The 115343-nt window shown below is 56.6% G+C and carries 107 protein-coding genes, 5 tRNA genes and 3 rRNA genes (2 of these 115 running past the window's edge); 55 read left to right on the top strand and 60 right to left on the bottom strand.

What is annotated here, in order from left to right; all coding sequences use genetic code 11:
• From hflC to nnr, 9 genes are all read right to left on the bottom strand, one after another.
• A protein-coding gene (gene hflC / locus VPX56_RS02515; protein ID WP_131634196.1) for a protease modulator HflC crosses the window boundary here: on the bottom strand, positions 1-721 show its 5' portion. 284 nt of this gene lie to the left of the window's left edge; 721 of the gene's 1005 nt are visible here — the first part of the coding sequence; the start codon lies at positions 719-721; its stop codon lies beyond the left edge, outside the window.
• A 2-nt stretch (positions 722-723) separates the two neighbouring features.
• Positions 724-1983: an FtsH protease activity modulator HflK gene (hflK, locus tag VPX56_RS02510; RefSeq protein WP_131634197.1), complete on the bottom strand. Its 1260-nt coding sequence runs from the start codon at positions 1981-1983 to the stop codon at positions 724-726.
• Positions 1984-2039: 56 nt separating this feature from the next.
• The gene (hflX, locus tag VPX56_RS02505; protein WP_131634198.1) at positions 2040-3320 is read right to left on the bottom strand and encodes a ribosome rescue GTPase HflX; all 1281 of its coding nucleotides are present in this window, start codon (positions 3318-3320) and stop codon (positions 2040-2042) included.
• A 73-nt stretch (positions 3321-3393) separates the two neighbouring features.
• Positions 3394-3705 carry an RNA chaperone Hfq gene (gene hfq / locus VPX56_RS02500; RefSeq protein ID WP_003855990.1) on the bottom strand — a complete coding sequence of 104 codons (312 nt, stop codon included), beginning with the start codon at positions 3703-3705 and terminating at the stop codon, positions 3394-3396.
• A gap of 85 nt (positions 3706-3790) precedes the next feature.
• On the bottom strand, positions 3791-4741 hold the full coding sequence (gene miaA / locus VPX56_RS02495; RefSeq protein ID WP_131634199.1) for a tRNA (adenosine(37)-N6)-dimethylallyltransferase MiaA: 951 nt from the start codon (positions 4739-4741) through the stop codon (positions 3791-3793).
• Positions 4734-6578, bottom strand: coding sequence for a DNA mismatch repair endonuclease MutL (mutL, locus tag VPX56_RS02490; protein ID WP_326469657.1), 1845 nt, complete (start codon positions 6576-6578; stop codon positions 4734-4736). Before mutL ends, miaA begins: the two co-directional genes overlap by 8 nt.
• A gap of 9 nt (positions 6579-6587) precedes the next feature.
• Positions 6588-7934 (bottom strand): N-acetylmuramoyl-L-alanine amidase AmiB, encoded by a 1347-nt coding sequence (gene amiB, locus VPX56_RS02485; protein WP_131634201.1) that lies wholly within the window; start codon positions 7932-7934, stop codon positions 6588-6590.
• A gap of 16 nt (positions 7935-7950) precedes the next feature.
• Positions 7951-8412, bottom strand: coding sequence for a tRNA (adenosine(37)-N6)-threonylcarbamoyltransferase complex ATPase subunit type 1 TsaE (tsaE, locus tag VPX56_RS02480; protein WP_131634202.1), 462 nt, complete (start codon positions 8410-8412; stop codon positions 7951-7953).
• A complete protein-coding gene (gene nnr / locus VPX56_RS02475) occupies positions 8405-9928 on the bottom strand; it encodes a bifunctional ADP-dependent NAD(P)H-hydrate dehydratase/NAD(P)H-hydrate epimerase (protein ID WP_326469654.1) in 1524 nt (507 codons plus the stop codon). Before nnr ends, tsaE begins: the two co-directional genes overlap by 8 nt.
• Here nnr and queG point away from each other — a divergent pair.
• Complete coding sequence (queG, locus tag VPX56_RS02470) at positions 9927-11066, top strand: tRNA epoxyqueuosine(34) reductase QueG (protein WP_263611441.1); 1140 nt, start codon at positions 9927-9929, stop codon at positions 11064-11066. The genes nnr and queG overlap by 2 nt on opposite strands.
• A 269-nt stretch (positions 11067-11335) precedes the next feature.
• Here the strand turns inward: queG and VPX56_RS02465 are convergent.
• From VPX56_RS02465 to orn, 4 genes are all read right to left on the bottom strand, one after another.
• Positions 11336-11411 (bottom strand) — tRNA-Gly (locus VPX56_RS02465).
• 36 nt (positions 11412-11447) lie between these two features.
• Positions 11448-11523 (bottom strand) — tRNA-Gly (locus tag VPX56_RS02460).
• Positions 11524-11559: 36 nt separating this feature from the next.
• A tRNA-Gly gene (locus VPX56_RS02455) sits at positions 11560-11635 on the bottom strand.
• Between the two features lie 195 nt (positions 11636-11830).
• Complete coding sequence (gene orn / locus VPX56_RS02450; RefSeq protein WP_131634205.1) at positions 11831-12376, bottom strand: oligoribonuclease; 546 nt, start codon at positions 12374-12376, stop codon at positions 11831-11833.
• A 107-nt stretch (positions 12377-12483) separates the two neighbouring features.
• On the opposite strand from orn, the gene rsgA reads away from it, so the two are divergent.
• From rsgA to mscM, 3 genes are all read left to right on the top strand, one after another.
• The gene (gene rsgA, locus VPX56_RS02445) at positions 12484-13536 is read left to right on the top strand and encodes a small ribosomal subunit biogenesis GTPase RsgA (RefSeq protein ID WP_010427739.1); all 1053 of its coding nucleotides are present in this window, start codon (positions 12484-12486) and stop codon (positions 13534-13536) included.
• A 97-nt stretch (positions 13537-13633) separates the two neighbouring features.
• Positions 13634-14602, top strand: coding sequence for an archaetidylserine decarboxylase (gene asd, locus VPX56_RS02440; RefSeq protein ID WP_326469652.1), 969 nt, complete (start codon positions 13634-13636; stop codon positions 14600-14602).
• A gap of 19 nt (positions 14603-14621) precedes the next feature.
• Positions 14622-17945: a miniconductance mechanosensitive channel MscM gene (gene mscM / locus VPX56_RS02435; protein ID WP_131634207.1), complete on the top strand. Its 3324-nt coding sequence runs from the start codon at positions 14622-14624 to the stop codon at positions 17943-17945.
• A gap of 37 nt (positions 17946-17982) precedes the next feature.
• On the opposite strand, the gene yjeM is transcribed toward mscM, so the two are convergent.
• Entirely contained in the window at positions 17983-19482 is a 1500-nt protein-coding gene (gene yjeM, locus VPX56_RS02430) for a glutamate/gamma-aminobutyrate family transporter YjeM (RefSeq protein WP_263611444.1), read from the bottom strand.
• 195 nt (positions 19483-19677) lie between these two features.
• The gene (gene epmA, locus VPX56_RS02425; RefSeq protein ID WP_131634208.1) at positions 19678-20655 is read right to left on the bottom strand and encodes an elongation factor P--(R)-beta-lysine ligase; all 978 of its coding nucleotides are present in this window, start codon (positions 20653-20655) and stop codon (positions 19678-19680) included.
• Between the two features lie 310 nt (positions 20656-20965).
• Between epmA and frdA the strand changes: the two genes are divergently transcribed.
• The 4 genes from frdA to frdD are packed head-to-tail and all read left to right on the top strand — an operon-like array spanning position 20966 to position 24259.
• Positions 20966-22756 carry a fumarate reductase (quinol) flavoprotein subunit gene (frdA, locus tag VPX56_RS02420; RefSeq protein WP_326469647.1) on the top strand — a complete coding sequence of 597 codons (1791 nt, stop codon included), beginning with the start codon at positions 20966-20968 and terminating at the stop codon, positions 22754-22756.
• On the top strand, positions 22749-23483 hold the full coding sequence (locus tag VPX56_RS02415) for a succinate dehydrogenase/fumarate reductase iron-sulfur subunit (protein ID WP_023310124.1): 735 nt from the start codon (positions 22749-22751) through the stop codon (positions 23481-23483). Before frdA ends, VPX56_RS02415 begins: the two co-directional genes overlap by 8 nt.
• Before the next feature lie 10 nt (positions 23484-23493).
• Positions 23494-23889 (top strand): fumarate reductase subunit FrdC, encoded by a 396-nt coding sequence (gene frdC, locus VPX56_RS02410; RefSeq protein WP_326471939.1) that lies wholly within the window; start codon positions 23494-23496, stop codon positions 23887-23889.
• 10 nt (positions 23890-23899) lie between these two features.
• Positions 23900-24259 (top strand): fumarate reductase subunit FrdD, encoded by a 360-nt coding sequence (gene frdD / locus VPX56_RS02405; RefSeq protein WP_131634211.1) that lies wholly within the window; start codon positions 23900-23902, stop codon positions 24257-24259.
• A gap of 29 nt (positions 24260-24288) precedes the next feature.
• Here the strand turns inward: frdD and ampR are convergent, their stop codons facing one another.
• Positions 24289-25164, bottom strand: coding sequence for a LysR family transcriptional regulator AmpR (ampR, locus tag VPX56_RS02400; protein ID WP_326469644.1), 876 nt, complete (start codon positions 25162-25164; stop codon positions 24289-24291).
• A gap of 132 nt (positions 25165-25296) precedes the next feature.
• On the opposite strand from ampR, the gene blaACT reads away from it, so the two are divergent.
• Entirely contained in the window at positions 25297-26439 is a 1143-nt protein-coding gene (gene blaACT, locus VPX56_RS02395; protein ID WP_326471937.1) for an ACT family cephalosporin-hydrolyzing class C beta-lactamase, read from the top strand.
• Between the two features lie 159 nt (positions 26440-26598).
• Positions 26599-27129: a lipocalin family protein gene (locus tag VPX56_RS02390; RefSeq protein WP_326469642.1), complete on the top strand. Its 531-nt coding sequence runs from the start codon at positions 26599-26601 to the stop codon at positions 27127-27129.
• Here the strand turns inward: VPX56_RS02390 and sugE are convergent.
• A complete protein-coding gene (gene sugE, locus VPX56_RS02385) occupies positions 27126-27443 on the bottom strand; it encodes a quaternary ammonium compound efflux SMR transporter SugE (RefSeq protein ID WP_112011979.1) in 318 nt (105 codons plus the stop codon). The genes VPX56_RS02390 and sugE overlap by 4 nt on opposite strands.
• A gap of 260 nt (positions 27444-27703) precedes the next feature.
• Between sugE and VPX56_RS02380 the strand changes: the two genes are divergently transcribed.
• The gene (locus tag VPX56_RS02380) at positions 27704-28303 is read left to right on the top strand and encodes a helix-turn-helix transcriptional regulator (RefSeq protein ID WP_326469640.1); all 600 of its coding nucleotides are present in this window, start codon (positions 27704-27706) and stop codon (positions 28301-28303) included.
• A gap of 40 nt (positions 28304-28343) precedes the next feature.
• On the opposite strand, the gene ecnB is transcribed toward VPX56_RS02380, so the two are convergent.
• The 3 genes from ecnB to efp form a co-directional block, all read right to left on the bottom strand.
• The gene (gene ecnB, locus VPX56_RS02375) at positions 28344-28490 is read right to left on the bottom strand and encodes a lipoprotein toxin entericidin B (RefSeq protein WP_006178941.1); all 147 of its coding nucleotides are present in this window, start codon (positions 28488-28490) and stop codon (positions 28344-28346) included.
• A 108-nt stretch (positions 28491-28598) separates the two neighbouring features.
• Positions 28599-28730, bottom strand: coding sequence for an entericidin A/B family lipoprotein (locus tag VPX56_RS02370; protein WP_131634216.1), 132 nt, complete (start codon positions 28728-28730; stop codon positions 28599-28601).
• A 58-nt stretch (positions 28731-28788) separates the two neighbouring features.
• Positions 28789-29355, bottom strand: coding sequence for an elongation factor P (gene efp / locus VPX56_RS02365; RefSeq protein WP_010427766.1), 567 nt, complete (start codon positions 29353-29355; stop codon positions 28789-28791).
• Between the two features lie 40 nt (positions 29356-29395).
• Here efp and epmB point away from each other — a divergent pair, with 40 nt between their 5' ends.
• Positions 29396-30424 carry an EF-P beta-lysylation protein EpmB gene (gene epmB / locus VPX56_RS02360; protein WP_326469636.1) on the top strand — a complete coding sequence of 343 codons (1029 nt, stop codon included), beginning with the start codon at positions 29396-29398 and terminating at the stop codon, positions 30422-30424.
• 47 nt (positions 30425-30471) lie between these two features.
• Here the strand turns inward: epmB and VPX56_RS02355 are convergent, their stop codons facing one another.
• From VPX56_RS02355 to VPX56_RS02345, 3 genes are all read right to left on the bottom strand, one after another.
• Positions 30472-30825 (bottom strand): DUF4156 domain-containing protein, encoded by a 354-nt coding sequence (locus VPX56_RS02355; RefSeq protein ID WP_010427771.1) that lies wholly within the window; start codon positions 30823-30825, stop codon positions 30472-30474.
• A 134-nt stretch (positions 30826-30959) separates the two neighbouring features.
• On the bottom strand, positions 30960-32603 hold the full coding sequence (groL, locus tag VPX56_RS02350; RefSeq protein ID WP_131634218.1) for a chaperonin GroEL: 1644 nt from the start codon (positions 32601-32603) through the stop codon (positions 30960-30962).
• A gap of 39 nt (positions 32604-32642) precedes the next feature.
• Positions 32643-32936, bottom strand: coding sequence for a co-chaperone GroES (locus tag VPX56_RS02345; protein ID WP_003855929.1), 294 nt, complete (start codon positions 32934-32936; stop codon positions 32643-32645).
• Between the two features lie 178 nt (positions 32937-33114).
• On the opposite strand from VPX56_RS02345, the gene yjeH reads away from it, so the two are divergent.
• On the top strand, positions 33115-34362 hold the full coding sequence (gene yjeH / locus VPX56_RS02340; RefSeq protein ID WP_326469634.1) for an L-methionine/branched-chain amino acid transporter: 1248 nt from the start codon (positions 33115-33117) through the stop codon (positions 34360-34362).
• A gap of 23 nt (positions 34363-34385) precedes the next feature.
• Here the strand turns inward: yjeH and VPX56_RS02335 are convergent, their stop codons facing one another.
• The gene (locus VPX56_RS02335) at positions 34386-34850 is read right to left on the bottom strand and encodes an FxsA family protein (protein WP_207389446.1); all 465 of its coding nucleotides are present in this window, start codon (positions 34848-34850) and stop codon (positions 34386-34388) included.
• Between the two features lie 335 nt (positions 34851-35185).
• On the opposite strand from VPX56_RS02335, the gene aspA reads away from it, so the two are divergent.
• The 7 genes from aspA (at position 35186) to VPX56_RS02300 (ending at position 41698) form a co-directional block, all read left to right on the top strand.
• Positions 35186-36622, top strand: a complete 1437-nt coding sequence (gene aspA, locus VPX56_RS02330; RefSeq protein WP_131634221.1) for an aspartate ammonia-lyase — start codon at positions 35186-35188, stop codon at positions 36620-36622.
• A gap of 117 nt (positions 36623-36739) precedes the next feature.
• Positions 36740-38041 carry an anaerobic C4-dicarboxylate transporter gene (locus tag VPX56_RS02325; protein ID WP_032662382.1) on the top strand — a complete coding sequence of 434 codons (1302 nt, stop codon included), beginning with the start codon at positions 36740-36742 and terminating at the stop codon, positions 38039-38041.
• A gap of 113 nt (positions 38042-38154) precedes the next feature.
• Positions 38155-38478 (top strand): divalent cation tolerance protein CutA, encoded by a 324-nt coding sequence (gene cutA / locus VPX56_RS02320; RefSeq protein WP_326469628.1) that lies wholly within the window; start codon positions 38155-38157, stop codon positions 38476-38478.
• Positions 38454-40163 carry a protein-disulfide reductase DsbD gene (locus VPX56_RS02315; RefSeq protein WP_326469626.1) on the top strand — a complete coding sequence of 570 codons (1710 nt, stop codon included), beginning with the start codon at positions 38454-38456 and terminating at the stop codon, positions 40161-40163. Before cutA ends, VPX56_RS02315 begins: the two co-directional genes overlap by 25 nt.
• A gap of 49 nt (positions 40164-40212) precedes the next feature.
• Positions 40213-40788, top strand: a complete 576-nt coding sequence (locus tag VPX56_RS02310; RefSeq protein WP_263611451.1) for a transcriptional regulator — start codon at positions 40213-40215, stop codon at positions 40786-40788.
• A gap of 117 nt (positions 40789-40905) precedes the next feature.
• Positions 40906-40981, top strand: a tRNA-Phe gene (locus tag VPX56_RS02305).
• Positions 40982-41092: 111 nt separating this feature from the next.
• Positions 41093-41698 (top strand): DUF2238 domain-containing protein, encoded by a 606-nt coding sequence (locus VPX56_RS02300; protein ID WP_326469624.1) that lies wholly within the window; start codon positions 41093-41095, stop codon positions 41696-41698.
• A 218-nt stretch (positions 41699-41916) separates the two neighbouring features.
• Here VPX56_RS02300 and rrf read toward each other — a convergent pair.
• The 4 genes from rrf to VPX56_RS02280 all read right to left on the bottom strand — a co-directional run bounded on the left by rrf (position 41917) and on the right by VPX56_RS02280 (position 46892).
• Positions 41917-42032: ribosomal RNA gene (gene rrf, locus VPX56_RS02295) — 5S ribosomal RNA — on the bottom strand.
• Between the two features lie 69 nt (positions 42033-42101).
• Positions 42102-45007: ribosomal RNA gene (locus tag VPX56_RS02290) — 23S ribosomal RNA — on the bottom strand.
• Positions 45008-45191: 184 nt separating this feature from the next.
• A tRNA-Glu gene (locus tag VPX56_RS02285) sits at positions 45192-45267 on the bottom strand.
• Positions 45268-45352: 85 nt separating this feature from the next.
• Positions 45353-46892: ribosomal RNA gene (locus VPX56_RS02280) — 16S ribosomal RNA — on the bottom strand.
• Together the 16S, 23S and 5S rRNA genes with 1 tRNA gene alongside form the textbook arrangement of a ribosomal RNA operon.
• 493 nt (positions 46893-47385) lie before the next feature.
• Between VPX56_RS02280 and VPX56_RS02275 the strand changes: the two genes are divergently transcribed.
• Positions 47386-48339, top strand: coding sequence for a nickel/cobalt transporter (locus VPX56_RS02275; RefSeq protein WP_326469623.1), 954 nt, complete (start codon positions 47386-47388; stop codon positions 48337-48339).
• Positions 48340-48371: 32 nt separating this feature from the next.
• Here VPX56_RS02275 and proP read toward each other — a convergent pair whose 3' ends face one another.
• Positions 48372-49874, bottom strand: coding sequence for a glycine betaine/L-proline transporter ProP (gene proP, locus VPX56_RS02270; RefSeq protein WP_131635951.1), 1503 nt, complete (start codon positions 49872-49874; stop codon positions 48372-48374).
• Positions 49875-50523: 649 nt separating this feature from the next.
• On the opposite strand from proP, the gene kdgT reads away from it, so the two are divergent.
• A complete protein-coding gene (gene kdgT, locus VPX56_RS02265) occupies positions 50524-51516 on the top strand; it encodes a 2-keto-3-deoxygluconate transporter (RefSeq protein ID WP_326469622.1) in 993 nt (330 codons plus the stop codon).
• 43 nt (positions 51517-51559) lie between these two features.
• Here kdgT and VPX56_RS02260 read toward each other — a convergent pair whose 3' ends face one another.
• The gene (locus VPX56_RS02260) at positions 51560-52435 is read right to left on the bottom strand and encodes a diguanylate cyclase regulator RdcB family protein (protein ID WP_131635949.1); all 876 of its coding nucleotides are present in this window, start codon (positions 52433-52435) and stop codon (positions 51560-51562) included.
• Positions 52432-54786, bottom strand: coding sequence for a clamp-binding protein CrfC (crfC, locus tag VPX56_RS02255; RefSeq protein WP_326469620.1), 2355 nt, complete (start codon positions 54784-54786; stop codon positions 52432-52434). Before crfC ends, VPX56_RS02260 begins: the two co-directional genes overlap by 4 nt.
• Positions 54787-55385: 599 nt before the next feature.
• Between crfC and VPX56_RS02250 the strand changes: the two genes are divergently transcribed.
• The 16 genes from VPX56_RS02250 to phnP all read left to right on the top strand — a co-directional run bounded on the left by VPX56_RS02250 (position 55386) and on the right by phnP (position 67210).
• Positions 55386-55721: a zinc ribbon domain-containing protein YjdM gene (locus tag VPX56_RS02250; protein WP_131635947.1), complete on the top strand. Its 336-nt coding sequence runs from the start codon at positions 55386-55388 to the stop codon at positions 55719-55721.
• An 80-nt stretch (positions 55722-55801) separates the two neighbouring features.
• Positions 55802-56233, top strand: coding sequence for a VOC family metalloprotein YjdN (yjdN, locus tag VPX56_RS02245; protein WP_326469617.1), 432 nt, complete (start codon positions 55802-55804; stop codon positions 56231-56233).
• Positions 56234-56406: 173 nt separating this feature from the next.
• Positions 56407-57195: a phosphonate ABC transporter ATP-binding protein gene (gene phnC, locus VPX56_RS02240; RefSeq protein WP_326469615.1), complete on the top strand. Its 789-nt coding sequence runs from the start codon at positions 56407-56409 to the stop codon at positions 57193-57195.
• A 23-nt stretch (positions 57196-57218) separates the two neighbouring features.
• A complete protein-coding gene (gene phnD, locus VPX56_RS02235) occupies positions 57219-58235 on the top strand; it encodes a phosphonate ABC transporter substrate-binding protein (protein ID WP_326469613.1) in 1017 nt (338 codons plus the stop codon).
• A 116-nt stretch (positions 58236-58351) separates the two neighbouring features.
• On the top strand, positions 58352-59131 hold the full coding sequence (phnE, locus tag VPX56_RS02230; RefSeq protein WP_023310092.1) for a phosphonate ABC transporter, permease protein PhnE: 780 nt from the start codon (positions 58352-58354) through the stop codon (positions 59129-59131).
• A gap of 20 nt (positions 59132-59151) precedes the next feature.
• The gene (phnF, locus tag VPX56_RS02225; RefSeq protein ID WP_131635942.1) at positions 59152-59877 is read left to right on the top strand and encodes a phosphonate metabolism transcriptional regulator PhnF; all 726 of its coding nucleotides are present in this window, start codon (positions 59152-59154) and stop codon (positions 59875-59877) included.
• A complete protein-coding gene (gene phnG / locus VPX56_RS02220) occupies positions 59878-60330 on the top strand; it encodes a phosphonate C-P lyase system protein PhnG (protein WP_131635941.1) in 453 nt (150 codons plus the stop codon).
• The gene (gene phnH, locus VPX56_RS02215; protein WP_032662532.1) at positions 60327-60911 is read left to right on the top strand and encodes a phosphonate C-P lyase system protein PhnH; all 585 of its coding nucleotides are present in this window, start codon (positions 60327-60329) and stop codon (positions 60909-60911) included. The genes phnG and phnH overlap by 4 nt, the downstream gene beginning before the upstream one ends.
• On the top strand, positions 60911-61975 hold the full coding sequence (locus VPX56_RS02210; protein WP_326469608.1) for a carbon-phosphorus lyase complex subunit: 1065 nt from the start codon (positions 60911-60913) through the stop codon (positions 61973-61975). The genes phnH and VPX56_RS02210 overlap by 1 nt, the downstream gene beginning before the upstream one ends.
• Entirely contained in the window at positions 61968-62813 is an 846-nt protein-coding gene (locus VPX56_RS02205) for an alpha-D-ribose 1-methylphosphonate 5-phosphate C-P-lyase PhnJ (protein ID WP_326469606.1), read from the top strand. Before VPX56_RS02210 ends, VPX56_RS02205 begins: the two co-directional genes overlap by 8 nt.
• Positions 62810-63565 carry a phosphonate C-P lyase system protein PhnK gene (phnK, locus tag VPX56_RS02200; protein WP_326469604.1) on the top strand — a complete coding sequence of 252 codons (756 nt, stop codon included), beginning with the start codon at positions 62810-62812 and terminating at the stop codon, positions 63563-63565. The genes VPX56_RS02205 and phnK overlap by 4 nt, the downstream gene beginning before the upstream one ends.
• Before the next feature lie 88 nt (positions 63566-63653).
• The gene (phnL, locus tag VPX56_RS02195) at positions 63654-64334 is read left to right on the top strand and encodes a phosphonate C-P lyase system protein PhnL (RefSeq protein WP_326469602.1); all 681 of its coding nucleotides are present in this window, start codon (positions 63654-63656) and stop codon (positions 64332-64334) included.
• Entirely contained in the window at positions 64331-65467 is a 1137-nt protein-coding gene (gene phnM, locus VPX56_RS02190) for an alpha-D-ribose 1-methylphosphonate 5-triphosphate diphosphatase (RefSeq protein WP_326469600.1), read from the top strand. Before phnL ends, phnM begins: the two co-directional genes overlap by 4 nt.
• A complete protein-coding gene (gene phnN, locus VPX56_RS02185) occupies positions 65464-66015 on the top strand; it encodes a ribose 1,5-bisphosphokinase (RefSeq protein ID WP_326471935.1) in 552 nt (183 codons plus the stop codon). The genes phnM and phnN overlap by 4 nt, the downstream gene beginning before the upstream one ends.
• Entirely contained in the window at positions 66008-66442 is a 435-nt protein-coding gene (gene phnO, locus VPX56_RS02180) for an aminoalkylphosphonate N-acetyltransferase (RefSeq protein WP_326469598.1), read from the top strand. The genes phnN and phnO overlap by 8 nt, the downstream gene beginning before the upstream one ends.
• 9 nt (positions 66443-66451) lie before the next feature.
• Complete coding sequence (phnP, locus tag VPX56_RS02175) at positions 66452-67210, top strand: phosphonate metabolism protein PhnP (protein WP_131635933.1); 759 nt, start codon at positions 66452-66454, stop codon at positions 67208-67210.
• A 52-nt stretch (positions 67211-67262) separates the two neighbouring features.
• Here phnP and yjdP read toward each other — a convergent pair whose 3' ends face one another.
• The 7 genes from yjdP to VPX56_RS02140 all read right to left on the bottom strand — a co-directional run bounded on the left by yjdP (position 67263) and on the right by VPX56_RS02140 (position 76065).
• Positions 67263-67583, bottom strand: a complete 321-nt coding sequence (gene yjdP, locus VPX56_RS02170) for a DDRRRQL repeat protein YjdP (protein WP_131635932.1) — start codon at positions 67581-67583, stop codon at positions 67263-67265.
• Between the two features lie 95 nt (positions 67584-67678).
• A complete protein-coding gene (locus VPX56_RS02165; RefSeq protein WP_326469594.1) occupies positions 67679-69463 on the bottom strand; it encodes a DUF2235 domain-containing protein in 1785 nt (594 codons plus the stop codon).
• Entirely contained in the window at positions 69463-69981 is a 519-nt protein-coding gene (locus VPX56_RS02160; protein ID WP_326469593.1) for a DUF3304 domain-containing protein, read from the bottom strand. Before VPX56_RS02160 ends, VPX56_RS02165 begins: the two co-directional genes overlap by 1 nt.
• Positions 69981-70493 (bottom strand): DUF3304 domain-containing protein, encoded by a 513-nt coding sequence (locus VPX56_RS02155; protein ID WP_326469591.1) that lies wholly within the window; start codon positions 70491-70493, stop codon positions 69981-69983. The genes VPX56_RS02160 and VPX56_RS02155 overlap by 1 nt, the downstream gene beginning before the upstream one ends.
• A gap of 9 nt (positions 70494-70502) precedes the next feature.
• On the bottom strand, positions 70503-71336 hold the full coding sequence (locus VPX56_RS02150; RefSeq protein WP_326469589.1) for a DUF4123 domain-containing protein: 834 nt from the start codon (positions 71334-71336) through the stop codon (positions 70503-70505).
• Positions 71337-71339: 3 nt separating this feature from the next.
• On the bottom strand, positions 71340-73679 hold the full coding sequence (locus VPX56_RS02145) for a type VI secretion system Vgr family protein (protein WP_326469587.1): 2340 nt from the start codon (positions 73677-73679) through the stop codon (positions 71340-71342).
• Between the two features lie 106 nt (positions 73680-73785).
• Positions 73786-76065, bottom strand: a complete 2280-nt coding sequence (locus tag VPX56_RS02140; RefSeq protein WP_326469585.1) for an ATP-binding protein — start codon at positions 76063-76065, stop codon at positions 73786-73788.
• Positions 76066-76276: 211 nt separating this feature from the next.
• Between VPX56_RS02140 and VPX56_RS02135 the strand changes: the two genes are divergently transcribed.
• From VPX56_RS02135 to VPX56_RS02110, 6 genes are all read left to right on the top strand, one after another.
• On the top strand, positions 76277-77797 hold the full coding sequence (locus tag VPX56_RS02135) for a sugar ABC transporter ATP-binding protein (RefSeq protein WP_326469583.1): 1521 nt from the start codon (positions 76277-76279) through the stop codon (positions 77795-77797).
• Positions 77794-78789: an ABC transporter permease subunit gene (locus VPX56_RS02130; RefSeq protein ID WP_326469581.1), complete on the top strand. Its 996-nt coding sequence runs from the start codon at positions 77794-77796 to the stop codon at positions 78787-78789. Before VPX56_RS02135 ends, VPX56_RS02130 begins: the two co-directional genes overlap by 4 nt.
• 32 nt (positions 78790-78821) lie before the next feature.
• Complete coding sequence (locus tag VPX56_RS02125; RefSeq protein WP_326469580.1) at positions 78822-79763, top strand: ABC transporter substrate-binding protein; 942 nt, start codon at positions 78822-78824, stop codon at positions 79761-79763.
• 112 nt (positions 79764-79875) lie between these two features.
• The gene (locus VPX56_RS02120; RefSeq protein ID WP_326469578.1) at positions 79876-80562 is read left to right on the top strand and encodes a D-lyxose/D-mannose isomerase; all 687 of its coding nucleotides are present in this window, start codon (positions 79876-79878) and stop codon (positions 80560-80562) included.
• A gap of 10 nt (positions 80563-80572) precedes the next feature.
• On the top strand, positions 80573-81433 hold the full coding sequence (locus VPX56_RS02115) for a ketose 1,6-bisphosphate aldolase (protein WP_326471933.1): 861 nt from the start codon (positions 80573-80575) through the stop codon (positions 81431-81433).
• Positions 81433-82437, top strand: coding sequence for a carbohydrate kinase family protein (locus VPX56_RS02110; RefSeq protein WP_326469576.1), 1005 nt, complete (start codon positions 81433-81435; stop codon positions 82435-82437). Before VPX56_RS02115 ends, VPX56_RS02110 begins: the two co-directional genes overlap by 1 nt.
• Here the strand turns inward: VPX56_RS02110 and VPX56_RS02105 are convergent.
• Complete coding sequence (locus tag VPX56_RS02105) at positions 82434-83165, bottom strand: response regulator transcription factor (RefSeq protein ID WP_326471931.1); 732 nt, start codon at positions 83163-83165, stop codon at positions 82434-82436. The two genes, VPX56_RS02110 and VPX56_RS02105, sit on opposite strands and share 4 nt — an antisense overlap.
• Before the next feature lie 256 nt (positions 83166-83421).
• Between VPX56_RS02105 and fdhF the strand changes: the two genes are divergently transcribed.
• From fdhF to VPX56_RS02090, 3 genes are all read left to right on the top strand, one after another.
• Positions 83422-85569, top strand: coding sequence for a formate dehydrogenase subunit alpha (gene fdhF / locus VPX56_RS02100; RefSeq protein ID WP_326469575.1), 2148 nt, complete (start codon positions 83422-83424; stop codon positions 85567-85569).
• 320 nt (positions 85570-85889) lie between these two features.
• Positions 85890-86042 (top strand): Hok/Gef family protein, encoded by a 153-nt coding sequence (locus tag VPX56_RS02095; protein ID WP_032644722.1) that lies wholly within the window; start codon positions 85890-85892, stop codon positions 86040-86042.
• A gap of 121 nt (positions 86043-86163) precedes the next feature.
• Positions 86164-86838, top strand: a complete 675-nt coding sequence (locus VPX56_RS02090; RefSeq protein ID WP_326469573.1) for a tetratricopeptide repeat protein — start codon at positions 86164-86166, stop codon at positions 86836-86838.
• Between the two features lie 80 nt (positions 86839-86918).
• Here the strand turns inward: VPX56_RS02090 and gltP are convergent, their stop codons facing one another.
• Complete coding sequence (gene gltP / locus VPX56_RS02085) at positions 86919-88232, bottom strand: glutamate/aspartate:proton symporter GltP (RefSeq protein ID WP_263610695.1); 1314 nt, start codon at positions 88230-88232, stop codon at positions 86919-86921.
• Positions 88233-88655: 423 nt separating this feature from the next.
• Here gltP and acs point away from each other — a divergent pair, with 423 nt between their 5' ends.
• From acs to actP, 3 genes are all read left to right on the top strand, one after another.
• Positions 88656-90614 carry an acetate--CoA ligase gene (acs, locus tag VPX56_RS02080; protein WP_326469571.1) on the top strand — a complete coding sequence of 653 codons (1959 nt, stop codon included), beginning with the start codon at positions 88656-88658 and terminating at the stop codon, positions 90612-90614.
• Between the two features lie 87 nt (positions 90615-90701).
• Entirely contained in the window at positions 90702-91016 is a 315-nt protein-coding gene (locus VPX56_RS02075) for a DUF485 domain-containing protein (RefSeq protein WP_326469569.1), read from the top strand.
• Positions 91013-92662, top strand: a complete 1650-nt coding sequence (gene actP, locus VPX56_RS02070) for a cation/acetate symporter ActP (RefSeq protein WP_131635452.1) — start codon at positions 91013-91015, stop codon at positions 92660-92662. Before VPX56_RS02075 ends, actP begins: the two co-directional genes overlap by 4 nt.
• 35 nt (positions 92663-92697) lie before the next feature.
• On the opposite strand, the gene VPX56_RS02065 is transcribed toward actP, so the two are convergent.
• On the bottom strand, positions 92698-93387 hold the full coding sequence (locus tag VPX56_RS02065) for an LrgB family protein (protein ID WP_263610699.1): 690 nt from the start codon (positions 93385-93387) through the stop codon (positions 92698-92700).
• Positions 93380-93790 carry a CidA/LrgA family protein gene (locus VPX56_RS02060; protein ID WP_213828442.1) on the bottom strand — a complete coding sequence of 137 codons (411 nt, stop codon included), beginning with the start codon at positions 93788-93790 and terminating at the stop codon, positions 93380-93382. The genes VPX56_RS02065 and VPX56_RS02060 overlap by 8 nt, the downstream gene beginning before the upstream one ends.
• Before the next feature lie 102 nt (positions 93791-93892).
• On the opposite strand from VPX56_RS02060, the gene VPX56_RS02055 reads away from it, so the two are divergent.
• Positions 93893-94774, top strand: a complete 882-nt coding sequence (locus tag VPX56_RS02055; RefSeq protein ID WP_131635449.1) for a LysR family transcriptional regulator — start codon at positions 93893-93895, stop codon at positions 94772-94774.
• A gap of 93 nt (positions 94775-94867) precedes the next feature.
• On the opposite strand, the gene VPX56_RS02050 is transcribed toward VPX56_RS02055, so the two are convergent.
• From VPX56_RS02050 to soxR, 4 genes are all read right to left on the bottom strand, one after another.
• The gene (locus VPX56_RS02050) at positions 94868-96514 is read right to left on the bottom strand and encodes a Na+/H+ antiporter (RefSeq protein WP_131635448.1); all 1647 of its coding nucleotides are present in this window, start codon (positions 96512-96514) and stop codon (positions 94868-94870) included.
• Between the two features lie 152 nt (positions 96515-96666).
• Positions 96667-98016, bottom strand: a complete 1350-nt coding sequence (gene ghxP, locus VPX56_RS02045) for a guanine/hypoxanthine transporter GhxP (RefSeq protein WP_131635447.1) — start codon at positions 98014-98016, stop codon at positions 96667-96669.
• Between the two features lie 298 nt (positions 98017-98314).
• Positions 98315-98986 carry a glutathione S-transferase family protein gene (locus VPX56_RS02040; protein WP_131635446.1) on the bottom strand — a complete coding sequence of 224 codons (672 nt, stop codon included), beginning with the start codon at positions 98984-98986 and terminating at the stop codon, positions 98315-98317.
• A 367-nt stretch (positions 98987-99353) separates the two neighbouring features.
• A complete protein-coding gene (gene soxR / locus VPX56_RS02035; RefSeq protein WP_131635445.1) occupies positions 99354-99812 on the bottom strand; it encodes a redox-sensitive transcriptional activator SoxR in 459 nt (152 codons plus the stop codon).
• 98 nt (positions 99813-99910) lie between these two features.
• On the opposite strand from soxR, the gene soxS reads away from it, so the two are divergent.
• Positions 99911-100237 (top strand): superoxide response transcriptional regulator SoxS, encoded by a 327-nt coding sequence (soxS, locus tag VPX56_RS02030; protein ID WP_013095071.1) that lies wholly within the window; start codon positions 99911-99913, stop codon positions 100235-100237.
• A gap of 6 nt (positions 100238-100243) precedes the next feature.
• Here soxS and VPX56_RS02025 read toward each other — a convergent pair whose 3' ends face one another.
• Positions 100244-101809, bottom strand: coding sequence for an EAL domain-containing protein (locus tag VPX56_RS02025; RefSeq protein ID WP_131635444.1), 1566 nt, complete (start codon positions 101807-101809; stop codon positions 100244-100246).
• 541 nt (positions 101810-102350) lie between these two features.
• Between VPX56_RS02025 and VPX56_RS02020 the strand changes: the two genes are divergently transcribed.
• Positions 102351-102632: a YjcB family protein gene (locus VPX56_RS02020; protein WP_131635443.1), complete on the top strand. Its 282-nt coding sequence runs from the start codon at positions 102351-102353 to the stop codon at positions 102630-102632.
• A gap of 56 nt (positions 102633-102688) precedes the next feature.
• Here VPX56_RS02020 and VPX56_RS02015 read toward each other — a convergent pair whose 3' ends face one another.
• The 12 genes from VPX56_RS02015 to VPX56_RS01960 form a co-directional block, all read right to left on the bottom strand.
• Positions 102689-103204, bottom strand: a complete 516-nt coding sequence (locus VPX56_RS02015; RefSeq protein WP_263610701.1) for a hypothetical protein — start codon at positions 103202-103204, stop codon at positions 102689-102691.
• Positions 103197-104246, bottom strand: a complete 1050-nt coding sequence (parM, locus tag VPX56_RS02010; protein WP_131635441.1) for a plasmid segregation protein ParM domain-containing protein — start codon at positions 104244-104246, stop codon at positions 103197-103199. Before parM ends, VPX56_RS02015 begins: the two co-directional genes overlap by 8 nt.
• 80 nt (positions 104247-104326) lie before the next feature.
• Positions 104327-105091: a C40 family peptidase gene (locus tag VPX56_RS02005; RefSeq protein ID WP_131635440.1), complete on the bottom strand. Its 765-nt coding sequence runs from the start codon at positions 105089-105091 to the stop codon at positions 104327-104329.
• Positions 105092-105102: 11 nt separating this feature from the next.
• A complete protein-coding gene (gene lafU / locus VPX56_RS02000; RefSeq protein WP_131635439.1) occupies positions 105103-106026 on the bottom strand; it encodes a putative lateral flagellar export/assembly protein LafU in 924 nt (307 codons plus the stop codon).
• Positions 106026-106889, bottom strand: a complete 864-nt coding sequence (motA, locus tag VPX56_RS01995; protein ID WP_131635438.1) for a flagellar motor stator protein MotA — start codon at positions 106887-106889, stop codon at positions 106026-106028. The genes lafU and motA overlap by 1 nt, the downstream gene beginning before the upstream one ends.
• Before the next feature lie 7 nt (positions 106890-106896).
• The gene (locus tag VPX56_RS01990; protein WP_131635437.1) at positions 106897-107598 is read right to left on the bottom strand and encodes a FliA/WhiG family RNA polymerase sigma factor; all 702 of its coding nucleotides are present in this window, start codon (positions 107596-107598) and stop codon (positions 106897-106899) included.
• 13 nt (positions 107599-107611) lie between these two features.
• Positions 107612-108079: a flagellar basal body-associated FliL family protein gene (locus VPX56_RS01985; RefSeq protein WP_131635436.1), complete on the bottom strand. Its 468-nt coding sequence runs from the start codon at positions 108077-108079 to the stop codon at positions 107612-107614.
• Between the two features lie 10 nt (positions 108080-108089).
• Positions 108090-109130 carry a flagellar hook-length control protein FliK gene (locus VPX56_RS01980; RefSeq protein ID WP_326469549.1) on the bottom strand — a complete coding sequence of 347 codons (1041 nt, stop codon included), beginning with the start codon at positions 109128-109130 and terminating at the stop codon, positions 108090-108092.
• Positions 109127-109435: a hypothetical protein gene (locus VPX56_RS01975; protein WP_131635435.1), complete on the bottom strand. Its 309-nt coding sequence runs from the start codon at positions 109433-109435 to the stop codon at positions 109127-109129. Before VPX56_RS01975 ends, VPX56_RS01980 begins: the two co-directional genes overlap by 4 nt.
• Positions 109428-109823 (bottom strand): flagellar export chaperone FliS, encoded by a 396-nt coding sequence (gene fliS, locus VPX56_RS01970; RefSeq protein ID WP_119937873.1) that lies wholly within the window; start codon positions 109821-109823, stop codon positions 109428-109430. The genes VPX56_RS01975 and fliS overlap by 8 nt, the downstream gene beginning before the upstream one ends.
• A gap of 16 nt (positions 109824-109839) precedes the next feature.
• The gene (gene fliD / locus VPX56_RS01965) at positions 109840-111144 is read right to left on the bottom strand and encodes a flagellar filament capping protein FliD (RefSeq protein ID WP_131635434.1); all 1305 of its coding nucleotides are present in this window, start codon (positions 111142-111144) and stop codon (positions 109840-109842) included.
• Between the two features lie 197 nt (positions 111145-111341).
• Positions 111342-112190: a flagellin N-terminal helical domain-containing protein gene (locus VPX56_RS01960; protein WP_131635433.1), complete on the bottom strand. Its 849-nt coding sequence runs from the start codon at positions 112188-112190 to the stop codon at positions 111342-111344.
• A gap of 683 nt (positions 112191-112873) precedes the next feature.
• Between VPX56_RS01960 and VPX56_RS01955 the strand changes: the two genes are divergently transcribed.
• Positions 112874-113818 carry a winged helix-turn-helix domain-containing protein gene (locus VPX56_RS01955; RefSeq protein ID WP_326469544.1) on the top strand — a complete coding sequence of 315 codons (945 nt, stop codon included), beginning with the start codon at positions 112874-112876 and terminating at the stop codon, positions 113816-113818.
• A 13-nt stretch (positions 113819-113831) separates the two neighbouring features.
• On the top strand, positions 113832-114260 hold the full coding sequence (locus VPX56_RS01950) for a hypothetical protein (protein ID WP_263610707.1): 429 nt from the start codon (positions 113832-113834) through the stop codon (positions 114258-114260).
• 96 nt (positions 114261-114356) lie between these two features.
• Here the strand turns inward: VPX56_RS01950 and VPX56_RS01945 are convergent, their stop codons facing one another.
• Positions 114357-115343, bottom strand: the 3' portion of a protein-coding gene (locus VPX56_RS01945) for a hypothetical protein (protein WP_165500730.1). The gene runs 18 nt beyond the window's last position; only the last 987 of its 1005 coding nucleotides appear in the window; its start codon lies off the right edge, out of view; it ends in the stop codon at positions 114357-114359.

The following is a 115343-nucleotide window of genomic DNA, read 5'->3' as shown; positions in this document are numbered from 1 at the left end:
GTGAACGGTGACGACGGGCTACCGCTTCACGCTCGGCGCGCATACGGTTGTAGATCGCCTCGGACACTTCTGCCGGCAGGTTGATTTGCTTGATACGCACGTCAACGACTTCGATACCCAGCGCGGCCATACTGTTCGGGTTGATCACCGGCACTTTACCGTTGGTTTCAGCCTGAACGCGTTCAGCCGCTTTAGCAATTGCATCGTCCGCCGCTGGCGTTTCTACTTCGTCTTCGGTGCCTGCAGAACCGGAGTTCAGCGCATCGCGCACTTCCAGCGTCAGACGACCGCGAGAGTCGGTAACGATGTCTTTCACATCAAGACGACCAATCTCAGAACGCAGACGGTCAGAGAACTTACGTTTCAGCAGCACTTCTGCCTGAGAAACGTCACCGCCGCCGGTTGCCAGGAAGTAACGGCTGAAATCACTGATGCGCCATTTGATATAGGAATCAACGATCAGGTCTTTCTTCTCTTTGGTCACGAAACGATCAGCCTGGTTATCCATGGTCTGGATACGGGCATCAAGCGTTTTCACTGACTGAATGAACGGTACCTTGAAGTGCAGGCCCGGCTCGTAAATCACCGGACGCTTGTCGCCATCACGCACGACGCTGCTGAACTGGAACTTGATCCCACGCTCGCCCTCTTTCACCACGAAGATCGAGGTGTAAAGCACGACCAGTACGATGATGATGATCGCAATAACTGACTTACGCATCCTTATTCCCCCTGACGCTGGTAGTCGTTACGCTGCGCGTTAGCACGGCGTTGGTCCATAATGTCACCATCGTTCGAAGAAGGCGTTGTGTTCGCGCTGGAGCTGCCTGACGAAGCTGGCGGCAGGCGCAGCAGGTTGTTCGCCCCGCTGGTGTCTTTCGCAGCCGGTGCAGAACCGCCTTTCAGCATCTGATCCAGCGGCAGAACCATCAGGTTTCCACCTTTGCTGTCGTTAACCAACACTTTGCGAGTGTGGCTCAGCACTTTTTCCATGGTCTCGATATAGAGACGCTCACGGGTAATTTCCGGAGCCGCTTTATATTCCGGCAGGATTTTCGCGAAGCGAGCCACTTCACCCTGCGCTTCCAGGATGGTCTGCGTCTTATACGCGCGCGCTTCTTCCAGAATACGCTGCGCCTGACCGTTAGCACGTGGCTGTACTTCGTTGGTGTACGCTTCTGCTTCACGGATGTACTGCTGTTCGTTTTCACGTGCAGCAATCGCATCGTCAAACGCCGCTTTCACCTCTTCCGGCGGACGCGCAGCCTGGAAGTTGACGTCCAGCAGGGTGATACCCATGTTGTACGGACGAATGGTCTCTTCCAGCTCGCGCTGGGTATCGCTACGAATAACGGTACGACCTTCGGTCAGGATACGGTCCATGGTGTACTTGCCGATCACGCCACGCAGGGCGCTGTCGGTCGCCTGACGCAGGCTGTCGTCAGCGCTGGTCACGCTAAACAGATAACGCTCAGGATCGGTTACGCGGTACTGCACGTTCATCTCAACGCGCACCACGTTCTCGTCCGAGGTCAGCATCACGCCGGACGCCGCCAGTTCACGCACGGATTCCACGTTTACCGCGGTAACATCGTCAATGAAGGTCGGTTTCCAGTTCAGGCCCGGCTCAACCAGATGGCTGAACTTGCCGAAACGGGTAACCACGCCGCGTTCTGCTTCTTTAATGGTGTAGAACCCGCTGGCTGCCCAGATGATTACCACCGCAGCGGCCACAATGCCCACTACGCGGCCACCCATTGGCGGGCGAGGACTCTGAGTAGAATTGCCACCCGAGCCAGAACCTTTACCTCCGCCAAGGCCACCAAGCTTTTTGCTCAGCTTGCGGAAGATATCATCCAGATCCGGCGGCCCCTGCTCGCGACCACCTTTGTTGCCATTTCCCCCAGAGTTGCCGCCTTGATTATTGCTGCTTCCCCACGGGTCGCGGTCTTGTCCGTTATTACCGGGCTGATTCCACGCCATGTATATGCTCCATATTTGTTATGCAAGGGCGAATTATTCAGGCTTCCCCTTTCTGATCAGACGATATAGTCCGTCAGCGCAGGTTCTTGTTTACAGAGGCGACGCCAGTCAACGATCGGCATACGCACCTGCATCCCCACGCTGCCGTCATCCTCCATCCACTCTTTTTCTATCGCCTGAAGCTGATAAAACCGGCTGCGCAGCCTGCCTTCCTGTGGCGGCAGTCGCAGCGTGTGCTGAGCTACCTCACCGGAAAGACGTTCTGTCAAAGCCTGGAAAAGCAGTGGCACGCCAATTCCGGTCTGAGCAGAAAGCCAGACCCGAATCGGTTTGTTCTCTTCATCTCTGTCGATACGCGGTTCGAAATCGTCCAGCATATCGATTTTGTTCATTACCAACAGCGTTGGGATTTCGTGGGCGTCGATCTCTTCGAGCACCACGTTCACCGCGTCGATGTTCTCCTGCACGCGCACGTCTGCAGCATCAATCACGTGCAGCAGCAGGGTCGCCTGTCGCGTCTCCTGCAGCGTTGCCTTAAACGCTGCCACCAGGTCATGCGGCAGGTGGCGAATAAACCCTACGGTATCCGCGAGCACCGTTTCACCGACGTCGGCGACGTCAATGCGGCGCAGCGTTGGGTCCAGGGTCGCAAACAGCTGGTCTGCGGCATACACCTGGGCCTCGGTTATCTGGTTAAACAGGGTGGATTTACCGGCGTTGGTATACCCCACCAGCGACACCGTCGGGATGTCGGCTTTGGTTCGCGCCCGACGTCCCTGCTCACGCTGCTTCTCGACTCTTTCCAGACGTGAGAGGATCTGGGTAATACGGCCACGCAATAAACGACGGTCGGTTTCGAGCTGGGTTTCACCCGGACCGCGCAAACCAATCCCGCCTTTTTGTCTTTCAAGGTGGGTCCAGCCACGCACAAGGCGCGTCGCCAGATGGCGCAGCTGCGCCAGCTCAACCTGCAGCTTCCCTTCATGGGTACGCGCACGCTGAGCAAAAATATCTAAAATCAATCCCGTGCGATCGATAACACGGCATTCGCAAAGGGCTTCCAGGTTACGTTCCTGGGCTGGAGACAGCGCATGATCGAACAACACGACTGACGCGCCGGTTGCTTTTACGGCATCCGCAATTTCGACTGCTTTACCTTCACCAACAAAATACTTTGGGTGCGGCGCTTTACGGCTACCGGTAATCACCTGCATTGCTTCGACACCGGCGGAAGAGACCAGAGATTCAAACTCCTGGAGGTCTTCCATATCTTTGTCTTGCGAAAAATAGATGTGTACCAGCACCGCCTGCTCACCGGCATCATAACGGTCAAACAAGCGTAAACCTCTCTAAAAAGATCAGCGGGGAACGCAGGACCCCTGGCTCCCCGTGTGGATAACAGCAGAAACCTTACTCGGTTTCTTCGCTGTCCTGCGCTGGCGTTGAAGAACCCTGCGCGTTGCTGCCATGATGGTAGTTACTACCAGTGCCGCCGCCAGCGTTATTGCTGTGATGAGATACCGGACGGGACGGAACAACAGTAGAAATAGCGTGCTTATAGACCATCTGACTGACCGTGTTTTTCAACAGAATCACGAACTGATCGAAAGACTCAATCTGACCTTGCAGCTTAATACCATTCACCAAATAAATAGAAACTGGAACACGTTCCCGACGCAATGCGTTCAGGAACGGATCTTGTAAAGATTGCCCCTTAGCCATTCTATCTTTTCCTTATATGCTTGTTTTGTACTTAGAACCTTGCGATTCTGAAAAATTGCGCACGATACGTCTCAATTGTACACATTCAGTGAGCGATATCACCAACAACCTCAATCACTTCGTTTAACGCCTGTTGCGGTTTTTCACTGTCTAACCAGTGAACCCCCTCCCAACCGCGCAACCAGGTGATCTGGCGCTTCGCTAACTGTCTCGTGGCGCAAACACCTCGATAAACCATTTCATCGTATGAAATTTCACCTTCAAGATACGACCACATCTGGCGGTATCCCACACAACGAATGGAAGGCATGTCCGTATGCAAATCTCCACGGGCAAATAGCGCCCGCACTTCTGCTTCAAAATCTGAAGCTAACATCTGATGAAAACGCTGCTCAATTCGTTGATGGAGCAGTTCACGGCTCGCCGGGGCGATGGCGAACTGATGCACCTGATACGGCAGAGCGTCTCCTGACGTTTGCGTCAGTTCCGTTAAAGTTTTACCCGAAATGAAAAAAACTTCCAGTGCCCGGGAAAGCCTTTGCGGATCATTTGGATGAATCCGTGCTGCGGCAACCGGGTCAATCTCCGCCAGTTGCTTGTGCAAAACGTCCCATCCCTGCTCTGCCGCCTGCTGCTCAATCTTTGCTCTCACTTCCGGATCGGCTGATGGCAGAGGTGATAATCCCTCCAACAGCGCCTTAAAGTAGAGCATGGTTCCGCCAACCAACAGCGGTATACGTCCCGCCGCCGTTATCTCGGCCATTTCGGCTAAGGCATCGCGACGGAAATCCGCTGCGGAATAGGCCTGTGCCGGGTCGAGAATATCCAGCAAACGATGCGGTGCCGCGCGCAGTTCGTCTGCGTCTGGCTTCGCCGTGCCGATGTCCATCCCTCGATAGATGAGGGCAGAATCAACGCTAATCAACTCTACAGGCAAAACTTTACGTAACTCAATGGCTAACGCCGTTTTGCCCGAGGCCGTTGGGCCCATTAAAAATATTGCCTTAGGCAGGCTCGCCTTGCTTACGTCAATCATGTTTCAGGGCGGTCATCGCCTTTTGTAAATCAACAGGTTGTAATAAACCACCCGGCGGCGTTTTCACCAGATGCGGGCAAATGCGTTCAACCTCTGCCAGCACGGTAATCGCCTGCGCCATACTCCACGGCGTGTGTTCGCTTGCCAGATGGCGGGCGATCCACTGCGCGGTATTGGCGGCATCAAACGATGTCTGTTGCGCCAGGTAGCCTATCAGTTCAGGAATCAAGTTTTGTAAATTTTGTTGGCGTAAGGGTAAAGGCACTGCGCGAATTGTCACATGCTGCGCTTCCAGTACCATTTCGATACCCATTTTCGCCAGCTGCGCCTCTGCCTGCTGCAATACCCTTGATTCTTCAGTGGATATTTTCAAGCGAACCGGGATCAGCAGGGGCTGCGCGCAGGCCGCGTTTTGCCCCGGCGTGAGCTGCGCCTGCTTGAGCCAGCGTTCCGCCACCGGCAGCGCCAGCAGCATCAGTTTACCCTCACGTTCAAGCAAGGCCATATCCGGTGCAATAATGGTCAATACTCGACCAAAGCTCTGGCTGTGTCCTTCCAGCGAAGGGGATGACACCTCGATGTGCTCTTTTCGCTCTACGGCTGGCGTATCGAGCAGCTTGCGGTATAACGCGCCCTGCTGCTTTTGATATCCCGGCTGGGCGTTGGGATAGTTAGCGCCGGTTGGCCGAGGAGCACTTCCCGCCGTTGAAAAGCGCGGAGCGACCGGTTCACGGGCGACCGCAGGCTCAGCAAAATGATTGCGTCCCGCCGCCACGCGATTTTCCGGCAGCGCACGCGCGGCGGGCTCCTCGCTATCCAGCGGCAACGCAGGTGCCGACTGCTGCTGCAAGACGCTAACAACGCCCTGGTAGATAAAATCGTGCACCAGACGCGACTGGTGGAACCGCACCTCATGCTTGGCAGGATGGACGTTTACGTCCACCTGATGCGGGTCGATCTCCAGATAAAGTACGAACGCAGGCTGCCGATCGGCGCCGAGCTTGTCTTCACAGGCCTGGCGAATGGCGTGATTAATCAGGCGGTCGCGCATCATGCGGCCGTTTACGTAGCAGTACTGGATCTCGGCAAACGCTGCGCTGTTGGCGTTTGGGTCAGCAACCCAGCCGCGCATGGCCAGATCGCCATGCTGCCACTCAATCGCCAGCGCCTGCTCCAGGAACGGCGTGCCGCAGATAGCACCTAACCGGCGCTCCTTCTGCCCACCTTCTGCAACCGCACGGTACTGACGCATCACCTTGCCGTTATGGCTGAGGTTGATGGTGACATCGAATCGCGCCAGCGCAATGCGGCGAATGATCTCATCGATATGTCCGAATTCGGTCTTTTCGGTCCGCATGAACTTGCGTCGGGCCGGGGTGTTATAGAACAGATCCAGCACTTCGAGCGTGGTGCCAACAGGATGCGCCGCCGGTTTTACCGTGACGTCCATATCGCGCCCTTCGGCGTAGGCCTGCCAGGCTTCCTGCTGTTCGGCGGTACGGGAGGTCAAGGTTAAGCGGGAAACGGAGCTGATGCTGGCAAGCGCTTCGCCGCGAAAGCCGAGGCTGATAATCGCTTCAAGATCGTCCAAAGAGGTAATTTTACTGGTAGCGTGACGGGCCAGCGCCAGCGCCAGCTCGTCCTTTTTGATGCCACAGCCGTTATCGCGAATGCGAATGAGCTTTGCGCCACCGCGTTCGATATCGATATCAATGCGGGTTGCGCCCGCATCGAGGCTGTTTTCCACCAGCTCCTTCACCACCGATGCAGGGCGTTCCACCACCTCACCGGCGGCGATTTGGTTCGCGAGCTGCGGCGGTAGAACCTGAATCGGCATGCATTCTCCTTAGTTGGTCGCGGTCATCTCACCCGGCAGCGCTGCACTGGCCGTCTGGCCCGCCCCGCCCTGCGGCGCGGACTGTAGCGGATGGGCATCGAAGTATTTGCGCAGGCCGTTATAAATCGCTTCGGCAATCTGCTGCTGGTAGCTGTCGCTTCCCAGCAGGCGCTCTTCACCGGTGTTGCTGATAAAGCCCGTCTCAACGAGGATGGACGGAATATCCGGCGAACGCAGAACGCCAAGGCTCGCATGTTCCGGGCGGCGCTTATGCAGCACGCCAATGCTTTGCAGCTGGCTCAATACGTTAGTGGCGACATCATACCCGACCCGCTGAGAATGACCGAACTGTAAATCCAGGACCGCCTGGCTGAGATACGGATCGGACTGGCTGTTTGCCAGCACATCGCCCGCGCCGCCCAGGAGTTCAGACTGCTTCTCATGCTCTTCCAGCCAGTTTGCCATTTCGCTGTTAGCGCGACGGTTGGAAAGCACCCATACCGAGGCGCCGGTCGCGTTACGGTTCGGCGCAGCATCCGCATGAATAGAGACCAGGAAGTTCGCGTTCTGCTTACGCGCCACGTCCGAGCGCCCCATTACCGAGATAAAGTAATCCCCGTCGCGGGTAAGCACGCCTTTAAACATAGGATCGTCATTGAGCAGCGAACGCAGCTTACGCGCGATGGCGATGGTGACATTTTTCTCCCGCGTGCCGCCAGGACCGATGGCTCCCGGATCTTGCCCGCCGTGCCCCGCATCAATGGCGATAATCACTTTATCACCGCTGACCGCCGTACGGCGCGCGCTGGCCGCAGGACGCGTCACCGTGTTGCTGCTGGTTGCCGCAGTGATGCGGTCGTTCTGCGACTTAAACGGATTACGCGCAGGTTCAGAAGGACGCGGCGTATACACCGGTTCTTCCACGCGCTTCGCGACGACAGGCGCAGGCGGCGGAGGTGGAGGCGGCGGTACATCGGCTTTGATGGTAAAGACGACGGTATAATTCGCGCCGTTTTGCTGTTTCACCGCCTGGGTTTTCCCCTTTTCGGTCAGATCAACAACCAGCCGCAGCGACTGCGCATCTTTTGGCGTACCGGACCGGATGCTTTTTACCAGGTTATTACCGCTGAACTGCAGCGGCAGCCCCTGTATCACGCCCGTTTGTTTGATATCCAGCGCCACGCTGCGGCTGTCGATTTGTGAGAAAGCATACTCAGGATCGCCCATAAAGCTGAACGTAATTCGGGCCTGGCTGTCGCCATTCGAAACCTGAATATCCGAAAGATTTGCCGCGCCGGCCTGCGCGCACAGCAGCACCGTAGCAGCTAACAACCAACCTTTAACGCGATGTATCATCCCGTCATCCCTACGCTTAACCGGCCAGTCGGGCCAGTAAGGAACTGCCTGATGAGGAAACCGCACTGATGCGCGCCTCACGCCCTTGAGCCTGGTAATCTAAGTGAATTTCGACATCCGGGTCAGGCAGCACACCCGCACCTTGCTGCGGCCACTCCACCAGGCAAATGGCGTCGTTGGCAAAATAATCGCGGATACCCATAAACTCCAGCTCCTCCGGGTCCGCAAGACGGTATAAATCGAAGTGGTACACCATGAGATTTTCGAGGGTGTACGGCTCTACTAGCGTATAGGTCGGGCTTTTAACGTTCCCGTTATGGCCTAACGCCTGCAGGAAACCCCGGCTGAACGTGGTTTTACCCGCGCCTAAATCACCATACAGATAAATGACGGTTGCCCCCTGGCAGGCCTGCGCGACGCGCTTGCCGAGATCTAAAGTGGCTTGTTCATCAGGTAAAGAAATCGCTCGGTTAGTCATTTTCTACGTCAATCACATCCGGGTTAACAACACGCCTCAGCGTGCCAAAAAGATCGGTGGCCAGCATGCCGCGCGTTCCATAGCGAGCAGCCAGCCTGTCGGCGGCCGCACCGTGCGCCACACAGCCCGCGCAGGCTGCATCATAAAGGGGAAGTTTCTGTCCAAGCAATGCGCCGATAATGCCAGAAAGCACATCGCCCATGCCGCCGCTCGCCATGCCTGCATTTCCGGCATCAATAATGCCGAGTGCATTTTCGCTGGCAACCACGGTTCCCGCCCCTTTCAACACAACCACACCTCCATAACGTTTTACCAGACGCTGGGCAGAAAGTAAGCGATCGCTTTCAATTTCTGCCACGCTGCAGTTAAGCAGGCGCGCGGCTTCGCCGGGGTGCGGGGTTAGAATGCGATTGTGACGTGTATCCGGGTTTATTGCCAGAAGGTTAAGCGCGTCGGCGTCCCACAGCATCGGTTTACGGAAATTCTCAACCTTTTGCAGCGCCTGTTTGCCCCAGGAGTGCTGTCCCAGCCCGGGGCCAATCACCACTACATCCGCCCACTCAAGGCTCTCTTCAAGCGTCTGCGGGGTAAGCTCGTGTACCATCAATTCCGGGCGCGCGGTAATAATGGGGGGAATGTTTTCGCTGCGCGTCAGCACGCGCACCAGACCCGCGCCGCTGCGCAGAGCCGCCTCTCCCGTCATGCGGATAGCGCCCGCCGTGCCGCGATCTCCTCCCACAATCACCAGCTTGCCGTGATCGCCTTTATGGGACGTTGGGCGTCGCGGAGGCAGCCAGCCTGATAGCTGTGAAGCATCACATCGTGAAACATGCGTCTCCTGACCTGCCAGCCAGCTCTCCAGCCCCAGCGCGTTGTGATGCAATACTCCCACCACGTCCCGCGCTTTGCCGGTGAGTAATCCGGGCTTCAGGGCGATAAAGGTCACGGTATGTTCAGCCTCGATCGCCACCCCCGGTATCGCGCCGGTTTGCGCCACCAGGCCAGAAGGGATATCCAGCGCCACCACCGGTGCGATATGCGCGTTGGCGTGCTTAATCAACGCGGCAACGTTCTCGCGCGGCGCACTGCGCAAACCCGTACCCAGCAGACCGTCCACAATCACATCGATATCATCCGGCCAGACGATATCCGCCGCATGAATAACCCCGCCCGCGTTCAGCCAGGCTTCTCGCGCGGCCGCGGCTTCTTCCGGCAGCGGCCTATCGCTCTCCAGCGCCAGCAATGTCACACGCAGCCCGGCCGCTACGGCCAGACGAGCGACAACATAGCCGTCACCGCCGTTATTGCCGTGCCCGCACAAAATTAACCAGTGTGAGGCAGCCGGATAGGCCGCACGGGCCACGTTAAACGCCGCTTCGCCCGCGCGCTGCATCAGTTCAAAAAGGGTAATGCCGAGGCTGTCTGCGGCCTCTTTCTCGGCGCACCGGAGGTCATCCGCATGCCAGATGGAATGTGGTATACTTGCGGGGTTTTTCTTCACAGTATGGTCCGTCATGTCACAGCCCCTCGATCTCAATCAGTTAGCGCAAAATATTAAACAATGGGGTGCTGAGCTTGGCTTCCAGAAGGTGGGTATTACCGATACCGACCTTTCCGCCAGCGAGCCTAAACTGCAGGCGTGGCTGGACAAACAATATCACGGCGAAATGGAGTGGATGGCGCGTCACGGCATGATGCGCGCCCGTCCCCACGAGCTTTTGCCGGGCACATTACGCGTCATTAGCGTGCGCATGAACTATCTGCCCGCCAACGCGGCCTTTGCGCGCACGCTAAAAAATCCCTCTCTGGGCTACGTCAGCCGCTACGCCCTGGGGCGTGACTACCATAAGCTCCTGCGTAACCGCTTAAAAAAGCTTGGGGAAACCATTCAGCAGCACTGTGTTTCGCTGAATTTTAGACCCTTTGTGGACTCCGCGCCTATTCTTGAGCGCCCGATCGCTGAAAAAGCGGGGCTTGGCTGGACAGGTAAGCACTCACTTATCCTGAGCCGCGACGCCGGTTCGTTCTTCTTCCTGGGCGAACTGCTGATTGATCTACCGCTGCCGGTAGACGGCCCGGTTGAGGAAGGCTGTGGCCGCTGCGTGGCCTGCATGACCATCTGCCCCACGGGCGCCATCGTCGAACCCTATACCGTTGATGCGCGCCGCTGTATTTCCTATCTCACTATCGAACTGGAAGGGGCGATTCCAGAAGAATTTCGACCGCTTATCGGCAACCGCATCTACGGCTGTGACGACTGCCAGCTAATCTGCCCGTGGAACCGTTACTCCCAGCTCACGGATGAAGAGGATTTCAGCCCGCGTAAAGCATTACATGCGCCGCAGCTCATTGAGCTGTTCGCCTGGACCGAAGCCTGGTTCCTGAAGGTGACGGAAGGGTCGGCCATTCGCCGCATCGGCCATCTGCGCTGGCTGCGTAATGTCGCCGTTGCGCTGGGTAATGCCCCGTGGGACGAAGCCAATATACTGGCGCTGGAAAGTCGTAGAGGTGAGCACCCACTTCTCGATGAACACATAGAATGGGCGATTGCGCAGCAAATTGAGAAGCGAAATGCCTGCGTGGTCGAGGTGCAGCTACCGAAGAAACAGCGTCTGGTGAGGGTGATTGAAAAAGGGCTTACGCGAGACGCCTGATCTATTCACAGCCTGTGAATAAAAATAAGAACTCAAGCGCCATAAGGCCTGGCAAACAGGTCAAGTGATCTCAATAACATTTTGAAATCAAATTTTCTTGAATAAATTCAATCAAATACAAGAATATTATTCACCCTGCGAAGTTTTTGGTCCAGCCCAGTAAAACGCAGAATCTGTGGATAAGTCTGTTTAAAAGAGTATTTCAAATGCAATAGAAAACGTCCCCAACGAAGCATTTCGCTGTGGATATTTTTGAGATGAAGAAGATTTGGAGCGGGAAACGAGACTCGAACTCGCGACCCCGACCTTGGCAAGGTCGTGCTCTACCAACTGAGCTATTCCCGCTTGGGTGGTGCATGCTTTAGAAGCATTATCAAATTTTGGAGCGGGAAACGAGACTCGAACTCGCGACCCCGACCTTGGCAAGGTCGTGCTCTACCAACTGAGCTATTCCCGCTTGGGTGGTTCATGCTTTAGAAACATTATCAAATTTTGGAGCGGGAAACGAGACTCGAACTCGCGACCCCGACCTTGGCAAGGTCGTGCTCTACCAACTGAGCTATTCCCGCAAATCTGTACTGCTTTTGTTGCTGTCGTAACGTGTAATTCTCTGTCGTTACGGGAGGCGCATTATACGAGAAATCCGTTTAGCTGCAACCCCCCTGAAAGCGTTTTTTTGGAAATTCAGTTCAAATGCTTATTTAATCGGCAAGCTGAACAATTTAACGACAAAAACCCGGTCACGCAAGGTGCCGGGTCTCAAATCAGAGCTTGATAAAGTTTTCGCGGTAGTAGGAAAGCTCCGCCACGGACTCACGGATATCGTCCATCGCCTGGTGGGTCCCCTGTTTTTTAAAGCCGTCGAGGATTTCTGGCTTCCAGCGTCGCGCCAGCTCTTTCAGGGTGCTGACATCAAGGTAGCGGTAGTGGAAGTAAGATTCCAGCTCCGGCATGTACTTAAACAGGAAGCGGCGATCCTGACCAATGCTATTGCCGCAGATAGGCGATTTGCCAGCAGGAACCCACTGCTTCAGGAACTCGAGGGTCGCCAGCTCTGCTTCGCGATCGCCCTGGGTGCTGGCCTTCACGCGGTCCACCAGCCCGCTGCCGGTATGGGTACGCACGTTCCAGTCGTCCATCAGCGCAAGCTGGTCATCAGACTGATTTACCGCAATGGTCGGCCCTTCCGCCAGGATATTGAGATTCGCATCGGTGACCAGCGTGGCGATCTCAATAATGCGATCGCGCTCGGGATCCAGCCCGGTCATTTCAAGATCGATCCAAATCAGGTTGTTTTCGTCCGCGCTCATGTTATTTTCCACCCTTCTCGCATAACCGGCTATAGCAGGTTAACTAGTATTAATTAGAGTGTATCATAGAGGTTTTGCCCACTATGGGCGACCAGGAGCCAGCGCGATTGAGTAAAAATAAACTCTCCAAAGGGCAGCAGCGCCGCGTAAACGCCAACCACCAGCGCCGTCTTAAAACCACTTCGGAGAAGCCGGATTATGACGACAACCTGTTTGGTGAAGCGACTGAAGGCGTCGTCATTAGCCGTTTTGGTATGCATGCCGATGTCGAATCCGCCGACGGAGATATTCACCGTTGCAATATCCGTCGCACTATCCGTTCACTGGTGACCGGCGACCGCGTGGTCTGGCGTCCGGGTAAAGAGGCCGCTGAAGGGGTCACGGTTAAAGGCATCGTTGAAGCCGTACATGAACGTACGTCAGTGCTCACCCGCCCGGATTTTTACGACGGCGTGAAACCCATTGCCGCCAACATTAACCAAATCGTTATCGTTTCGGCGATTTTGCCTGAGCTTTCGCTCAATATTATCGACCGTTATCTGGTTGCCTGCGAAACGCTGCAGGTTGAACCGATCATCGTATTGAACAAGATCGATCTGCTGGACGACGACGGCATGGCCTTCGTTAACGAGCAGATGGATATCTACCGCAAGATTGGTTATCGCGTACTGATGGTCTCCAGCCACACCAAAGATGGCCTGAAGCCGTTAGAAGAGGCGCTAACCGACCGCATCAGCATCTTTGCGGGGCAATCCGGCGTGGGCAAATCGAGCCTGCTGAACAACCTTCTCGGCCTCCAGCAAGAGATCCTGACCAACGATGTCTCCAACGTGTCGGGACTGGGTCAGCACACCACCACCGCCTCACGTCTGTATCATTTCCCGCACGGTGGCGACGTGATCGACTCTCCGGGCGTGCGTGAATTTGGCCTGTGGCATCTTGAGCCGGAACAAATCTTCAACGGATTTGTCGAATTCCATGATTATTTAGGCGCTTGCAAATATCGCGACTGTAAACACGATAACGACCCGGGCTGCGCCATCCGCGAAGCGGTTGAGAACGGCGAAATTGCAGAGACCCGCTTCGAAAACTATCACCGCATTCTGGAAAGCATGGAAGACGTAAAAACGCGTAAAAACTTTTCTGATTCGGATAACTGACAACTAAGCTAAGCATCGCTAAAATCGTCCCCTTTTTTCAGGTTCCGGCTGTCTTAAGCCGGATCAGGAACGACAAAACAATGGCCTGGAGGCTACCTTGTTAAACTCATTTAAACTTTCGCTTCAATACATTCTGCCAAAACTGTGGCTCACTCGCCTGGCGGGCTGGGGCGCGAGCAAACGAGCGGGCTGGCTGACCAAACTGGTCATCGACCTGTTCGTGAAATACTACAAGGTCGACATGAAGGAAGCGCAGAAGCCGGACACTGCAAGCTATCGCACCTTCAACGAATTCTTCGTCCGCCCGCTGCGTGACGAAGTACGCCCGCTCAACACCGATCCTAACGTGCTGGTCATGCCTGCTGATGGCGTTATCAGCCAGCTCGGTAAAATCGAAGACGACAAAATTCTGCAGGCGAAAGGCCACAACTACAGCCTGGAAACGCTGCTGGCGGGCAACTACCTGATGGCAGACCTGTTCCGCAATGGTACGTTTGCCACCACCTACCTGTCTCCGCGCGACTACCACCGCGTGCACATGCCGTGTAACGGTATCCTGCGCGAGATGATTTACGTCCCGGGCGACCTGTTCTCGGTAAACCACCTGACCGCGCAGAACGTCCCGAACCTGTTTGCCCGTAACGAGCGCGTCATCTGCCTGTTTGATACTGAATTTGGCCCAATGGCGCAGATTCTGGTGGGTGCTACCATTGTAGGCAGCATCGAAACCGTCTGGGCGGGCACCATCACCCCTCCGCGTGAAGGCGTGATCAAGCGCTGGACCTGGCCAGCCGGTGAGGCAGAAGGCTCCGTTGCGCTGCTGAAAGGCCAGGAGATGGGTCGCTTCAAGCTGGGTTCTACCGTAATTAACCTGTTTGCACCGGGTAAAGTTAACCTGGTTGAACAGCTGGAAAGCCTGTCGGTCACCAAACTGGGCCAGCCGCTGGCGATGTCTACCGAAACCTTCGTGACGCCGGACGCAGAGCCTGCGCCGTTGCCGGAAGAAAAGATCAAAGCCGAGCACGACGCCAGCCCGCTGGTTGACGACAAAAAAGACGAAGGCTAACAACAGAAGGATCGCTGACGTGCGCCCGATTATCGTACTACTGATGGCCTGGTGCCTCAGCATGGGGGCGTACGCAGCGACAGCCCCCGACGCCAAACAGATAACCCAGGAGTTGGAGCAGGCCAAGGCGGCGAAACCCGCACAGCCGGAGACCGTCGAGTCGCTCCAGTCTGCCCTGAACGCGCTTGAGGAGCGAAAAGGCTCGCTCGAGCGCGCTCAGCAATATCAGCAGGTTATCGACAACTTCCCAAAATTATCCCAGACGCTACGCTCGCAGCTGAATAACCTGCGCGACGAACCGCGCGATGTTCCTGCGGGCTTAACCTCCGATGCGCTAAACCAGGAGATCCTGCAGGTCAGCAGCCAGCTTCTGGAAAAGAGCCGCCTGGCGCAGCAGGAACAGGAGCGCGCGCGTGAAATCGCCGACTCGCTTAGCCAGCTTCCTCAGCAGCAAACCGACGCCCGCCGCCAGCTAAACGAGGTGGAACGTCGCGTGGGCACGCAGTCTGGCAATTCAGCACAAAGCCAGGCGCAAAATCTTGGGATTCAGGCTGAATCCGCCCGACTTAAAGCGCTGGTTGATGAGCTCGAGCTGGCGCAGCTTTCGGCCAACAACCGTCAGGAGCTGTCGCGCATGCGCGCCGAGCTGGCGCAAAAGCAGAGCGAGCAGCTTGATGCCTATCTTCAGGCCCTGCGTAATCAGCTGAACAGCCAGCGCCAGCGTGAAGCCGAACGTGCGCTAGAAAGTACAGAACTGCTCGCAGAAAACAGCGAAAACCTGCCTGCCGGGATTAACGAGCAGTTCCGGGTTAACCGCGAACTTTCTGCCGCGCTGAACCAGCAGGCGCAGCGCATGGATCTGGTGGCCTCCCAGCAGCGTCAGGCGACCAATCAAACGTTGCAGGTGCGTCAGGCACTCAACACCCTGCGCGAACAGTCACAGTGGCTGGGATCGTCCAACCTTCTCGGCGAAGCGTTGCGCGCTCAGGTTGCCCGCCTGCCGGAGATGCCGAAGCCGCAGCAGCTAGATACCGAAATGGCACAGCTGCGCGTTCAGCGCCTGCATTTTGAAGATCTTCTTAACAAGCAGCCGCAAATCCGCCAGATCCGTCAGGCGGACGGTCAGCCGCTCACCGCTGAGCAAAACCGTATTCTTGAAGCCCAGCTGCGTACCCAGCGTGAACTGCTGAATTCACTCCTGCAGGGCGGCGATACGCTGATACTGGAGCTGACGAAGCTGAAAGTGTCGAACAGCCAGCTGGAGGATGCGCTGAAAGAGGTCAACGAGGCAACGCACCGTTACCTCTTCTGGACGTCCGACGTGCGTCCAATGACCTTCTCGTGGCCGATAGAGATTGTGCAGGACCTGCGCCGGCTGATTTCACTCGACACCTTCAGCCAGCTGGGTCAGGCCAGCGTAATGATGATCACCAGCAAGGAGACCATCTTCCCGCTGCTGGGGGCGCTGATCCTTGTCGGGTTCAGCATTTACTCCCGCAGACACTTCACGCGCTTTCTGGAACGCTCCAGCGCCCGCGTGGGCAAAGTGACGCAGGACCATTTCTGGCTGACGCTACGCACCGTATTCTGGTCGATTCTGGTGGCCTCACCGCTGCCGGTGCTGTGGATGACGCTGGGATACGGCCTGCGCGAAGCCTGGCCCTTCCCGCTTGCCGTGGCCATTGGCGATGGCGTCACCGCCACCGTACCGCTGCTGTGGGTGGTGATGATTTGCGCCACCTTTGCGCGTCCTAACGGCCTGTTCGTTGCCCACTTTGGCTGGCCGCGCAGCCGCGTCGCGCGCGGTATGCGTTACTACCTGATGAGCATCGGCCTGATTGTGCCGCTCATAATGGCGCTGATTATGTTTGATAACCTCAACGACCGTGAATTCTCCGGCTCGCTGGGGCGTCTGTGCTTTATGTTGATATGCGGCGCGCTGGCGATGGTGAAACTCAGCCTTAAGCGCGCCGGAATACCGCTCTATCTGGATAAAACCGGCAGCGGCGATAACATGTTTAACCGCCTGCTGTGGAACCTGATGCTTTCCGCACCGTTGGTCGCGATTCTGGCGGCAGCCGTGGGCTATCTGGCGACGGCGCAGGCGCTGCTGGCGCGCCTGGAGACCTCCGTCGCCATCTGGTTCCTGCTGCTGGTGATCTACCATGTTATCCGCCGTGGAATGCTTATCCAGCGTCGCCGCCTGGCGTTCGATCGCGCCAAACACCGCAGGGCGGAAATTCTCGCCCAGCGTGCGCGGGGCGAAGAAGAGCCAAACCACGTCAACAGTACGGAAGGGGCAACGGATGCCGATGAGGTCGAAATCGATCTGGATGCTATCAGCACCCAGTCATTGCGGCTGGTGCGCTCCATCCTGATGCTGGTTGCCCTGCTGTCGGTGATCTTCCTGTGGTCGGAGATCCACTCCGCGTTTGGCTTCCTTGAGAACATTTCGCTGTGGGACGTAACGTCGACGGTGCAGGGTGTTGAAAGCCTGGAGCCGATTACGCTGGGTGCGGTGCTGATCGCTATTCTGGTACTGATTATCACCACCCAGCTGGTGCGAAACTTCCCGGCGCTGCTTGAGCTAGCGCTCCTGCAGCATCTGGATTTAACCCCCGGCACGGGCTACGCCATTACCACAATCACCAAGTATCTGATCATGCTGTTTGGGGGGCTGGTAGGCTTCTCGATGATTGGTATCGAGTGGTCAAAACTGCAGTGGCTGGTCGCGGCCCTGACCGTCGGCCTGGGCTTTGGTCTGCAGGAGATCTTCGCCAACTTCGTTTCCGGCCTGATCATCCTGTTTGAAAAACCCATACGCATTGGCGACACGGTGACCATTCGCGATCTGACCGGTAGCGTCACCAAAATCAACACCCGCGCCACCACCATCAGCGACTGGGACCGTAAAGAGATCATCGTGCCGAACAAAGCGTTCATCACCGAGCAGTTTATCAACTGGTCGCTGTCCGACTCCGTCACGCGCGTGGTGCTTACCGTACCGGCGCCGTCGGATGCCAACAGCGAAGAGGTGACGCAGATACTGTATACCGCGGCAGAGCGCTGCTCGCTGGTGATCGACAACCCGGCGCCGGAAGTGTTCCTAGTCGACCTGCAGCAGGGGATTCAGATTTTCGAGCTGCGTATCTATGCCGCCGAGATGGGACACCGTATGCCGTTGCGCCATGAGATCCACCAGCTGATTCTGGCTGGCTTCCGCGAGCACGGAATTGATATGCCGTTCCCACCGTTCCAGATGCGTCTGGAAAGTCTGGGGGGGAATAAAATGGGAAGGACGATCTCGTCCTCAGGACGTAAACGTTCGGCAGGAAGTTTGTAGCTCAGAGCCCTCCCATTCGGGAGGGCTTTTTTATTCACTACGCGACGTTCACCGCGAAAGCCGTCGAGCGCCGACGGTAATTCTCATAAATCCCCATCGCCAGCAGCGAGAAGAAGATCGGGCCACCGACCATCCACAGCGCGCTGTTCCAATCATTTGCCTCAATGACCGGCTGAATAACGGTAAAGATATTCGCGAATGCGACCACCAGCACCACCACCGTCGTCGCCAGCAGCGTTGTCACGCGGGTTTTGAAAATCACAAACGGACGCTCCAGATCCTGCTTCGCCTTGAAGAAGGGGAATGCCAGCGTCAGGAAAAGGTAAGGCAGCGTCATTGACACGTTCGCCATCAGGGTCAGCTTGTTGTAAAACGCAGACGCCGTATCCCCGCCAAACGACACCAGCAGGATAAATACGCAGACCAGCAAACACTGCATCCACATGGCGTTAGCGGGCATCCCGGCGGTATTCAGCTGCGTCATGCGCGCTGGCCACAGCGCTTTAGGCGTGCCCTGAATGATGGCTTTCAGCGGGGAGTAGATGAGCGTAAAGAACGCGCCGGTATAGGCAAGGAACATCGACAGTCCGGTGATACGCGCAAACCAAACGCCCATCACCGCCGCTGCATCCGGCGTCAGGTTCATCGCCTGCCCCAGCGTCATTCCCAGGCTTTTCATCAGCACGTAGGTGATGTTGCCAAGGTTGGTGGTGTTATTGCTCAATACCTGCTGCCAGTTGGTGCTGACTCCCCACAGGAAAATCGCCAGTGAATAGCCGATTGAGATAACAATGGCCGCAAAAATGATCCCTTTGGCAAAATTCTTTTCCGGGTTTTCCGTCTTATCGACCAGGCCGCCCACGGCTTCGATACCGCCATAGGCAAAGATGGCAAATACCACAAAGGAGAGCATGGCAAGGCCAGACTGATAGCTCGGATTTGGGGATGAAACGAAATTCACCTCCTGCGCAAAATGCCCGCCGTTCAGGCACAGAATGGCGATGCTCACCAGCAGAAGAACCAGGTTCAGGCACATCACAGAGATGCCGCCCACGGCGGTGATCCGGGCAATTTTGTTGATGCCCTTAGACGCCACCAGCGTTACCACAACCATCCAGCACACTGCCAGAATGCCCACGACCTGCGTGGAGCTGAGGCCAGCCAGCGACCAGACCTGAGTTTTATCGGCACCGAAAACAAAGGTCGAGAACGGAACCCAAACTTTTGCAGCCGTGCTCACCATCCAGACGACGTAGGAGGAGAACCACATAAAGGTGCCGATAAACGCATAGCGCGGGCCAATGCTGTTATTCATCCACGAGTAGATGCCGCCCTCTTCTTTCCGATAGGCCGACCCCATTTCCGCCATCATCAGCGCAAACGGGATAAAGAAGAACAGCGCAGAGACGATATAAAACGGCGTCGCACTGTAGCCCATTAAATAGAAGGCAGACGGGCTGTTGGCGAAGCCAAAAACTGACGTGAAGATCATCAGGATGAGCCCGGTAAGGGTCATCTTTTTGAGTGAGTGAGACATATAACCATCCGAAGGAGAATTAAGCTGCGCGGATGGTAGCAGATGACCAGACAGAAATTGTGGCTATGCGAGGCAAACTAAGAAAAAGGCCTGTGTATAGAGAAATTGGCAGTTTTTAATGTTGTCGTGCGGAAATGGAAAGGTTAATTGACAGGAATGGCAGGCCGGGTAAGCGCAGCGCCACCCGGCCTTTTTTTAGGCGCGATCGACCGTAAAGGCTATCACGTCGCCAAGCTGCTCGGCATTCAGCGCCAGCATCACCAAACGATCCACGCCCAGCGCCACGCCCGAGCAGTCCGGCAGGCCGGCTTTTAAGGCTTCCAGCAGGTTGGTATCGATCGGCTGCTGGGGCAGGCCGCGGGCATTACGCTTGCGGTTATCCTGCTCAAAACGCTGCTGCTGTTCGCGCGCGTCGGTCAGCTCGTGGAAGCCGTTCGCCAGCTCGATGCCTTTGTAATAGACCTCAAAACGCTCCGCCACGCGGTGATCTTCCGTGCTGATCTGCGCCAGCGAGGCCTGGCTTGCCGGGAAATGATAAACAAACGTTGGACGATCCTTGCCAATCTGCGGTTCCACGCCAAAGGTAAACAGCAGCTGCAGCAGCGTATCGCGGTCCTCTTCGGTATCCGCCACGTTGCTCAGATCGAGCTTTGCCGCCACGTCACGCAGCTGGGCTTTGTCCGCCGACAGCGGGTCGATTTCCAGATGACGCTGGAAAGCCTGCTGATAAGAGAGTGTTTCCGCTTCTGAGCAGTCCAGCACCTGCTGCAGCAAATCGTCCACCTCGTTCATCAGGCGGTACATATCGTAATGCGGACGATACCACTCCAGCATGGTGAATTCCGGGTTGTGGTGACGGCCCATCTCTTCATTACGGAAGCTGCGGCACAGCTGGTACACCGGGCCACAGCCCGCCGCCAGCAGGCGCTTCATGTGGTATTCCGGGCTGGTCATCAGATACAAATTCATACCCTGAGAATGGCCAGGGCCAACAAAACGGGTTTCAAACGGGACCAGATGAATATCCGTTACCGTTGCCTGACTCATGCACGGGGTTTCCACCTCCAGGACGCCGCGATCGGCAAAAAAGCGGCGAATTTCCGCCATGATTGCCGCGCGTTTTAGCAGGTTTGGGATGGATGCGCTCGGCTGCCAGGTGGCCGTTTCGCTCATGAGTTTTTCTCCGATTTCAGACAAGGGCACGAAGTCTACTCGTTAGCAGTGGCGGAGACAAATTTTGCGCAGTAAAAGCCCCATATTCATCATGACGAAAAATAACGTGACGGAATTCATCAATCACGATGATAAATCAGCGCACAGAACAGCAAAAAAATCGAACACGTCAAATTTCCCCGACATCCATACGGTTATACTCTTTTACCCATAAAGGAGCAGTGGAAACGCTTTCGCAATCGTCCGTTCGGGCAGCTGAACTACCTTTAGTTCTACGCGTTGCGGAAAAACAAAAATCTGGAGGAATGTCGTGCAAACTTTTCAAGCCGATCTTGCCGTTATAGGTGCTGGCGGAGCTGGATTACGTGCTGCGATTGCTGCAGCACAGGCTAATCCGAACGCTAAAATCGCACTGATTTCAAAAGTCTATCCGATGCGCAGCCACACGGTTGCTGCAGAAGGAGGGTCCGCCGCCGTTGCGCAGGATCATGACAGCTTCGAATACCATTTTCACGACACGGTTGCAGGGGGCGACTGGCTTTGCGAACAGGATGTCGTTGACTACTTCGTTCATCATTGCCCAACGGAAATGACCCAGCTTGAACAGTGGGGATGTCCGTGGAGCCGCCGTCCGGACGGCAGCGTCAACGTTCGCCGCTTCGGCGGAATGAAGATTGAACGCACCTGGTTCGCCGCCGATAAGACCGGCTTCCACATGCTGCACACGCTGTTCCAGACCTCCCTTCAGTTCCCACAAATTCAACGCTTTGACGAGCACTTCGTGCTCGACATTCTGGTCGACGACGGTGAGGCACGCGGCCTGGTGGCGATGAACATGATGGAAGGCACGCTTGTCCAGATCCGCGCGAAAGCCGTGGTGATGGCAACCGGCGGCGCGGGCCGCGTGTACCGCTACAACACCAACGGCGGCATCGTTACCGGTGACGGCATGGGCATGGCGCTGAGCCACGGCGTGCCGCTGCGGGATATGGAGTTCGTGCAGTATCACCCAACCGGCCTGCCGGGCTCCGGCATTCTGATGACGGAAGGCTGCCGCGGTGAAGGCGGTATTCTGGTTAACAAAAACGGCTACCGCTATCTGCAGGATTACGGCATGGGCCCGGAAACCCCGCTCGGCGAGCCGAAGAACAAATACATGGAGCTCGGCCCGCGCGACAAAGTGTCCCAGGCCTTCTGGCACGAGTGGCGCAAGGGCAACACCATCTCCACGCCGCGCGGGGATGTGGTTCACCTCGACCTGCGCCACCTCGGCGAGAAGAAACTGCTGGAGCGTCTGCCGTTCATCTGCGAGCTGGCGAAAGCTTACGTGGGCGTCGATCCGGTGAAAGAGCCGATTCCGGTACGTCCAACTGCGCACTACACCATGGGCGGTATCGAAACCGACCAGCAGTGTGAAACCCGCATCAAAGGTCTGTTCGCCGTGGGTGAATGTTCTTCCGTAGGCCTCCACGGCGCGAACCGTCTGGGCTCTAACTCGCTGGCTGAGCTGGTCGTCTTTGGCCGCATGGCGGGCGAGCGCGCGATGGAGCGTGCCGCAACGGCGGGCGAAGCCAACGGTGCCGCGCTGGATGCGCAGGTCGCAGACGTTGAAAAACGCCTGAAGGACCTGGTGAACCAGGAAGGCAACGAGAACTGGTCGAAGATCCGCGACGAGATGGGTCTGTCGATGGAGGAAGGCTGCGGTATCTACCGTACGCCGGAGCTGATGCAGAAAACCGTCGACAAGCTGGCGGAGCTGCAGGAGCGCTTCAAGCGCGTGCGTATCACCGACACCTCCAGCGTGTTCAATACCGACCTGCTCTACACCATCGAGCTGGGCCACGGCCTGAACGTGGCGGAATGTATGGCCCACTCGGCGCTGGCGCGTAAAGAGTCGCGTGGGGCCCACCAGCGTCTGGACGAAGGCTGTACCGAACGTGATGACGTCAATTTCCTGAAACACACCCTCGCCTGGCGCGATGCGGATGGCACAACCCGTCTGGACTACAGTGACGTGAAAATCACCACGCTGCCACCGGCGAAACGCGTGTACGGTGCAGAAGCAGAAGCCGCCGAGAAGAAGGAGAAGGCGAATGGCTGAGATGCAAAAGATGAAAGTCGAAGTGGTGCGCTACAACCCGGAAGTGGACGCCGCACCGCACAGCGCTTTCTATGAAGTGCCTTATGACGAGCAAACCTCTCTGCTGGATGCGCTCGGCTACATTAAAGATAACCTGGCGCCAGACCTGAGCTACCGCTGGTCCTGCCGCATGGCGATCTGCGGCTCCTGCGGCATGATGGTCAACAAGGTGCCAAAGCTGGCGTGTAAAACCTTCCTGCGTGAGTACACGAAAGGCATCAAGGTTGAAGCGTTGGGGAACTTCCCGATTGAGCGCGATCTGGTGGTCGACATGACCCACTTTATCGAAAGTCTGGAAGCCATTAAGCCGTACATCATTGGCAACCCGCGCACGCCGGACCAGGGTCCAAACACCCAGACGCCTGCGCAGATGGCGAAGTATCATCAGTTTTCCGGCTGCATCAACTGCGGCCTGTGCTACGCCGCGTGTCCGCAGTTTGGCCTGAACAAGGAGTTCATCGGCCCGGCCGCCATTACCCTGGCGCACCGCTATAACGAAGACAGCCGAGACCACGGTAAAAAAGAACGCATGGCGCAGCTTAACAGCCAGAACGGCGTCTGGAGCTGTACTTTCGTGGGCTATTGCTCCGAAGTCTGTCCAAAGCACGTCGACCCGGCTGCCGCCATTCAGCAGGGTAAAGTGGAAAGCTCGAAAGACTTTCTTATCGCGACCCTGAAACCACGCTAAGGAGTGCATGATGACGACTAAACGCAAGGCCTATGTGCGGCCAATGCCGTCCACCTGGTGGAAGAAGCTGCCGTTTTATCGCTTCTATATGCTGCGTGAAGGCACGGCGGTTCCGGCTGTCTGGTTCAGCCTTGAGCTGATGTATGGGGTTTTCGCCCTCAAACACGGTCCGGAAACCTGGGCCAGCTTTGTCGGTTTCCTGCAAAATCCGATCATCGTTGTCCTGAACCTGATCGTGCTCGCGGCCGCGCTGCTTCATACCAAAACCTGGTTTGAGCTGGCGCCAAAAGCGGCGAACATCATCGTTAAAGGCGAGAAAATGGGGCCAGAGCCAGTCATTAAAGGGCTTTGGGCGGTGACGGCTGTGGCCACTGTGGTCATTCTGTTTGTCGCACTGTTCTGGTAAGGAGACTACTGTGATCAATCCAAATCCAAAACGCTCTGACGAGCCGGTCTTCTGGGGCCTGTTCGGCGCAGGCGGCATGTGGAGCGCCATTATCGCGCCAGTGATTATTCTGCTGGTGGGGATTATGCTGCCGCTGGGGCTGTTCCCGGGCGATGCGCTGGGCTACGAGCGCGTGTTGGCTTTCGCGAGCAGCTTTATCGGTCGCGTGTTCATCTTCCTGATGATCGTCCTGCCGCTGTGGCTGGGCCTGCACCGTATTCACCATGCGATGCACGATCTAAAAATCCACGTTCCGAACGGCAAGTGGGTGTTTTACGGTCTGGCAACCATCCTGACCGTGGTGACGCTGATTGCGGTCGTCACTATCTGACGCATCTGGCCCGCCACCCGGCGGGCCTTTTATTTCTGCATTTTCCCCACCAGCCACTGCGCAAACTCGCGCATTGCCGGCGTTTCTGCCCGTGACTGTAGCCTTGTCAGCCAGTAGCTGCCGAGGTCAATCTGCGTAGCAAACGGCTGCACGATGCGCTCGCTATTCAACAGATGCGTAAACATATCGACAGGGGCGATAGCAATTCCCACGCCCGCCTGAGCAGCCTCAAGCATGGTGACGGACGAATCAAATACCATCACCCGGTGCGTTGGCGACGGCGGATGCTCACCCGCCGCCTGCATCCACGCCGTCCACTCGTCGCGTCGATAGGATCGCAGCAGGGTAAACTTCAGGATATCGGCAGAGGCGTGTAGCCTCGCGGCTATTTCCGGCGTGCACAGGGGCACCAGCGGCGCAGGGCAAAGAAACTGCGCCTCGGTGCCATGCCACGCGCCACCGCCGTAGCGAATGGTGTAATCCAGCCCTTCGGCTGCCGGATCGACGCGGTTGTTATGGGTAGAAAGCTGAAGATCGATATGCGGGTAGCAGCGGCGAAAATCATCCAGCAGGGAGAATAAAATCCCCGTGGCAAACGTCCCCACGACGCCGACCTTCAGCTTCTCCTGGGCCCGATGGCTGGCAAAGCGATCCAGCATACCGGCAATACGATCGAACGAATCATTCAGCACCGGCAGCAGGTTCTCGCCTTCGGTGGTCAACATAAGCCCGCGCGAAACGCGCACGAACAGCCGACAGTTCAGGTGCTGCTCCAGCGCCTTAACGTGCTGGCTGATGGCGGAATGGGTCACGTTCAGCTCAATCGCCGCATGCGTAAAGCTGAGATGCCTTGCGGCCGCTTCGAAGGCACGAAGCGAATTAAGGGGTATATAGCTGCGCGTCATAGGCCCGTCCGTTAGAAAAATTAACAGCTACTGCTAAATTTAACCGTTTGTCAGAGACAGTCAAATCCCACAGACTACGCTCGTCTGATGGGCCCGGAGACTCCCTTTACCTGCTATTACGGAAGATAAATGATGATGAAAAAATCCCTTTGCTGCGCCCTGCTGCTGGGCGCTTCGTACTCCTGTTTTGCCGCGCCGATGTCAGAAAAACAGCTGGCTGATGTTGTAGAGCGTAGCGTCACGCCCCTGATGAAAGCGCAGGGTATTCCAGGCATGGCGGTAGCCGTGATTTATCAGGGCCAGCCGCACTACTTTACCTTCGGAAAAGCCGACGTTGCGGCAAACAAGCCCGTTACTCCACAAACCCTGTTCGAACTGGGTTCTATCAGTAAAACGTTTACCGGCGTGTTGGGCGGCGATGCCATTGCCCGCGGCGAGATTTCGCTGGCCGAGCCGGCCACCCAATACTGGCCCGAACTTACGGGGAAGCAGTGGCAAGGCATTCGCCTGCTTGATCTGGCGACCTATACCGCGGGCGGCCTGCCGCTTCAGGTGCCGGATGACGTCACTGATAACGCATCGCTGCTGCGCTTTTACCAGACATGGCAGCCAAAGTGGAAGCCGGGCACTACGCGGCTGTATGCGAACGCCAGCATCGGCCTGTTTGGCGCGCTGGCGGTGAAACCTTCCGGCATGACGTTTGAGCAGGCAATGACGGAGCGAGTCTTTACGCCGCTGAAGCTGACGCATACCTGGATTAACGTGCCGAAGGCGGAAGAAAAGCACTACGCGTGGGGATACCGTGACGGTAAAGCGGTACACGTTTCGCCAGGCGCGCTGGATGCCGAAGCCTACGGGGTGAAAACTAACGTGCAGGATATGGCCAGCTGGGTAATGGCAAACATGGCGCCTGAGAAAGCTGCTGGCGCCTCGCTTAAGCAGGGCATCGCGCTGGCGCAAACGCGCTACTGGCGCGTAGGTGCAATGTATCAGGGGCTGGGCTGGGAGATGCTCAACTGGCCGGTTGACGCCAAAACGGTTATCGATGGCAGCGACAATAAGGTGGCGCTGGCACCGCTGCCTGCGAGAGAAATTACCCCTCCGGCGCCGCCGGTCAACGCATCATGGGTACACAAAACGGGTTCAACAGGCGGGTTTGGCGGCTACGTGGCCTTTATTCCGGAGAAGCAGATTGGCATCGTGATGCTGGCGAACAAGAGCTATCCGAACCCGGCGCGGGTTGAGACGGCGTACCGTATTTTGAGCGCTCTGTAGTAAACATTGCCGGGTGGCGGCTTCGCCTTACCCGGCTACGACACCCACGCGTTATGCAGGCCGGGTAAGCGCAGCGCCACCCGGCGAAACACAGCGCACGTAATCCACATTTTCCTTGCCGTCATCTACACTTAAAAAAAAACCAGTAAGGAAACACCTATGCGCATTCTGCCTGTTATCGCCGCAGTGACAGCCGCGTTTTTAGTGGTTGCCTGCAGTTCCCCTACCCCGCCTCCCGGCGTCACCGTCGTTACACCTTTCGATGCTCAACGCTTTCTTGGAACCTGGTATGAAATCGCCCGTATGGATCATCGATTCGAGCGGGGGTTAGAAAAAGTCACAGCAAACTACAGCGCAATGGATGACGGCGGAATTAAGATCGTTAATCGAGGCTACAACCCGGACCGGGCAATGTGGCAACAGTCGGTCGGCAAAGCATATTTTACCGGCGATACCAACCGGGCCGCGCTAAAAGTCTCCTTCATTGGGCCATTCTACGGTGGGTATAACGTCATCGCGCTCGACAGAGAGTATCGTCACGCGTTAATTTGCGGGCCGGATCGCGACTACCTGTGGATACTCGCCCGTACACCGACCATTTCACCCGAGATGAAACAGCAGATGCTGGACGTTGCGACCCGGCAAGGGTTTGATGTGTCGAAATTAATCTGGGTGGAACAGCCGCATTAATGCGTGCTGAGCTTCAGCCCAATAATCCCGGCCACAATCAGCGCGAGGCTGGCGATACGCGCCAGGCTCGCAGATTCACCTAAAAGCAGAATGCCGGTAATGGCCGCGCCTACCGCACCAATTCCCGTCCAGACGGCATACGCCGTTCCAACAGGCAACGTACGCATCGCCCATGACAGCATAACAATACTCACAATCATTGCCGTAACGGTAATGACGCTGGGCGTCAGGCGGGTAAAGCCGTGGGTGTACTTCAGACCAATTGCCCATACGACTTCGAGCAAACCGGCAATAAAAAGAACGATCCAGGACATGTCAGGCTCCTTAACTTAAATAAAAGTTGGGGCCGTCCCCGATGAAGGAAGCGCTTGCGGGTCGTCCCGCAAGGCAGATTGCGCCTCATATTTTGGTTAGCGCGGGATTTTTTTTCAATCACTTTATGCTGAATGTGTTAAGGCAAGAAATAGCCTCAGTATGGCGCGTAGTTCAGGCATTTATCACTCATCCGACTTCTCTATGATGATGTGCTTTCTGATGGCAGGAAGCCAAACCACTAGCCGACTGCGAATCCATTATGTTCAAAATTCTCTTGATTGACCGATGTCACTTCACCCGTACGGGGTTTGAAGCGTGGCTCAATCATTCCGGTTTGTTCCCGGGGCACTTTGTCGTGACCGCCCTGAATAATCTCATCCTTGCCAGAGAGCATATTCTGCAATGGCAACCGACGCTGGTTATCGCTGACCTACACGGGTTCCGGCAGGATATTCACCACTTACAGCAGCTCACTTCCCTGATGAATGCCAGCGAAAGATTGCCCTTTATTTTACTGCAATCGGGTAATGAAAATGAGCTAGCAGCCTACCTTGAGCAGTTCCCGATCTGGTCCTCAATGCAGAAAAATGTCGATCTGGAAGCGCTGGCGACGGCAATCAACGATGCATTAACTTCCCGCGCGAGCGTAGAGATCCCGGACGTAGCGGCCCCGCTTCTGACCCGTCAGGAGGAGAAAGTATTGACGCTCTGGATGGATGGCGCAAGCAATAAGAAAATTGCCCATTACCTGTGTATTAACGGAAAAACGGTATATACCTACAAACGAAATATCCGCATGAAACTTCATATGGATACACGTTTCTCGCCGTTTTTATCCCTGCAGGACGCGGAGAGTTGACGGTACGGTGACGTTCACGCGCCGTACCGTCGATGCATCATTAGTTCTGAGCTTTTGTCGCTGCACCGGAAATCGCGCTACCACCGTCGGAGATATCTTCCCCTACGCCACGGGTGGTATTACAGGCAGTCAGTACTGAAGAGAGCACCAGAACAGAAAAGATCGCTGCAATTGTTTTCTTAACCATAATATCTTCCTTTTATAGCCAAAGTTGTTTTGTGTATAGCTACTTAAGAATAGACAAGATCCCGACGTTTGACGGAAAAGGAAGGATTTTTAGGAAAATTAGACGGTTTTAGCTGGCCGCGTGGGAAATGATATGGCCGAGATCCTGAATATCTTCACCGACGCCACGCGCGGTGTTACACCCAGAAAGGAACGCGCTGGAGAGCGCTAACAGAAGCAGAATTTTAACGGTACGTTTCATCATCCCTGCCTGCAAAAAACAGGCGCAGCAGGCGCTGCGCCTTGAATCACGACGTAAATTACTTCACGCGGGATACGTATTCGCCAGAGCGGGTATCCACTTTAATCACTTCGCCAGTCTGTACGAACAGTGGAACCTTAACCACTGCACCGGTAGACAGCTTGGCTGGCTTACCGCCAGTACCTGCGGTGTCACCCTTCAGGCCTGGATCGGTTTCAACGATTTCCAGCTCTACGAAGTTTGGTGGGGTCACAGCGATAGGCTGGCCGTTCCACAGGGTTACGATGCACTCAGCCTGATCCAGCAGCCATTTCGCGCTGTCGCCTACTGCTTTCTCGTCAGCAGACAGCTGTTCGAAAGTAGAGTTGTTCATGAAGTGATAGAACTCACCGTCGTTGTACAGGTAAGTCAGGTTCATATCGACAACATCTGCGCCTTCAGCGGAGTCAGTAGACTTGAAGGTTTTTTCTACACGGGTGCCGGTCAGCAGGCGGCGCAGCTTAACGCGTGCGAATGCCTGGCCTTTACCTGGTTTAACGAATTCGCTGGCTTCAACCGCATACGGTTCGCCGTCCATCATGATTTTAAGACCAGCACGAAAATCGTTGCTATAGTACGTTGCCATAAGGCCCTCTAAATTTGTTAACTGGTAGCTAAGCCACAAAATGGCGCATATTGTAACCCTAAACACCCCGTCCAGAGAAGATTGGTTATCGCAACTTGCCGATGTAATCACCAGTCCTGATGAATTGCTGCGTCTGTTAGACCTCGAACAGCACCCGGAGTTGCTTGCAGGCCGCGAGGCAAAGCGGCTTTTTGCCCTGCGCGTTCCCCGTGCGTTTGTCGCGCGGATGGAAAAAGGCAACCCTGACGATCCGTTATTAAAACAAACGCTTACCTCACAAGATGAGTTTGTGACCGCGCCGGGCTACAGCACCGATCCGCTGGAAGAGCAGAACAGCGTTGTGCCAGGGTTGCTGCATAAATACCTCAATCGAGCCCTGCTGCTGGTAAAAGGCGGCTGCGCGGTAAATTGCCGATATTGCTTCCGTCGCCACTTCCCGTATGCCGACAATCAGGGCAATAAGCGCAACTGGCAGGTCGCACTGGACTATATCGCCGCCCATTCCGAGCTGGATGAGATTATTTTTTCCGGCGGTGACCCGCTAATGGCGAAAGACCACGAGCTGGACTGGCTGCTGACCCAGCTTGAAGCCATTCCCCACATCAAGCGTCTGCGCATTCACAGCCGTTTACCGATCGTTATTCCGGCGCGGATCACCGAGGGGCTGGCGTCGCGCCTGGAGCAGTCTCGCTTGCAGGTGCTGCTGGTGAACCATATCAACCACGCAAACGAAATTGACGATGCGTTTCGCGCGGGGATGTCGCGTCTGCGTAAGGCTGGCGTGACGCTGCTGAACCAGAGCGTGTTGCTGCGCGGCGTAAATGATAATGCCCGCGTGCTGGCGGATCTGAGCAATGCGTTGTTTGATGCGGGGGTAATGCCTTACTACCTGCACGTGCTGGATCGCGTTCAGGGCGCAGCGCATTTCATGGTGACGGATGAAGAAGCCCGGCAGATTATGCGCAAACTGTTAACGCTGGTGTCAGGCTATATGGTGCCGAAGCTGGCACGTGAAATTGGCGGGGAGCCAAGCAAGACGCCGCTGGATTTGCAGCTGCGGCAGAACTAGTTTCCCCTCACCCTACCCCTCTCCCACAGGGAGAGGGAAAAAGGCAATCAGTTCGGGCACTTGTAGACCTGGCCGTTCATCTGGCTGGCGGTCGGCACGAAGCTGGACAGCATACCCTGCGTTGGGCTGCTCACGCCGTAGATTACGTTGCCACCCATTGCGGCGGCCTGGTTACGCAGCGCATTCGCCGCGCCGCGCATAGAGCCGCCCTCTTCACCGTGCTGGCCCGACATCCAGTTGCTTTGCTCACCGGTTGCGGTGCCTAGCAGCTGGCATTCGCTGCCTGGCTTATCTTCAACAAAGCGAACGCCCTGGCCCGCTGCCGACAGTTCATTGCTGGAGCTACAACCCGCCAGCAGCAACGCTGCCCCTACGATCCCTGCACAGACTTTTACGCGCATGTTATTCCTCGGTATCAATAAGCTGGACAGTAGTTGTCCGTGTGTAGACCTTATACCTAAAAGATGACCAAAAGAAAAACCCCCGAGCATTTCTGCCCGGGGGTTTTCTTATTTCTAAGACGTAAAGCGCACGATTACATCATGCCGCCCATACCGCCCATGCCGCCCATACCTGCAGCACCTAAGTCAGGCGCGTCGCCTTTAGGCAGGTCGGTCACCATGCACTCGGTGGTGATCATCAGGCCAGCTACAGACGCCGCATACTGCAGAGCAGAACGGGTGACTTTTGTTGGGTCCAGGATACCGAAGTCGATCATGTTGCCGTATTCTTCAGTTGCAGCGTTGTAACCGTAGTTACCTTCACCCGCTTTCACGTTGTTGGTCACCACAGATGGCTCTTCGCCGGCGTTGGACACGATCTGACGCAGTGGCGCTTCCATTGCGCGCAGCGCAACTTTGATACCCACGTTCTGATCTTCGTTCTGAGCGGTCAGGCTAGCCAGCTTAGCGGCAACGCGCACCAGCGCAACGCCACCACCAGCCACCACGCCTTCTTCTACCGCAGCACGGGTCGCGTGCAGGGCATCGTCAACGCGTGCTTTTTTCTCTTTCATTTCAACTTCGGTCGCAGCACCGACTTTGATTACCGCAACGCCGCCTGCCAGTTTCGCTACGCGCTCCTGCAGTTTTTCACGGTCGTAATCGGAAGTTGCTTCTTCGATCTGCTTACGGATCTGACCCACGCGGCCCTGAATAGCGGCTTCTTCACCCACGCCATCGATGATGGTGGTGGTGTCTTTGTTGATCACAACGCGTTTCGCCTGGCCCAGGTCTTCCAGGGTCGCTTTTTCCAGCTCCATACCGATCTCTTCAGAGATTACGGTACCGCCGGTCAGAGTCGCGATATCCTGCAGCATCGCTTTACGGCGATCGCCGAAGCCAGGTGCTTTAACCGCAGCCACTTTCACGATGCCGCGCATGGTGTTAACCACCAGAGTCGCCAGCGCTTCGCCTTCAACGTCTTCGGCGATGATAACCAGCGGCTTGCCTGCTTTCGCAACGGCTTCCAGCACTGGCAGCATTTCGCGGATGTTGGAGATTTTCTTGTCAGCCAGCAGGATGAACGGGCTTTCCAGCTCAACAGCGCCAGTCTCTGGCTTGTTGATGAAGTACGGGGACAGGTAGCCGCGGTCGAACTGCATACCTTCTACTACGTCCAGTTCGTCTTCCAGACCGGTACCGTCTTCAACGGTGATCACGCCTTCTTTACCGACTTTGTCCATCGCTTCAGCGATCAGTTTACCTACGGTTTCGTCGGAGTTAGCGGAGATAGTACCTACCTGAGCAATGGCTTTGGAGTCAGAGCACGGTACGGACAGGGCTTTCAGTTCTTCAACGGCGGATGCGACAGCTTTGTCGATACCACGTTTCAGATCCATCGGGTTCATGCCAGCAGCAACGGCTTTCAGGCCTTCAGTGATGATAGCCTGCGCCAGTACGGTCGCGGTGGTGGTACCGTCGCCTGCAGCGTCGTTCGCTTTAGAGGCCACTTCTTTCACCATCTGCGCACCCATGTTTTCGAACTTGTCTTCCAGCTCGATTTCACGTGCTACAGAAACACCATCTTTGGTGATGGTTGGTGCGCCGAAGGATTTGTCCAGCACAACGTTACGGCCTTTCGGGCCCAGGGTCACTTTAACTGCGTCTGCCAGTACGTTTACGCCGCGGAGCATTTTCACACGAGCGTCGTTACCGAATTTTACGTCTTTAGCTGCCATGTTCTTAGTTCCTCAAATTCGTACAGTTTCGTGCGTAAATTACGCTTCAACAATTGCCAGAATGTCGCTCTCGGACATGATCAACACTTCTTCATTGTCGATCTTCTCGGATTTCACGCCGTAGCCATCGTTGAAAATTACGATGTCACCAACTTTAACGTCCAGCGGCTGCACAGTTCCGTTTTCCAGGATGCGGCCCTTACCGACAGCGATGATTTCGCCACGCGTTGATTTTGCTGCTGCAGAACCGGTCAGAACGATGCCGCCAGCAGATTTGGTTTCAACTTCTTTACGTTTGACGATCACACGATCATGTAACGGACGAATACTCATTGATAGCTCTCCTTTGAGAAAGTCATTATCAGTTATGGATGACGCCGGTCCGCACGCGGTTTTCCGACTAGTGCCCTGAGAGATGGGGATAGCTTTTTACCCCTTCAAGGGGGAATCGAAAAAAAATTTGCGAAAGTGTTACCATCGCCTCTCTTTTGATGGTCGCAGGACGATGTAAATGAGTGGACTCAAACAGGAGCTGGGGCTGGCGCAGGGCGTTGGTTTACTCTCCACCTCCTTGTTAGGGACGGGCGTATTTGCCGTTCCCGCACTGGCGGCGCTGGTGGCAGGCGATAACAGCCTGTGGGCGTGGCCGGTCTTGATTGTGCTGGTTTTCCCGGTGGCCATCGTCTTCGCCATCCTTGGGCGACATTTCCCCAGCGCCGGCGGCGTCGCGCACTTTGTCGGCATGGCATTTGGCCCGCGGCTGGAGCGCGTCACCGGCTGGCTGTTTCTCTCCGTGATCCCGGTTGGCCTGCCTGCGGCGTTGCATATCGCCACCGGCTTTGGGCAGGCGCTGTTTGGCTGGCATAACGAGCAGCTGCTGCTGGCCGAGCTGGGTACGCTGGCGATTGTCTGGTGGGTGGGGTCGCGCGGGGCCAGCTCCAGCGCCAACCTGCAGACGCTGGTTGCCGTATTGATTGTCGCGCTCATTGCCGCCATCTGGTGGGCAGGCGATATTACCGTCGCGGAAATTCCCTTCCCGGTGGTGGCAGAAGTTGACCATTCGCAGCTTTTCGCCGCGCTTTCGGTGATGTTCTGGTGCTTTGTCGGACTGGAAGCCTTCGCCCATCTGGCGTCAGAGTTTAAGCAGCCCGAGCGCGATTTCCCACGAGCGCTGATGATTGGCCTGCTGCTGGCCGGTACGGTCTATTGGGCCTGTACCGTGCTGGTGCTTCATTTCAACGCGTTTGGCGCAGATAAAGCCGCTGCCGCATCGCTGCCGGGCATCGTGGTTGAGCTATTTGGCGTAAAAGCGCTGTGGGTCGCCTGCGTCATCGGCTATCTGGCCTGCTTCGCCAGCCTGAATATCTATATTCAGAGCTTTGCCCGTCTGGTGTGGTCCCAGGCGCTGTATAAGCCCGAGAGCCGCCTTGCTCGCCTGTCTAAACGTCAGCTTCCGCTGAATGCGCTGAATGCCGTGCTGGGCTGCTGCGTGCTGAGCACGCTGTGTATTTACGGGCTGAATATCAATCTGGATGCGCTGATCGTCTACGCCAACGGCATTTTCATCATGATTTATCTGCTGTGTATGCTGGCAGGCTGCCGTCTGCTGAAAGGACGCTATAAAGCGCTGGCTGCCGTCGGGGGCGTGCTTTGCCTGCTGCTGCTGGCGATGGTGGGATGGAAGAGCGTGTACGCCATTGTCATGCTGGCGGGGCTGTGGGTATTTTTACCGAAGCGGCAAAATCCGCAGGCCCGGTAGCGAAGCGCCACCGGGCAACAAAATCAACGATCGTCCTTGTGGTCTAAACGGTCGCGCTGATCGTCCTTACGCTGATATTCACCTTCAAAGGTATCTCCCGGGCCGGTACTGAACCCGCCGCCCGGCATACGGTTAAAACGCAGATGCGGCAGCAGCTTCATGGTCAGGTGCTTCTGCACCGGCGGCAACAGCAGCAACAGGCCGAGGAAGTCGGTGAAAAAGCCCGGCAGAATCAGCAGCAGGCCAGCAATAATCAGCGATACGCTTTTGATCATCTCGGCTGCCGGGCTTTCGCCTGCGGCCATCTTCTGCTGCATTAACAGGAAGTTTTTGAAACCCTGATTACGCACCAGCGACATGCCGATGACGGAGGTGAAGATCACCAGGACCAGCGTCAGCAGGACGCCCAGCACGTGGGCAACCTGGATGAAAATCGAGATTTCGATGTAAACATAGAGAAAGAAAGCAATAAACGGTATCCAGCGCACTGGCATCTCCTGTATGGCAGGTGCCGTCTGGCCCCTGTCTGAATGTGTTCGCGTCACGCGTCTGTAAGAGATGGAGACGGTTAGCCAAAATTCAATCGGTTTGCACGGATATTTTTTCTGGAAATATTAAAGCGGTGACTCATTTCACAGATTAATAATTATCATGAAATCGGGTCGATAATAAGTGATCCAGCTTACGGCAATTCGCTATCATCAGCATATGATCTCGAACATCTGGCCGATTGAGGGAATAATCGTCGGTCAGAAAATATTCAAAACCACATATATACTGTGTGTTTAGTACAATCCATCGGCAGCTTGAAAAGAAGGTTCACATGTTAAACAACATTCGTATCGAAGAAGATTTGTTGGGTACCAGGGAAGTTCCAGCGGATGCCTACTACGGTATTCACACTCTGAGAGCGATTGAAAACTTCTACATCAGCAACAGCAAAATCAGCGACATCCCTGAGTTTGTGCGTGGCATGGTGATGGTGAAGAAAGCGGCAGCACTAGCGAATAAAGAGCTGCAAACCATTCCAAAAAGCGCTGCAAATGCGATTATCGCCGCGTGTGATGAAGTGCTGAACAACGGCAAGTGCATGGATCAGTTCCCGGTTGACGTCTATCAGGGCGGCGCGGGTACCTCCGTCAACATGAATACCAACGAAGTGCTGGCAAACATCGGCCTGGAGCTGATGGGCCACCAGAAAGGTGAATACCAGTATCTCAACCCGAACGACCACGTGAATAAATGTCAGTCTACCAACGACGCCTACCCAACCGGCTTCCGCATTGCGGTCTACGCCTCCGTGGTGAAACTGGTCGACGCAATTAACCAGCTGGGCGATGGCTTCCAGCGCAAGGCGGTAGAATTCCAGGACATCCTGAAGATGGGCCGCACCCAACTGCAGGACGCGGTGCCGATGACCCTCGGTCAGGAGTTCCACGCGTTTAACGTGCTGCTGAACGAAGAAACCAAAAACATGCTGCGCACCTCCGAGCTGCTGCTGGAAGTGAACCTGGGCGCTACCGCCATCGGTACACGTCTGAACACGCCGGACGGCTATCAGCAGCTGGCAGTACAGAAGCTGGCGGAAGTGTCTAATCTGCCGGTAGTGCCAGCAGAAGACCTGATTGAAGCCACCTCCGACTGCGGCGCTTACGTCATGGTGCACAGCGCCCTGAAGCGTCTGGCGGTTAAGCTGTCCAAAATCTGTAACGACCTGCGCCTGCTCTCCTCCGGCCCGCGCGCTGGCCTGAATGAAATCAACCTGCCTGAACTGCAGGCCGGTTCATCCATCATGCCGGCCAAGGTGAACCCAGTGGTGCCAGAAGTGGTGAACCAGGTTTGCTTCAAAGTTATTGGCAACGACAGCACCGTGACCATGGCCTCTGAAGCCGGTCAGCTCCAGCTGAACGTCATGGAGCCGGTCATTGGCCAGGCCATGTTTGAATCCATTCACATCCTGACCAACGCCTGCTACAACCTGCTGGAGAAATGCATCAACGGCATCACCGCGAATAAAGAAGTGTGTGAAGGCTATGTGTATAACTCCATCGGGATCGTCACCTACCTCAACCCGTTCATCGGCCACCACAACGGCGACATCGTCGGGAAGATTTGTGCCGAAACCGGTAAGAGCGTGCGCGAGGTAGTTCTTGAGCGAGGATTGTTGACCGAAGCCGAGCTGGACGATATCTTCTCGGCCCAGAACCTGATGCATCCGGCTTATAAAGCGAAACGTTATACCGATGAAAGCGAACAATAACAGTTCAGGCTAAGCTTCCGAAAGGCACGTCACTTGTGACGTGCCTTTTTTCTTTTTAAGCATTACCAATTACACAACAATTTAATATCAACTTGTTAATAAACAAGGAAGGCACTTATGTTTGGAGCAGAACTCGTCATCGTCTTGTTGGCGATTTATTTGGGCGCACGACTCGGGGGGATCGGCATCGGTTTTGCCGGCGGTCTCGGGGTGCTTGTTCTTACCCTTATCTTTCAGATTAAGCCCGGCGCAATCCCTTTTGACGTAATCGAAATCATCATGGCGGTTATCGCTGCTATCGCGGCCATGCAGGTGGCGGGCGGTATGGACTACCTGGTGAGCCTGGCGGAGCGTATGTTGCGCCGCCATCCCAAATATATAACCTTCCTTGCCCCGCTGGTGACCTGGTTTATGACCATTCTCGCCGGGACGGGCCACACGGCGTTCTCCACCCTGCCGGTCATCACCGAAGTGGCAAAAGAGCAGGGCATCCGCCCGTCTCGCCCGCTTTCTATCGCGGTGGTAGCATCCCAGATTGCGATCACCGCTTCGCCAATCTCCGCCGCCGTGGTCTTCTTCGCCGGTATCCTTGAGCCGATGGGCGTGAGCTACCTGACGCTGCTGGCGATCTGTATTCCGGTGACGCTGATTGCCGTGATGATCACCGCCGTGCTGTGTAACTTCCTCGGCGCGGAGCTGAAGGACGATCCGGTTTACCAGGAACGCCTGGCGAAAGGTGAAGTGAAGCTGCGCGGCAGCCAGGTCTTCGAGCTGAAGCCGCACGCCAAACGCTCCGTGCTGCTGTTCCTGATTGGTATTGTCGCGGTCATGTTCTACGCCACCGCCATCAGCGACACCGTAGGCCTGATCCAGAACCCGGTCCTGCCGCGTAACGAAGCGATCGTCGTGTTCATGCTGACCATCGCCACGCTGATTAGCATCACCTGTAAAATCGACACCAGCGAAGTGTTGAACGCCAGCACCTTCAAATCCGGCATGAGCGCCTGCGTGTGCGTGCTGGGCGTGGCGTGGCTCGGCGATACCTTCGTGAAAGCACACATCAGCGACATCCAGACCGTTGCGGGCGACCTGCTGCATAACTATCCGTGGCTGCTGGCCGTGGTACTGTTCTTTGCTGCCACCCTGCTCTACTCCCAGGCAGCGACAACTAAAGCACTGATGCCTGCTGCACTGATGCTGGGCGTTACCCCGCTGACGGCGATTGCCTCTTTTGCGGCGGTTTCTGCCCTGTTCGTTCTGCCAACCTACCCGACGCTGTTGGCGGCGGTGGAGATGGATGACACCGGCTCAACGCGCATCGGTAAGTACGTGTTTAACCACGCGTTCCTGATCCCGGGCGTGGTGGCGATTTCGCTTTGCGTCATTCTCGGCTTTATCATCGGCGGCGTTGTGCTGTAAATCGTTAGCCGTTGTAAAAATAGTTAAAATCGGGCCGCTCTGCGGCCCGTTTCATTAATGACCAATCGCCTTGCGTGATATAGTGAAGACTTTCGCGATGAGGAGGTCGACTTGTGAACACGCCAGATGCCGTTGTCGTACTGTGTACCGCCCCTGATGAAGCCTCTGCCCAGGATCTCGCCGCCAAAGTGCTGGCCGAAAAACTGGCTGCCTGCGTCACACTTCTGCCCGGCGCGACGTCCCTCTATTACTGGGAAGGCAAGCTGGAGCAGGAGTTTGAAGTCCAGATGCTGCTTAAAACCAATCTGGCGAATCAGCAGGCGCTGCTCGACTGCCTCAAATCTCATCATCCTTACCAAACCCCGGAACTGCTGGTGCTGCCAGTGGTCCACGGCGATAACGATTATCTCTCATGGCTCAACGCTTCCTTACGCTGATCCTGCTGCTGTGCAGCACGTCAGCTTTTGCCGGGTTATTTGACGCGCCCGGCCGTTCAAACTTTATTCCTGCCGACCAGGCGTTCGTTTTCGACTTTCAGCAAAACCAGCACGACCTTAGCCTCACCTGGCAGGTGAAAGAGGGCTATTACCTCTACCGCAAACAGGTCAGCATCACGCCCGCTAAGGCTAACGTCGGCGCACTGCAGATGCCCGCGGGCGAGTGGCACGAGGACGAGTTCTACGGCAAGAGTGAGATCTATCGCCAGCGCTTAAGCGTGCCCGTTACGGTGAATCAGGCCGATAAAGGCGCAACGCTGACGGTGACCTATCAGGGCTGTGCCGACGCGGGGTTCTGCTATCCATCGGAAACGAAGGTCGTTCCGCTTACTGAAGTTAAAGCGGCTGCCTCCCCTCTCCCCTCAGGGGAGAGGGCCAGGGTGAGGGGTGAAGGCGAAGCCGAAGCTGCTTCCGATCTGCCGTTCTCAGCGCTGTGGGCCTTGCTGATTGGTATCGGCATCGCCTTTACGCCGTGCGTGCTGCCCATGTACCCGCTCATTTCGGGCATTGTGCTGGGTGGCAAACAGCGTCTTTCCACCGCCCGCGCGCTGCTGCTGTCCTTCATCTACGTGCAGGGCATGGCGCTTACCTATACGGCGCTCGGCCTCGTGGTAGCCGCAGCCGGACTGCAGTTCCAGGCGGCCCTCCAGCATCCTTACGTGCTCATTGGCCTGTCAGTCGTGTTTATCCTGCTGGCGCTGTCGATGTTTGGCCTGTTCACGCTGCAGCTGCCTTCCTCACTGCAAACGCGCCTGGCGCTGATGAGCAATCGCCAGCAGGGCGGCTCTGCAGGCGGCGTGTTCGCGATGGGTGCCATAGCCGGGCTGATTTGCTCACCCTGCACTACCGCGCCGCTGAGCGCTATCCTGCTGTATATCGCCCAGAGCGGTAACATGTGGCTTGGCGGCGGTACGCTGTACCTCTACGCGCTGGGCATGGGCCTGCCGCTGATTCTGGCGACGGTGTTTGGTAACCGCCTGCTGCCGAAAAGCGGCCCGTGGATGGAAACGGTGAAAACCGCGTTTGGTTTCGTCATCCTGGCGCTGCCGGTGTTCCTGCTCGAGCGTATCATCGGTGACGTCTGGGGCCTTCGTCTTTGGGCGATGCTCGGCGTCGCATTCTTTGCCTGGGCATTCATCGTTAGCCTGGGAGCGAGAAAAGCGTGGATGCGTGTGGTGCAAATTATCCTGCTGGCTGCCGCGCTGGTGAGCGCTCGCCCGCTTCAGGACTGGGCGTTCGGTTCGCCAGCTGTCCAGACGCAGGCGCACCTGAACTTCACGCCGATTAAAAACGTGGATGATCTCAATAGCGCGCTGGCGCAGGCGAAAGGCAAACCGGTGATGCTCGATCTCTATGCCGACTGGTGCGTGGCCTGTAAAGAGTTTGAAAAATACACCTTTAGCGATCCGCGTGTGCAAAGCGCGTTAAAAGGGACGGTTCTGCTGCAGGCGAACGTTACCGCTAACAGCGCGCAGGATAAGGCTCTGCTGAAACAACTTAACGTGCTTGGACTGCCGACCATCCTGTTCTTCAATGAACGGGGCGAGGAGCAGCCATCGCAGCGCGTAACCGGGTTTATGGATGCAGCGACATTCTGCGCACATTTGCGCGATCGCCAACCGTAAACAACACTTTAAACGGGACAAACCGTTGGGAATAGCGGAGGAGAAAACCGTGCAACGCGAAGACGTACTGGGACAAGCCCTGCAATTGCTTGAGATTCAAGGGATCGCCAGCACCACGCTTGAGATGGTAGCCGACCGTATCGATTACCCTCTCGACGAGCTGATGCGCTTCTGGCCCGATAAAGAAGCATTACTTTACGATGCTCTGCGCTATCTCAGCCAACAGGTTGACGTCTGGCGCAGGCAGTTGATGTTGAATGAGGAACTGACTGCGGAGCAGAAGTTACTGGCGCGTTATAGCGCCCTGACCGAATGCGTGAGCAACAACCGCTATCCGGGCTGTTTGTTTATCGCCGCCTGCACATACTTCCCCGATCCGGGCCATCCTATCCACCAGTTGGCGGATCAGCAAAAACGGGCGGCGCATGACTTCACCCACGAGCTGCTGACCACGCTGGAAGTGGATGATCCCGCAATGGTTGCTAAACAGATGGAGCTGGTGCTGGAAGGTTGCCTGAGTCGCATGCTGGTAAATCGTAGCCAGGCCGACGTAGATACAGCGCACCGCCTGGCGGAAGATATTCTGCGCTTTGCGCAATGCCGTATGGGTGGAGCATTGACGTAAGCCAGTATCCCGCTTGGACGCAGAAACCGACAGATTGCCGCAAAGTTAAGCAGTTGAACAGCTTTTCCCGAAATAAGGTTGACGATCATGCGCGATTGCGGTTTAATGCGCTCCGTTGCCCGGATAGCTCAGTCGGTAGAGCAGGGGATTGAAAATCCCCGTGTCCTTGGTTCGATTCCGAGTCCGGGCACCACTATTTAGAGAACCCAGCCTATGGCTGGGTTTTTGCTTTTCTGCATTTGCTTGAGATTGAATTTTCTGCTTTTACGGTCAATAGTTGTCATTTTCCGCATAAGAAAACGACATGACCACATCTGCTTTAAAAGGCGGGGCGCTGCTTCTGCTGATTATCCTGATTTATACTGGCCTGTTTACGGGCGATCGCGTCACCTGGTTGATGGAGGTGACGCCCGTTATTATCATCATACCGCTCCTTCTGGCTACTCACAGACGTTATCCGCTTACTCCCCTCCTTTATACCCTGATTTTCTTTCACGCCATTATTCTTATGGTCGGCGGAATGTACACCTATGCGAAAGTGCCGATTGGTTTTGACGTTCAGGAGATGTTCGGGTTGAGCCGAAACCCGTATGACAAGCTCGGTCACTTCTTCCAGGGGCTGGTTCCTGCACTGGCTGCGCGCGAAATTTTGCTGCGCGGAGGATATGTTCGCGGTCATAAGATGACGAGTTTTCTGGTGTGCTGCGTTGCGTTGGCCATTAGCGCGACGTACGAGCTCATTGAATGGTGGGCCGCCGTGGCGATGGGACAAGGTGCGGATGATTTTCTGGGAACTCAGGGCGATCCATGGGATACCCAATCTGATATGTTCTGCGCGCTGCTGGGGGCCTTAACTACCGTGCTGATCCTTGGGCGTTTCCATCAGCGGCAATTGCTTCGTCTGAGATAAGCAAAAGCAAAAAACCCCGCACCTTTCGGTACGGGGTTCTTCTAATTGATGCCTGGCAGTTGTATGCCGGGCTTCCTGCCCGGCACCCTGCGGGTAGCACTCCGTGCTGTGCAAATCCGCTCCCGGCGGATTTGTCCTACTCTGGAGAGCGCTCACCGACAAACAACACGTAAAACAAAAGGCCCAGTCTTTCGACTGGGCCTTTCATTTTATTTGATGCCTGGCAGTTCCCTACTCTCACATGGGGAGACCCCACACTACCATCGGCGCTACGGCGTTTCACTTCTGAGTTCGGCATGGGGTCAGGTGGGACCACCGCGCTAAAGCCGCCAGGCAAATTCTGTTAATCTGTATCAAAGCTGAAAATCGTGTCGTCTCTTCGCCAAAACACCTTCGGCGTTGTAAGGTTAAGCCTCACGGTTCATTAGTATCGGTTAGCTCAACGCATCGCTGCGCTTACACACCCGACCTATCAACGTCGTAGTCTTCAACGTTCCTTCAGGACTCTCAAGGAGTCAGGGAGAACTCATCTCGGGGCAAGTTTCGTGCTTAGATGCTTTCAGCACTTATCTCTTCCGCATTTAGCTACCGGGCAATGCCATTGGCATGACAACCCGAACACCAGTGATGCGTCCACTCCGGTCCTCTCGTACTAGGAGCAGCCCCCCTCAATTCTCCAGCGCCCACGGCAGATAGGGACCGAACTGTCTCACGACGTTCTAAACCCAGCTCGCGTACCACTTTAAATGGCGAACAGCCATACCCTTGGGACCTACTTCAGCCCCAGGATGTGATGAGCCGACATCGAGGTGCCAAACACCGCCGTCGATATGAACTCTTGGGCGGTATCAGCCTGTTATCCCCGGAGTACCTTTTATCCGTTGAGCGATGGCCCTTCCATTCAGAACCACCGGATCACTATGACCTGCTTTCGCACCTGCTCGAGCCGTCACTCTCGCAGTCAAGCTAGCTTATGCCATTGCACTAACCTCCTGATGTCCGACCAGGATTAGCTAACCTTCGTGCTCCTCCGTTACTCTTTGGGAGGAGACCGCCCCAGTCAAACTACCCACCAGACACTGTCCGCAACCCGGATTACGGGTCTACGTTAGAACACCAGCCATTAAAGGGTGGTATTTCAAGGACGGCTCCACGCAGACTGGCGTCCACGCTTCAAAGCCTCCCACCTATCCTACACATCAAGGACCAGTGTTCAGTGTCAAGCTATAGTAAAGGTTCACGGGGTCTTTCCGTCTTGCCGCGGGTACACTGCATCTTCACAGCGAGTTCAATTTCACTGAGTCTCGGGTGGAGACAGCCTGGCCATCATTACGCCATTCGTGCAGGTCGGAACTTACCCGACAAGGAATTTCGCTACCTTAGGACCGTTATAGTTACGGCCGCCGTTTACCGGGGCTTCGATCAAGAGCTTCGCGTTGCCGCTAACCCCATCAATTAACCTTCCGGCACCGGGCAGGCGTCACACCGTATACGTCCACTTTCGTGTTTGCACAGTGCTGTGTTTTTAATAAACAGTTGCAGCCAGCTGGTATCTTCGACTGATTTCAGCTCCACCCGCAGGGGCTTCACCTACATATCAGCGTGCCTTCTCCCGAAGTTACGGCACCATTTTGCCTAGTTCCTTCACCCGAGTTCTCTCAAGCGCCTTGGTATTCTCTACCTGACCACCTGTGTCGGTTTGGGGTACGATTTCGTGTTACCTGATGCTTAGAGGCTTTTCCTGGAAGCAGGGCATTTGTTACTTCAGCACCGTAGTGCCTCGTCATCACACCTCAGCGTTAATAAACGACCGGATTTACCTAATCGTTCCGCCTACATGCTTAAACCGGGACAACCGTCGCCCGGCTAACATAGCCTTCTCCGTCCCCCCTTCGCAGTAACACCAAGTACAGGAATATTAACCTGTTTCCCATCGACTACGCCTTTCGGCCTCGCCTTAGGGGTCGACTCACCCTGCCCCGATTAACGTTGGACAGGAACCCTTGGTCTTCCGGCGTGCGGGCTTTTCACCCGCATTATCGTTACTTATGTCAGCATTCGCACTTCTGATACCTCCAGCAGCCCTCACAGGCCACCTTCAACGGCTTACAGAACGCTCCCCTACCCAACAACGCATACGCGTCGCTGCCGCAGCTTCGGTGCATGGTTTAGCCCCGTTACATCTTCCGCGCAGGCCGACTCGACCAGTGAGCTATTACGCTTTCTTTAAATGATGGCTGCTTCTAAGCCAACATCCTGGCTGTCTGTGCCTTCCCACATCGTTTCCCACTTAACCATGACTTTGGGACCTTAGCTGGCGGTCTGGGTTGTTTCCCTCTTCACGACGGACGTTAGCACCCGCCGTGTGTCTCCCGTGATAACATTCTTCGGTATTCGTAGTTTGCATCGGGTTGGTAAGCCGGGATGGCCCCCTAGCCGAAACAGTGCTCTACCCCCGAAGATGAGTTCACGAGGCGCTACCTAAATAGCTTTCGGGGAGAACCAGCTATCTCCCGGTTTGATTGGCCTTTCACCCCCAGCCACAAGTCATCCGCTAATTTTTCAACATTAGTCGGTTCGGTCCTCCAGTTAGTGTTACCCAACCTTCAACCTGCCCATGGCTAGATCACCGGGTTTCGGGTCTATACCCTGCAACTTAACGCCCAGTTAAGACTCGGTTTCCCTTCGGCTCCCCTATACGGTTAACCTTGCTACAGAATATAAGTCGCTGACCCATTATACAAAAGGTACGCAGTCACCCCATAAAGAGGCTCCCACTGCTTGTACGTACACGGTTTCAGGTTCTTTTTCACTCCCCTCGCCGGGGTTCTTTTCGCCTTTCCCTCACGGTACTGGTTCACTATCGGTCAGTCAGGAGTATTTAGCCTTGGAGGATGGTCCCCCCATATTCAGACAGGATACCACGTGTCCCGCCCTACTCTTCGAGTTCACAGCATGTGTGCTTTCGTGTACGGGAGTATCACCCTGTACCCTGCGACTTTCCAGACGCTTCCACTAACACACAAGCTGATTCAGACTCTGGGCTGCTCCCCGTTCGCTCGCCGCTACTGGGGGAATCTCGGTTGATTTCTTTTCCTCGGGGTACTTAGATGTTTCAGTTCCCCCGGTTCGCCTCGTTAACCTATGTATTCAGTTAACGATAGTGTGTCGGAACACACTGGGTTTCCCCATTCGGACATCGCCGGGTCAAAGGTTCATATCACCTCGCCGGCGCTTTTCGCAGATTAGCACGTCCTTCATCGCCTCTGACTGCCAGGGCATCCACCGTGTACGCTTAGTCGCTTAACCTCACAACCCGAAGATGTTTCACTTCATGATTGCGAAAATTTGAGAGACTCGAACACACCATTAAAGGTGTGTCGTTTCAATTTTCAGCTTGATCCAGATTTTTAAAGAGCAAATATCTCAAACGTCACCCAAAGATGAGTTTTGAGATATGGAGGTCGGCGACTTTCACTCACGAACCAGCAAGTGGCGTCCCCTAGGGGATTCGAACCCCTGTTACCGCCGTGAAAGGGCGGTGTCCTGGGCCTCTAGACGAAGGGGACACTGAAGTCTCAATCGCAAGACGCCTTGCTATTTACTTTTCATCAGACAATCTGTGTGAGCACTGCAAAGGCAGGTTCTTTAAGGTAAGGAGGTGATCCAACCGCAGGTTCCCCTACGGTTACCTTGTTACGACTTCACCCCAGTCATGAATCACAAAGTGGTAAGCGCCCTCCCGAAGGTTAAGCTACCTACTTCTTTTGCAACCCACTCCCATGGTGTGACGGGCGGTGTGTACAAGGCCCGGGAACGTATTCACCGTAGCATTCTGATCTACGATTACTAGCGATTCCGACTTCATGGAGTCGAGTTGCAGACTCCAATCCGGACTACGACGCACTTTATGAGGTCCGCTTGCTCTCGCGAGGTCGCTTCTCTTTGTATGCGCCATTGTAGCACGTGTGTAGCCCTACTCGTAAGGGCCATGATGACTTGACGTCATCCCCACCTTCCTCCAGTTTATCACTGGCAGTCTCCTTTGAGTTCCCGGCCTAACCGCTGGCAACAAAGGATAAGGGTTGCGCTCGTTGCGGGACTTAACCCAACATTTCACAACACGAGCTGACGACAGCCATGCAGCACCTGTCTCAGAGTTCCCGAAGGCACCAAAGCATCTCTGCTAAGTTCTCTGGATGTCAAGAGTAGGTAAGGTTCTTCGCGTTGCATCGAATTAAACCACATGCTCCACCGCTTGTGCGGGCCCCCGTCAATTCATTTGAGTTTTAACCTTGCGGCCGTACTCCCCAGGCGGTCGACTTAACGCGTTAGCTCCGGAAGCCACGCCTCAAGGGCACAACCTCCAAGTCGACATCGTTTACGGCGTGGACTACCAGGGTATCTAATCCTGTTTGCTCCCCACGCTTTCGCACCTGAGCGTCAGTCTTTGTCCAGGGGGCCGCCTTCGCCACCGGTATTCCTCCAGATCTCTACGCATTTCACCGCTACACCTGGAATTCTACCCCCCTCTACAAGACTCTAGCCTGCCAGTTTCGAATGCAGTTCCCAGGTTGAGCCCGGGGATTTCACATCCGACTTGACAGACCGCCTGCGTGCGCTTTACGCCCAGTAATTCCGATTAACGCTTGCACCCTCCGTATTACCGCGGCTGCTGGCACGGAGTTAGCCGGTGCTTCTTCTGCGAGTAACGTCAATTGCTGAGGTTATTAACCTCAACACCTTCCTCCTCGCTGAAAGTACTTTACAACCCGAAGGCCTTCTTCATACACGCGGCATGGCTGCATCAGGCTTGCGCCCATTGTGCAATATTCCCCACTGCTGCCTCCCGTAGGAGTCTGGACCGTGTCTCAGTTCCAGTGTGGCTGGTCATCCTCTCAGACCAGCTAGGGATCGTCGCCTAGGTGAGCCGTTACCCCACCTACTAGCTAATCCCATCTGGGCACATCTGATGGCAAGAGGCCCGAAGGTCCCCCTCTTTGGTCTTGCGACGTTATGCGGTATTAGCTACCGTTTCCAGTAGTTATCCCCCTCCATCAGGCAGTTTCCCAGACATTACTCACCCGTCCGCCGCTCGTCACCCAGGAGCAAGCTCCCTGTGCTACCGCTCGACTTGCATGTGTTAGGCCTGCCGCCAGCGTTCAATCTGAGCCATGATCAAACTCTTCAATTTAAGTTTGATGCTCGTGAATTAAACTTCGTAATGAATTACGTATGTTCACTCAGAGACTTGGTATTCATTTATTGTCCGAAGACATTAAGAATCCATGTCACTTTGAGTGCCCACACAGATTGTCTGATAAATTGTTAAAGAGCAGTGCAACGCGGCTTTCGCTCACCGTTGCGAGGTGGCGTATATTACGCTTTCCTCTTTCAGAGTCAACCCGTTATTTCAGGATTTTTTCTCTTCAACCGACCGGGTTGTTTGTGAAGTGATTCACATCCGCCGTGTCGATGGAGGCGCATTATAGGGAGTTCTCCGCAGGCCGCAACCTAAAAGTTGCAAAAAAATGACTGACTGCTGTATTCCCCAGCAAAACCCCGTCTTATACCCTTTTACGCACAGACTTATCCACAATTCACTCCCTATCCACCGACCAGGGCAGCGAACAAAGGGGTAAAATCAACTATACTAGCGGCAAATTTTTCCCCTGCAGGCTACCCCCATGGTCACACAACGTCTCACCCGAGACTGGCGCATTCCTACAGCAGGACTGTTAGTACTGGCGATCCTCCTTGCCGGGTTTACGCTTCATGCACACTGGGGCGCCTTTATTCAGTGGTGCCTCGCCGCGCAGATCGCCTTGCACCGCTATCTGGTAATGTACCTGCTGCAGCTGAATAACCATCAGTACAGCGGCGGTCTATGGCTATTAACCGGGTCTTTCCTTTATGGCGTACTTCACGCCATCGGTCCGGGGCATGGAAAATTCATTGTCACCACCTATCTCAGCACGAATAAAGAGAGTGACGTTGCCGCACGCGTCGTGCCTTTTGTTGGCAGCCTGATGCAGGGCGTCAGCGCGATCCTCTTTGTCTTTATTCTGGCCGTTGGCCTGAACCTCGCATCAGGGGATATCAGCACCAGCCGCTGGTATGTAGAGAAAATCAGTGCCGTGCTGATTGGCGCCTTCGGTGCGTTTATCATTTACCAGACGCTGAAGGGCCTGAAGCCGAAAAGAATGTCCATCCGTTCACTCTCTCCGTTGCATCAGCATGACGAGCAGTGCGGCTGCGGGCATCATGGCGTTGGGGCAGACCTGACCAGAGGCGACTGGAAAACCCGACTGGGGATCATCCTGGCAATTGGTGCGCGCCCCTGCAGCGGCGCAATTATGATTCTGATGTTCTCGAATGCGCTGGGTATTGTCACCTGGGGTATGGCGGCGGTGATGACTATGTCGGTAGGTACGGCTCTTTCTATTATGGGCTTATCATTGGCGGTGCGTTATGCACGCGAGCGGACGGTGTCTTACTTTAATGGCGACGCCTCCCTTAGCTGGCTGGTTCCGGCCTTCAGAATTGCCGGTGGGATTGTGCTAATCCTTTTTGCAACCGTCCTGTTCCTGACGGTGATCCCCATCAGCGCCAACGGTGACTACATCGCCGCCGGATGCTAATAAAAGAAAACCCGCCAGAGGCGGGTTTTTTGTTACTCGTTAATCCGTGGATGTTGATCGACCAGACGGGTGCGTTTTTTCTGCAGCTCTTCTATCTCTGCGTCAATATCCTCAATCTTCTGCTCTACGTTATCGTAGTGCTCGCGGAGGATCTCTTTCGCTTCCTGGATATCCGATGCCGCAGGCGTCGCCCCTTTCAGAGGACGGTTCGCCGTTTCCTTCATGGTCAGGCCGGTTGCCAGGCCAATAACAGCAATAACCATCAGATAGTAAGCCGGCATCATCAGGTTCTGCGTACTTTCCACCAGAGAGGCGGCAAGCGTCGGCGTCAGGCCGGCAATCAGCACGGAGATATTGAACGCCGCCGCCAGAGCACTGTATCGAATGTGCGTCGGGAACATCGCAGGTAATGTAGACGCCATCACCCCGATAAAGCAGTTCAGGATCACCGCCAGCATCAGCAGGCCGGCGAAAATCAGCCCCAGCACATTACTGTTGATCAGAATAAAGGCCGGGATCGCCAGTGCAAATAGCGCCACGCTGCCCAGGATGATGAACGGTCGACGACCGAAGCGGTCGCTCAACAGGCCCATAATCGGCTGCACAAACAGCATACCCACCATGATGGCGATAATGATCAGTACACCGTGATCTTCCGAGTAGTGCAGGTTATGCGACAGATAGCTCGGCATGTAGGTCAGCAGCATGTAGTAGGTCACGTTGGTGGAAATCACCAGACCGATACAGGTCAGCAGACTGCGCCAGTGTTTAGTCGCAATCTCTTTGAAGGAGACTTTCGGGCCGTCCTGCAGCCCTTCACGATCGCCCTGCTCAAGCTTTTCAACGTGCTGCTGGAATGCAGGCGTCTCTTCCAGCGCATGGCGCAGGTAAAGGCCAATGATGCCCAGCGGAAGGGCGATAAAGAACGGGATACGCCAGCCCCAGTCGAGGAAGTTCTCTTCACCGACGACGGTTGAAATCAGAACGACAACGCCCGCGCCCATCACAAACCCGGCAATGGAGCCGAAGTCCAGCCAGCTTCCCATGAAGCCGCGCTTACGGTCAGGGGAGTACTCCGCTACGAAGATCGACGCACCGGTATATTCTCCGCCAACGGAAAAGCCCTGAGCCATCTTACAAAGCAACAGTAATATCGGAGCCCAAATGCCGATGGTGGCATAGGACGGTATCAGGCCGATACAGAATGTACTGATCGACATAATAACAATGGTGATAGCGAGTATTTTCTGGCGCCCGTATTTGTCACCGAGCATACCAAAGAACAGGCCACCCAACGGGCGGATCAGGAAGGGAACAGAGAAAGTCCCTAGCGCCGCAATCATCTGCAGGCTGGGATCGGCACCGGGGAAGAACACTTTACCTAATGCGTAGGCTACAAAGCCGTAGACACCAAAATCGAACCATTCCATCGCATTACCGAGCGAGGCGGCGGTGATCGCTTTACGCAGTTTTGCGTCATCGATAATAGTGACGTCGCGAAGCGTGATGGGTTTAACCTTTTTCCTTCTAAGCATAGCTTTCCTCGTAGACTCAGCCCTGTCCATTTCACAGTCCCGTTCGCGATCTGTGAACCTGGGATTCGCTCCATGCGAATCACCTTATTCAAGCGTAGCAGGTTTACTTACATTGACGTTTTACATCGATACAACCGAACCTGTTGACGCCTGTGTGGGCAGTTAATGACCTTTTTACCCTACCAGCGTTTATATTTGTGATCAACTTCACACATATCTTTATCGTTCTTCAACTGACGTCAGTCTGTGTCAATTATCGCGAATGAGCACTTCCTTAACCCCCTTCTAAACAATATTTTCACGCAGGTAATTATCCCCTGAGCAACAAATAATCAGTCACATTTCTTCACATCAGATTTACATAAACATTAATTATCCAGAGCCCATTCTTTTGTTTACATTAAATATGTGATCGAGATAACTAAAACACTGTTTTATTTTCATTGAATCGTAATTCCAATGATCGCATGATAAATCCGAATACAACATCCTGACGTGCTTTCAGATGGAGATTGTAGAACGCACAAATTTAATTTCGCTGCATGGATAACGAATTAGCTGTAACGAATTTCAGTTAATCACTTGAATTTATTGATTTATTTTTTAACACCCTCCGCCAGTTACGCGGAGCGCGATGTGAGGGTTAAACATGAAAATTAAAGCCACAATAGAACGCATCCCCGGAGGGATGATGCTGGTCCCGCTGGTGCTGGGCGCGATCCTGAATACACTCGCACCTAACACCGGCGCATATTTTGGTGGTTTTACAAAAGGGATGATCACTGGGACCGTACCCATCCTGGCAGTATGGTTCTTCTGTATCGGAGCATCTATTAATTTACGCGCTACGGGTACGGTATTACGTAAATCCGGGACGTTAGTGATTACCAAAATTGCCGTAGCATGGATAGTGGCAATGATCTGTGCAACGTTCATTCCGGAGAATGGCATTCAGACCGGATTTTTCGCCGGGTTATCCGTTCTGGCAATCGTCTCTGCAATGGACATGACCAACGGCGGTCTGTACGCCAGCCTGATGAACCAGTACGGCACCAAAGAAGAATCCGGCGCGTTCGTGCTAATGTCGCTGGAATCCGGCCCGCTGATGACGATGCTTATTCTGGGCTCTGCGGGTCTGGCATCCTTTGAACCGCATCACTTTGTCGGCGCGATCCTGCCATTCCTGATCGGTTTTGCGCTGGGTAACCTGGACCACGACCTGCGTGATTTCTTCAGCAAAGCGACGCCGGTGCTGATTCCGTTCTTCGGCTTCGCGCTGGGTAACACCATCAATCTGAACGTGATCCTCGATACCGGTCTGCTGGGCATCGTGCTGGGCGTGGCGGTCATCATCATCACCGGCATTCCACTGATTATTGCCGACCGTGTGATTGGGGGAGGAAACGGCACCGCGGGCGTGGCGGCCTCATCAGCCGCAGGCGCTGCTGTCGCAAACCCGGTGATTATTGCCCAAATTAACCCGGCCTTCGAACCGGTCGCCGCTTCTGCGACAGCACTGGTTGCCGCCAGCGTCATTGTCACCGCGATTCTGGTCCCCATCATCACGGCGCTGTATGCGAAACGCTACGGAGTTGTACCCGAGCAGAAATTAGAACAGACAGCGGTAGAACTTCATCATTAATACACCGCACCAAACCATCCCTCTCTCCTGTGGGGAGAGGGGTTCAACCAAAAATCTCTTCCACCATCCCATCCACGAGGCGTTTCGCCGAACAGAGCCGCGGCATCCCTAGCGCGACAGTCTGCCAGTTCTGCGTCACCGACCAGCTCACCGGATGTTTATCTGCCTGACACCAGTCGCCCAACCACCCCAGCATCTCTTTATGATCCATTAATCCGATTGCCGCAGGCGTCGTCAGCCATTGATGATAAAAATGTCGGGTCGAAGGAGAAGCATTAATCCCCTGCGCAAGATAGTTCGCCGCCATGCTGCGTAGATTATCCTTCAGCATTGCCGCGACGTCGTCATTCGCCAGACGGCATGCATCTCCAAATGCCCCCCAGCGCAGCTCTTCCAGCGCAATATAGCAGCGCCCGGCCAGCGACCAGCCGTCGTAGTTTCCGGCTCGCCAGCGGGTAAAAATCTGTTCGCTATGCTCGCCTGCCTGCACCGTCAGCCCACGCTGGCTAAGTGCCTTTTCTTTATAGGCGGCGCGTTGGTTGAAATGAGAAGAGAGTTCGTCGTACTGCTGCATCAGACCCGGTGGCTGTGCAACTCGCAGACTCGATTGCTGGCGCAGCGCAATCAGTTTGTCCGCCATGCGGGTGAGCGCAAGATGTCCGGGGTCAAGCATACCGGCCAGCTTTTCTGCCAGCCCGAGACGCAGGGCCGCATTTTCGTTGAGCATTCCCGCCATTGCCCAGGGCCGAAGCCGGGTGTGCGTCATGATCTCCTGAGTCAAACGCTCACGAAACTGCAGCTGCTGCTGCCCCAGGTGGGAATGACGCGCAGCGTCCACCCCCTGCACCAGATCGACCATAAATTTAGGATGAATGCACTCCAGCGTCCGCCCGGGACCGTCCAGTAGCTGTGTTGTCATGGTTGCTCTGCCGCGAATAGAGTTTGAATATCATCGCGTAACAGTCGGGTATCTTCCTGAATCCACGTCGCAGTCGTAAGGCTTTGCTTCAGCAGCTGGCTGAGCGCTCGTGTCGAATGCTCATTTTGCTGACGCACCGCGAGGCTATCACGCAAGCTTTCCTGTAACCCGGTCAGGCACAACGAAAATTCTGCAAAGAACGTTGCCATACCCGCCGTAACAGAGACATCGACCTGCGCGGCCAAAGCTTTACGAATTTGTTCGCAAAACTGATCGATATGCTGTTTAAATTTCTCATGCAGCTGCGCAATATCAATGACGTATCGCGTGCGCGTCACCACATAATCCTCCCAGCCCCAGCCTGGATTATTCAGCCATCGCGACACCGTTTCACGCATGCTGCCCGCGCCGGACACCTGTCCCGCAGGGCGGTTATCCTGCGCAATCGCACCGTTGAACAACCCCCGCGTATTGATGTTTAGCTGATTTGCCTGAAATGACGGAAAGCTAATCCGCGCCCGGAAACCGGCATGGCTGAGCTGCTCTTTGATGCGCGTTTCGATGGGCCGCATCGCCTCATTCAGCGAACGGGCCAGCGTCGATTCCAGCTGATCGAAACGCAACGCCAGCTCCCGACCGATCTTGCTCTGCACGTCCAGCATGATCAGCTCGCAGGACGAGCGGATTTTATTCAGCGCGATCTGGGCCTGCCCCTCATCTTCCAGCACCAGCTGGTGCATTTCATCTGGCTCACCGCCGCGTAAACTCAGTGGATCAAGGCCGCCCACATCCAGAATGTTCTTCCTGCTAAAGATATGCCCAATCGCCTGGCGGAGCGCGTTTCGCTGCAAAGCCATAAAATCATCTGTCGCACTAAGCGCCTGCTCGACTTCATGCTTCACTTCATCGCTGACCACGCGCTGGCGGGTTTGCAGCAGGGTCATATCCTCTTCAAGACGGGCAATATTGAGTTCCAGCGCCTCAAACGCCACCGTCAGTCCCTGATGACGAAAATCGAGATACTCCCGGGCGTTTTGCGCATAGTTAAGTAACTTATGCGACGCCGAACGCAGAGCAAACAAAGACGCGTTGGCATAAGCCGCATAAATCAGCTTGCGGATCGGCTGCTCAAACAGCGAATCTTCCCACAGCAGGTCGGCGGCGTGACGGATATGGTCGATATCGTCTAAATCCGCCGTACGCCAGCGTCGCCCAAGCGCGGCTTCGGCAAAATCCTGCACCCAGCGCTGCTCCTGGTGATCCGGTAACCGACCGTTAGCGGACATTTCGTACCGCGCGCGGTTCGCCAGATAGGCCCACATCGACGAAACGGGATAAATCTGGCCTGGGGAAATGTTTCCCTTCATTAATGTGCCGGAAATCATCGCCCTGACCTGCTCTTCGTCGTCGCTGTTGCGGTCTTTCTGGTCGAACTTATTCACCAGCGCATAGAGAGGCACCGATTTACCCGCCGCAGAAATCGCCTGCCGAACCTCTTCATCGGAAATGGACTTGAGCTGGGTGTAATCCATCACTGCCAGCACCGCCGACGCTCGCGCCAGCTGTTCGCTGAGCATTTTTTGCAGATGCGGCTGCCCGGCTTCGTTTGGCCCCGGCGTATCAAGTAACGTTAACTGTCCCGGATGAGCGTCCAGGCCCGCGAGGTGGACAAATTCCACCTCTATGACCGGGATGTGTTCGATCGACGCATATTCGGCGAACGGGAAATCGACGCCCAGCGCAAGAGACAGTCGAACCAGATCGTTGAGGCTTTTCAAACAGTGGAAAATGGGCTGCGCGCCCAAATAGTGTTTTTCAAAGGCTTCCGCTTTTTCGATTCGCTCAAGCAGCGTAATCATGTCTTTATCAATTTCCAGACGCTGGGCCAGTTTTCCCCGGTCGTAATCGCAAAGCTTTTGCTGTAACTGCGTAATCAAACCATCAATTGGGGAGACATGAGAGAAATGCAGCACCGGCTCTTTCTGGCCCGGGGTGTGGCGAATCAACGTGGGAAGCGCCGTCATAGGACGATTGCGATTAGGCAGCACTTCGGTGCCCACAATCGCATTAATCGTGGTCGATTTTCCCGCTTTCATCGTGCCGACAATTGCTAATACCATCTCCAGGCGGGTTATTTTGCGTAATTCATTATTCAGCATCGCCTGCTGTGCCTCGACACCGCGCGCGCTAAAGTGCAAAGGCAAGACGTTGTTTGTTTGACCCGTAATGGCCGTCGCGGCGCTATCCAGCATCGCAATTGGCATTGATTTCAACGTATCAAGATTCTGCAATGCGAGCTGTAACAAACGCTCGGCTTCCTGGCTTAATTCAAAAATGGTTTGTGTGTGCATGATAAAAGACTTTCCTTAACGCAAATTTATTACTTTTATTAAGCCACCTGATTTTTATTATGTTGTTTTGGCTTATATGATCACGTGTGGAAAACATGTTCACTAAAATATAACTGATTGATGATAATCAGAAATATATTGCTATCCTTGTATGGCAAGCAAAACGCTTCTTCTGGTCAAAAACCAAAAAGATAAAAAGCGTAGCCCAGTTTTGGGAAATTTCAGGATATATCGTCATTATTTACCCACCTAAAAAGGGAGGTAATTCTCCCCCCGCCATACGAGGTGTATTGCGGTGAAGGCCGAAGATAATAACAACGTGATGCTTAACCTTATCCGAAATGAAGGAGCGTAGCAATTTGATGCAATAAAATATTCGATATATTTAGCATCATTGCTTCCTGATGAGTTAATGGAACAAGCATCGCTTAAATGACTGACAGAAAGTGTCACTCGCGACACACTTTCAACACTTTTTTATTAAACAATATCACCGACAACATTGTGGATTTGCGCTATACTTGCCGCCTTTTTCGGCACTCTGCCGTCATTTTGCTGGCACTTTCCAGCGTGTTAAGCACTTTTTTGAGGATACCCTTATGCAACTCCCACACTGCCCGAAATGCAATTCTGAATACACCTATGAAGATAATGGCATGTTCATCTGCCCGGAATGTGCTCACGAATGGAATGACGCAGAGCCGTCGCAGGACAGCGATGCGCTGGTTGTGAAAGATGCGAACGGCAACCTTCTGGCCGACGGCGACAGCGTCACCGTGGTGAAAGATCTGAAAGTGAAAGGCAGTTCTTCCATGCTGAAGATTGGCACCAAAGTGAAGAATATCCGCCTGGTTGAAGGCGATCATAATATCGACTGCAAAATTGACGGTTTCGGTCCAATGAAGCTGAAATCTGAGTTCGTGAAAAAGAACTGATTTATCCGCCCGGTGGTGCTTCGCTTACCGGGCCTACAACAACTAAACTTAATGGGCTTCTCTTACCTGAGGTAATGATTATGCCGTTAAGTCCCTACATCTCTTTCGCCGGCAACTGCGCAGAGGCCACCGCCTTCTATCAGCAGGCCGTCGGCGCAGAACTCCTCTACAAAATCACCTTCGGCGAAATGCCAAAAGACGAAAACAGTGAAGAGGGCTGTCCGTCAGGCATGAACTTCCCGGATTCCGCCATCGCCCACTCCAACGTTCGCATCGCGGGCAGCGACATCATGATGAGTGACGGTCTGCCGCCGGGCAGCAGCGCGCAGTACGCGGGCTTTACGCTAGTGCTCGACTCGCAGGATGTGTCGGAAGGCAAGCGCTGGTTCGATAGCCTCGCCGATGGCGGGAATATCGAAATGGCATGGCAGGAGACCTTCTGGGCGCACGGATTCGGTAAAGTCACCGATAAATACGGCGTGCCGTGGATGATTAACGTTGTTAAATCGTAGGCCGGATAAGCGCAGCGCATCCGGCAACAGCGCCCGGTGGCGCTGCGCTGACCGGGCCTACGGTGATTGTCATCAAACTCCCCTCAACTCTTCAAACTCCCGCAACCTGCACTTAACCCAAATGTCATATTGATGCGCCAGCATGAGGCCACATTTATCGTGAGGCCCAGCACATGCAAACCGTCATCCGCGTCGAGAAACTGAGCAAGACCTTTCACCACAATAAGGCTCTGCACGCCGTTGATCTGACCGTCCAGCAGGGCGACATGGTGGCGCTGCTCGGGCCGTCCGGCTCGGGTAAATCCACCCTACTACGTCATTTAAGCGGCCTCATTACCTGCGATAAAACGCCGGAAAGCCACGTCGAACTGCTGGGCAACACCGTGCAGCGCGCCGGGCGGCTGGCGAACGATATCCGCAAAAGCCGCGCCCAGACGGGCTACATCTTCCAGCAGTTCAACCTGGTGAACCGCCTGACGGTGCTGGAGAACGTGCTGATTGGCGCGCTCGGCAGCACTCCGTTCTGGCGCACCTGTCTGCGCTGGTTCTCCCCTTCCCAGAAGCAGGAAGCCTTACAGGCGCTGACCCGCGTCGGCATGGCGCATTTCGCCCACCAGCGCGTCTCCACCCTGTCCGGTGGACAACAGCAGCGCGTCGCCATTGCCCGCGCGCTGATGCAGAAAGCAAAAATCATTCTTGCCGATGAACCCATCGCCTCGCTGGACCCGGAGTCCGCCCGCATCGTGATGGAAACCCTGCACGACATTAACCAGAACGACGGCATCACCGTAGTGGTGACGCTGCACCAGGTGGATTACGCCCTGCGCTACTGCGAGCGCATCGTGGCCCTGCGTCAGGGTCACGTGTTCTTTGACGGCGCGAGCCATCAGTTTGATAACGAACGTTTTGACCATCTCTACCGCAGCGTAAACCGCGTCGAAGAGCGCGCCCAGGCTGCATAACGTCCCCATAACGAGGAATGGACATGAGCTATAAAACGGTTGCCGCGCTGGCCTTCACCAGCATGTTCAGCATCAGCACTCTGCTAAGCCCGGCCCACGCCGAGGAGCAGGAAAAAGCGCTGAACTTTGGCATCATTTCGACGGAATCACAGCAGAACCTGAAGCCCCAGTGGGAGCCGTTCCTGAAAGATATGGAAACCAAGCTGGGGATCAAAGTGAACGCCTTCTTCGCCCCGGACTACGCGGGCATCATCCAGGGGATGCGCTTTAATAAAGTGGACATCGCCTGGTACGGCAACCTCTCCGCCATGGAAGCGGTAGACCGCGCGAACGGCCAGGTCTTCGCCCAGACCGTTGCGGCAGACGGCTCCCCGGGCTACTGGAGCGTGCTGATCGTCAACAAAGACAGCCCGATCAACAACCTCAACGACCTGCTCGCCAAACGCAAAGATCTGACGTTTGGCAACGGTGACCCGAACTCCACCTCCGGCTTCCTCGTCCCTGGCTATTACGTCTTCGCCAAAAACAACGCCTCCGCCAGCGACTTCAAACGCACGGTGAACGCCAGCCACGAAACTAACGCCCTGGCCGTGGCCAACAAGCAGGTGGACGTTGCCACCAACAACACCGAAAACCTCGACAAGCTGAAGACCTCCGCGCCGGACAAGCTGAAGGAAATCAAGGTCATCTGGAAATCGCCGCTGATCCCCGGCGATCCGATCGTGTGGCGTAAAAATCTCTCCGAAAGCACCAAGGACAAGGTGTACGACTTCTTTATGACCTATGGCAAAACGCCGGAAGAGAAAGCGGTTCTTGAACGTCTGGGCTGGGCACCGTTCCGCGCCTCCAGCGACCTGCAGCTGGTCCCGATTCGCCAGCTGGCGCTGTTCAAGCAGATGCAGGGCGTGAAGGACAACAAAGGGCTGAAGGACGAAGAGAAGACCAGCAAAGTCTCTGAAATTCAGGCCCAGCTGGACGATCTCGACCGCCTGACCGCCGCGCTCGGTGCAATGACCAGCGTGAATAAAGCAGTGCAGTAGTGCCTTTCTCCCTCTCCCCGTGGGAGAGGGCCGGGGTGAGGGCATCAGCGCGCACATTTCCCCCTCACCCTAACCCTCTCCCTCAGGGAGAGGGGACTAAACCCAAAGGAGCCAACATGCAAACCATCACCCTCCCGCCGCCGAAGCGCAGCTGGTTCTCGCTCATAAGCTGGGCCATCCTGCTGGCGGTGCTGGTTATCTCCTGGAAGGGCGCGGAAATGGATCCGCTGCTGCTCTTCAAAGACGCAGGCAACATGGCGACCTTCGCCGCCGACTTCTTCCCGCCGGACTTCAGCCAGTGGCAGGACTATCTCAGCGAAATGGCGGTCACCCTGCAAATCGCCGTCTGGGGCACCGCCCTTGCCGTCGTGCTCTCCATTCCGTTTGGCCTGATGAGCGCCGAAAACATCGTGCCGTGGTGGATATACCAGCCGATGCGTCGCCTGATGGACGCCTGCCGCGCCATCAACGAAATGGTGTTTGCCATGCTGTTCGTGGTGGCCGTCGGCCTGGGTCCGTTCGCCGGCGTCATGGCGCTGTTTATCCACACTACCGGCGTGCTCTCCAAGCTGCTCTCCGAAGCGGTCGAAGCCATCGAGCCCGGCCCGGTGGAAGGCATTCGCGCCACGGGCGCGAACAAAATCGAAGAGATCCTTTACGGCGTCCTGCCGCAGGTGATGCCGCTGCTGATCTCCTACTCCCTGTACCGCTTTGAGTCCAACGTCCGCTCCGCCACCGTGGTCGGCATGGTGGGCGCAGGCGGGATTGGCGTCACCCTGTGGGAAGCGATTCGCGGTTTCCAGTTCCAGCAAACCTGCGCACTGATGGTGCTCATCATCGTCACCGTCAGCCTGCTGGATTTCCTCTCTCAACGTTTGCGTAAGCACTTCATCTGAGAAACGAGGCTTTGTTTTCTATGCACTTATCCAGACATCCGACCAGTTACCCCACCCGCTGGCAGGAGATTGCGGCAAAGCTCGAAGTGGAGCTGCGCACGCACTACCGCTGCGGGGACTACCTGCCCGCCGAACAGCAGCTTGCCGACCGCTACGAGGTGAACCGACATACCCTGCGCCGCGCCATTGACCAGCTGGTCGAGCGCGGCTGGGTCCAGCGCCGTCAGGGCGTGGGCGTGCTGGTGCTGATGCGCCCGTTCGACTACCCGCTCAACGCCCAGGCGCGCTTCAGCCAGAACCTGCTGGATCAGGGCAGCCACCCGACCAGCGAAAAGCTGCTCTCGGTATTGCGCCCGGCCTCCAGCCACGTGGCGGACGCGCTGGGGATTCAGGAGGGCGATAACGTCATTCACCTGCGCACCCTGCGCCGCGTTAACGGTGTGGCGGTGTGCCAGATAGATCACTACTTCGCGGACCTCGCCCTCTGGCCTGCGCTGCAAAACTTTAGCAGCGGCTCGCTGCACGACTTTCTTCAGGATGCGACAGGCATTGCCCTCAAGCGCACCCAGACGCGCATCAGCGCCCGTCGCGCGCAGGCGAAAGAGAGCAAGGTGCTCGAAATCCCCAACATGGCCCCGCTGCTCTGCGTACGCACCCTCAACCACCGTGACGGCGAGATCAACGCGACGGAATACTCCGTCAGCCTGACCCGCGCCGACATGATCGAATTCACCATGGAGCACTGAATGCACTTCGACACCTCCACCCGACAGCGCTGGATGTGCGTGCTGGCCCACAGCCAGCCTGCCGCGCTCTCTGCCCGCATGAGCGCCCTGAGTCTGGCACCCGATTACGACACCCTCCGCCCCCCGGAGATCGGCCTCGTTCAGATCCAGGCGCGCATGGGCGGCACCGGCGAGCGCTTCTTCGCCGGAGACGCCACCCTCACCCGCGCGGCGATCCGTCTGAACAGCGGCACGCTGGGCTACAGCTACGTGCTGGGGCGCGACAAAGCGCACGCCGAGCGCTGCGCGGTGATCGACGCGCTTTTACAGGAACAACCCTATTTCCAGACGTTAATGGAAACCCTTATTGCCCCGCTGGAAGCCGACCGCGCCGCGCGCATTGCCGCACGTCAGGCCGAAGTGAACGCCAGCCGGGTCGACTTCTTTACGCTCGTTCGCGGAGACAACGCATGACGCTTCAACCTGCTTTTACCCTGGCCGTCCAGGATGCCCAACACAGTTTTCGCCGCCTGCTGAAAGCGATGAGCGAGCCGGGCGTGATCGTCTCGCTGCACCAGCTCTCCCAGGGCTGGCTGCCGCTGAACCTGGCGACCACCAGCGTGCTGCTGACGCTTGCCGACAACGACACCCCGGTGTGGCTCTCGGGCGCGCTGTCGAACGATATCGCCAGCCAGAACCTGCGTTTTCACACCAGCGCCCCGCTGGTCGATCAGCCCCAGCAGGCGGTTTTTGCCGTGGCCGACGAACAAATTAGCCATGAACAGCTCAACGCCCTGAGCGAAGGCAGCGCCGTCGCCCCGGAGACCAGCGCCACGCTGATCCTGCAGGTCTCCAGCCTGAGCGGCGGCCGCATGCTGCGCCTCACGGGGGCAGGCATCGCCGACGAGCGCATGGTCGCGCCGCAGCTGCCGGAGTGCATCATTCACGAGCTGACCGAACGCCCGCACCCGTTCCCGCTGGGCATTGACCTGATCCTGACCTGCGGCGAACGCCTGCTGGCAATCCCGCGGACCACCCACGTGGAGGTGTGCTGATGTACGTTGCCGTCAAAGGGGGCGAGAAGGCCATCGCCGCCGCCCATGCGCTACAGGCCCACAGACGACGGGGCGATGAACGGCTTCCCGAGCTGAGCGTCGCCCAGATTGAACAGCAGCTAAACCTCGCCGTCGACCGCGTGATGACCGAGGGCGGCATCGCCGACCGCGAGCTGGCGGCGCTGGCCCTGAAGCAGGCCAGCGGCGATAACGTGGAAGCCATCTTCCTGCTGCGCGCCTACCGCACCACGCTTGCCAGACTGGCGGTCAGCGAGCCGGTGAACACGGCAGAGATGCGCCTGGAGCGCCGCATTTCTGCCGTTTATAAAGACATCCCCGGCGGCCAGCTGCTTGGCCCGACCTACGACTACACCCATCGCCTGCTGGATTTTACCCTGCTGGCTAACGGCGACGCGCCGCAGCTCAGCAGCTCCGACGCCGAACAAGAACCGTCTCCGCATGTCTTCAGCCTGCTGGCGAGACAGGGTCTGGCGAAGGTGGAGGAAGATTCCGGCGCGCAGCCGGATGACATCACCCGCACGCCGCCGGTTTACCCGTGCTCGCGATCGTCCCGCCTGCAGCAGCTGATGCGCGGCGACGAAGGCTATCTGCTGGCGCTGGCCTACTCCACCCAGCGCGGCTACGGGCGCAACCACCCGTTTGCAGCCGACATTCGCAGCGGCTGCATCGACGTTGAAATCGTGCCGGAAGAGCTGGGATTTGCCGTAAACGTCGGCGAACTGCTGATGACGGAATGCGAAATGGTGAACGGATTTGTCGCGCCCGAAAATGAAGATCCGCACTTTACCCGCGGCTACGGGCTGGTATTCGGCCTCGGCGAGCGCAAGGCCATGGCAATGGCGCTGGTTGACCGCGCACTCCAGGCACCGGACTACGGCGAGCACGTAGCAGGCCCGGCGCAGGACGAAGAGTTCGTGCTGGCCCACGCGGATAACGTTGAGGCCGCAGGCTTCGTCTCGCACCTCAAGCTGCCGCACTACGTCGATTTCCAGGCCGAACTGGAACTGCTGAAACGCCTGCAACGGGAGCGCGCCAATGGCTAACTTAAGCGGCTACAACTTTGCCTATCTGGACGAGCAAACCAAACGCATGATCCGCCGCGCGATACTGAAAGCGGTCGCCATTCCGGGCTATCAGGTGCCGTTCGGCGGCCGCGAAATGCCGATGCCCTACGGCTGGGGCACGGGCGGTATTCAGATCACCGCCAGCGTGATCGGCGAGGCGGACGTGCTGAAGGTCATCGACCAGGGCGCAGACGACACCACCAACGCCGTGTCGATCCGAAGCTTCTTCCAGCGCGTCACCGGCGTCACCACCACCGAAAAAACCGAAGACGCGACGCTGATCCAGACCCGTCACCGCATCCCCGAAACCCCGCTGGCTGAAGATCAGATTTTGATTTTCCAGGTGCCAATTCCGGAGCCGCTGCGCTTTATCGAGCCGCGCGAAACGGAAACCCGCACCATGCACGCACTGGAGGAGTACGGGGTAATGCAGGTGAAGCTGTATGAGGATATCGCCCGCTTCGGCCATATCGCCACCACCTACGCCTACCCGGTGAAGGTCAACGGGCGTTACGTCATGGACCCGTCGCCGATCCCGAAATTCGATAACCCGAAGATGGACATGATGCCCGCCCTGCAGCTGTTCGGCGCCGGGCGCGAGAAACGCATCTACGCCGTCCCGCCTTACACCCGCGTGGAAAGTCTCGATTTCGACGATCACCCGTTTACGGTGCAGGAGTGGGACGAGCCGTGCGCCATCTGCGGATCCAAACACAGCTATCTGGACGAAGTGGTGCTGGACGACACGGGCAAACGGATGTTTGTCTGCTCCGACACCGATTACTGCCGCCAACAGAGCGAGGCGAACGGCCAATGAAACCGCTGCTTTCGGTTAATAACCTGACTCACCTTTATGCGCCGGGCAAAGGCTTTAGCGACGTGTCGTTCGAGCTATGGCCGGGCGAAGTGCTGGGGATCGTCGGCGAGTCCGGCTCCGGTAAAACCACCCTGCTGAAGTCCATCTCCGCGCGACTGACGCCGCAACACGGCGAGATCCTGTATCAGGGACGCTCCCTCTATGGCATAAGCGAGGCCGAGCGCCGCCGCCTGCTGCGCACCGAGTGGGGCGTGGTGCATCAGCACCCGATGGACGGCCTGCGCCGTCAGGTCTCCGCCGGGGGCAACATCGGCGAACGCCTGATGGCCACCGGCGCGCGCCACTACGGCAACATCCGCGCCACCGCCCGGCACTGGCTGGAAGAGGTGGAAATCCCCGCCTCGCGCATCGACGACCTGCCGACGACCTTCTCCGGTGGGATGCAGCAGCGTCTTCAGATTGCCCGCAACCTGGTCACCCATCCGAAGCTGGTGTTTATGGATGAACCCACCGGCGGGCTGGACGTCTCCGTGCAGGCGCGCCTGCTCGACCTGCTGCGCGGCCTGGTGGTGGAGCTGAACCTTGCAGTGGTGATTGTCACCCATGATTTAGGCGTTGCGCGCCTGCTGGCGGACCGTCTGCTGGTGATGAAGCAGGGCCAGGTGGTGGAAAGTGGGCTCACCGACCGGGTGCTCGACGATCCACACCATCCGTACACCCAGCTGCTGGTGTCGTCCGTATTGCAGAACTGAGGGCGCCACCCCGGCAAAACGAACGCAGTACCTTGTAGGCCGGGTAAGGCGAAGCCGCCACCCGGCAAGAAAACGCCACGAGGCCAACATGATCCACGTACAAAACGTAAGTAAGACCTTTGTGCTCCACCAGCAGAACGGCGTGCGCCTGCCGGTGCTGCAAAACGCCTCGTTAGAGGTCAAGAGCGGCGAATGCGTGGTGCTGCACGGCCACTCCGGCAGCGGAAAATCCACCCTGCTGCGCTCCCTGTACGCCAACTACCTGCCGGACGAAGGCCATATCCGCATTCGCCACAACGATGAGTGGATCGATCTGGTGCAGGCCCCCGCGCGTAAAGTGCTGGAAGTGCGCCGCACGACGATCGGCTGGGTGAGCCAGTTTCTGCGGGTGATCCCGCGGATCTCCGCCCTGGACGTGGTGATGCAGCCCCTGCTGGATCTCGGCGTGCCGCGTGAAACCTGCGCCGCCAAAGCCGCCAGCCTGCTGACGCGCCTCAACGTGCCGGAGCGCCTGTGGCATCTTGCCCCGTCGACCTTTTCCGGCGGCGAGCAGCAGCGCGTCAATATCGCGCGCGGGTTTATCGTCGACTACCCGATTCTGCTGCTGGATGAACCCACCGCCTCGCTCGACGATAAAAACAGCGCCGCCGTGGTGGCGCTGATCGAACAGGCCAAAGCGCGCGGGGCGGCGATCGTCGGGATCTTCCACGACGAAACCGTTCGCAGCCGCGTCGCAGACAGACTGCACCCAATGGGGAACAACGCATGATTATCAATAACGTCAGGCTGGTGCTGGAAAACGAGGTCGTCGACGGCTCGGTTGAAGTCCATGAAGGCGTTATTCGCGCCTTTGCCGAAACCCAGAGCCGCTCACCGGAGGCGATGGACGGCGAAGGCGGCTGGCTGCTGCCGGGGCTGATTGAGCTGCATACCGATAATCTGGACAAATTCTTCACCCCGCGCCCGAAGGTCGACTGGCCCGCCCATTCGGCGATGAGCAGCCACGACGCGCTGATGGTCGCCAGCGGCATCACCACCGTGCTGGACGCGGTGGCGATTGGCGATGTGCGCGACGGCGGCGACCGCCTGGAGAATCTGGAGAAGATGATCAACGCGGTAGAAGAGACGCAAAAGCGCGGCCTCAACCGCGCCGAGCACCGTCTGCACCTGCGCTGCGAGCTGCCTCACCACACTACCCTGCCGCTGTTTGAAAAGCTGGTCGGGCGCGAGCCGGTCTCGCTGGTCTCCCTGATGGACCACTCCCCGGGACAGCGCCAGTTCGCCAACATTGAAAAGTATCGCGAATACTATCAGGGCAAATACTCACTCAACGATGCCGAGATGGCGCGCTACGAGGAAGAGCAGCTGGCGCTTGCGGCCCAGTGGTCGCAGCCGAACCGCCTCAGCATTGCCGCGATGTGTCGTGACCGCAACATCGCGCTGGCCAGCCATGACGACGCTACGCACGATCACGTGCGTGAATCGCACCAGCTTGGCAGCGTGATCGCCGAATTCCCCACCACGTTTGAAGCAGCGGAAGCCTCCCGCAGGCACGGCATGAACGTGCTGATGGGCGCGCCGAACATCGTGCGCGGCGGATCGCACTCCGGCAACGTCGCGGCAAGCAGGCTCGCCTCCCTCGGCCTGCTGGATATTCTCTCCTCCGACTACTACCCTGCCAGCCTGCTGGATGCGGCGTTCCGGGTGGCGGACGACGAAGGCAACAGCTTCACGCTGCCGCAGGCGATTCGCCTGGTGACGAAAAACCCGGCCACCGCGCTCAATCTTCACGATCGCGGGGAAATCGCCGAAGGTAAGCGCGCGGATCTGGTGTTGGCCCACCGCAAGGGCGAACACGTTCATATCGACCACGTCTGGCGTCAGGGAAAAAGGGTGTTCTGATGGGAAGACTCATCTGGTTAATGGGGCCGTCCGGCTCCGGGAAAGACAGCCTGCTGTCGGCGCTGCGGCAGCATGAACACGCGCGACTGTTGGTCGCGCACAGGTACATCACGCGCGCGGCTAATGCGGGAAGCGAAAACCATATCGCCCTGAGCGAGCAGGAGTTTTTTACCCGCGCCGGGCAAAACCTGCTGGCGCTGAGCTGGCACGCCAACGGCTTTTACTATGGCGTGGGCATTGAAATCGACCTCTGGCTGCACGCGGGTTTTGACGTGCTGGTCAACGGCTCGCGCGCGCATCTGCCGCAGGCAAAAGCCCGGTATGAAGCGGCGCTGCTGCCGGTCTGTTTAAAGGTGTCGCCGGAGATCCTGCGTAACCGACTGCAAAATCGTGGCCGCGAAAGCGCAAAAGAGATAGACCAGCGTCTGGAGCGCGCGGCGCGCTACACCCCGTCGGGCTGTCACGTCCTCAATAACGACGGAAGTTTGCTACAGTCAGTCGAGACCTTTTTAACGCTGATCCGCCAGAAGGAGAAACAGCATGCCTGACTGCCAGCTTCGCCCCGCCACCGCCGACGACGCGCAGAGTGTTTACGCCCTCATCTGCGAGCTTAAGCAGTGTGAATTCGATCATCAGGCGTTTCATGCGGGCTATCTTGCCAACCTGCAGGACCACAACATGCGCTACCAGCTCGCCGAGCTTGACGGACAGGTCATCGGCATGATTGGGCTGCACATGCAGTTTCACCTGCATCATGCCCGCTGGATCGGTGAGATCCAGGAGCTGGTGGTGATGCCGCAGGCGCGTGGGCTAAAGGTGGGGAGCCAGCTGCTGGCCTGGGCAGAGGACGTCGCGCGGCAGGCTGGCGCTGAACTCACTGAACTTTCCACCAGCGTAAAGCGCGCCGACGCGCACCGTTTTTACGTTCGTGAAGGATACACGCAGAGCCATTTTCGATTCACCAAACCGCTGTAGAGGTGCGTTATGAGTCTGACAATCACGTTGACGGGAACGGGAGGGGCACAGCTGGTGCCGGTCTTTGGCTGCGACTGCGCGGCCTGCCGACGGGCGCGCCTGCAGGACAGCTTTCGCCGCCGCCCCTGCAGCGCGGTGGTCAAATTCAACGACGCGGTAACGCTGCTGGACGCGGGCATTCCGCACCTGATGGACGACTGGCCGGCGGGCAGCTTCCAGCAGTTTTTGCTCACGCACTACCATATGGATCACGTTCAGGGGCTGTTCCCCCTGCGCTGGGGCGTGGGCGCGACGATCCCGGTTTACGGTCCGCCGGACGAAGCGGGATGCGACGACCTGTTTAAGCACCCGGGGATTCTGGATTTCAGCCACACGGTCGAACCGTTTGTGATGTTTGAGCTTCAGGGGCTGCGGGTCACGCCGCTGCCCCTCAACCATTCGAAACTTACTTTCGGGTATCTGCTGGAATCGGCCCACAGCCGCGTGGCGTGGCTTTCCGATACTGCCGGGCTGCCGGAGAAAACGGTGAAGTTCCTGCTCAATAACCAGCCGCAGGCGATGATTATCGACTGCAGCCACGAACCGCGCGATGAGACGCCGCGAAACCATTGCGACCTAAATACCGTGATTGCGCTGAACGATGTCATTGGCTGCCCGCAGGTTATCCTGACGCACGTCAGCCATCAGTTTGACGTGTGGATGATGAATAACCCGCTGCCGCAGGGGATTGAGGCGGGGTATGACGGGATGGTATTAGTGCTGGATTAGGTTTTCTCCCTCTCCCGTGGGAGAGGGTTGGGGTGAGGGCAACAGGCCGCACTTAACCTCGATCGTAATCGTCTTCTAACCTGCGTTCATCCTCTTCTAACCGACGCCTATCGTCATCCAACTGGCGCTGACGCTCGTCTAATCGCTGGCGTCTGTCCTCAAGCTGTCGACGACGATCGTCGTACTGACGGCTGTCGATCTGGCGGCTGCGATCGTAACGATCGTCATCATCATTACGGCTGCTGCTGGGATTATAGGCATCGTTGATCGCCTGCTGAATGTTGCCAATAGCATCATCAACAATATCGGCATGAGCCAGCTGGCTGGTGAGTGACAGCAGACCAAATAACAGAACGGTAGAGTAACGTTTCATAGAGCCAGTCTCGCAGGTTGACTGGCTTTACGGTAATGAACGGCAGAAAGCTGGGGTAGCGGAGGAATCTCAAATTCTGTTGTGAACAACCCTCATCAGGCTTCAGGCATTTCCATTGAGCGGATCGCAAAAAAGTCCTGTGAGATACCCGCTCCTTTGTCCACCGTCTGCAGGTCGTGTACAAACCATGCGTACATTTCTGGCGGTGCGGTATCCAGGGGTAATGGCCGGGGTTTACCGAGGTTTGCCGCGTGGAAGTATTCCAGAAAACGCTTCGCACGCCGCAGCGCGGGTCCATATACGTTCGGAACGATATCCCTGCGTTTGTCCATGGGGTCCTGTTCCATACTGTTTCGCATCCTGATGGCGGTATCCTTTACGTCATCAAGCCAGCCCCAGTTTTGCTGCAATACGGCCAGTTCATTTGCATACTGCCCGGCGGTCTCTTTCGCCTCCTGCGTGATGCCTGCAAATCCCGCAGATGCGCCAGCAGAGGCCAGCACATCGCCGCGCTGTTTTTCATATTTCATGCATTCCGTGCGGTACTGATAGTACTGGCGACCCAGCCAGTCGATATAGCTGTCCAGATGACGGTTCTGGCATGCGGTGCTTAATGAAGTAAAGGGCAGCGCGCTCTGGTACGCCTCTGCCCACTGCAGGACGGACTGGTTTTTGACGTTGTCCTGGACGATGAAATACTCGGCAACAACGGGGTTGCTTTCGTTTAACGATTGAAAATCAGGGAAAGGCACGCCCGCCATGGTCGCCTCACGGTACATCCTGTGGAGCGCCACGCGACAAAGCTCCGCACTGGGCTTCTGTTCATCCGGTTTCAGCCCCCCGCCGATATCCTCCGCGCATCCGGGATAGAGTTCTTCCTTGTGCGCCGGGTTATTGCCGGTGCGGTACAGGCAGCGCCAGACGCGGGTTTCATGGGCGGCAACCAGATGCAGGCTTTTCTTTACCGACTCAGGCAAGGGGGTATCCTGGTCGATGGACTTGTCTCCCAGCAACACGCTAATCCCTTTTATCGGCCCGCCAAACGCAGAGATAAAGTAATCCACGCCGTTGTTGTTGCTGGCCGACGTGCGTCGCGAGCAGTCAAACAGGCCGGTAAAGACGATATCGACGGGTATGCCCTGGTAGGTGTATTTATCCCCCTCTTTCTTACAGATATCTTTCAGCAGACTGTCCAGGAATTTACGTGCCAGGGTAGCGCCGAGGTCAAAACCGAAAAGGGAGACAGAAATGAGTTTGACGGGGACCGGGCTGGCTGATTTTGCCCTCTCATAAAATCGCTCAAAGCGCATTTTCGCCGAGGCGATACGTGTATCAACGCCTGTTACCAGCATATCTGCGACAGCAGGGTTATCACGAATCCAGGGGGTAGCTTCGATGCTGGCTTTTTTAAGTGCATTCGTGGCTATATTTTTCCCCAGCTTTCTCCACTCTGCGGGTTTAAGAAGCTTTGCACCTTCATTTTTCAGGATCTCATACCAGTTTCCACCTTTGAATAATTCTCCGCCTGCTTCCTTCGCCATTTCAGCGGGCTGAGATTTGAGATCATCCTGCACATTACTTCTGGTACCATCTATTAATGCAGTGAGTTTGGTAGAAAGATCCTCGTTAAAGGGTGTACCAAGACCTGATATGTAGACCGTATCGTACGCTTCTCTTGACGTATTTTGTCTTTCGTCAGGAAATGCACGAAACAAACGGGCAATATTACTGAGTCGTTGCTCTGGCGCATCCTGTTCAATATTCCTGTGAATACCATCGAAAAAGAAACCCACATGCCAGATGCGTGAACAATTGTGTATGCCGTAATCTTCAGCCTGCTGTGCCCGGTTTGCCGCAGAAATGAGGCTTTCTATATCCATTAGTTATTATCCATTGTATTTAAGTGTGCCGCTTCTGGCCGTTTTTCATAAGGCGACCATGCGTTATCACTCCATCCCAAAAGGACTTTATCGCCAGGCAGAAAATGAACGTGTAAATCATTTTCGCCCTGCTTCCGTACTGGCATAGGCATTTCTGTGCGACGAGTTTCGAGACGCATACCTTTAAGATATTGTTCATGAGTAATATCCAGCGTCCAGATTATTTCAGCCTTATCCCCGCTAATATTCCCACAGCAGGTTGCCCCTCCTCCCCCTTGCGCAAAGGCATTCGCCCCCGCCACGCCATTTACGCTAAACCCCAGAATGGGCCTGTCAATTTCACTGTGAATAATCAGCGTCACCGGACCTGACGGCGGTCCCCAGACCGCAGCCCATACCGACCAGCCAAGATAAATCACCACCGGCAGTACCAGTGCTCCCCAGAGCCACTTTCCCCAGCGGGCATAACCGCGACTCACGGCGCTGTCTATTTTTTGATATTTACCGAACCATCCCATTATTTTGTTTCCCTGTTATTAGCATTCTCCTGATGCGTTTCATAAGGCGACCATGCGTTATCACTCCATCCCAACAGGACTTTATCGCCCGGCAGAAAATGAACGTGTAAATCATTTTCGCCTTTTTTTCGTTGTGGCAGTGGCATTGTCAGTCGATGAACTTCTGTTCGTACTCCAGCCTTGTATTGAGCAAGGGTGTAATCGACAGTCCAGATAATTTCAGCTTTATTCCCGCTTATGCTGCCGCAGCAGGTTGCTTTGCCGCCGCCATGCGCAAATGCATTTGCACCCGCCACGCCGTTTACGCTAAACCCTCTTATTGGCCTGTCAATTTCACTGTGAATAATCAGCGTCACCGGCCCCGACGGTGGTCCCCAGACCGCAGCCCATACCGACCAGCCAATATAAATCACCACCGGCAGTATCAGTGCACCCCAAATCCATTTCCCCCAGTGGGCATAACCCCGGTTAACCGCACCGTCTATTTTTTTATACACGCTGAAAAATCCCATGATGCATTTTCATCCCTGATGTTGAACGTTATTTCTTATGGCTTGCTCCAGCGAGACTTTCCCCTGAGCCACATTTTCTAATGCAGATTGCATATTTTCTGACGCCAAAATTTTTCTACCACCATTGAGATAAAAAAGGGCATACAGCTTTTGCTCTGTGCCCGCTTTCATTTTCGCCTCGCAGGCTTTGTTCAGCGCTTTTTTGACCATATCTCTTTGTACACACGGAGCAAAATGCTGGCTGGAGGGCAATTTTTGCCAGGCGGTTAATACGCTGGTGACAACCGGTTCATCCGAGATGTATTGCCATTCTTCTTTATTCAGCCGTATGGCGCTGTCTCTCGCATTTATCACCAGTGAAGGTGGAATATTTACAGGATACCATCCATTTTTTTCAGGTGCCCACCACTGTGAAACACCTCTGAATAACATACTATGCCATTCCCGGTCGTTATGGCTTGCCAGCAAACTCATCACATCCCGCGTATAAAAACGCACTAAAGCCGCTGCTCCATCGGGCGAAATAAGTGTGCATGCCGCAGAAAGCTGAACGGCTAATGCCTCTCCTGTGCGTGAAGAGCCGATAACAGCGGTTAAACCCGGCATGGAATCAATATAATGCTGTAGCGTCTCCGTATTTTTTAATACGAGCAGCCAGGGGCCATAGTTTCTGAACTCAGCAAGCTGCGGATGGAGATACAGCGAATACAGAGCCGATACATGTTCGTTATAAAAAGCCTGAAAAGCTTCCGGTGTTTGCGCACCGCCTTCCAGCATCAGAAAGATATGAGTGTGAGTGTGAGTGGATTCAGATAGCGCCTGCATCATATTTGCGACATCCATTGACTACGCTCCCTGAACCATAGCGCCGTTAGCTTTGATGGCATTGAGGAGACACTCAATGCATATTGTGCTATTAAGCGGTGGATATTGACCCGGAAGAAGCGGAATGTTTAACGGCATTGTGGCTGGTCCGGCTTTCATGGTCCTCTTAGTCCGGCGCATATACGTCGCCGTCGTGCCGTACTCGACTTTTCCCGCCTCCAGCCGCAGGTAGCTCCCCCCGCCGATAAGCGTGATGCGCTTTTTCCCCGCAAACGAGATGTCGCTCGCCGAGCTTATCGTCAGCTTCTTCTCCGCAAACAGCCTCATATTGCCGTTCTGCGCCTGCACCTCCACCGGGCCCTCGCTGGCCTTCAGGCTCAGCTGGCCGGTCCGCGCAAACAGCCCGAGCTTTTCTCCTGCGTGGCCAGCCATATTCCCCATAACGCCAGTGCTGATGTCCCCGCCTGCATTAATGGCGACATTTTTGCTGGCCGCCAGCTGCAGGTGCTCCCCGCTGGTCAGGGCCATCCCTTCCGGGGCCGACATCAGCAGCGCCTCGTTCAGCGGCTTCAGCCGCTCCTCAAACATCCGTATCTGGCTGTCCACGTCCGCCTTCAGGGCCTGCGCCTGCTCCGCCGCGATTTCCAGCTGCTGCAGCTGCTCGTTAAGCCGGTCGATTTCCTTCAGCGCAGCGCTCATATCCAGTGCGTCACCCTGCGCTTTCGCCTGCGCGTCCGCGCTGACGAACAGGCCCTTTCCGGCGCGAATAGCCCCGTATTCATCCGTGCGCAGTTCTGCGCCCGTGCCGCGACGTTGCCCCTGGCTGTCCACCAGATGCCCGCTGTTGAGCTGGGTTTTCCCGTACTCCGTGGCGAGCTTGATGTGCTCCTCCCCGCGCCGGTCCTCCATCCGCAGCTTGTTGTTTGCGGGCGTGCGCAGCACGTTGCGCGTGTGGTTGTCGCGGGTGACGTGGTCCGGGTGCTCAGAGTCGTGCAGCGCATACGCGATGTACGGCAGGTCAATATCACCATTGCTGAACGCAATCGCCACTTCCGTCCCGTCGGTGAGCGGCGTATGCCAGCCCAGCGTTTCACCGGCATACGGTTTCGCCATCCGCAGCCACAGATACCCGTAACCGGGTTCCGTCCCCTCCCGGTCGAAGTCCGGCTTCACCCGGTAGCGCCCCTGCTCGTCCAGGTGAGCGTAGATATCGTTCTTTTCCCGGCTCTCAATCCGCGCCGGAAGCGTACCGTGAATTTCCGGGCGCGGGATGTCCGCCGGGCGGAAACAGTAACGCTCGGTGTAGGGCATGCCCCAGACCGACACGTGCAGACGGGAATCACGGGCTCCCCGGCAGGTCACAAGCGTGAGAAGCACGCCCTCTTTCAGGGCCGTAATGACATCACCCTGCGGCTCCAGCACCTGACCGGGCGCGAGGTGTGAGGCGTTGCTGAACAGGTGGATACGGGCTGATTTATTGAGCTCCCGCTCGTGGTGAAGCCGGGCGTAAAACGCGCCGGACTCGGTTTCCGGCTCCGGGCTGGCGTCGTCACCCGCGTCACGGTAAGGCGCTGCGTAGCGGTAATGCTCCCCGGTGGTGACCGCATCACTGCGCACGCTGACCGTCGCATCCATCGGCGTGGAGGCGGTCCGGTAGTTGTAATCACGTGTGGTAACGGTGCCGGTGGCAATCCTGTGCCACGTCCGCACATCCCAGACCGACTCTGCCGCACCGTCAAACAGCCCCGATGGCTCGCGGTAAGGCAGGCGCACGTCAAACCGGTAGTTAAGCTGGCTGTCGGCCAGGATGTAGGTATCCAGACCGCGCACGTCGTCCATCTCCGTACGCCAGTAAATCCCCACCTCAGACAGAATACGCTGAATGAACTGCAAATCCGTTTCCCGCCACTGGGTGATAATTTCACGCGGCGGGTAGGTGCGCTCCAGCCTGAATTCAAAATCAGGTCCCTCCAGCCCGTGTCTGCGCAGCACCTGCTCCACCACTTCCGGAACGGACTGGTTCTGAAATACGGCGCACTGCCGGGTGTGTGCCAGGAGCGCCAGGCGGGAACTGAGCGTGAGCCGGTAGCGGGACTGGTCCCTGGATGTGGACAGCCACTCCAGGCGAGTCACTATGCCGTGGACACTTTTGCCGCCACGCATCCGCAACGAGGCATATTTCATCAGCACTTGTTCCGGGGGAATGTTCGCCTGTTGAGTAGTGAACTCAATATCCCATTTAAACGGCTCGCTCAGGGCTTCCCTACCGTAAAAGCGCAGGACATCCGGCTTCACCGGGCTGTCGTTAATCGCAAGGGTGTAGCGGGTCTGTCCGTCGAAAAGCGCTGACCAGTTATCCATAACAAAGACCTGATTTAACTTAGGGTTAAATCAGGATGGTTGCATGGAGAAGCGATTCTGTAAATGACTGAAACAGGAGTTAAATTCTGAAAATAATTCAGGAATCTCAAATAACCATCACCTTCCGCAGCGCCTGCGCCAGCTGCATCCGCGTAAACGGCTTACGCAGTAGCTGAACGTCCGGCAGCTGCGGGTTATGCGCCGGACGCAAATCCTGCCCGCTGATCAGCAGCACCGGAAGCTGCGGATAATGGCTGCGCGCTTGGTTCACCACCTCAGCCCCGCTCAGGCTTCCGGGCAGCATCAGGTCGCTGATAAACATGCCAATATCCCGCGACGCTGCCAGCATCTTTAATGCCTGCTCGCCATCCTCAGCTTCGAGCGTCAGGTAGCCGAGCTGGTGCAGCTGCTCGCACAGGGTCTGGCGCACGTCCGCCTCATCTTCCAGTACCAGCACCAGCCGTTCGCCGTCAGCGGACGTCGCGGCAGGCAGCGCTTCATCATCTGCAGCGGCGGGCAGCACCGATCGCGGCAGATGAAGCCGGACGGTCGTTCCCTGCCCCGGCGCGCTTTCAATCTCGACCCGTCCTCCGGACTGGCGCACAAAGCCATACACCATCGACAGGCCTAATCCGCTCCCGCTCCCGGTCTGCTTGGTGGTGAAGAACGGCTCAAAAACCTGCGATTTCACCTCCTGCGACATGCCGCTGCCGTGGTCGATCACCTCCAGCGCAACCATATCCTGCTTTCGCCCGTCGCTGCGGGTCACGCGCTGGTTCCATGTCCGAATTTTAATCACACCGCTTTGCCCCTCCATCGCATCGCGCGCGTTCATCACCAGGTTGATAATGGCGTTTTCCAGCTGGCTGACGTCTATCCACGCGGGCCAGGCCGGGGATTGCGCTTCTATCTCAAGGGTGAGGGTGGCAGGAAGGGAGTGGCGCATCAGCTCACGGAGGTTCTCCAGCAGCGGCTGCATCTCTACCGCATGCGGCGTCAGGGATTGCTTGCGTGAGAAGGCCAGCAGGCGCTGAGTCAGCAGCGCCCCGCGCTCGGCGGCCTTAAGCGCCCGGGTGATGCGCGGCGCGTCTTTTGATTCGGGGTCGGTCAGCTCCAGGCTGCCGATAATCACCGCCAGCAGATTGTTAAAATCATGCGCCAGCCCGCCGGTCAGCTGCCCGACCGCCTTCATCTTCTGGCTGTGCAGCAGCGCCTCTTCCAGCCCCTGACGCTCGACGCGGTCGATCTCCATCTGCGTGGTTTTCTCTTTCAGCAGGCGCGTGGTGTGCTCAAGCGAGGCGGTATTGCGGGCAAAAACGTTAAACGCGCGCGCCAGCTCGCCCAGCTCGTCGCGCCGCTGCAGCGCGGGCACCGACACATTCTGCTCCCCATGGGCGAGACGCGACATCGCCCGGGAAATGGCCGTCAGGTTAGAGGCCAGATTGCGGTAGATATACCAGCAGGCGCACCCGGTAATGATCAGCGCCAGCACGGCGAAGATGCTGATAAACACGCTGATGGATTGCAGCTCGTGGTGACTCTGGGCGGTACGAAGCCGGGAGGCATTCGCCACCTGCTCAACGTACTGATTGATGTCGCTGTTAAGTATCGCCACCAGCGCCTTGATGTGGAACATATACCAGCTGATCGCCAGATCGCTCTCCTCCAGCTGCTTCGACAGCGGAGCAAGCTTGTGCAGCTCGTCGTTGAAATCCGGCAGGACGACGTTCACGACGGGCTGCGCTGCGCGTCGGGGAAGCGTCGCCGTGACGGCGTCCAGTTGATGAACCGTGGCGCTCGGCGAAGGGGTGCCGATGGCGGCGACGATCAGCCTGTCCATTTCCATCAGCTGCCGCGCATCCGGGACGTTGCTGCCGTAGCGGCGATTAATATCCTGAAGATGGCGCAGGTAGCTCTGGCTTTGATAGAGCGAACTTAGCAGCGCGTTACGCTCCAGATGACGCCGCTGTCCGCGCTCCAGCATTCCCGTCACGCTCTGCTGTAGCTCATTGCTTCGTTGAATAATGCGCGCCACCAGCGCTGGCTCCTGCTGCGCCAGCGGCGCATCCGCAAGCTGTTCCAGCGAGCGCCGCAGCGCCATTTGCGTCTGCTTTAATCGTTCGGCTTCGCCTTTATATTCCAGCGCCCCGACCACCTGCGACAGCCGCACCGCCGCCGTCGCCACGCTGGCGGTATCACGCGCGAGGTTCATGCTGCCGGTCATGTCATCCAGCGTTTGCTGCTGCACCTGCTCCTGGATCTGGCTGGCATGACGAAAGCCGAGCACCGCCACGCCGCTGACCATCAGCGTCACCGCCACCACCAGCAGATTAAAAATCAGCAGGCGTCCGCGGGCGCTGGCGAAGAACGGAGGGCGTGATGGCATGGGGTTGGGCTCCTGTGCGGTTTGGTGTCCCCTCACCCTAACCCTCTCCCCAAAGGGGCGAGGGGATGATTTGCTCCCTCTCCCTTTCAGGGAGAGGGCTGGGGTGAGGATAAAAATATTCATAACTATGACAAATATGAACAGCTTCTGACATTTTGCATTTACGCACCTGTGATGAAGTGCAGATATCGACATTCGCAGGAGATCCGCCATGAGCAGAACCCCGGTTTTAGAGATGCGCAATATTGCCAAGACGTTTGGCAGTTTCCACGCGCTCAAGGGTGTGGATTTGACGGTTTTCCCCGGTGAGATCCACGCGCTGATGGGGGAAAACGGCGCGGGGAAAAGCACGCTGATGAAAATCCTCGCGGGAGCCTATACCGCCACCAGCGGCGAGACCCTGATCGACGGCCAGCCGTTTCATATTAAAGGGCCGAAAGATGCACTGGCCGCAGGCATTACCCTGATTTATCAGGAGATGCAGCTTGCCCCCAACCTGACCGTGGCGGAAAACATCTTTCTCGGCAGCGAGCTGTCGCGCGGCGGGATGGTGCAGCGTAAAGAGATGGCCGCCCAGGCGCAGGCGGTGATTGAGCGCCTCGGCGCACAGTTCAGCGCCACCGATCGGGTGATGAAGCTGACCATCGCCGAGCAGCAGCAGGTGGAAATCGCCCGCGCGCTGCACCGCAACAGCCGCATTCTGGTGATGGATGAACCCACCGCCGCCCTCTCCTCGCGGGAAACCCACCGCCTGTTTGAGCTGATTTTGCGCCTGCGCGACGAAGGGATGGCGATTATCTACATCAGCCACCGCATGGCGGAAGTGTATGAACTCTCTGACCGCGTCAGCGTCCTGCGCGACGGGCAGTACGTCGGCAGCCTGACGCACGACAAGCTGAACGCCTCTGAGCTGGTGCGCATGATGGTGGGCCGCCCGCTAAGCGACCTGTTTAACAAAGAGCGCGACATCCCCCTCGGCAGCCCGCGCCTCAACGTCCACCACCTCACCGACGGCAAAAAAGTACTGCCGTGCAGCCTGCAGGTGCGCTCCGGTGAAATTGTCGGGCTGGCGGGCCTGGTCGGGGCCGGGCGCTCCGAGCTGGCGCAGCTGATTTTCGGCGTGCGCAAGGCCACGGGCGGCATGATTGAGGTGGACGGCGAGCCGGTGGTGATCCACTCCCCGCGCGCGGCCATTGATAACGGCATCGGTTTTCTTACCGAAAACCGCAAGGAGCAGGGGCTGTTTCTGGAGCTGGCGGCGCAGGAGAACATCACCATGGCGACGCTGGAGCGCGACGCCACCTTCGGCATGTTAAACCGCAAAAAAGCCCAGTCGATTTCCGATGACGCCATCGCCCTGCTCAACATCCGCGTGCCGCATTCACAGGTGCGCGCGGGCGGGCTCTCCGGCGGCAACCAGCAAAAGCTGCTGATCTCCCGCTGGGTGGCGATTGGCCCGCGCATTCTTATTCTGGACGAACCTACGCGCGGCGTGGACGTCGGCGCGAAAAGCGAGATCTACCGCATCATGAACCAGATGGCGCGCAAGGGGGTGGCGATTTTGATGATCTCCAGCGAGCTGCCGGAGGTGGTGGGCATGAGCGACCGGGTGTACGTGATGCGGGAAGGCAGCATCGCGGGCGAACTGCACGGGCGTGACATCTCCCAGGAAAACATTATGACGCTGGCTACCGGCGTGAACGACACTCATCATCAGGCGGTGCAATCATGACAACTCCAACCCATCCGCAGCAGGTGGCGAAATCCGCCTCCGCCAAAAAAATGCTGATGAGCGATCTGATGCAAACGGTCGGCATCCTGCCGATTTTAATCCTGATCGTAGCGGTATTTGGCTTTATCGCGCCCAACTTCTTCACCGAAAGCAACCTGCTCAACATTACCCGTCAGGCGTCGATCAATATCGTGCTGGCGGCCGGAATGACCTTCATCATCCTGACCGGCGGGATTGACCTCTCCGTCGGCTCGATTCTGGGCACCACGGCGGTAGCGGCGATGGTGGTTTCGCTTATCCCTGAATTTGCCATGCTCTCCATTCCTGCCGCGCTGATGCTCGGGATGGTGCTGGGGCTGTTCAACGGTGCGCTGGTGGCCTTTGCCGGGCTTCCTCCCTTCATCGTGACGCTCGGCACCTATACGGCGCTGCGCGGCGCGGCCTACCTGCTGGCGGACGGCACGACGGTTATTAACTCCAACATCAGCTTCGAGTGGATCGGCAATAACTACCTCGGCCCGATTCCGTGGCTGGTGGCGATCGCCCTTGCGGTCATTGCCATCTGCTGGTTCATCCTGCGCCGCACTACGCTTGGCGTTCACATTTACGCGGTGGGCGGCAACATGCAGGCGGCGCGACTGACCGGCATTAAGGTCTGGCTGGTGCTGCTGTTTGTCTACGGTATGAGCGGCCTGCTCTCGGGCTTAGGCGGCGTGATGAGCGCCTCGCGCCTCTACAGCGCCAACGGTAACCTCGGCACGGGTTACGAGCTGGATGCGATTGCGGCGGTGATCCTCGGCGGAACCAGCTTCGTCGGCGGGATCGGCACGATCACCGGCACGCTGGTGGGCGCGCTGATCATCGCCACCCTCAACAACGGCATGACGCTGATGGGCGTCTCCTATTTCTGGCAGCTGGTGATCAAAGGGGCGGTGATCATCATAGCGGTGCTGATCGACAAATACCGTACCCGACACCATCAAAGTGCATAACAACAACACCCTACAGATTCGAGGAAAACCCTATGCGTTTGAAACCCTTAGTGACCGCGCTCTGTGCTGGCGCGCTGCTTGCCGCAACGCCGTTTGCGCAGGCAAAAGATCTGAAGTCCATCGGCGTGACGGTGGGCGACCTGGCCAACCCGTTCTTCGTGCAGATCACCAAAGGTGCCGAGCTGGAAGCGCGCAAGCTGGCTGGCGATAACGTCAAGGTGACGCTGGTCTCCAGCGGGTACGATCTGGGCCAGCAGGTGGCGCAGATCGACAACTTTATTGCCGCGAAGGTGGACATGATCATCCTCAACGCCGCGGATTCCAAAGGGATCGGCCCGGCGGTGAAGCGCGCCAAAGAGGCGGGGATCGTGGTCGTGGCGGTGGACGTGGCGGCAGAAGGGGCCGATGCGACAATCACCTCCGATAACACCCAGGCTGGCGAGATGGCCTGTAAGTACATTACCGACCGCCTGAAGGGCAAAGGCAACGTGGTGATCATCAACGGGCCGCCGGTCTCCGCGGTACAAAACCGCGTGGAAGGCTGCCAGACCGAGTTTAAGCGCCATCCGGAAATAAAAGTGCTCTCGGACAACCAGAACGCCAAGGGCAGCCGCGAGGGCGGGCTGGAGGTGATGACCTCACTGCTGGCCGCCAATCCGAAGATCGACGGCGTGTTTGCGATTAACGATCCGACCGCGATCGGCGCCGATCTGGCCGCGAAGCAGGCGCAGCGCAACGAGTTCTTTATCGTCGGCGTGGATGGTTCCCCGGACGGTGAGGAAGCCCTGAAGCGTGAAAACTCCCTGTTTGTGGCAACTCCGGCGCAGGATCCGCAGGTGATGGCAGCGAAAGCGGTGGAAATCGGCTATGACATTCTGCAGGGCAAAGCTGCGCCAAAAGAGCCCGTGCTGATCCCGGTGACGATGATCGATAAAAAGAACGTCGGGACGTATAAGGGGTGGACGGTTAAGTAAACCCCTCACCCTGCCCTCTCCCCAAAGGGGAGAGGGTGTTCAAGTTCCCTCTCCCCTTTGGGGAGAGGGTTAGGGTGAGGGGTAAGGTTTTGCAAAAAACGCAGGAGTCCCCATGAAACGCTCCGACATCAACGAAATTCTCGGCCACACGCGGCAGTTCTTCTCTATGCACGACGTGCATCTCCCGCCGTTTGCCAGCTTTCCGCCAACAAAATGGAAGCAGCTTGACCAGGCCGCATGGCAGGAGGTATTCGACCTCAAGCTCGGCTGGGACGTGACGGCGTTCGGCGGTAATAATTTTGCCGCTGAGGGTCTGACGCTGTTTACCCTGCGCAACGGCTCGCCCAACGGCGTGCCTTATGAAAAAGGCTATGCCGAAAAAATCATGCACGTGCGCGACGGCCAGGTGACGCCGATGCATTTTCACTGGCGCAAGCGGGAAGACATCATCAACCGGGCCGGCGGGAACCTGATTATTGAGCTATGGAATGCGGGCGCGCATGAAGAGACGGAAAACACCGACGTGACCGTTACCGTCGACGGCTGTCGGCAGACCCATGCGCCCGGCAGCCAGCTGCGCCTGCTGCCCGGGGAAAGCATCTGCCTGACGCCCGGTCTGTACCACAGCTTCTGGGGGGAGCGCGGCTTCGGCGACGTGCTGGTCGGCGAAGTGTCCTCCGTGAATGATGACGAGCACGATAACCACTTTTTGCAGCCCGTTGCCCGCTATAACAGCATCGAAGAAGACGAACCGGCGGTGCTGGTGCTGTGCAACGAGTACAACCTGTTTCGGACATAAGGAGTGAATGATGCCACTGATTTCTCTTGCCGACGGTCTTGAGCACGCCAGGGAACACCGCTACGCGCTGGGCGCGTTTAACGTGCTCGACTCCCACTTCCTCCGCGCGCTGTTCGCCGCCGCGAAGCAGGAACGCTCGCCGTTTATCATCAATATCGCCGAAGTGCATTTTAAGTATGTGTCGCTGGATTCACTTGTCGAAGCGGTGAAGTTCGAGGCCGCCCGTCACGATATTCCCGTGGTGCTCAATCTCGACCACGGCCTGCATTTCGAGGCGGTGGTGCGCGCCCTGCGCCTGGGGTTCAGCTCGGTGATGTTCGACGGCTCGACGCTGAGCTACGAGGAAAACATTCGCCAGACGCAGGAGGTGGTGAAGATGTGCCACGCGGTGGGCGTGTCGGTGGAGGCGGAGCTGGGCGCGGTCGGGGGTGATGAAGGCGGCGCGCTTTACGGCCATGCGGACGAAGCGTTCTTTACCGACCCGCAGCTGGCGCGCGAATTTGTCGATTCAACCGGCATCGACGCGCTGGCGGTTGCCATCGGCAACGCGCACGGCAAATACAAGGGCGAGCCGAAGCTCGATTTCCCGCGCCTGGACGCCATCCGCCAGCAGACGGGGCTGCCGCTGGTTTTACACGGCGGCTCAGGCATTAGCGATGCCGACTTCCGCCGCGCTATCGAGCTGGGCATTCATAAAATCAACTTCTATACCGGCATGTCGCAGGCCGCGCTCGCCGCCGTCGAGCAGCGCATGGCGAACCGCCAGCCGCTGTACGATGAGTTTGCCGAACTGCTGCTGGGCATTGAGGAAGCGATAACCGATACGGTCGCCGAACAGATGCGCATCTTCGGCAGCGCGGGGCAGGCATAATGGAACGTAAAGGCATTATCGCCGCAGGCAACATGCTGGTGGATCACGTCCACCAGATCGTGCAGTGGCCGGAGCGCGGCTGGCTGGCGGAAATCACCCACAGCGAACGCTCGACCGGCGGCGCGCCGCTCAACGTGCTGCTGACGCTGGCGAAAATGCACGTTGGCCTGCCGCTGCAGGCGGTGGGGCTGATTGGCGAAGACGGCGACGGGGATTACATTCTGGCGATGCTCGACCAGTATCACGTCAACCGCCAGCGCGTGCAGCGCACCACCTTCGCCCCCACGTCCATGTCGCAGGTGATGACCGATCCCAGCGGCCAGCGCACCTTTTTCCACTCGCCGGGCGCCAACCGCCTGCTGGATCTTCCCGCGTTCGATCGCCTGGACGGATCGCTGAAGATCTTCCATCTCGGCTACCTGCTGCTGCTCGACAGCCTGGATATGCCCGATGACGAATTTGGCACCCGCAGCGCGCGGCTGCTGGCGCAGATGCGCGACCAGGGATATGAAACCTCGCTCGACCTGGTGTCCCGCAAGGGCGATCCGCGCTATCAGCCGCTGGTGCTCCCTGCCCTGCGCCATCTGGATTATCTGGTGATTAACGAGCTGGAGGCCGGTGAGTTTAGCGGGCTTGAGATGCGCGACGGCAGCAATACGCTGAACACAGCCCATATTGCTGAAGCCGCCGCGCAGCTGCTGGCGGCAGGCGTCCGCCAGCGGGTGGTGATCCACTGTCCGGAAGGGGCATGGGGTGAAGCGCCGGGTGAGCAAGGCCGCTGGATCCCGTCGTGGATGCTGGAGCAGGAGGAGATTATCGGCAGCGTAGGTGCGGGCGATGCGTTTTGCGCGGGGTTTTTATACGGCTGCCATGAATCGCTGCCGCTTAACGAGAGTATTTATCTGGCGCACGCCTGCGCGCGGGCAAGCCTGCTGGCCGCCAACGCCATCGACGGCGCGAAAACGCTGGAGGAGCTGCAGCTGTATATCAAAGAGAATACCTAGGCCGCTTTCTCGCTGTGACAGACATCGGTGGCAAAAACATAGCCCAGACCGCGAATGGTTTTAATCAGCGCAGGCTGATGCGGATTGGCCTCGATTTTCCGCCGCAGGCGCATGATCAGCACGTCAATCGTACGGTCGAACACGTCGGCACTTTCGCTATGGGTCAGTTCCAGAAGCTGCTCGCGACTCAGCACCCGGCGCGCATTTTGCGTGAGCGCCAGCAGCAGGCCGTACTCGCCCTGCGTTAAGGGGACGGCGTGACGCTGCGGATCGCTCAGCTCGCAGCGGGTGGTATCCAGCGTCCAGCCGTTAAAGGTGATGCCTGCGACGCGCGGGGCCGTCGTTTCTACTGCCAGCACGCCGGTACGCCGCAGCACCGCTTTCACGCGGGCCACCACCACGCGCGGATTGAACGGCTTACCGATGTAATCGTCGGCTCCCATCTCCAGCCCCACCACCACATCCGACTCGCTCCCCAGCCCGGTGAGCATGACGACCGGCAGTTCAGGACGCAGCTTTTGAAGCTGAAGCAAAACCTGCAGGCCGTTGATATCCGGCAGCATCATGTCCAGCAGAACCAGCGCGACGCCCGGCTCCTGCTGAACCAGTCTCAGCGCCTCCTGGCCGTTATGGCAGACGAGCACGGTAAAGACGTGCTCGTTGAGCACGTCCTGCAGCAGTTCACATACTGCCGTATCGTCATCAACCACCAGAATCGCCGGTTTCATCATATGCTTCCATCAGGGAATTATGTTAAGTCTGAACCATTCTGCCGCTCGCTCCAGCCTAATTCTTTTTTACGTGACGGAATTTCAACCCATGTCACATCCGCTGCCCTTTCGACACGTCAATTCTGACGATTGCCTGCTTTTCGTCAGGGTTTTGACGACAAATCGACCGTAAAGTCTGGATATACCCTCATTAAAAACATGGCATAGAAGCTGCATTATGGGTGCGAAAGCGTTTATTAACTGGAGCAGACTGATGAAAAAAGTCGTCACGGTTTGTCCTTATTGTGCCTCAGGTTGCAAGATCCACCTGGTGGTCGATAACGGCAAAATCGTCCGGGCGGAGGCCGCGCAGGGGAAAACCAACCAGGGCACGCTGTGCCTGAAGGGTTACTACGGCTGGGATTTTATTAACGATACCCAGATCCTCACCCCGCGCCTGAAAACCCCAATGATTCGCCGCGAGCGCGGCGGCAAGCTGGAGGCCGTCTCCTGGAGCGAGGCGCTCGATTACGTCGCGACGCGCCTGAGCGCCATCAAGGCCAAGTACGGCCCGGATGCGATTCAGACCACCGGCTCCTCACGCGGGACGGGGAATGAAACTAACTATGTGATGCAAAAATTCGCGCGCGCCGTTATTGGTACCAATAACGTCGACTGCTGCGCTCGCGTCTGACACGGCCCATCGGTTGCAGGTCTGCACCAGTCGGTCGGTAACGGCGCAATGAGCAATGCCATCAACGAGATAGACAACACCGATCTGGTGTTCATCTTTGGCTATAACCCGGCGGATTCACACCCGATCGTCGCTAATCACGTAATTAACGCGAAGCGCAACGGGGCGAAAATTATCGTCTGCGATCCGCGTAAAATCGAAACCGCGCGCATTGCGGATATGCACATTGCATTGAAAAACGGCTCGAACATCGCGCTGCTGAACGCAATGGGGCACGTCATTATTGAGGAGAACCTGTACGACCAGGCGTTTGTCGCCACCCGTACGGAAGGTTTTGAAGAGTATCGCAAAATCGTCGAGGGCTACACGCCAGAGTCGGTTGAAGCGATTACTGGCGTGAGCGCGCAGGAGATCCGCCAGGCGGCACGCATGTATGCCGGGGCGAAAACCGCCGCCATCCTGTGGGGCATGGGCGTGACCCAGTTCTACCAGGGTGTGGAAACCGTGCGCTCCCTGACCAGCCTCGCCATGCTGACGGGAAATCTTGGCAAGGCGCACGTCGGCGTCAACCCGGTGCGCGGTCAGAATAACGTCCAGGGCGCCTGCGACATGGGCGCGCTGCCGGACACCTATCCTGGCTACCAGTACGTGAAGTTCCCGGAAAACCGCGCCAAGTTCGCGAAAGCCTGGGGCGTGGAAAGCCTGCCGGAACACACCGGGTATCGCATCAGCGAGCTGCCGCACCGCGCGGCGCACGGCGAAGTGCGTGCGGCCTACATCATGGGTGAAGATCCGCTCCAGACCGACGCCGAGCTGTCGGCGGTGCGCAAAGGGTTTGAGGATCTGGAGCTGGTGATTGTCCAGGATATCTTCATGACCAAAACCGCGGCGGCGGCGGATGTCATTTTACCGTCAACCTCCTGGGGCGAGCATGAAGGCGTCTACACGGCGGCGGACCGCGGCTTCCAGCGCTTCTTTAAGGCGGTCGAGCCGAAGTGGGATCTCAAAACCGACTGGCAGATCATCAGCGAAATTGCCACCCGCATGGGTTACCCGATGCACTACAACAACACCCAGGAGATCTGGGACGAGTTGCGCAATCTGTGTCCGGACTTTTATGGGGCAACCTATGAGAAAATGGGCGAGCTGGGGTACATCCAGTGGCCGTGCCGCGATGAGTCAGAATCCGACCAGGGGACGTCGTATCTTTTTGAAGAGAAGTTCGACACCCCGAACGGGCTGGCGCAGTTCTTCACCTGCGACTGGGTCGCGCCTATCGATAAGCTCACCGACGAGTATCCGATGGTGCTCTCCACCGTGCGTGAAGTGGGCCACTACTCCTGTCGCTCGATGACCGGCAACTGCGCCGCGCTGGCGGCGCTGGCGGACGAACCGGGCTATGCGCAGATCAACACCGCCGACGCGGAGCGCCTCGGCATTGAGGATGAAGCGCTGGTGTGGGTCAACTCGCGTAAGGGCCGCATCATCACCCGTGCGCAGGTCAGCGACCGTCCGAACAAAGGGGCGGTCTATATGACCTACCAGTGGTGGATTGGCGCCTGTAACGAGCTGGTGACGGAGAACTTAAGCCCGATAACCAAAACGCCGGAGTACAAATACTGCGCCGTAAACGTAGAGCCGATTGCGGATCAACACGCTGCGGAACAGTACGTGATCGATGAATATAGCAAGCTGAAAGCCCGACTGCGCGAAAGCGCAATGGGGTAACGCCGTTAAATAATCGATGAATAAAGGGAGTGATATATTCACTCCCTTTTTATTTATGCTTAACATATTAATAATATCAATTATGATTGTGGAAAGCGGCTCGCAGAAATAATGTAATTTTCGCAAAAAAGAATTACATCTTTGCATTTTAATTCAGAGGGATAAGATGTGCGGCGGGTGCTTAAGACTTTCTGTCTTGAGCATTGTTGAGGGACAGAAAGTGGAAAGCCCCGGGAAATTTGCATTTACCCGAGGCTACCCCCAACAACCAACAGGTTGAGAGTAGCCTCTTATTCTTTTTTACACAAGGAGTAAAAGGCATGACGCCATTAAAAACTGCGTTAGGCATCGTCTTTATTATTTGCCTGACGATAGTGATCTTTACCTTTATTACTCGCGGTAAGTTATGCGAGTTTTCAATAAAAGGTGAACATCAGGAGGTGGCGGCTAAATTAGCCTGCAACGCGGGCTAACCTCTGCGGGCGGAACGACAGTTCCGCCCGGCTTGTAGGATGCTGAGGTCTTAATGCACCCATTTTTTTCTTCTGCCACCGCGATTATACTGCGCGGCATGTACCCAGATGATAAGAATCCATGAAACCTCTTTTATTGCTGTTGTTACTTTTTACCTCGCTTGCTCGTGCCGATCAGATTGGCAGCCAGTATAAAGCGCAGGCTGAGGCTGGCGATGCGCGTGCCCAATACTATCTTGCCGATACCTGGTTCAGTTCCGGCGACAGCAGGCAGGCGGCGCTGTGGGCAGAGAAAGCGGCAAAGGGCGGCGATATCGATGCGATGGCGCTGCTGTCGCAAATTCATTTTACCCAGGGGGACTATCCGCAAGCCAAAGCGCTGGCGCAGCAGGCGAACATCGCGGGCAGTAAACGTGGCGCAATCATGCTGGCTCGCCTGCTGGTGAATACCCAGGCGGGCAAAACCGACTATCAGCAGGCCATTAAACTGCTGCAAACGGCCACCGGGGATATCGATAACGACTCTGCGGTTGACGCGCAGATGCTGCTGGGGCTGATTTATGCCAACGGCGTTGAAATGGCGCAGGACGACGCTCAGGCAGCGGCGTGGTTCAAACGCAGCTCGTCGCTTTCACGCACGGGCTACGCGGAATACTGGGCGGGTATGCTGTTCCAGCAGGGAGAGAAAGGCTTTATCACGCCGAATAAACAGAAAGCACTCTACTGGCTAAATCTGAGCTGTACCGAAGGGTTTGATACGGGATGCGAAGAGTTTGATGCGTTGAGCGGGGAGTAAAGTGCCGGGTGGCGGCTTCGCCTTACCCGGCCTACAAAACCCGTAGGCCCGGTAAGCGCAGCGCCACCGGGCTTAGGATGTTACTGGTCAGCCGTTTTATCAAAACGACCCAGCACCTCGCGTTCATACGCCAGCGCTTTCTTGCGGTCGAATTTGTGCTCCCACTTGGCGATAACCAGCACCGCCAGGGCATTACCCACCACGTTCAGCGCGGTACGCGCCATGTCGAGGATACGGTCCACGCCCGCGATAAACGCCAGGCCTTCCAGCGGAATGCCGACGCTACCCAGCGTCGCCAGCAGCACCACGAAGGAGACGCCCGGCACGCCAGCAATACCTTTCGAGGTCACCATCAGCGTCAGCACCAGCACGATTTCCTGCCACAGCGACAGGTCAATGCCGTACAGCTGCGCGATAAAGATCGCCGCAATGCTCTGGTACAGCGTTGAGCCGTCGAGGTTGAAGGAGTAGCCGGTCGGTACCACAAAGCTGGTAATAGAGGCAGGCGCGCCATAGGCTTCCATCTTCTCAATGATGCGCGGCAGCACGCTCTCGGAGCTTGCCGTGGAGTACGCCAGAATCAGCTCATCCTTCAGGATGCGGATCAGGATCCAGATGCTCAGCCCGCACAGGCGCGCCACAATGCCCAGCACCACCAGCGCGAAGAACAGGATCGCGAAGTGGACCAGAATCACCAGCTTCGCCAGCGGCCACAGGGAAGCAAAGCCGAAGTTCGCCACGGTCACCGCGATCAGCGCGAATACACCAACCGGCGCGTAACGCATCACCATGTGGGTCACTTTGAACATGGTTTCAGAAACAGAGCGGAACACGGTCACCAGCGGTTCGCGGTGCGTCGCGGGCAGGGAGGAAAGTCCCAGACCAAACAGCACCGAGAAGAAGATGATCGGCAGCATCTCGCCCTTCGCCATCGACGCCACGATGTTGGTTGGCACCAGCGAAAGAATAGTGCCCATCAGGCCATGCGCGTGGCTCTGTACGTCAGCGGTGGTGCTTTGGTATTTCGAAATATCCACCGTCGCCAGCTGCGACATATCGATTCCGGCGCCCGGCTGGAACACGTTCGCCAGGGTGATACCCAGAATGATGGCAACCGTAGTAATTACTTCGAAATAGAGAATGGTTTTTACGCCAATGCGGCCCAGCTGCTTCGCATCACCGACGCCCGCGATACCGACCACCAGCGTCGAAATCACAATCGGCACAACAATCATCTTGATCAGATGAATAAAGATATCACCTGCCGGTGAGAGCAGGTTCGCAATCAGCCACTCGCGGCTGTCGCTATGATAGTGGAGGTAACTGCCCAGCAAAATGCCCAAAATAAGGGCTATTAAGATTTGCCAGGCCAGGCTCACTTTTACGTTTTTCATAGAAACTGACTTCCTCAATGAAGCGCCTTATTCACGCAAACTGCATGAATATGGGGACATACTGAAAGGGTATGAATTGTGTTGCGTTGGTTTATGGGATTTTTTAACGCGGCGTATGAGTATCATCTGCACGGCCTGCTGCGCAAGCCTTAAAGAACGAGGCATTTCACTGAAAAAAGGGGTTATGACGCTAATTTGTCATAATTCTCATTAATAACCTTTTGTTATAAAAACGCTTTTTTCTACATAAATGTGAATAATCCTTTCACTAAATTATTTCCCTTCAAAGTTTCATTCGCTCAATTTTCAACCTGTTCAAACAATGCGTGATCTGTAGCCCAAATACTAAACAAAGCTTGTAAAGCCCCTACTATTAACGTTTTTGCGACATATTATTAACATCTTACAAGGAGAAAAAAAGCCATGAGCCAAATCCACAAACACGACATTCCCGCAAACATTGCGGACCGTTGCCTGATAAACCCGGAGCAGTACCACGAGAAGTATCAGCAATCCATCTCCAGCCCTGACCTCTTCTGGGGCGAGCAGGGCCACATCCTGGAATGGATGACACCGTATCAGAAGGTGAAGAACACCTCCTTTGCACCGGGCAACGTCTCAATTAAATGGTATGAAGACGGCACGCTGAACCTGGCGGCGAACTGCCTGGATCGCCATCTTGCCGCGCGCGGCAACGAAACGGCCATTATCTGGGAAGGCGACGATGCCTCGCAGAGCAAACATATCACCTATAAAGAGCTGCACCGCGACGTGTGCCGCTTTGCCAACGTCCTGCTGGAACAGGGCATCAAGAAAGGCGACGTGGTCGCTATCTATATGCCGATGGTGCCGGAAGCCGCGGTGGCCATGCTGGCCTGCGCGCGCATCGGCGCGATCCACTCCGTTATCTTCGGCGGCTTCTCCCCGGAAGCGGTTGCCGGGCGTATCGTTGACTCCAACTCGAAGCTGGTGATCACCGCTGACGAAGGCGTGCGCGCCGGGCGCGGTATTCCGCTGAAGAAAAACGTCGATGAAGCGCTGAAAAACCCGAACGTGACCACCATCAGCAACGTTATCGTCCTCAAGCGTACCGGCGGCAAGATCGACTGGAACGAGGGCCGTGACCTGTGGTGGAGCGACCTGATTGAAAAGGCGAGCGACCAGCATCAGCCGGAAGAGATGAACGCGGAAGATCCGCTGTTTATCCTTTATACCTCCGGCTCGACCGGCAAGCCGAAAGGCGTGCTGCACACCACCGGCGGCTATCTGGTGTATGCGGCCACCACCTTTAAGTACGTCTTCGACTACCATCCGGGCGATATCTACTGGTGCACCGCCGACGTGGGCTGGGTCACCGGCCACAGCTACCTGCTGTACGGCCCGCTGGCGTGCGGCGCAACGACGCTGATGTTTGAAGGCGTGCCGAACTGGCCGACTCCGGCGCGCATGTGTCAGGTGGTCGACAAGCATCAGGTCAACATTCTCTACACCGCGCCAACGGCAATCCGCGCATTAATGGCGGAAGGCGACAAGGCCATCGAAGGCACCGACCGCTCTTCCCTGCGCATCCTCGGCTCCGTGGGCGAGCCCATCAACCCGGAAGCCTGGGAGTGGTACTGGAAGAAAATCGGCAACGAGAAGTGCCCGGTGATGGACACCTGGTGGCAGACCGAAACCGGCGGCTTCATGATCACCCCGATGCCGGGCGCCACGCAGCTGAAAGCGGGTTCCGCAACCCGTCCGTTCTTCGGCGTGCAGCCCGCGCTGGTGGATAACGAAGGCAATCCGCAGGAAGGGGCCACCGAGGGCAACCTGGTGATCGTCGACTCCTGGCCGGGCCAGGCGCGTACCCTGTTCGGCGACCACGAGCGCTTTGAGCAGACCTACTTCTCGACCTTTAAAAACATGTACTTCAGCGGAGACGGCGCGCGCCGTGACGAAGACGGCTATTACTGGATCACCGGACGCGTGGACGACGTGCTGAACGTCTCCGGCCACCGTCTGGGCACGGCGGAGATTGAGTCCGCGCTGGTGTCGCATCCGAAGATTGCCGAAGCCGCCGTTGTGGGCATTCCGCACAACATTAAAGGCCAGGCGATTTATGCTTACGTCACCCTGAACCATGGCGAAGAGCCGTCGCCAGAGCTGTACGCCGAGGTGCGCAACTGGGTGCGTAAAGAGATTGGCCCGCTCGCCACGCCGGACGTGCTGCACTGGACCGACTCGCTGCCAAAAACCCGTTCCGGCAAAATTATGCGCCGTATTCTGCGCAAAATCGCCGCGGGCGATACCAGCAACCTCGGCGATACCTCAACGCTTGCCGATCCTGGCGTAGTGGACAAACTGCTCGAAGAGAAGCAGGCCATCGCAATGCCATCGTAACCTTTTCTCCCTCTCCCCTCACCCTAACCCTCTCCCCATAGGGGAGAGGGGATAAAACAAACCAACCTTACCTTTGGAGACTCTGTGATGAATGACCATATTTGTCAGCAGATAGAGAATAGTGCGCACTACAGGGAGCTCGTCGAAAAACGGCAACGGTTTGCCTTCATCCTTTCCATCATCATGCTGGTTATCTACGTCGGCTTTATCCTGCTGATCGCCTTTGCCCCGCACTGGCTCGGCACGCCGCTGCACCCGGGCACCAGCGTCACGCGGGGTATTCCGATTGGCATCGGCGTCATTATCATTTCCTTTGTGCTGACCGGCGTGTACGTCTGGCGCGCGAACGGCGAATTCGATCGTCTTAATAAAGAAGTCCTGCGCGAGGTAAAAGCATCATGAAGCGAGTCCTGACGGCGCTTGCCGCCGCCCTTCCGTTTGCCGCCAACGCGGCTGATGCCATTACCGGCGAGGTACAGCGCCAGCCAACCAACTGGCAGGCAATCATCATGTTCCTCATTTTCGTCCTGCTGACGCTGTATATCACCTACTGGGCGTCGAAACGCGTGCGCTCGCGTAACGATTACTACACCGCGGGCGGCAACATTACCGGCTTCCAGAACGGGCTGGCGATTGCGGGCGACTTTATGTCTGCCGCCTCCTTCCTCGGGATCTCCGCGCTGGTCTATACCTCCGGCTACGACGGCCTGATTTACTCCCTCGGCTTCCTCGTTGGCTGGCCGATCATTCTGTTCCTGATTGCCGAGCGCCTGCGTAACCTGGGACGCTACACCTTCGCTGACGTGGCGTCCTACCGCCTGAAGCAGGGGCCGATTCGCACCCTCTCCGCCTGCGGCTCGCTGGTGGTCGTCGCGTTGTACCTGATCGCCCAGATGGTGGGCGCAGGCAAGCTTATCGAACTGCTGTTCGGCCTGAACTACCACGTCGCGGTGGTGCTGGTCGGCGTGCTGATGGTGATGTACGTCCTGTTTGGCGGCATGCTCGCCACCACCTGGGTGCAGATCATCAAAGCCGTCCTGCTGCTGTTCGGCGCCAGCTTTATGGCCTTTATGGTGATGAAGCACGTCGGCTTCAGCTTCAATAACCTGTTTACCGAAGCGATGGCTGTCCACCCGAAAGGGGAAGCGATCATGAGCCCGGGCGGGCTGGTGAAAGACCCAATATCGGCGCTCTCGCTCGGTCTGGGCCTGATGTTCGGTACCGCGGGCCTGCCGCATATCCTGATGCGCTTCTTCACCGTGAGCGATGCGCGTGAAGCGCGTAAGAGCGTCTTCTACGCCACCGGTTTCATGGGCTATTTCTACATCCTGACCTTTATCATCGGCTTTGGCGCGATCATGCTGGTGGGGGCGAACCCGGCGTTTAAGGACGCGGCGGGCGCGCTGATTGGCGGTAACAACATGGCGGCGGTGCACCTGGCCGACGCGGTGGGCGGTAACCTGTTCCTCGGCTTTATCTCCGCCGTGGCCTTCGCCACCATTCTTGCGGTGGTTGCAGGGCTGACGCTGGCCGGCGCATCTGCGGTGTCGCATGACCTCTACGCCAACGTCATCCGCAAAGGCGCAAGCGAGCGCGATGAGCTGAAGGTCTCGAAAATCACCGTGCTGGTGCTGGGCGTTGTGGCGATTCTGTTAGGCATTCTGTTCGAGAAGCAGAACATCGCCTTTATGGTGGGGCTGGCCTTCTCGATTGCGGCAAGCTGTAACTTCCCGATCATCCTGCTCTCTATGTACTGGTCGAAACTGACCACCCGTGGGGCGATGATTGGCGGCTGGCTGGGGCTGCTGACGGCGGTGATCCTGATGATTCTGGGGCCGACCATCTGGGTGCAGATCCTCGGTCACGAAAGCGCTATCTTCCCGTACGAATACCCGGCGCTGTTCTCCATTGCCGTGGCGTTTATCGGGATCTGGTTCTTCTCCGCTACCGACAACTCGCCGGAGGGTAACCTGGAGCGTGAGAAATTCCGCGCCCAGTTTATCCGTTCTCAAACGGGCTTAGGCATCGATCAGGGCCGAGCGCATTAATCGACTGACCTCCCCGGTCATTCTGGCCGGGGAGCTTAAAACATCACCCACGCCACCAGCGGCGCAATCAGCACCATCACCACGCCTGAAAGCATCATCACCAGGCTTGCAACCACCCCTTCCTGCTGGCCCAGCTCATACGAACGCGCCGTTCCCGCGCCGTGCGACGCCGCGCCGAACCCTGCCCCCTTTGCCATCCCTTCACGGATCGACAGGCGCAGGAACAGCATATCGCCGACCGCCATGCCGAACACGCCCGTGACGACCACAAACAGCGCCACCAGATCCGGCTGCCCGCCGAGCGGTTTGGCGGCAGCCAGCGCAAACGGCGTGGTCACCGAGCGCACGGCCAGGCTGCGCTGGATTTCATCGGACAGAGTGAACAGCCGCGCCAGCCAGACGGAGCTGCACACCGCCACCACCGTGGCGGTGATCACGCCCGCGCTCAGCGACATCCAGTGGCGTTTGATAATGGCGAGGTTGTCATAGACAGGGACGGCAAAGGCGATGGTCGCCGGGCCGAGCAGCCACAGCAGCCAGTGGGATTCACCAATGTAGTTCTGCCAGGAGATATGCCCGAAAATCAGCATCAGCACCAGCAGGATCGGCGTGAACACCAGCGGCATCAGCGGCAGGGCGTGAAAGCGGCGGTACAGCCGCTTGTTGGCAAAGTAGATAACCAGCGTCGCCGCCAGGCACAGCACGCTAATCTGAAAGTTAGTCATGCTTCTGCCTGCTGATTTCAAAGCGATACACTTTATCCACCACCCAGGCGGTCGCCCCCAGCACCATCAGCGTGCTTAGGGCGATCACCGCGAAGATGCGCCAGCCGTCGACCATCAGCAGCTGCGCGTAGTTCACCACCGCCACCACGGCGGGCACAAAGAACAGCAGCATTTCGGCCAGCAGCCAGCGCGCACCGGCGCGTACCCAGCGAAGGGGAATAACGCGACACAGAATGAGCGTCAGCATCAGCACCATGCCGACAAGGTTGGCGGGCAGAGGCAGATGCAGCCAGCCGACAAGATATTCTGCGAAAACAAACAGTCCCGCGTAGAGCAGTACCTGAACCGGTACCTGGAGTCGTTGAACAACGGCAGGCGTAACACGGCTTAACGCCACGGCCATGGGGGTTTTCCTCAAAAATGAGACGAGGCGCCAGTATAGAGACCGCACGGTGTGGACTGAAATGAATTAAAATCATCGAAGGTATAGTTCCGAGGAATAATCATGGACATAAGAACGCTGCGCTATTTTGTCGAGGTGGTTCGCCAGCAAAGTTTTACCCGCGCAGCGGAGAAGTTGTTTGTTACCCAGCCCACCATCAGCAAGATGTTGAAAAACCTCGAAGATGAACTGAACTGCACCCTGCTGATCCGCGACGGGCGCAGGCTGCTGCTGACCGATACCGGGCGCGTGGTATTCGAGCGCGGGCTGGCGATCCTGGCGGAGTTTCGCCAGCTGGAGGCCGAGCTTGGCGACATCAATCACCTGACGAAAGGCCTGCTGCGCCTCGGCATTCCGCCGATGGTCGGCATGATGATGGCCGGTCCCATCGGCCTGTTTCGCCAGCGCTATCCCGGCGTTGAGCTGAAGATTTCCGAGTTTGGCGGCTTAACCGTACAGCAGGCGGTCACTAACGGCGAGCTGGACGTAGCCATGACCGCGTTACCCGTTGAGGAAGAGAGCGGGCTGGCGACACTGCCGCTCTTTAGCCACCCGCTGTGCGTGCTGGTGCCGCGATCCGGCGACTGGCTGACGATAGACTCGGTGAAGCCCGAGCTGCTCGGCGAACATCCTTTGCTGATTTACAACGAAGATTTCGCCTTAAGCCGCCAGCTGATGGCGCTGTTTAACCACCACAACGTCAAGCCGCGCATTGCGGTGCGCAGCGGCCAGTGGGATTTTCTGGCGGCGATGGTGCAGGCAGGCGTGGGGATTGCCATTCTGCCGCAGCCTATCTGCGAGCGGCTGGATAAAAACACGCTGCGCTGGATACCGCTTGAGAGCGACCTGCACTGGCAGCTGGGGATGATCTGGCGCGAAGGGGTGTATCTGTCGCACAGCGCGCAGGCGTGGCTGCAGTGCTGTGAGGGGTTTTGGGTGCCCTGACCCCTCACCCTAACCCTCTCCCCACAGGGGAGAGGGAACCGATCGAGCCCCTCGCCCCTGTGGGGAGAGGGGTTGGGGTGAGGGGCAAAAGCGCTACTGATTCTCTATCAACAGCGCTTCCAGCAGGTCCAGATCGTGCAGCAGCTTTTGCAGCGTCTCGTTGCTGATCTGGCGCGTGGCGCGCAGGTGGTACAGCTCGGCGCGCTCGGAGCGCAGCGCCGCCAGGCGGAACCGGCGTTCAAGGTTCTCCTCCTGCAGCGAGCTTTCCACGTCGTTACGCCCGTCCGCCCGGCGGCGCAGGTTACCGATCACGCGGGAACTGACCTCCGTCAGCAGCTGATTGTCGATGTTCTCTTCCGCATCCGCGGCCAGGCGTTCTTCCATCTTCTGGATCGCCACAATCGCCACTTCGGCGGTCGCGGCGCGGGCAATGCGTTCCTCTTTGTGCTGCTGAGAGGAGTCGCCCACCTCAATGTGCTGCAGCAGAATAGGCAGCATGATCACGCCAACGAACAGCGAGAACAGAATCACGCCTGCCGCCAGGAATACCAGCTCGTAGCGCGCCGGGAAGACGTCCCCGGTCGGTAACAGCAGTGGAATAGAGAGCACACCGGCAAGGGTAATGGCCCCGCGCACCCCCGCAAATGAGGCAATCAGCAGCTCACGCGTTGACCATGAACCGAACTCCATCGGCTTTTTGGTCAGGAAGCGCACGCTGAACTTCTTCATCGTCCACAGCCAGCCAAAACGCACCAGCATCAGCGCCATATAAATCAGCACGATATCGGTGAACAGCAGCCAGGTTTCAACGTTCGGGTCGGCCTCTGCCGCCACCAGTGAGGTCTCCAGAATGCCGGGCAACTGCAGGCCCAGCAGCAGGAATACCATGCCGTTAAACACGAACTCGAGCATCGCCCAGGTGCTGTTCGCACGCAGGCGCATCGCCAGCGGCGCGCGGCGCATTACGCCGGAGCGGGTGATGGTCATCCCTGCCGCTACCGCCGCCAGAATGCCCGACACGCCGATGTGTTCAGCAATCAGGTAGGAAGCAAACGGCAGCAGGAACAGCAGAACGATTTGCGTTGCAGGTTCATCACCGCCCCAGCGGCTGAGGAAGCGCAGCGAGCGACCGTACAGCCAGCTCACCACGAAGCCGGCCAGGATGCCGCCGATCGCCACCTTGAAGAACTCCAGGGTCGCGCCGCCGACGGTAAAGACCATGGTGCCCATGGCAACCGCCACGGCAAACTTCAGGGCCACCAGGCCGGAGGCGTCGTTCATCAGCGCCTCGCCCTGCAAAATGCCCATGATTTTCTTCGGAATACGGCCTTCGCCCACAATGCCGGAAAGCGCCACGGCATCGGTTGGCGACAGCACGGCGGCCAGCGCAAAGGCGGGGATTAACGGAATGCCCGGCACCATCCAGTAGATCAGGAAGCCAATCCCGACTACGGTAACAACCACCAGCGCCAGCGCCAGGCCGAAGATCTCCCGGCCATGCTCCAGAAATTCGCGCGTGGGGGTTTTCCAGCCGTCGGCAAACAGCAGCGGCGGAATAAACAGCACGAGGAACAGTTCCGGGTCGAACTCGACGTGCAGGCCAAACGTCGGCCACGCCAGCAGCGCGCCGATGGCAATTTGCATTAATGGCAGGGGAATTTGAAAGGGCAGTACGCGTGTAACCACCCCGGATAGCGAGACCACAAGGGTCATGATGAGTATTGTGAAGAAGATTTCCATGCGTTCCCTGTTTGCTGTATTGCTTATAAGCCAAACCTAAGGCGTCGTGCCTCTTATTCTATCCTCTCCAGAGTAACGCAAAAGGCAACGGGATGAGTCCGGAAAATAAAAACGGGCGGCCTGAGCCACCCGTTTTCGCATCAATGGTCAACTTAGATTGCCCAGCCGCCCGCGTAGAACGCGACCAGTGCGATAGCGATAACGACGGTGCCGATGTTCAGCTTGCGCCATTCACCGGACACCAGGCGGCCAATCACCAGCGAGGCGAAACCGATCATGATGCCGGTCACGATGTTGCAGGTCAGCACGATAAATACCGCGGTGATCAGGCCAGACATCGCGTCAACGAAGTCTGCAAAGTCGATTTTCGCCACGTTGCTCAGCATCAGCAGGCCAACGTACATCAGCGCCGGTGCGGTTGCATAAGCCGGGACCAGGTAAGAGAGCGGCGAGAGGAACAGGATCAGCAGGAACAGCACGCCGACGGTGATCGCCGTCAGGCCGGTTTTACCGCCTGCCGCCGTGCCCGCTGCGGACTCGATGTACACCGCCGCAGGCGCCGCGCCCACCAGGCCCGAGAAGACGCTGCTCAGGGAGTCGGTGGTCAGCGCTTTGCCGCCGTCGATAATCTGGCCGTCTTTATCCAGCAGGTTCGCCTGGCCGGCCACCGCGCGGATGGTGCCGGTGGCGTCAAACACCGCCGTCATCACCAGCGCCAGCACGCTCGGCAGGATCACCGGGTTCAGCGCGCCCACGATGTCCAGGCTGCCAATCAGGGAGTTGCCTTTGTCATCGCTCAGCGACGGCATGGCGAAAATACCGGAGAAGTGGACGGTTGGATCGAAGATCAGGCCAACGATGGAGACGCCGATAATGGTCAGCAAAATGCCGCCCGGCACCTTCAGTTTTTCCAGCCCGATAATCACCGCCAGCCCCACCAGCGACATGATCACCGGGAAGCTCGCGAAGTGGCCCAGCGCAACCGGCAGGCCGTCCAGCGGGTTCTTAATGACCAGACCCACGCCGTTCGCGGCGATCAGCAGCAGGAACAGGCCGATACCAATGCCCGTACCGTGCGCCACGCCCTGCGGCAGGTTGCGCAAAATCCAGCTGCGGATGCCGGTGGCGGAAATTACGGTAAACAATACGCCCATCAGGAACACGGCGCCCAGCGCAACCGGCACGCTGATGTGCTGGCCCAATACCAGGCTGAACGCGGTAAACGCGGTCAGAGAGATGGCGCAGCCGATCGCCAACGGCAGGTTCGCCCACAGGCCCATCACGATGGAGCCCACGCCGGCGACGAGGCAGGTGGCGACAAAGACGGCAGCCGGCGGGAAGCCCGCTTTACCCAGCATGCCCGGCACCACGATAACGGAGTACACCATCGCCAGAAACGTTGTCAGACCGGCAACGACTTCCTGACGCACGGTGCTGCCGCGAGCAGAAATTTTAAACATGGCGTCAAGCGAACCGCCAGTACGCGCAGATGGCGTAGACATAGAAAACATCCCCTGAGAGTTTTTATAGAAAGTCCGCAAGCGTGGTGGAGACTCCACTGCCAGCAAAAACGTCTAATCCTTGTGCTGCGTTTGCGACGAAAGGGGCGTCACAAAAAAAGCAAACGTTTAGCTCCGCGCTTACAAAACGGGTGGTCAATTTTAGGCAAACGATTATCTAGCCTAATACCCGCCCTTTTCAACTGAACTTTCTCGTTTTTCGCTAAAATTCCCTTATGGCGATGAAGAAATAATCAGAGGATGCGCAAACGTTATCGTCCATGCGCAATTTCGTTACGGTTTACCCTTCACCGGGGATCGTGAGCGGGCCGCCCTGTTGAAGCGTTCTCTGCCAGCCTGGGCTGTTCTCAACCTTCGTCTTCCACGCCTGGGTATGCGGCAAGTTTTCAATTCCGCCGCGCGCCAGCAGGGCAAAGATGGGGAAACTCATCTGAATATCCGCCATGCTGAGCGCTTCGCCTGCAAACCAGCTGTTTTCAGCAAGATGCGATTCAATAAAGCGGGCGTGCGTTTCCAGCTGGCGGTTGAGGTACGCTTTTTGTACGCCCTGCCCCAGCGCTTTGCCCAGCGTTCTCATGCCAAACGGCACGGGCGGTTTACCCAGGCTGCTGAACACTAATTTCATCAGCAGGAGCGGCATCAGGGAACCTTCGGCGTAGTGCAGCCAGAAGCGGTACTGCACCTTATGCGCAGGATCTAACGGCTTGAGTCGGGATTCGGGATCGTAGGTTTCCTGAAGATATTCCAGAATAGCGCCGGACTCGGCGAGGATCAGCCCGTTGTCCTCCAGCACCGGCGATTTGCCCAGCGGGTGCACTTTTTTAAGTGATTCAGGAGCCAGCATGGTTTTTTCGCGCTGGTAGCGGACGATCTCGTAGGGAAGGGCAAGCTCTTCAAGCGCCCAGATCACCCGGTGCGAGCGCGACTGGTTGAGATGATGGACCTTTAGCATGGTGTTCTCCTGTGATTCATACTTCTTAACTATAGAAAATCGAATAACATCGCGAAAAAATTTTGGCTAAAAAGCAGTCGTTCGCGCTGGCGAAAATTCGGGGGCTGCATAGAATTAAAGTGTCAGCACAAACCGGAACCTCATCAACCAGCTCGACACGAGGGGTGCTGATGTCGGGGGAAACCCTCCCGTGAACCAGCGGGATAGAGAGAAAGACAAAGACCGGGAAAAACTAAAGCGCCCTTTGTGGCGCTTTAGTTCTTTATTATGCTTTTTGCCGGGTGACGCTTCGCTTACCCGGCCTACGTTCTCGGTTTTGTAGGCCGGGTAAGGCGCAGCCGCCACCCGGCAAACCGGCCGCACACACTCAATCCTCCTCCAGCAGCCGCGCCCCCGTCCCCTGCTCGCCCAGCCTGTCGCCCGGGTTACGCAGCGGACAATCGCTGCGCGACAAACACCCGCAGCCGATGCAGCCGTCCAGCTCGTCGCGCAGCGCCACAAGCGTGTGGATACGGCGGTCAAGCTCCTCCCGCCATTGGGAAGAAAGATGTTTCCACTCCTTCGCGCTCAGCGTATGCCCCTCCGGCAGAACGCCGAACGCATCGCCAATGGTCGCCAGGGGGATCCCGATGCGTTGCGCTATTTTGATAATCGCCACGTAGCGGAGCACGTCGCGGGTGTAGCGCCGCTGGTTGCCGGCATTACGGATACTTTTAATTAACCCTTTGCTTTCATAGAAGTGGAGCGCCGATACCGCCACGCCGCTTCGCTTCGCCACTTCGCCCGGGGTTAACAGCGCTTTTATTCGCGGCAATCTCTTTTCCATAAAACCTCTTTACCTCAAGTTAACTTGAGGAATTATACTCCCCCGCAGACAAAACGACGAATCAACAGAGATAGTTGTATCTACAGAGGGGCAACCTTATGTCGCATCAGCAGATTATTCAGACGCTTATTGAATGGATTGATGAACATATCGACCAACCGTTGAACATTGATGTGGTCGCTAAAAAATCGGGCTATTCGAAGTGGTATTTACAGAGAATGTTCCGCACCGTCATGCATCAGACGCTGGGCGAGTATATTCGCCAGCGCAGGCTGCTGCTGGCGGCGCAGGCGCTGCGATCGACGCAGCGGCCGATTTTCGACATCGCGATGGATTTGGGCTACGTGTCGCAACAAACCTTCTCCCGCGTATTCCGCCGCGAGTTTGACCGTACGCCGAGCGATTACCGCCATCAGCTGAACTAAAGCGTATCAGCGCAAAGGTTGCTGCTGCCAGGTCATAAATTCCTGGGGCGGCATCGCTTTCGCAAAGTGCCATCCCTGACAGAACTGCACGCCGCGCTTTAACAGCCAGCTCACCTGCTCAGCCGTTTCGACACCTTCCGCAATGGTTTTAAGCCGCAGGCTCTGCGCCATCTCGATAATGTGCTCAGCAATCAGATGGCTGGTGCTGTTGGTCGTTAAGGTGTCGATGAAGGATTTGTCGATTTTCAGGATATCGACGTTCAGCGAGTAGAGGTTGTGCAGGTTAGAGTACCCCGTACCGAAATCATCGATCGCCACCTCATACCCAGCCTGGCGGAAAGCCTGAATGACCGGCGTGGTTTTAGGCACGTCGATAAACCCGCGTTCCGTCACCTCTATTTTGATTTGCTGCGCGCGCACCGAGTAGTGCCGCGCTTTGTCGGATATCATGGCGATCAGGCGTGAGGAGTGGAAATCAGAGGCCGACAGGTTGATTGAAATATACAGATGCGGATGGGCGGCCAGAAAATGCCCCAGGTCGCTGAACACTTCCTCAACGACATAGTCCGTAATGCGCTCAATCATCCCCTCTTTTTCCGCCAGCGGAATGAACTCCGCCGGGCTCATCACCTGTCCGTTAAAGCCTGGCCAGCGCAGCAGGGCTTCCGCCCCAACGCACTGATTATTCTTGATATCGATAATCGGCTGATAGTGTACGCAAAGCTGGCGCTTGTTTAGCGCCCTGTGCAGCAAACGTCCCGGCGAATTAAGCTCACGATGGGTACGCGACCACACCAGCAGAATAATGATGCTGCAGATCATCCCCAGCGGCAGCGTCAATGTGGCCTGGTGATAGAGGATTTCATAAAAGCGCTTATTGGACGTCGATACAATGGCAGCAATGGGACGTTTGCCGGAATTCACGACCGTATAAAAGCGGCCATCTTTTTGAAATGACGATTCCTTATGTCGAATCATCGAATTTAATAAAGCGGCATTGGTTGTCTGACTCACGGAAAAAAAGGCGTTGGTCACCGTGTCATAGACACCCCACGCGAGTGAATGATCGGACGACATCACTTCGCTGTATGAAAGCGGATTAACCACGACGACATAATTGCCGCGTTGCATATACGTCATTTTATAGCCAGTAAAAAATGGCGTATCGCGATAATAATAGATGGCAACGTCGGGTTTACGTTTGTAATTCGCGGCAGGAATTGCGTAAGGGCGATCGGGCGTCATCGCGGTCGAACAAAGAAAATTCTGACCTTCGGCATAAATTAAATCGGCGACAAAAAGACGGCCCCGAACAACGTTCAACATATATTGACGATGGTCCGGCGTACAAAGTTTACCCTGATATTTTTCGGCGTCGTCCCGAGCCAGATCAACCTGATGAATAACCAGCTCTGTTTTATCTAAAGCCAGTTCAGCGAAGGTGCGTAGCTGGGCGCTTGTTTCGGACACGGCTCTTAGCTGGGCAAACCATAGCGCAAGCATCACCGGTAGCATCACTACCATGATAATCCCTACGATCCTGAGCATCTTGCGCCGCGCGCTACGATTCATTTCCCGCCCTATATCCCTGCACTTTGTACGCCTGTAGTTATGAAGGCCGGATGCTTAGTTAAAGAGGTGATTACGTTGCATGAATCATACGAAGTTAGCAACTGACTTTTGGTATTAAAAATCTTAATTTTAGTTATGACGATAATATTTTCCCGTAAGCTAAACTGAAAGTATTCGTTCCGTTTCAATTAAGGAAAATAATTATCCAGCATGGACAGGAGGTTTTAAGATAACACAACAGAGGATCTTTGATTAAGCCATACTTCTCGCAGCATGAAAAAAGTACAACATGAACATGAAATTTTCTGCTATTTCCTCGCGGCTATTTTTAGCGTTGATTTATAAATAATCAGACGCCATGAGCGAGAGCGTTGCGCCTGCTGAACACCGGCAAGAAAATCTGCCACGCCACGCCCAGGGCAGATGACCCCCTTCTCAGACACTGGCGAATAAAACAGCAAGTGTGATATAGTTCACACATCTTATGTAACGAAAAACACCGTTTCATTCCAGTTCGTCTGTTTTGTTGAGGATGGGTTCTATGGCAACCATTACCACCAGCATGGTTCTCCTGCGCTGGCCATTATTCAGCGCGGTTTTGATGTTTTTAGCCAGCACGCTGAACATTCAGTTTCGTAAATCTGACTACGCCGGCCTGGCGGTGATCAGTACCCTGCTGGGCGTTGGCGCAGCCTGCTGGTTCGCGACCGGCCTGCTGGGAATTACCCTGCTGGATATCGCCGCCGTGTGGGAAAACATTAAAGTGGTGATGGTTGAAGCAATGAGCCACACGCCCCCAGACTGGCCGATGGTCATTACCTGATAGCGTTCGATCTGTTCCTGCCCGGTTAGCACAGCGCAACCGGGCAAATGACCGCCTCAGAAAATCCCTTTCTGGCGAATTTTCTGCATTTTTTCTACCGGCGCGTCAACCTTGCTCACTTCAATATTATCGCGCTCTGGCGCTGGCGCACTGACGTTTTTCGCCGCCAGCCGCAGCTGCTGCAGCGCCAGCTTGTGCTGTTCCATCAGCGGCCTGAGCGCAGCCACTTCGTCGCGAATTTTTTGCAGCTCCTCCAGCTGCGCCGACGGCGCATCCGGCTTCAACTCGGGCTGAAGTTCACTCAGCAACGTCTCAAGAGTGAGATTTTCGCGCCCCAGCGACTCGGCCACATGGTGACAAAGCGCGGGGTCCATCAGAAACAGCTGCAGCCCCGCCAGGTAGACGTCGCGATGAAACGCGCGAATTTCCATATTTGAATCATCAACGCTTGCCGACTGATTCACCGACTGGTGCCACTTCTGGAGCTGCTGCATCGCACGCAGATCCGCATGCGACTGCTCCGGCGTCAGGTGAAGAGACAGATTGACGCGGCGAATCTGCCCCTTACGCATCCTCACCCACCTCTGCCATCAGGGGTTCTTCTACGCTCTGCGCCCCTGATTCGGAGTGATAAAGGCAAATTTCGCGGGACAGCGCGCTCTGCGGGTTATCGATACTGACAACGCGGTCACCGAGCGTCGCATACACCTCGCGGATCGCCCCTTCAATCAGGTGCGCGCCGCCGCCGACCAGATAGACGCGGTTCGGATTCTTGGCGAATTTCTTCGCTTCGTAGGCCACCTGGTCGCCCAGCTCCTGGATCTTGATGGCAATCTTTTCCAGGATCTCGTCGATGCGGGATTCATCGTTAATCACGCTGCGTACAAAATCGAGATCGTGACGGCGCTTGATCAGCTCGTTTGCCACCAGATAGCTGGAATCGCTATCCGCAGCGGCCAGCAGCTTGCGGGTAGCATCCGTCACCATCGCCACGCCGATCTCGTTGTTACCGTAAATCGCCGACACGTCGTCGAATTCACCGACAATCACGCCCATATCCAGGGTGGTCCCGCCGCAGTCAATCACCAGCGACTTCGTAAATTCATTCACGTTCGAGTTGAGAAGGTGCGAGAGCGCGGCGGGCAGGCTTTCCGGCATCACCTGTACGTCGACAATGCGGAACAGTTCACCTTTGTTCAGCGTAATGTCGCGCATCAGGTTTTTGCGCTTCGCCTCGATGCGCTCCTCGTTACGCTGGCAGTCGTCCGGGTTGTAGAACTGGGTAATTGGCAGCGTAACAATAACCTCCACGTCGCACGGTTCAACGCCCGTTTGCAGCAGGGCGTGGTGCACCGCCAGCAGGTTTAAATCGTCGTACTGGTAGTCGATATGGGTCGTGGAGAGGGCCTTATCGGAGGTGGCGTCGTAGGTGTATTTGGTGGTGCCGATGGTGTAGTTATGCACCGCCTGGCCGCGCAGCAGGGCCGCACTCTTCCAGTCTTTGCGGAAGGAGTTCGGGGAGACGACGGTTTTCAGCGTGCCGTTCTCAATCCAGCTGATTTTTACGTTGGTGGAGCCATCATCAATGGCGAATTTTTTACGCATCTGGTTCATAAAAAGGTTCTCAGTCACTCTTGAATAAGGGGGCCATCCCTGGCGGCGCATACCTTGAGGGGGTATTCAGCGTCAGGCCGTCACAGCACGGCCTCTTCAGTTAATATCCGGCGGGCACCGAGGTAGTGGTCCTGCCAGAAAGCGTCGGATAATTGGCTTACGCGGATAGTCAGCCCGGTGCGCGGGGCCTCGATAAACTGCCCTTCGCCGATATAAACGCCGACGTGGTCAGCCCCAGGCCGCTGGTTGATGTTGAAAAAGACCAGGTCGCCACGGCGCAGTTTTTCCTGCCGTATCGGGCGTAAGGTTCTATCCTGAAACATACCGTTAGCGGTACGCGGCAGGTTGCGGCTTAGCACGGGGTTAAAGGCGTAAAAGACCAGGCCGCTGCAGTCAAACCCCTCTTCAGGCGTTTGCCCGCCCCAGACGTAGGGTTTTCCTATCTGCTTTTGCAGCTGAAAGATCACCTTCTTTAACGAGGCCTGTAGCCGTGGGCTGATTTTCTCTCCCGGCAGCGGCTCCCAGATCATATCGGTGGACAACCTGCCCGGCTGCCAGCGCTTGTGCATCGCCAGCCATTCGCGGTTTTCCGCCCGTTCAAGGCGTCGCTTTTCGCTTTCACGTCGCTTCTGTTCCGGCGTTAAGGGCACGACCGTCACGCGCAGCTGCGTTTTTTTTAGCAGCAGTGCTTTATTACGCATTCTGGCCTTCGAGGCTTTTTCCTTTTCCGCCTCGGTTTTTATCTGGCTGCGCGGGGCCGCCTCGACGGGCGCACTCAACGCCATCATCAGCCCGACGATCAGGGCCAGACACGCCAGCTTCTGGATTTGAATAAAGGTGGACATCGTAAAACCATTTAATTCTGCTGCGAGAGTCTGTCGACTATCGGCTTAATCACTTTTTCACCGTGCTGGCCAAAGAATTGATACAGCGATTCGCTGGCAGACTGGGTGAGCACCATAATCTCAATGCGTCGATTCGATGAACTAAGGGGATTATCAGGGTCGATCAGCATCTGATCCGCCATCCCGCTGACCTGCAGCACTTTGCTCTGATCCAGACCGGCATGGGTTAATACCTTGCGGGCCTGCATGGCGCGCTCTCCCGACAGGTTCCAGTTGTTGTAAAGATCCTGATCGCGAAAGCGGGTCGCATCCGTGTGTCCGGTAATGATGATCTTGTTGTCGATCTTGTTCAGCGCGGGGGCGAACTCCGTTAACAGCCGCTTGAAGAACGGCGTCAGGATCGCGCTGCTGCGCTGGAACATCTCTCGCTTCCGATCGTCGGTGATCAGGATGCGCAACCCTTGCGGCACAATCTCAATTTTGAGGTTTGACTGTGCATCATAGGCTGAGGTGATTTTCATGATGATGCGGGCGAGATCTTCAATCTCGTTCTGAGAACGCGATTTCACATCGTCCAGGCTTTCACTTTTCGCCATGGCGGCTGGCGTAGCGGCCTCTTTATGGTGCTTGTTCTTTTGCGCGTCGGTATCGCGTTTTTCGGTCACGGCAATCTTGCCGCCCATCCCGTGCGGCTGGGTGATAGGCGACAGCGTTTGTCCATCGAAAATCGACTGGCCGTTTAGCTGGGAGACGATCTCTTTACGCTCCTCTTCGGTTACCGACCCCATGATCCACAGCACCATAAACAGCGCCATCATGGCCAGGGTAAAGTCGGCAAACGCCACCTTCCACGCGCCGCCATGAAAGGCATCATGGCTTTTGCGCGAGGAGCGTTTAATGATCGTGGTGTGTTCTTTTCCGCGATTGCCCCGCATCAGGATTCACCCGTCATCTGATTCACCCAGCCGTCCAGCGTGGCGAAGGTCGGCTTCGAATCCAGCGGCAGCATTTTGCGCCCGGCATCCACCGCCAGCAGCGTCGGTTTACCCGCCACATGATTAACCAGCACGGTACGCACGCATTCGATAACCGCCATCTGCTTTTTGGTGCGCTGCTCCATGGCGTTCGCCACCGGGTCCATCAGGCAGTAGCAGAAGAAGACGCCGAGGAAGGTGCCCACCAGCGCGGCCGCCACTTTTACGCCGATCACGGCGATGGAGCCGTCGATGGACTGCATGGTAATAATGATCCCCAGTACCGCCGCGCAGATGCCGAAGCCCGGCATCGCCTCTGCCGTACGCTGCAGCGAACGGGACGGCTGCAGAAGGTTTTCTTCCATCGCCACCAGCTCCTGCTCGAGGATGCCCTCCAGCTCGTGCTCGTTGATTTTACCCATCGCCATCAGGCGGAAGTTATCGGCAATAAAGGTGATGATCGCTTTGTTCTGCAGGATCAGCGGGTACTTCTGGAACAGCGGGCTGCTTTCCGGCACTTCGATATGCTCATCCAGCACCTTCAGGCCGCCGTCCTGCACCAGCTCGAGCAGTTCATACAGCAGCATCAGCAGCTGGCGCTGGTACTCATCGGTATATTCGTTTTTGCGCATAATGCCGCGAAACTGGCGGTACATCTCCGCCAAAACCGCTTTAGGGTTAGCAAGCACCATCGCCCCCATACCGGCGCCGAGAATAATGATGATCTCACCGGGCTGCCAGAACGAGGCCAGGCGCCCGCCGGACATAAGAAAACCGCCTACGACGCAGGCGAAAATAATGAAAATACCGAGAAACTTTTGCATATACCTTTCACTTCTGGAAAAAACACTGGATCTTCTGAGCGATCTTTTTATTGAGCTGACAGACGCGCGCCTCGGTAAGGTCGAGGACTAACGCAATCTCTTTTAAGCTCATCTCTTGCTGGTAATAGAGGGTGAGAATCAACTGCTCACGCTCATCAAGGCTTGCCAGCGCAGCCCGTAACGTCCCGCTGGTGACCATTTCGTCCTCCAGCGAACGGCTATTCAGGGTGCCATTCAGGGCATCTTCACCCAATAAATCATCAAGACTCTCCAGCGTCTTCGCGCAGTCCAGCAGCAAATACTCGTGGTACTCCTCTGCAGTGATAGAAAGATGTTCGCTGAGATCCTCAAAGCTCGGCGTTCTGCCGAGTTTGCGCGTCACTTCCCGGATGGCGTCATTGATCTTGTGACTTTTCTGACGCAGCCGGCGCGGGCGCCAGTCCAGCTCGCGCAGCTCATCAAGGACCGCACCGCGAATGCGTTGTGCCGCATAGGCCCCAAACTGCTCGTCGGGATGACCGTAGCGCCGAAGCGACGTCAAAAGCCCCATCAGCGCAATTTGCTCCATGTCCTCTTTATCCATCACGCTGCTGGTCTGCCACGAAAGCTGCTTCACTATCCGGTGCACCAGCGGCAGATAAGCGTTGACGTAACGCGCTTCATCCGCCGGGGTCAGCGAGTCATCAGCAATAAAATCCATCATTTCCATCAGCTGCCGCGACTTACTGGAAAACCATTTTGCTGATGATCACGTCCTTAAACGGCATCCGCGTGTTGAGGCTCTGGAAACGCTCCTCGTAGGCCTGCATCAGCTTGTCGTGCAGCAGCTCCACGCTCATGGCGCGCACCGTGTCGTATTCCATGGACGACAGCAGGTTCACCGTCGCCCCGCGAATGGCGGGCGAAAGCTCTTCCGCACGGCGGGTATCGTTCGCCGAATGGGTCGCCAGCGCCAGCTCCAGCAGCAGGTAGCGCTCTGAATCACCGTGGCTTTTCAGGGTCACGACCACGTTCTTGATCTCTACAAACTCCACCGAGCTCTCTTCTGTGGAGGAGAACATGCTGCTGATGGCAGAAAGCTTGCCCTCATCCTGACTCAGGAGATGCGTTCCCAGGACGGTGAGAACGGCGGCAAAAATGGCGGCGATTAAGGCAATCACCAGCCCCAATGAAAATGTCTTTATGGTCATGTGGTTTTGTTTACACCGTAAGTAATACTGAATCGTCTTGGTTGAATGCCGACCGCGTCTGGTCTGCGGCAATCTCCGCGCCCGCCGCCGGGTTATCCTGCGGCGCATTCATCTGCTGCTGCCCGCGCCCCTGCTGCGATTGCCCTGACTGGGAAGAAACCTGCACGTTCACCTGCACGAAATTCTGCTCCGTCAGGCTCTGGCGCAGCTCATTGCTTATCTGCTGCAGCGCGCGGTAGGTTTCACCGTTGCTGGCGCTGATATGCACCTGCATGCGTCCGTTCTCGATCTGCAGCGAGATATCAACTTTGCCCATCTCCGGCGGATCGAGGCGGATGGTGGCATGCTGCACCTGGTTTTTGACCTGCAGCTGCAGGCGGTCACTGAGAGCGCCGTGCAGCTGCTGCGCCCACTTCGCCTCATCCGCATCCATCTTGATGGACGGAAGATTGACCGTCTGTTTTTCAAGTGTGCTGGTAAACGTCTGCGCCACGGCGGGTTGCCCAACCGCAGGGACAACCGACATCAGCGGTTTAGCAACGTCCGCGATCGCGGGTTTTACCGCATCCGTCACCGGCTCGGGTACGACGCTGGTCAGCGCGGGCTGCGGCTGTGCCGTCATTGACGGCTGCCCCGCGTTGACGCCCTGCATTTTCAGCGCGTCGCCCGCCAGCGGTACGCTGTTCGCCGTGGCGTTGAGCGTTTTGACGGGCAGCTGGCTTGCCGTCAACAGCGCGTCCAGCAGCTGCTGCGGAGAGCCAATAAGATCCTCAACGCGCGGCCTGGCGTCGGCGTGATGCTCGGGCTTATCGTCATCGTCGGTAGATTTCACGTCCGCCAGCACCATAGCCGTATCGCGCTGCTGCTCTCCCCCCATCAGGGAGTTGATAATGTTAAGCAGCGCATCATTAAACGCCGGTTGCGCCTCGACGCTGGCACCGGTATCGACCGGCATGTCACCCGCCGCGCTCACCGCGGGCAGCACGGCTGGCGTTTCGGCGGGCTCGGCCGCAACGGGAAGCTGGGTCATTTGCGAAAGCATCAGGTTCATTGCCCAAAATCCTCTTCGCTGGAGAACAGCGCGTAGGCCGTTGCCCCTTCCTGATTGCGACGCGTGCGGGCAATCTGTTTTTCCAGCGCCTCGCTTTGGACCTGACAAAACTGGCTGACCCGGGTATGCGTCTGCTGAAGCGCAGCAAGCGCGTCGCGTTTGTCCGCGCTCAGCGCCTGCCCTTTCAGCGACGTCAGCAGCCCGGCAATCTGAGCATCAACCTCCTGCATTTTCGGCCAGTCGTGCTGACTGGCCGCATGCTCCAGGGAACGCGCCAGAAAACGCATAACCTGAATATCATCCATTCTGCTGCCCCATTTTTTCCCAGCCGTCCTGAAGATTGCGGAGGATCACCTCCACTTCTTCCACGCTGGCGACCGAGAGCTTGTGGCTGGCATCGTAGAGACGATAGACGCAGTAGTCGTAAAGATTGGCCAGGCTCAGCGCCAGCTCGCCGCCCTTTTCAAAGTCCAGCGAGCTGGTCAATGCATTGAGGATGTCGATGCATTTATTCACGCTCTGCACTTTGCGGTCGTAGCGACGCGCGGCGATGTGGCTTTTTGCGCGCACCAGTTCGTCCATCAGGCCGTTAAACAGCATAAGCACCAGCTGATGCGGATTTGCTGCGGCGGCCTGAATCGCCAGATCGGATTGCTGATAGTGGCCGTAGCCCTGCTGTTCGTTCCCGTACATAAACGCGGTTATTTCCTTAAGCTAAACCAAACATGCCCATGGTGTTGTTCATCTGCGCCATCGCTTTTTGCAGCTGGGTAAACTGCTTCAGATAGCGCGCCTGAGAGGAGTCGAAGCGGGCATTCATGGCTTCGGTTTTGGTATCAATGTCTTTCTGCTGGCGATCCAGCACTTCCTGGCGCCCTTTCAGCAGGCCAGACGTTGAGTTGAGATAACGGTCGAGCGTTTTATCCACCGCCGTCAGCATTCCCTCTTTGCCGTTGAACAGATCGTTGAGCTTTTGCGGATCGGCTTTGATCGCAGCATCCAGCTTTTTACTGTCTATCTGCAGCTTTCCTTCACGGTCGGCGGTGATGCCAAAATCAGACATATGCTTGTCGCCGAACACCTGGCGCATAACGTCGTTCAGTTCGCGATCCAGCGATGACATAGTGGCGTCACCGGCAAACGCACCGCGGGTTTCGTCGTCTCCATTACCGCTTTTCGTCAGCTTGCTTAGCGTGTCCTGCAGGGTGTTATAAGAGTCAATAAAGGTCTGAAGCTGCTCTTTTGTTCCCGCGTTATCGGTGCTCACAGAGATGGTCAGCGGTTTGTCTTTTTCCGTGACCGACGTCAGCTCGATGGTCACGCCGTCAATCAGCTTATCGAGCGTGTTAGAGCTGTTGGTGAAGGTCATCTCTCCCATCTTGATGATGGAATCGGCGGCTTTCGAAATCTCTTTCGGGGCGGAAAAATCCAGACCGTTCGGGCTGGTGACGGAAATTTTATTTTTCGATCCGCTCTCATCGCTGCTCAGCATCAGCGTGACTTCGCCGTCGGTTCGAATCAGCGACGCCGTGACGCCTGGGTTATCCTTGTCGCCGTTGATGGCTTTCGTCAGATCGCTCAGGCTCTCCATGTCCGTCAGGTCAACGGTAATGGTTTTGGCCGCGGAACCTTCGCCGAGCGTGATATCCATCGTACCGGAGGCATTTTTAATGGCGTCGTCGGTCATTTTTTCGAAGCCGATCTGGTGGGCAGATGCCAGCTGATCCACTTCGATGTTGTAGGTTCCCTTCAGCGCACTGGAGCCTGCCGTTACGTTCGCAACGCCTTCGCGGCTCATGCTGGCGATGTTTTTCAGCATCCCTTCGCCGGTTTTGTTCAGCCCGCTCATCGCCGTGCGGAAGTCGGTCAGCGCCGTTTTTAACGCGTCGAGCGCTTTTTTCTGCGCATTCATGGTCGACGTTTTGCTCGTTATCTGGTTCTGCAACGATGCGATATCGTAGGTCGCCAGCTGCTTGGCCAGCGTCGCGGGATCAATACTGCTGAAATCTGCCATTTTGTTTTCTCCTTTCGCACCTGTTGCTAAACCATGAGCGTATTAAGCAAACACCGTGCCAACTTTTATGTTTTTAAAATTCAGGTAGTTACGATTATGAAGGAAGGCGACTTTCCCCCAGGGGGAAATAAAGGAAGGGAAACGCCGCAAACAAAAACACCGCCTTACAGCGGTGTTTTTTTAAACGGTGCGGTGGATTAGCCCAGCAGGGACATCACCATACCGGACATGCTGTTGGACTGTTTCAGCATGGACATACTGGTCTGTGCCAGCATCTGGTTACGGGTCATGCTTGACGCCTCTGACGCGAAGTCAGCGTCGCGGATGTTGCCCAGCGCCAGGTCGGTGTTGTCCTTCATGTTCGCCAGGTTAGCCGCGGTGTGGCCCAGACGGTTGATGTTCGCACCCAGTTTAGAACGCAGGGTACCAACCTGAGAAATTGCGCCTTCGATTTTGGTGATCATGCCCTGAGCGCCAGAAACGCTGGTGATACCGCCAGATGCGGTCAGCGCCTGCAGGCCGCTTGCGCCTTTCACCGCTGCCAGATCTGTGCTCACGTTAACTTCCAGGCTCTCACCTTCGGATGCACCGATCTGGAAGTTCATCGCGCTTGCGAATTTACCGCCGCTTGCGAACAGGCTTTCACCCGCGTATTTGGTGTTACCCATGATGTTGTTCAGCTCGTTGTTCAGCTCGTCCATTTCAGACTGCAGCGCTTTACGATCTTCAGGGCCGTTGGTGTCGTTCGCTGCCTGGGTGGCGAGGTCTTTCATGCGGTACATGATGTTGCTTACTTCGTCGAAAGCACCTTCAGCGGTCTGCAGCAGCGCAGTTGCGTCAGAGATGTTGCGCTGTGCAACCGCCATGCCGTTGGTCTGGCCCTGGAGGCGGGTTGCAATCTGCAGGCCTGCAGCATCGTCAGCGGCAGAGTTAATGCGTTTACCGGTACCCAGACGCTCCATTGCGGTGGACAGCATGCTGTTAGATTTATTCAGCGCGTTAACGGAAGCCATGGATGAAGCGTTAGTGAAAATAGAAAGTGCCATTTTAGAATTCTCCTTATGAACCTGTCTGTCAGGTTCTTCTCTCTGGTACTCAAGTAAAACGACACACCTCACCCGCGAATTAAATCGAAGACGAAAAAAAATTATTTTTTCCTGCTGATGGCTATTTATAAGAGCGGCAATAAAGAAGGATTGAAATAACATTAAAAAAAGAAGGGGATTTAAAGCGACACAAGTATGCCGCTTCTTAAATGACATTACATTTTCTTACGTTTTAATCTTAATAATGAAAAGAATCTCATTCGCACGCCGTCCTTAAAAAACATTCCATTTACAAGCCAAGGCCAGTTGTTAAATAAACGATCAACACGCTACACCCTTTAACTTTTAACGAATCGTCTTAATACAGATTCGAATTATTAACTTAATAATTTGTTGCACATCACACTTTTATAGCGTAAAAATGTGCCTCGGAAGTGAAACTTCCTAAACAAGCCTAAGAATTGGCCTGATTTGCCAGGTGAAACTTCCTCTAAAATGCAGGATTTTTCATATTTCATCCCCCTGACACGCCTTTTCTTTGCACTCTTTCCGCAGGCAAGCGGCAATTCTCTATGAATTTTAAACGGATTTAATCATTAATTTACATTAAGCATTTCGTGCATTTAGCGCGCGATGCCGGGCAAATTAAATGCTTCAGGAGTGGGTCGTTACCATCACTTGCCATGACTAAAACATATTACGCGGTCAATAACTGGTTAATAGATTTACCTTCAGGCTCTATCATCAGCCTTGTTTCCGGCGAACGCAAAAGACTCGGTGAGTATCAATTAAAGCTGCTCGACGTCCTGGCGGAAAACGCCGGGAAAATACTCACTCGCGAAGAACTGACTACCCTCGTCTGGGAACGTCGGGTGATTGGAAATAACAGTCTTCCCAATGCGATACACGCATTGCGCACGGCGCTGGAAGATGATGGAAAAAAACAGAAAATAATAAAAACGGTTCCCAAAAAGGGGTATTTGCTGGAGCAGGCCTGGTGTCGCTTCGTTGAGCATGAAAGTGACGAGACGGATCAACCCGCTAGCGCAATCCCAGCGGACGTCGAAGAAGAAGGTGCTGAAGAGACCGCTCTCCTCCCTGCCGAAATAGAACCTGCTGAACTGCCCGAGCCAGATGCCCCGGTTTTGACGCAGGAGGCAGTGGCACCGCAGGAACACGCGCGATCGCGCCTGCATCAGCGCGTGATGATACTTTTGCTTTTCGTTGCGGTGGTCGTCGCCAGCGCGGTCGCCGGATGGCAGTACGCCAACTCGCATGGCTCAAGGCTGGTCGCCACCGAGCAGGAGCCCGGGGTTTACAGCAATATCCGCATCTATGAGATTTCAGAAGCCAATCGACTGGCGATGAACAAAGAGGACTTTTACAGCAAGATCAAAGATACGCTGTATGCCATCAACCAGCAGAACAAGTCCCAGTCCATCACCATGACGATCTTTTACCAGAGCGTGGACCAGACGCTGAACTACACCTTCGCGCTCCGAAGCCCGTGTGACAAAAAACAGCTGGTGATGGCGATCTACCACTGGCGAATTGACCCGACACAGTTAAACAACCTGATATTGCGTGAAACGAGGAGGAAAATCAGTGAGATGGAAGTCTGTTCTTAACTGGAAATGGCTCTTGTCATACCTTCTGATCGCTGCGGCAGTCTTTTCAGGGGTGCGGTTTTTAACCCCATCCGCTGCCCCACAGGCGGATGTTGAAGGTTTTTTACAGCTGGGTTTCTACGATCTAATGTCGCGCCGTAAAGAGATTTACGATTCGCATATGCAGACCGTTAACCACGCCATTTTAACGACCATCACCAACCCGAACGATAACCGGTTTGTGCTGAAGGGGAAATTCACCGAAATCAACGAGCAGCACGGCAAGCGGTTCTTCTCCTACACGCCTATTTACTACAGCGCGGCGCAAAAAGGGCTGATGATTGATGGTCTGGTGGATATGCTGATGCACATCGATTTCTGGATGCAGCCCGTTTATGTCGGCAATCAGCCGCTGGTTGTCGGGCAAAGCGGTGCCATTTTCCTCTACCCGCTGCGCAAATAAGACGTTTCTCGCCCGCACTCTGCCCCTCACCCTAACCCTCTCCCCGGCGGGGCGAGGGGATTGTTCACTGCTCGCATTAGCCCCGCGGGAGAGGCGTTACCCCAGCAGATTCTTCACCGTCGATAGCGAAATATTTCCCTGCGCCGCCAGGGCTTTCGACAGCAGACCGTACTGGTTACCGCTCTTTGCCAGCGCGCCGCTGAGCGCGCGCGATGTCTCCAGCGCCTCGCGGGGACTGTACGCCGTGGCCATGTCCTGAATGCGCGACGACACGCGCTCCTGGTGCTGATGCAATTTGCTTCGTTCGCGGGTAATTTGCTCCAGCGTTTGCTGAAGCTTACCGCTTGCCCCCCGCTCCCACTGGCTGCCGATCTGGCTAATATCATCTTCGCGGCTCGCTTCGGCCCGCGGCGCCAGCAGCGTAAACGCATCCGCCGGGAACTGTTGCCCTTCCCCCCGCACGCTCAAATGCTGGCTCACCCGCCCCCAGCGGGCTTCATCCACCTGAAAAACCGCGCTGCCGTCATCGCCTAACGATGCGTGAATGCCCAGACGACCCAGCCCCACGTTCAGGTGGACCAGCGCCTGACGCGGGGTCGCCTCTGCCGGAATGGCAACGGCGGTAAGCTCCCGCTTGCTGCCGCCGAGCGCGAACACCAGGGTTTCGCCCGGCGTCTGCTCCAGCACCTTCTCCATGCCCGGCAGCGAAAAGTTCACTTTGCTCTTTTGCTGCAGCGTCACGTTGAAGTTGCGATCGACCGTACCGCCCGACAGCCTGCTGCGCTGCTGGAGCAGGCTATGCACCGTCGCGGCCTGCTCATCGCCGTTGCCGCGCATGGCCTGATGGCGTAGCACCAGAAGCTGGTTTTCCGCTTCGGAGAGATAATCTTCCGCCTTCTGTACCGCCGTCAGCTGCTGGTTAAGCTGAACGTTATAGCGCAAAGGGCGTCGCGAAAGCAGCGCCGACTCCGGGAATACCGGCGCGCTGCGCCGGGTTTTATCAAGATGTTCCGTTCGCGCAATGGGCGAAGCTGCCCCCGGCGTGGTTCTGACCGGGGTTTGAGTCGTGGATAACGAGTTCGT

This window comes from Enterobacter wuhouensis (assembly GCF_035835995.1).
Classification (GTDB): Bacteria; Pseudomonadota; Gammaproteobacteria; order Enterobacterales; family Enterobacteriaceae; genus Enterobacter; species Enterobacter wuhouensis.
This window is presented reverse-complemented; position numbering and strand designations above follow the sequence as displayed.

Coding starts and splice junctions, on each gene's coding strand:
- hflK (WP_131634197.1), bottom strand. CDS start 1,983: ATGGCGTGGAATCAGCCCGGTAATAACGGACAAGACCGCGACCCGTGG.
- hfq (WP_003855990.1), bottom strand. CDS start 3,705: ATGGCTAAGGGGCAATCTTTACAAGATCCGTTCCTGAACGCATTGCGT.
- miaA (WP_131634199.1), bottom strand. CDS start 4,741: ATGATTGACGTAAGCAAGGCGAGCCTGCCTAAGGCAATATTTTTAATG.
- mutL (WP_326469657.1), bottom strand. CDS start 6,578: ATGCCGATTCAGGTTCTACCGCCGCAGCTCGCGAACCAAATCGCCGCC.
- amiB (WP_131634201.1), bottom strand. CDS start 7,934: ATGATACATCGCGTTAAAGGTTGGTTGTTAGCTGCTACGGTGCTGCTG.
- tsaE (WP_131634202.1), bottom strand. CDS start 8,412: ATGACTAACCGAGCGATTTCTTTACCTGATGAACAAGCCACTTTAGAT.
- queG (WP_263611441.1), top strand. CDS start 9,927: ATGTCACAGCCCCTCGATCTCAATCAGTTAGCGCAAAATATTAAACAA.
- nnr (WP_326469654.1), bottom strand. CDS start 9,928: ATGACGGACCATACTGTGAAGAAAAACCCCGCAAGTATACCACATTCC.
- orn (WP_131634205.1), bottom strand. CDS start 12,376: ATGAGCGCGGACGAAAACAACCTGATTTGGATCGATCTTGAAATGACC.
- yjeM (WP_263611444.1), bottom strand. CDS start 19,482: ATGTCTCACTCACTCAAAAAGATGACCCTTACCGGGCTCATCCTGATG.
- epmA (WP_131634208.1), bottom strand. CDS start 20,655: ATGAGCGAAACGGCCACCTGGCAGCCGAGCGCATCCATCCCAAACCTG.
- VPX56_RS02415 (WP_023310124.1), top strand. CDS start 22,749: ATGGCTGAGATGCAAAAGATGAAAGTCGAAGTGGTGCGCTACAACCCG.
- frdC (WP_326471939.1), top strand. CDS start 23,494: ATGACGACTAAACGCAAGGCCTATGTGCGGCCAATGCCGTCCACCTGG.
- ampR (WP_326469644.1), bottom strand. CDS start 25,164: ATGACGCGCAGCTATATACCCCTTAATTCGCTTCGTGCCTTCGAAGCG.
- blaACT (WP_326471937.1), top strand. CDS start 25,297: ATGATGAAAAAATCCCTTTGCTGCGCCCTGCTGCTGGGCGCTTCGTAC.
- VPX56_RS02390 (WP_326469642.1), top strand. CDS start 26,599: ATGCGCATTCTGCCTGTTATCGCCGCAGTGACAGCCGCGTTTTTAGTG.
- sugE (WP_112011979.1), bottom strand. CDS start 27,443: ATGTCCTGGATCGTTCTTTTTATTGCCGGTTTGCTCGAAGTCGTATGG.
- VPX56_RS02380 (WP_326469640.1), top strand. CDS start 27,704: ATGTTCAAAATTCTCTTGATTGACCGATGTCACTTCACCCGTACGGGG.
- ecnB (WP_006178941.1), bottom strand. CDS start 28,490: ATGGTTAAGAAAACAATTGCAGCGATCTTTTCTGTTCTGGTGCTCTCT.
- VPX56_RS02370 (WP_131634216.1), bottom strand. CDS start 28,730: ATGAAACGTACCGTTAAAATTCTGCTTCTGTTAGCGCTCTCCAGCGCG.
- efp (WP_010427766.1), bottom strand. CDS start 29,355: ATGGCAACGTACTATAGCAACGATTTTCGTGCTGGTCTTAAAATCATG.
- epmB (WP_326469636.1), top strand. CDS start 29,396: ATGGCGCATATTGTAACCCTAAACACCCCGTCCAGAGAAGATTGGTTA.
- VPX56_RS02355 (WP_010427771.1), bottom strand. CDS start 30,825: ATGCGCGTAAAAGTCTGTGCAGGGATCGTAGGGGCAGCGTTGCTGCTG.
- groL (WP_131634218.1), bottom strand. CDS start 32,603: ATGGCAGCTAAAGACGTAAAATTCGGTAACGACGCTCGTGTGAAAATG.
- VPX56_RS02345 (WP_003855929.1), bottom strand. CDS start 32,936: ATGAGTATTCGTCCGTTACATGATCGTGTGATCGTCAAACGTAAAGAA.
- yjeH (WP_326469634.1), top strand. CDS start 33,115: ATGAGTGGACTCAAACAGGAGCTGGGGCTGGCGCAGGGCGTTGGTTTA.
- aspA (WP_131634221.1), top strand. CDS start 35,186: ATGTTAAACAACATTCGTATCGAAGAAGATTTGTTGGGTACCAGGGAA.
- VPX56_RS02325 (WP_032662382.1), top strand. CDS start 36,740: ATGTTTGGAGCAGAACTCGTCATCGTCTTGTTGGCGATTTATTTGGGC.
- VPX56_RS02315 (WP_326469626.1), top strand. CDS start 38,454: ATGGCTCAACGCTTCCTTACGCTGATCCTGCTGCTGTGCAGCACGTCA.
- VPX56_RS02300 (WP_326469624.1), top strand. CDS start 41,093: ATGACCACATCTGCTTTAAAAGGCGGGGCGCTGCTTCTGCTGATTATC.
- VPX56_RS02275 (WP_326469623.1), top strand. CDS start 47,386: ATGGTCACACAACGTCTCACCCGAGACTGGCGCATTCCTACAGCAGGA.
- proP (WP_131635951.1), bottom strand. CDS start 49,874: ATGCTTAGAAGGAAAAAGGTTAAACCCATCACGCTTCGCGACGTCACT.
- kdgT (WP_326469622.1), top strand. CDS start 50,524: ATGAAAATTAAAGCCACAATAGAACGCATCCCCGGAGGGATGATGCTG.
- VPX56_RS02260 (WP_131635949.1), bottom strand. CDS start 52,435: ATGACAACACAGCTACTGGACGGTCCCGGGCGGACGCTGGAGTGCATT.
- crfC (WP_326469620.1), bottom strand. CDS start 54,786: ATGCACACACAAACCATTTTTGAATTAAGCCAGGAAGCCGAGCGTTTG.
- VPX56_RS02250 (WP_131635947.1), top strand. CDS start 55,386: ATGCAACTCCCACACTGCCCGAAATGCAATTCTGAATACACCTATGAA.
- yjdN (WP_326469617.1), top strand. CDS start 55,802: ATGCCGTTAAGTCCCTACATCTCTTTCGCCGGCAACTGCGCAGAGGCC.
- phnC (WP_326469615.1), top strand. CDS start 56,407: ATGCAAACCGTCATCCGCGTCGAGAAACTGAGCAAGACCTTTCACCAC.
- phnD (WP_326469613.1), top strand. CDS start 57,219: ATGAGCTATAAAACGGTTGCCGCGCTGGCCTTCACCAGCATGTTCAGC.
- phnE (WP_023310092.1), top strand. CDS start 58,352: ATGCAAACCATCACCCTCCCGCCGCCGAAGCGCAGCTGGTTCTCGCTC.
- phnF (WP_131635942.1), top strand. CDS start 59,152: ATGCACTTATCCAGACATCCGACCAGTTACCCCACCCGCTGGCAGGAG.
- phnG (WP_131635941.1), top strand. CDS start 59,878: ATGCACTTCGACACCTCCACCCGACAGCGCTGGATGTGCGTGCTGGCC.
- phnH (WP_032662532.1), top strand. CDS start 60,327: ATGACGCTTCAACCTGCTTTTACCCTGGCCGTCCAGGATGCCCAACAC.
- VPX56_RS02210 (WP_326469608.1), top strand. CDS start 60,911: ATGTACGTTGCCGTCAAAGGGGGCGAGAAGGCCATCGCCGCCGCCCAT.
- VPX56_RS02205 (WP_326469606.1), top strand. CDS start 61,968: ATGGCTAACTTAAGCGGCTACAACTTTGCCTATCTGGACGAGCAAACC.
- phnK (WP_326469604.1), top strand. CDS start 62,810: ATGAAACCGCTGCTTTCGGTTAATAACCTGACTCACCTTTATGCGCCG.
- phnL (WP_326469602.1), top strand. CDS start 63,654: ATGATCCACGTACAAAACGTAAGTAAGACCTTTGTGCTCCACCAGCAG.
- phnM (WP_326469600.1), top strand. CDS start 64,331: ATGATTATCAATAACGTCAGGCTGGTGCTGGAAAACGAGGTCGTCGAC.
- phnO (WP_326469598.1), top strand. CDS start 66,008: ATGCCTGACTGCCAGCTTCGCCCCGCCACCGCCGACGACGCGCAGAGT.
- phnP (WP_131635933.1), top strand. CDS start 66,452: ATGAGTCTGACAATCACGTTGACGGGAACGGGAGGGGCACAGCTGGTG.
- yjdP (WP_131635932.1), bottom strand. CDS start 67,583: ATGAAACGTTACTCTACCGTTCTGTTATTTGGTCTGCTGTCACTCACC.
- VPX56_RS02165 (WP_326469594.1), bottom strand. CDS start 69,463: ATGGATATAGAAAGCCTCATTTCTGCGGCAAACCGGGCACAGCAGGCT.
- VPX56_RS02160 (WP_326469593.1), bottom strand. CDS start 69,981: ATGGGATGGTTCGGTAAATATCAAAAAATAGACAGCGCCGTGAGTCGC.
- VPX56_RS02155 (WP_326469591.1), bottom strand. CDS start 70,493: ATGGGATTTTTCAGCGTGTATAAAAAAATAGACGGTGCGGTTAACCGG.
- VPX56_RS02150 (WP_326469589.1), bottom strand. CDS start 71,336: ATGGATGTCGCAAATATGATGCAGGCGCTATCTGAATCCACTCACACT.
- VPX56_RS02145 (WP_326469587.1), bottom strand. CDS start 73,679: ATGGATAACTGGTCAGCGCTTTTCGACGGACAGACCCGCTACACCCTT.
- VPX56_RS02140 (WP_326469585.1), bottom strand. CDS start 76,065: ATGCCATCACGCCCTCCGTTCTTCGCCAGCGCCCGCGGACGCCTGCTG.
- VPX56_RS02135 (WP_326469583.1), top strand. CDS start 76,277: ATGAGCAGAACCCCGGTTTTAGAGATGCGCAATATTGCCAAGACGTTT.
- VPX56_RS02130 (WP_326469581.1), top strand. CDS start 77,794: ATGACAACTCCAACCCATCCGCAGCAGGTGGCGAAATCCGCCTCCGCC.
- VPX56_RS02125 (WP_326469580.1), top strand. CDS start 78,822: ATGCGTTTGAAACCCTTAGTGACCGCGCTCTGTGCTGGCGCGCTGCTT.
- VPX56_RS02120 (WP_326469578.1), top strand. CDS start 79,876: ATGAAACGCTCCGACATCAACGAAATTCTCGGCCACACGCGGCAGTTC.
- VPX56_RS02115 (WP_326471933.1), top strand. CDS start 80,573: ATGCCACTGATTTCTCTTGCCGACGGTCTTGAGCACGCCAGGGAACAC.
- VPX56_RS02110 (WP_326469576.1), top strand. CDS start 81,433: ATGGAACGTAAAGGCATTATCGCCGCAGGCAACATGCTGGTGGATCAC.
- VPX56_RS02105 (WP_326471931.1), bottom strand. CDS start 83,165: ATGAAACCGGCGATTCTGGTGGTTGATGACGATACGGCAGTATGTGAA.
- VPX56_RS02095 (WP_032644722.1), top strand. CDS start 85,890: ATGACGCCATTAAAAACTGCGTTAGGCATCGTCTTTATTATTTGCCTG.
- VPX56_RS02090 (WP_326469573.1), top strand. CDS start 86,164: ATGAAACCTCTTTTATTGCTGTTGTTACTTTTTACCTCGCTTGCTCGT.
- gltP (WP_263610695.1), bottom strand. CDS start 88,232: ATGAAAAACGTAAAAGTGAGCCTGGCCTGGCAAATCTTAATAGCCCTT.
- acs (WP_326469571.1), top strand. CDS start 88,656: ATGAGCCAAATCCACAAACACGACATTCCCGCAAACATTGCGGACCGT.
- VPX56_RS02075 (WP_326469569.1), top strand. CDS start 90,702: ATGAATGACCATATTTGTCAGCAGATAGAGAATAGTGCGCACTACAGG.
- actP (WP_131635452.1), top strand. CDS start 91,013: ATGAAGCGAGTCCTGACGGCGCTTGCCGCCGCCCTTCCGTTTGCCGCC.
- VPX56_RS02065 (WP_263610699.1), bottom strand. CDS start 93,387: ATGACTAACTTTCAGATTAGCGTGCTGTGCCTGGCGGCGACGCTGGTT.
- VPX56_RS02060 (WP_213828442.1), bottom strand. CDS start 93,790: ATGGCCGTGGCGTTAAGCCGTGTTACGCCTGCCGTTGTTCAACGACTC.
- VPX56_RS02055 (WP_131635449.1), top strand. CDS start 93,893: ATGGACATAAGAACGCTGCGCTATTTTGTCGAGGTGGTTCGCCAGCAA.
- VPX56_RS02050 (WP_131635448.1), bottom strand. CDS start 96,514: ATGGAAATCTTCTTCACAATACTCATCATGACCCTTGTGGTCTCGCTA.
- ghxP (WP_131635447.1), bottom strand. CDS start 98,016: ATGTCTACGCCATCTGCGCGTACTGGCGGTTCGCTTGACGCCATGTTT.
- VPX56_RS02040 (WP_131635446.1), bottom strand. CDS start 98,986: ATGCTAAAGGTCCATCATCTCAACCAGTCGCGCTCGCACCGGGTGATC.
- soxR (WP_131635445.1), bottom strand. CDS start 99,812: ATGGAAAAGAGATTGCCGCGAATAAAAGCGCTGTTAACCCCGGGCGAA.
- soxS (WP_013095071.1), top strand. CDS start 99,911: ATGTCGCATCAGCAGATTATTCAGACGCTTATTGAATGGATTGATGAA.
- VPX56_RS02025 (WP_131635444.1), bottom strand. CDS start 101,809: ATGAATCGTAGCGCGCGGCGCAAGATGCTCAGGATCGTAGGGATTATC.
- VPX56_RS02020 (WP_131635443.1), top strand. CDS start 102,351: ATGGCAACCATTACCACCAGCATGGTTCTCCTGCGCTGGCCATTATTC.
- VPX56_RS02015 (WP_263610701.1), bottom strand. CDS start 103,204: ATGCGTAAGGGGCAGATTCGCCGCGTCAATCTGTCTCTTCACCTGACG.
- parM (WP_131635441.1), bottom strand. CDS start 104,246: ATGAACCAGATGCGTAAAAAATTCGCCATTGATGATGGCTCCACCAAC.
- VPX56_RS02005 (WP_131635440.1), bottom strand. CDS start 105,091: ATGTCCACCTTTATTCAAATCCAGAAGCTGGCGTGTCTGGCCCTGATC.
- lafU (WP_131635439.1), bottom strand. CDS start 106,026: ATGCGGGGCAATCGCGGAAAAGAACACACCACGATCATTAAACGCTCC.
- motA (WP_131635438.1), bottom strand. CDS start 106,889: ATGCAAAAGTTTCTCGGTATTTTCATTATTTTCGCCTGCGTCGTAGGC.
- VPX56_RS01990 (WP_131635437.1), bottom strand. CDS start 107,598: ATGGAAATGATGGATTTTATTGCTGATGACTCGCTGACCCCGGCGGAT.
- VPX56_RS01985 (WP_131635436.1), bottom strand. CDS start 108,079: ATGACCATAAAGACATTTTCATTGGGGCTGGTGATTGCCTTAATCGCC.
- VPX56_RS01980 (WP_326469549.1), bottom strand. CDS start 109,130: ATGAACCTGATGCTTTCGCAAATGACCCAGCTTCCCGTTGCGGCCGAG.
- VPX56_RS01975 (WP_131635435.1), bottom strand. CDS start 109,435: ATGGATGATATTCAGGTTATGCGTTTTCTGGCGCGTTCCCTGGAGCAT.
- fliS (WP_119937873.1), bottom strand. CDS start 109,823: ATGTACGGGAACGAACAGCAGGGCTACGGCCACTATCAGCAATCCGAT.
- fliD (WP_131635434.1), bottom strand. CDS start 111,144: ATGGCAGATTTCAGCAGTATTGATCCCGCGACGCTGGCCAAGCAGCTG.
- VPX56_RS01960 (WP_131635433.1), bottom strand. CDS start 112,190: ATGGCACTTTCTATTTTCACTAACGCTTCATCCATGGCTTCCGTTAAC.
- VPX56_RS01955 (WP_326469544.1), top strand. CDS start 112,874: ATGACTAAAACATATTACGCGGTCAATAACTGGTTAATAGATTTACCT.